This is a genomic window from Streptomyces sp. NBC_01445 (assembly GCF_035918235.1).
Taxonomy (GTDB): domain Bacteria; phylum Actinomycetota; class Actinomycetes; order Streptomycetales; family Streptomycetaceae; genus Streptomyces.
Window position 1 is genome coordinate 2,747,018 of sequence record NZ_CP109485.1, and the last position, 115,343, is coordinate 2,862,360.

Here is a 115,343-nt window from a genome sequence, read left to right on the forward strand (position 1 = left end):
CCACCCTCGACAAGCACACGTCGTCCTTCGACGCGGGCGCGTACTACGGCATCCGATCCGCCGGCGCCGTCCTGCGCGTCTACAAGCAGCCCCTGCGCTTCGGCCTCTACAAGGCCGACAACAGGACGCGGATCTGGCAGGAGGACAAGCCCTTGCGCTGGTCCACCGGCGGCATGCGGCAGAGCCTGGAGCGCGGCAAGGACGAGCAGTTCTTCGGCGGCGGCGAGCAGAACGGCTCGTTCTCGCACCGCGACAGGACGGTCTACGTCGCGAACAACACCAACTGGAACGAGGGTGGTTACAACAACTCGCAGCCGTTCTACCTCTCTTCGGCGGGTTACGGCGTCTACCGCAACACCTTCGCCCCCGGCGTCTACGACTTCGGCCCCTCGGTCCACACGGGCCAGCAGGAGCGCCGCCTCGACGCCTACTACTTCCTCGGTGACGCGAAGAAGGTGATCGGCGGCTACACCTCGCTGGTGGGCAAGCCGTTCATGCCGCCGGTGTACGGCCTCGAACCCGGCGACGCCGACTGCTATCTCCACAACGCCAACCAGGGCGAGCGCCACACCCTCGACTCCCTCAAGGTCGCCGACGGGTACGTCGACCACCAGATGCCGCTCGGCTGGATGCTGGTCAACGACGGCTACGGCTGCGGCTACGAGAACCTCGCCGAGACCGCGAAGGGCCTCCAGGAGCGGGGCGCCGAGATGGGGCTGTGGACCCAGGACGGCATCGACAAGCTCGCCGACCAGGTGAAGGCCGGGCAGCGTGTAGCGAAGCTCGACGTCGCCTGGATCGGCAACGGCTACGGCATGTCGCTGGACGCCTGCGACAAGGCGAAGGCCGGCATCGAGGACAACAGCGACGCGCGCGGCTTCGTCTGGATGCCCGTCTCGTGGGCGGGCGCGCAGCGCTGCGGCGTGCTCTGGAGCGGCGACCAGAAGCTGTCGTGGGACTTCGTGCGCTGGCAGATCCCGACGTACGCGGGCGCCACGATGTCGGGCATCGCGTACAACTCCGGCGACGTGGGCAGCATTTACAGCCACGACGCCAAGATGTACGCGCGTGACCTCCAGGCCAAGACGTTCCTGCCGGCCATCATGACGATGGACGGCTGGGCCACGGACATGACCACCGGCAAGAAGATCAACCAGCAGCCGTGGGTGGACGGCGAGCCCTACACGTCCATCAACCGCAAGTACCTTCAGCTGCGCGAGCGCCTGCTGCCGTACCTGTACACGCTGTCCGCCGAGGCGGCGAAGACCGGCGTCGGCGGGGTGCGCCCGCTCTACCTGGAGTACCCGGACGACCCCGCGACGCTCGGCGCGAACGCCAAGTACGAGTACCTGGCGGGCGACGACTTCCTGGTCGCCCCGGTCTACAAGGACTCGGACACCCGCGACGGCATATACCTGCCCAAGGGCACGTGGACGGACTACTGGACGGGCAAGACCTACAAGGGTCCGACCACGATCGACGGCTACCACGCACCCGTCGACACGCTCCCCCTCTTCGTCAAGTCCGGTGCGGTCGTGCCGATGTGGCCGAAGGGGACGACGTCGTACAAGTCCCGTGACGTCCATGAGCTGGACTGGGACGTGTATCCGCAGGGCCGGTCCTCCTACACGCTGTACGAGGACGACGGCGTAACGCGCGACTTCGCCAAGGGCGCGTCGGCGACGCAGCGCGTCACGGTCGACCAGGGCAAGCACTCGACCGAGGTCAACGTCGGTGCGAGCAAGGGCAGTTACCAGAACAAGCCCGACGCCCGCGCGCACCGGTTCACCGTCCACGGCGAGAGCGCGCCGCGCCGGGTGTCGGCGGAGGGGCACGCGCTGCCCCGCGTCGGCTCGGCGGACGCGCTCGCGGCGGCCGGGTCGGGCTGGTACTACGACGCGGACACGGGGGTGACGACGGTGAAGACCGCGCGCCAGTCCCTGGACCGCGGCTTCACGGTGACGCTGCGGCGCTGATCCGCAGGGCGGAGTGAGGCGGGGGCGGGTCCGGTGGTACGGGCCCGCCCCCTCTCCGTTTCCGCGGACTGCCGTATCGCGTGCGCAGGCCTCCGGACGCCGACCCCGACCCCGCGCCGCACCAGGCGGTTTGCTGGTGCGACGCGGGCTGCTCGTACGATGTCCGCGAGTACGTTCGGGCCAGCGCACGGAGGGAGGGGCGAGGGTGTCGGCTACAGCCGATTCGCGGCGTCGTGTCCGCGTTGCGCCCGGCCGGTTCCTCCCGCCGGAACCCCGTCCACCACGCCGACCAGCACGTCTTCGGCCCGATGATAGGTTCAAACGCGTGATATCGACGGGGCCACTGAGCCGTACGGCGCTGAGCGGAGTCACCTTGGTGGGTGAGCGCAGACGCGTCGCACTCGTGCTGCCGTCCCGCGAGCCGCTCGACGTCGGTGTGTACGGGCGTCTGCTCGGCACCTTCGCGTAAGGGCTCGGGGAATGACGCAGAGCGACTGGCAGAACAACGTACTGCGGGACCTGCTCAGGCAGACCCAGGCACAACTGGGCGGGGAGGGCGGCGAGATGACGGCGTCGGACATGTCGAGTTCCGAGGTAGCGGGGCGAGGCGCCGGGGCCGAGGGAGAGGCGGAGCCCTCAGTGGCACCTCCGCCCGCCCCCGGGCGCGCACCGCTTCCGCGCCGGCGCCCCAACACGTCTCCGTCACCGGACGCGGGGCCTGGCCCGTCGCCCTCACCGCCGCTCGACCCGGACGACGACGCTGCGGGTGAGCCGATCTCCCCCACGGCCACCCCGGCGCCGCGCCGGACGGCGTCACTGGCGGCACGCCTCGCGGCGGGCCGGGCGGACCGACCGACTCCGCCGACCGACGCGGACGCGGTCCCGGTCCCGGCGGCCTCAACCGACGCGCCCGCCGACGCCCCGCCGCCCCCGAAGCCCTTGGCGCCAAAGTCCGAACCCGGCAGCACGGGCACGTCACCCATACCGAACGTGTCCATCGAGATCGACAAGAAGGCCACCCCAACACCCGCGCCCCCGCCCCTGCCCGACATCACGGACGCCGTGCCCGTCCTGGTGGCAGCCACCCACTCCCCGGCCCCGGACGCCCCAACCCCCGTCCCCCAAGCCGACATCAGGGACGCCGCACCCACCCCCGACGCGCCTGCCCCACCCCCGAACCCCCCGGCCTCCCACCTCCCCTCCGCCCCGCCTCCCTCAGGACTCCCCGCCCCCTACACCCCCGCGCCCGCGCCGACCCCCCAGCCGCACGCGCCCGCACCTCACCCCCCAATCGCCCCCACCCCCCGCTCGCGGAACCCCCGGCTCCCCGCCTTCACCCCCGAGTCCGTCCCCACCGTCGACCCGCGGCTGGCCGGGGCGCTCGGGCGGGCTCAGCGCGGGGACACCGTGGCCAGGCGCACGGGACACTCGCTGCGCAGGCTCGCCTCGTCCGCCGCGCCGGGAGTGTCCGAAGAGACGCGTCTCGCGCGGGAGGTGCAGCAACCGGTGGCCAACGGCCGGGTGGTCGCCGTGACATCCATCCGCGGAGGCGTGGGCAAGACCACCGTGTCCGCCCTCCTCGCCCGCACCCTCAACCACTACCGGCACGACCCGGTGCTCGCGCTGGAGGCGGACGCCGCACTCGGCACGCTGCCCGTGCGGCTGGGTGCCGAGTCGGTGCGCTGGTCGTGCCCCGACCTCGCGCAGATCCTCAAACCGTCGATGCGACTCACCGACGTCACCGGCTATCTCGTGCCGGTCACCGACGGCGGCTGGCTGCTGCCGGCGAGCCAGGGCCGCGTCGGAGCCCCGCTGGACATACGTACGTACCGGACGGTGTCGCTCGCCCTGCGACGCTACTTCGCGGTGACGGTCGTGGACTGCGAGACGCTGCCGGGCGAGGTGGCGCGTACGGCGATGGACACGGCGCACGCGCGCGTGGTGGTCGCCCCGATGACGGCGGAGGGTGTGGGCGGCACGCGCGTGGTGCTCGACTGGCTGGCGCAGCTCCCGAAGGCGGCCCTGGCCAGTACCGTCGTCGCGCTCACGTCGAGCGCGCCCGACATGACGCTCGACCTGAAGGCGGCGACCGCACATCTGCGCGAGACGGGTGTCGCGGTGGTGCACCTGCCGTACGACCGTCACCTGGCGGCGGGAGGCCCGATCCGGACGGCGCTCCTGTCGGAGGCGACACGCCGCGCGACCACGGGTCTGGCGGCCGAGGCGGTGCAGCGGGCGGCGAGGTAGCGGCGGCGCACCGGTGGGCACACCCGCCCGGCCCGCTCATCCCCGGATACGAGCCGGCCTAGGTGATCAGGGCTATGAACAGGGCGACTGGAGGGACGACGAGACCTGCGGCCATCAGCCAGCCCGTCCTCTCCGTCGTCCTTTCGCCGACCTTGATGCACAGCGGTGCCACCAGGGCGAGATAGAGGAACAGCGGCACGACGATGATGCCGAGACCCATGATGACTCCTCGAGTCCTTTCGGCGGGCGTCCGAGGCCGCTCGGCCGCTGCCGCAGTCCATCACATCGCACTCGCCGTAGATGTCGCTGCCCCGCCCCCGGAACGAAAGGCCCTAGGCACCCGCCCGCGCAGGGGAGTAGCTTGCGCTGCCAATGGTTTAGTCCTGAGCCGCCGCCACGGAAGAGGACCCATGCAGGAGTTCACCGTCCCGCGCCTCGTCGAGCCACTGCGTTCGGGCGGGCTCGCCGACTCCGTGTTCGTGACAGCCGAACGCGAGCCGAGACGCGTCCAGTTCTCGCGCCCGGGCGACAGCCATGGCGGGGGCGCGTGGATTCCCGTCACCGCCGCCGCGTTCTGCGACGACGTGCTCGCCGTCGCCCGCGGCCTCCTCGCGAACGGGGTCCGTCTCGGTGACCGCGTGGCCCTCATGTCCCGTACCCGCTACGAGTGGACGCTCCTCGCGTACGCGCTGTGGACCGTCGGCGCCGAGGTCGTCCCCGTGTACCCGACGTCGTCCGTGGAGCAGGTCCGGTGGATCCTCCAGGACACGGGCGCGACCGGCATCGTCGTGGAGAACGAGAACCACGCGATGACCGTGGCCGCCGCGTACGGCTCGCAGAATGCGCTCACGCGGATCTGGCAGCTCGACAGCGGCTGCGTGGCGGCGCTCGCCGACGACGGCGTGGGCGTGGCCGACGAGGACGTGCACCGGCAGCGCGCGGCCGTCGCCCCGGAGAACCCGGCGGCGATCTGCTACACCTCCGGCACCACGGGCCGCCCCAAGGGCTGTGTCATCACGCACGCGAACCTGGCGTCCGAGTGCGACAACCTGCTGGCCGGCTGGAGCAGTCTCCTCGAATCTCCCGGCGACGAACCCCCGTCGCTGCTCGCGTTCCTGCCGCTGTCGCACTGCTACGGCCTGATGGTCGTCGTCGGTTCGGTGCGCGGCGGTGTGCATGTGGCGCACCAGCCCGATCTCTCCCCCGAGAGCCTCCTGCCGGCGCTCGCGTCGTTCCGGCCCACGTTCATGTTCGGGGTCCCGTACATCTTCGAGACGGTCCGCGCCAGGTCCCGTGCCGCCGCGCAGCACGCGGGTCACGGCACGCTGTTCCGCAGGGCGGCGCAGGTCGCGGTGCGGTACGCGGAGGCGGCGGAGCGGCAGTCGCTCGGGCGCGGTCAGGGGCCGGGGCCGCGGCTCAGGCTGCGGCACGCGGTGTACGAGCGGCTGGTGTACGCGAAGCTGCGCGCGGTCCTCGGCGGGCGGGTGCGGCACGCGGTGTCGGGCGGTTCGCCGCTGTCCCGCGAGACGGGTCTGTTCTTCGCGGGCGCCGGCATCACGGTCCACGACGGTTACGGCCTCACCGAGACGACGGCGGCGGTGACGGCGCAGCCGGTCGGCGCGGTCCGCTTCGGCACGGTGGGCCGGCCGCTTCCCGGGTGTTCCGTGCACATCGCGGGTGACGGCGAGATCTGGGTCCGCGGCGACGTCGTGTTCCCGGGTTATCTCAACGACCCGAAGGCGACGCGAACGGCGCTGCACGACGGCTGGTTCGCGACCGGGGACCTCGGACATCTCGACGACGGCTATCTCGTCATCACCGGCCGCAAGAAGGACGTCATCATCACGAGCGGCGGCAAGAGCATGTCGCCGCTCGTCCTGGAGGAGGAGCTGCGGAGCCACCCGCTGATCTCGCAGTGCGTCGTCGTCGGCGACAACAGGCCGTACGTGGCAGCGCTCATCACCCTCGACCCGCAGGCCCTGCACCACTGGCAGCGCCTCAAGGGCCGCGCCCCGGCCGATCCGGGCACGCTGACCGAGGACGAGGAGCTGCGCGCCCAGATCCAGCGTGCGGTCTCCCGGGCGAACACGCGGGTCTCGCGGGCGGAGTCGATCCGTGAATTCCGCATCCTGCCGGGCGAGTTCACACCGGACACGGGCCTGCTCACACCGTCGCTGAAGCTGCGCAGGAGCGCGGTCCTCGCCGCGTACGCCCAGGACGTGGAGCGGCTGTACACGCCCCGCGCGGCGGCGTCGTTCGCACGGGAGCCGTTCGGCCGGCGCTGACGTTCCCCGTGTCACGCGTCAACCACGGCTCGATTGCCTCATCCTCACCGGGGTATGGCCTGGCTAGCATGGAAGCACGGAGCGACCAGTGGTCGCAGCGCTGTCACCATCGGGCAGAATCCGCCCGCACCCGTCGGGAACGGTCGGATTCGGGCAGGCGGGGGATCGGGGGACGCACGGGTGGCGCACACGGGGGTTTCGGGGGTGCCGCAGGGGGCGGCGGACACCTGGCGGGTACGGATACGCGGCGCCGGAGGCACGCCCGTCGGCGCGGGCGTCCTGATATCCGGCGGACGCGTTCTGACCTGTGCCCATGTCGCACGGACCGCGCTCGGACTCACCGACGACGAGAGCCCCGCCGGCGCTGAACTCGCCCTGGATTTCGCCGGGTCCGCGACGCGGGAGCCGGTCGCGGCGTCGGTCGCCGCGCAGGGCTGGGCCCCGCCTGTCGACGGGCGCGGCGACGTGGCCGTACTGGCGCTGCACGGCTCGGCCCCCGACGACTGCGCGCCGGCTTCCCTGCACGCCTGCGGCCCGGCCGGGGACCGGATCGTGCGGGTCTTCGGGCAGCCGCAGGCCGCGGGGCCCGGACGGTGGGTACGGGTCCAGCTCGTCGGCTCGGGCGGACTGAGCCCCGACTGGGTGCAGTTCGAGGGCGTGACCCAGCTCGGCGACCGCGTGCAGCAGGGCTTCAGCGGGGCGGGCGCCGTCGACGCGGCCGGGGACGTGCTCGGCATCGTCGTCGCCGAGGACCTGCGGGCGGCGCAGCGCACGGGGTGGCTGATCCCCGTCGAGGCGGCGGCACGCTACTGTCCGCTGATCTCCGATGCCGTGACCTCCCTTGAACACACGCCGAGTTGGCCACCGCACGCAGAGCGGGTGCTCACTACAGCCCTGGTCCGCATCCCCAGCATGTACGACCCGCAGCGCCGCGAGCGGATCCTGCGCGACACCGGCGACGACGTGGTGCTGCTCGCCGCCCGCTCGCCGGTACTCCTGGAGGACGTACGCGCCGTGGTCGCCGTCTGCCTCCAGTACGCGGACGGCATCGACCGGCTCGCCGCGGCCCTGCGCTGGTACGAGCACGGCTCCCTGCCCATACGGGAGTTCGAGCGCGTACTGGCACGGCTGCGGGGCGGCGGCGTGCCGCAGGAACCGGCGTCATGACGGCGGCGACACCGTCCCGCGCGGATCTCTACTGGGAACTGGCCCGCCGGCTCACCAAGGTCCACGGCGTCAGCGACGCGGCGCCCCGGGCCCGCGCCCTGCGCGCGGTCGAGGAGCGCTTCGGGCCGGTCGAGGCGGCCAGGTCGAACATGCTGATCGAGGACCTCGCCGAAGTGCTGCGGGCGTGCGACCAGCGCCTGGGCGGGCTGCGCGCCTACCTGGAGGAGATCGGCCGCGACCGCACCAACACCGTGGCGTGGGGCGCCGTCGAGGAGGTCTACCGGCGGCTGCACCCGGTCCGGCTCCTCGCACCGGCCGACTACGACACACTGGCCGGCCTGCTCAAACAGTGCGCGACAGTCGAGGGCTTGCGGGCGCTCGCGCTGCGGTTCCTGCCGTTCGTCCCCGACCCGGACACGTACGGGGACGCCCGTGCCGACCCCGTCGACGCCCTGCTCACCGCCTTCGAGGACGCGGCGCACATGGAGGACGAGCCGCATCCCCTGCTCGCCTTCGTCGAGGCGGTCGCGGTGCGCGAAGAGGGTGCCGCGGCACAGCAGTTGACAGTCTGGAACCGTCGCGTGGCGCGCCGGCTCGGCTGCACGGACGGCCAGCTGCAGAGGGTCCGTGCCGCCGAAGCGGCGTACGCGGGGCGGCCGTTCGAGCCGAGCCGGCTGCTCATGGAGATCGTGTCGCACCCCGCGGCCCCCGACGAGTTCCACATACGCGGCTGGCTCCTCGCGCCCGGCGAGGGGCCGCGCGCCCTGCTCGGGGACCGCAAGGTCACCTCACTGCGGCGTCTGGAAGAGATGGTTGCCGCGCTGCACCAGCTCACTCTGGACGAGCTCGGCGAGCTGAGCGCCGGACTACGGGTCGAGTTCATGCTCCCGCGCCCGCTGCTGTGGCTCGCGGTCGACCAGATCATGGTGCGCCCGTCGGGGTCCGTGGCCCGCCCCCTCGGCGCCGACCACACCGTCCTGGTCCGCAGCCGCGACCGGATCCGCAACCGACACTGGTGGCCCGCCCTCCGTCGCCGCCTGAACTGGCTGGAGTTGCACCCCGAGGGACGTTTCGACGACGCGGCCGTCCAGTACGTGCCGCACGGCGGGGAACTGTCCCCCGCGGCGCTCGTCGCCCAACTCCGCCACGCCGAGACGCCGGTGTGCTTCGTCCTGTTCGAACCCCCGCAGTACACGGGCGACATGGCCGATGATCCGGTGACCGCGCTCCTGGAGGCGGGCATCCCGGCGATCGTCGCGGTCCGGGGCAACGGGGACCACGAGAACGCGCGTCTCGAACTGTGGAAAGTTCTCGACGGGAGGCTGGACGCGCTCCCGGAGCGGGTACGTGTCCTGAGGGGCGGCGTCGGCCCGGCGGGCGGCGCGTTGTCAACCCTGGACCTGCATCGCCACGTCACCCTAGTGTGGGACAGCCGTGACGGACTGGAGGGGGCGGAGGCCGTACTGGGGCATCCGCGGACCGGGGGTGGCATTCCATGAACGGGGACTCGACCGGCCGACAGGGCACTCCGCCACCGGCGGACCCCTCCTGGTGGGTCTTCCACGACAGCGGGGCACATCACTCCCCCGGCGACCCGCTGCCGCCGCTCCCTGCCGCACCGCCCTGGCGGCGCTTCAAGCCGGGCGCCCCGGGCGCCGCGATGACGGTCCCGGTGCCCACCGAGAGCACGGAGGCGGACCGCAGGCTCGGCAAGCGGCGCGGCGGCACCCTCGACCGCAAGGTCCTCGAACTCGTCAACGCCGCCATCCACTTGCGCCGCCCGCTGCTCGTGAGCGGCCGTCCCGGCACCGGCAAGTCCAGCCTCGCGTACCAGATCGCCTCCGAGCTAGGCCTCGGGCGCGTGCTGTGGTGGCCCGTCGTGAGCCGTACGTCGCTGCGGGACGGGCTCTACGACTACGACGCCATCGGCCGGGTGCAGGACGCGCCTCCCCCGTCCTCCGTCGTACGCCAACCAGTGCCTGCGAAGGGCGAGTTGGGCAGCAGCCGGCCTCTTCCGGACATCGGCAGGTATCTCACGCTCGGGCCGCTCGGCACGGCGCTGCTGCCGTGGGCGCGGCCCCGGGTCCTGCTGATCGACGAGCTCGACAAGGCGGACATCGACCTGCCGAACGATCTGCTGCACACCTTCGAGGAGGGCGAGTTCCGGATCAGGGAGCTGGAGCGGCTCGCCCAGTCGCGCCGCGAGGTCTCCGTCGCCACGGCCGACCACGCCGCGCCGGTCACCGTCCGGGACGGGCAGGTCCGCTGCCGGGAGTTCCCCGTTGTCGTGATCACGAGCAACGGTGAGCGTGAGTTCTCACCGGCCTTCCGACGCAGGTGCCTCGAAGTGGAGATGGCCGACCCCGACGAGCGGCGCCTCGCCGCCATGGTCGAGTCCCACTTCGGGGAGGGGGTCGACCCCCGCGCGGCGGAGCTCGTCCGCGGCTTCCTGGAGCACCGCGGCGACGGCGGACAGCTCGCCGCCGACCAGCTGCTGAACACGGTGCACCTTCTGACCAACGGCGCCGCCGACGCCGACGACGGATCCTGGGAGCAGCTCCGCGACGCGCTGTGGCACAGCCTGGCAACGGACTCCTCGCCATGACGGGCACCGGCCGGGTCCCCACGGCCCGCGAGTGGGCGGAGGCGCTCTGGCTCGCGGAGCGGATCGGTACCGACGCGCCGCCGGGCGAGGCGCCGCAGGACGCCCCTCGGGTGCCGCCCGCCACCGAGACGCTTGCGCCGCCGGGCGGGGACAGCGAGCTGTTACCCGAAGCACCGGGTCCGCGTCCGCACCGCGAGGAGCCGTACGGGAGCGAATACGGGCCGGACGCGGAGACAGGCTCGCCCGGTCCTACGTACGGCTTCGGCTTCGCGCCCGGCCCCACCCCCGATGTCTTCGACACCGACACCCGCCCCGGTGTCCTGCGCTCGCCCCAGAGACTCGCCCGCGCCCTGCGCCCCTTCAACCGCCATGTCCGCGACCGCCACCGGCAGGCCCTCGACGAGGAGGCGACGGCCGAGCGCGCCGCCGAACTCGGGCAGTGGAGTCCGGTGCTGACCGGTGTGCCGGACCGGTGGTTCGAGGTCGCGCTCGTCGTCGAGCAGAGCGTGTCGATGTCGGTCTGGCAGGGCGTCGCCCGCGAACTGTTCACGCTCCTCCAGCGCCAGGGCGCCTTCGCCGACCTGCGGATCTGGCGCCTCGACACCGGCGACGGCAAGTCGGCCGTGCTGCGGCCCGAAGGCGGCGGCGCGCGACGCGGGCCCGCCGAGCTGTTCCACCCCGAGGGCCGGCGCCTGATCCTCGTGCTGAGCGACTGCGTCGGCGACGCGTGGGCGGGCGGCGCCGTGCCGCGGCTCCTGCACACCTGGGCGCGGCGCGCCCCGGTCGCCGTGCTCCAGCCGCTGCCGGCCCGGCTGTGGGACCTGTGTGAGGGTGTCCCGCTCGACCTGCGGCTGCGGGGCGCGGCACCGGGAATGCCGAACGCGCGGCTCCAACTGCGCCGCCGCGGTCGTTGGACGCGCCCCTGCGACACGGGCGGACCCGTGCCCGTACCGATCCTCGAACTGGAGCCGTCGTGGCTCGCCGGCTGGGTGCGGCTCGTCACGGGTGAGGCCACACCGTGGTGCGAGGCCGCCGTGCTCCTGGTCGACGAGCAGGGCCTCGACCCCGAGTGCCTGCCCCCGTTCCCGTGGGAGGAGCGACGACGGCCCGTCCCGCCCGACCAGGCCGTGCGGCGCTTCCTGCACTTCGCGTCGCCCGCCGCGCGCCGCCTCGCCGCGCGGCTGGCGATGGTGCCGCTCCAGCCCACCGTCGTGGACGCTGTCCGCCGCCAGGTCACCCGGGTCGCGGGGCCGCTGCCGTTCGCGGAGATCCTCCTCGGCGGTCTGCTGTCCCTGCGCCCCGAGCAGGCGGGCACGGGCGTCGCGGAACCGGCGTACGAGTTCCTCGACGGCGTGCGCGGGCGGCTGCTCCGTGGGCTCGGGCGCACTGAAATCCTTCGAATGCTCCATGAGGTGACGGCCGTCGCCGGGCGCGTGACGGGGGCCAGGCCGGGGCTCCTGGGCACGCTGGTCGCGTCGCCCGCGGGCCTGGACGGGGCGGAACTGAGCGGCCCGGACCGCGAGTTGCTCGAGGCGGCACGGGGCGCGCTCACCGCGCTCGGGCCGTCGTACCAGGAGGCGTTGGACCGCGTGGTGCCGCCTCGCTCGTTCGTTGCGTGGCCCGGTGGGGAAGAGACGCAGGGGAGCGGCGCTCCCCGCCCGGTTCCTGCCGATGACTCCCGGCCGGTTCCGCCCGGTGGGGACGTGGCGCCCACGAGGGCTCAGCAGCCCGGGACAGCGGACCCGAACACGGAGGAAGAGCCTGTGGACCCCACCGCATCGCCCCTGGGACAGGCCCCGCTGGAGACCGAGCGGCCCGGCGCGGAGGCCCCGGACGGCGCCGATGCCAACGGGGCGGCGGACTCCGGGAGCAGCGGCGGGGGGAGCGGACCGGGCGACGGCTCTGCCGGCGTGGTGCCCCCACGCGGACCGCGCCCGCCGGGCGGACCCGCCCGCCTGCCCCGCTCGATGCCCCTGCCCAACGCGCACTTCGCGGGCCGCGAGGACGAACTGCACGCGCTGCGCAGGCTGCTCGGCGGCGGCGGTCAGGCCGCGGTCCTGCCGCAGGCGCTCTACGGACTGGGCGGCGTCGGCAAGACGCGCCTCGCCATCGAGTACATCCACCGCCACCACCAGGAATACGAGCGGGTGTGGTGGATCGACGCCGAGCAGCCGTCCGTCATCCGCGAGCAGCTCGCCTCGATCGCGCCGGAGCTGGGCGCGGCCGCGGAAGGGCCCGGCGACGTGGTCGACCGTGTCCTGGCGGCACTGTCGGCGGGGACCCCGTACAAGCGGTGGCTGCTGGTGATGGACAACGCGGGTTCCCCGGAGGAGGTGACCCCGTACATTCCGTCGCTCCTCGGTGTTCCGGACGGGGTGGGGCACGTCCTTGTGACCTCGCGGCGTTCGGGGTGGGCGGACCGGGTGCGCGCGCTGCGCGTGGACGTGTTCAGCCGGGAGGAGAGCATCGGGTTCCTGCGTGCGCGCACGCCGTGGACGAGTCAGGACGAGGCGGAGCGCCTCGCCGAGTCGCTGGGTGACCTGCCGCTCGCCCTTGAGCAGTGCGCGGCGCTCCAGACGCAGACGGGCATCGCGGCGCAGGACTACCTGGAGATGATCGAGAACCGGATGCCGGAGCTGCTCGCGGAGCCCACGGTGTCCGGAGCGCAGCCGGTGGCGGCCGTGTTCCGCGCGACCATGGAGGCGCTGCGCGAGCAGCACCCGGGCGCGCTCGAACTGCTGCGCCTGTTCGCGTTCTTCGGGCCCGAGCCGATCGCCCAGTCCTTCCTGCACGACGCCCGGCTCCTTCAGCTGCCGGGGCCGCTCGCGGCGGTGGCGAGGGATCCCCTGGAGCGGGGCCGCACCATCCGCGCCATCAACCAGTTCTCTCTGCTGGCCGTCAACAGCGCCGCGGGGACAGTGCAGTTGCACCGCCTGCTGCGCGGCGTCCTCCAGGACGAGCTGACCGAGGACGAGCGCACCGCGATGCGGCACCTGGCGCACCGGGTGATCGCCGCGCACGACCCGGGCGACTCGCAGCGCCCCGAGCACTGGCGCAACTACGCGGAGATCCTGCCCCACATCGAGCCCTCGGGCCTCCTCGACAGCGAGGACCGCGACACCCGCGCCACCGTGCTCGGCATCCTCGGCTATCTCATCGCGCGCGGCGACTTCCGCGGCGCGGCGGACCTCGCCCGCCGCGTCGCAGACACCTGGCGCGTGACGCTCGGCCCCGACGACATCCAGACACTGTGGACACTCCGCCAACAGGCCAGCGCTCATTGGCAGTTGTCAGAATTCGCCGAGTCCCGGAAGATCAACGAGGACATTCTGGCGCGGCTGCGGGCCACGGTCGGCGACGACCACGAGTACACGCTGACCGTGGCGGGCGCGACCGCGGCCGACCTGCGCGCCGCCGGCCGGTTCACCGAGGCGCTCGCCCTGGACGAGGACGCGTACGAGCGCAGTGTGCGGCTGTACGGCGCCGGGGAGCCGTACACGCTGCGCGTCGGGCACAACTACGGCGTGAGCCTGCGCGTCAACGGCCTGTACGCGGAGGCCCTCGCCCTCGACAAGCAGGTGTACGGCGACCGCGTGACGGCGCTGGGCGCCACCGCGCGCTCCACCCTGTTCTCCGTCAACAACGTGGCCCGAGACATGCGGGAGTGCGGGCGGTACGCGGAGGCGCTCACCCTTCAGGAACGGACGCTTCAGCAGTACCGCGAGCAGTACGGAGACGACCATCCGCACACCCTGCGCGCCGTCAAGAACATGTCGGTGACCTGCCGCAAGGCCGGCGAGTTCGAGCGGGGCCTCGCGCTGGCGCAGCAGGTGCTCGGCCTGTACCGGACCCACTTCGGGCCGCGGCACATCGACACGCTCGCCGCGCTGACCAACCTCTCCAACGACCTGCGGCTCACCGGCGATCCGCAGGCAGCCCGCCAGGCCGCCGCGGGCGCCCTCGTGGACTACCGCGCGATTCTCGGCGAGGCGCATCCGCTGACCTCGACGGCGGCCGTCAACCACGGCGCCGCACTGCGGGCGGCGGGCGAGCCCGCGGAGGCGCTGCGCCTGGACCGCTCGACGGTCGCCGTGCTCGCGCGTGCGGTGCCGGACAACCATCCATGGCTGCTGCTGGCCCGGGTCAATCTCGCCACGGACCTGACGAGGGCGGGAGAGCACGACAAGGCCCGCGCGCTCGGGGCCGACACGGCGGCGAAGCTGGAGGCCCGCTACGGCGACCGTCATCCGTCGGTCCTGGCCGCGCTGCGCAACCTCGCCCTGGACATGACCGCTTCCGGCGACACCCAGGAGGGAGCCGACCTGCTCGCCTCCGTGCGCCGCCGCTATCTCGACACGCTGGGCTCCGAGCACCCGGAGAGCCGGGACGCGGCAGCCGGCATCCGCGCGGAGTGCGACATCGAGCCGCCCCCGCTGTAGTCGCCGCTGGGCGGAGGCCTGCAGTTGCCGTCCGGCGGACGGCAATGGTCCCCCGGCGGACGCCGTGGTCACCCCCCGGCGGACGCCGCCCACGGCGCGAGCCGGCGGGCGGTGTCCAGCAGGCCCGCCGGTACCCCGGGTTCGGCGACCCGCGCGTGCACCGCCCGTACGAGTTCCGGCACGGCCACCAGCGCGCGGGCACCGCGGTCCGCAGCCTCAACGACCTTCCCGGCGAGCCGGGCGACGGCATCGTCCGAGTCCCCGGCCCCGTCGGCTTCAAGCCACTCTTCCGCCGCGTCGCCGAGGCGCGCCCCGGCTCCCGGCGGGAACTCCACGGTGTCCGGGGCGAACCGGCACGGGCCTGCCGCCGGTGGCGCCCCCACGTCCCTGCTGTGTCGGACGGCGTCGGCCAGCTCCTCGACCACCCGCGGATCCGCCCACGAGTGCCGCAGCCTCCAACGCACGCGATGCCGAGCCGCCGCCCCCAACTCCCGTGCCTGAACGGCAGGTTCTACCCGCGTGGTCTCCCAGGACGTAAGGGTGCGCTCCAGGCTGTCGAGGAGCCTCCGGCCGTGTTCGGTGAGCCAGGGCTCCCGGGCGAGGGAGGTCACAGCGGTGCGTGCCGTGAGACGCCAGCGCACGAAAGGGGCCTGCGCGTTGGGGTTTCCGAGCAGTAGCTCCCGGTGCCAGAAGCTCGCCGTGGCGTGGAAGGCGCAGGCTCCCTGGAGCAGCGCGGACAGGGGTCGCGGGCGGTCGCTCCACGGGGCGTAGCGCAGCTCCCCCGGTGCGGGGGTGAGGAGCTCGGTGAGGTCGAGAAGCGCGTAGAGGGCGGAGTGCCGCGCCTCGTGGACCAGTGCGGCGGCGAGTTCGACCGGGTCGTCGAGGGGGGCCAGGGCGGCGAGGCCCACCGCGTCGCCGAAGGAGGCGCTGAGCCAGGGTCCCGCGGCGCCGGGCAGGGCGTCGAGGGGGACGACGGCCGTGATGGTGCCGCTCACCGCGGTGGCCTGCCCCGGATGGCGCTCGACCAGATGGCGCCAGGCGGCGTCGAGCCGCGCCTCCCATGCCTGTTGCTCCGGTGGCTCCAGGGGGTGCGGCGGCCGGGTGGGTCCGCCGAGCCGCAGCGGGTCGAGGGAGTCGATCCGCACCGGCCAGCGGTGTCCACGGTGGTCGAGTGTGAGGTGTCGCACCGGTTCCCAGCCCGGCTCGCGCCCCTGCGGGCCGTCCGGGACGCGCAGCACGGTGCCTGCCGCGCACACCCGCGTGCCCCACGCGCCCCGCTCCACCAGCGCCGTCGAAACGCCCGGCAGAACAGCGACGGCACCGAGCCCTGGAAGCGTCAGCACTCCGTGCTGCACCGGCACTTCGAGCCGGAAGCCCGCCCGGCTGCGGTGCCCCGCGACCGCGGCGAGCGCGGAGACGTCGGCCCTGCCCCCTTCGCGCACGGCCCGGGCGAGGCGCGCGCCGGTTGCGGGGTCCTCGATCAGGGACGTGAACACGTCGGGCGCGTGGGTCCGGACGGACGAGAGCACCGCGACCGCCGCGCCCCATGCGCCGCCGGCTCCCCCGCGCTCGTGGAGCGCCCTGAGGAGCAGGAGATTACGGCTGCCCCTCGCGGCGCGCAGCAGGCGCGGCGTCGCCGTGTCGGGCCGGTCCGAGACGAGGCTGTCCCAGATGTCGTCGGGCAGGGCGAGCGACGGCACACCGCTCACGACCACGGCGCTCAAGGCCGCGCCTTCGCGTGGCACTCGCGGGCGCGACGGAGGTCGTCCCCGACCACCCCCGCGACATGGCTGATCAGCGCCATGAGGTCCGGGCAGTAGACGGACCGGTCGAGATAGCCGGTGCCGGCGCGGTAGCGGTGCGGGTAGTGGCCCCCTCCGCACACCGATACGACGGGGCACTCGCGGCAGCGCCCGCACAGTCCGTCCGTGCCCAGCTGTCGTGCCACGACGCCGGGATGGTCGAGCAGCGCGTCGAAGGTGTCGTTCTCGACGTCGTACCCGCTCCGGTCCGCGCGGTCGTACGCCGTCTTCAGCTGGTCGGACAGGGTGAGCGTGCCGTCGGTGTCGACGACGGCGAGCTGCGAGGGCGCCCCTCCGATGGTCTCCGTCCTGGTGTGCCCGCCGAGGAGCAGGTCGAGCAGCGACTCGAACAGGGAGATCCGTACGGGTGGCCCGGGTGTCGCCCCGTACCAGCGGTCGAAGACGGCGATGAGCCATTCGGCGTACGGCACGTTCGTCTCATCGGGTCCCCTGCCGGGCGGGCGGTGCGTCCAGTTGCCCAGGGGGAGCAACAGCCGGATCGCGGGCGGCCGGTAGGTGAGGAGGTGCTCGTACGTGGCGACGGGGTCGGCGGTGACGTCGACGGTGCACAGGATTCCGCCCCAGACGGCACGGTTTTCGGGCCGGCCGAGGAGGCGCAGCGCGGTGGCGACGCGGGCGTGGCTGCCGTGGCCCGCCGCATCGCGCCGGAACCGGTCGTGGACGCCGCGCGCACCGTCGAGGCTCACGCCGAGCTGGACGCGCTCCTCGTGGCACAGGCGCAGGCAGTCGGCGTCCACGCGGGTGCCGTTGGTCTGGATCATGACGTCGCAGTGCGTGGATTGCGGGAGCAGCTCCCGCAGACGGCGTACGAAGCGGCGCAGGAACTCCGTTCCCGCCAGGAGGGGTTCGCCGCCGTGGAGGATGACGCGGAGGGAGGGCAGGGCGTGGGTGGCGGCGTGTTCGGCGATGCGGCGGCAGGTGCGTTCTGCGGTGACGGCGCTCATGGTGACGGGCTGGGTGCGCCAGGCCTGGTCCTGGGCCTCGTACACGTAGCAGTAGCGGCAGGCGAGATTGCAGCGGCTGTGGACCTTGACCACGAACTCCCGGAAGGGCAACGGCTGTTGGCCTGATGCGCGCAGGGCCGGAACGTCCAGGACGCCGTCGGGCCACTCAAGTGCGGCCTCGCGCGTCCCCCGGAAGGGGGCGCTTGTCACGCGCCCGGACCGTCCGGCCCGAGGCGGTCCGGCAGTGAGTCCCCGCCCGAGTCGTACGCGGCGACCGGCGCCTCCTCGCCCTCCAGCTGCCGCAGCACTCTCCCGAGCGCCTGGGACAGTGCGGAGTCGGTCCCCTCCAGGATCTCCTCCAGCGACAGTTCCGCGAGATCCGGAACGTCCGCCGCGCACCGACCCGGCCTTCCCCGCATGTGCTCCCCCTGTCGCAGCGCCCTGGTTACACGATGACCATTCGTTCAGAATAGCGAATAGATAAGCCCGGGCAGAGTCCTCAACAGGGCATGTCCGCACGGCAGTTAAGCTGCCGGCGCGGTTCCCGACGCGGGGCCGCATGTTCACCACCCGGGTGGTTCCGCGCCACCGGGGACTCGTACGGGCAGCCGGTGGGCAGCCATGCAAGCGTGATCGTCGGGCGACGGGGAGAATGCCGGTGGAGTGGGCTCAGCGCGACAGGGGCGGGACCCGGGCGAACCCTGACGCCGGGCCGGGAAGCGGGCCGTGGTGGCGCCATCCGCTCACACCGCCGCCCGACAACTCCCTGCCGCGGTGGATCGTCCCGTCCGCCCTCATCGGTGTCGTCGCGGGACTCGGCGCGGCGGCCCTCTTCGGCCTCCTGCACCTGTGCACACGGTGGATCCTGGAGTACGTCGGCGGCTATCACCCCTATCTGACCTCGGCGGAGGGCGGGTTCCGCACGCTGACCGGTTCGAACCATCCGTGGGTGGTCCCGCTGGTCGCCGCCGGTGGCGCGCTCCTGGCCACGCTCCTCGTGGTGTGGCTGGCCCCCGAGGCGCGCGGCCACGGCACCGACGCGGCGATCGCCGCCGCGCACCACGACCCGTCGGGTATGCGGGGCCGGGTGACGGTGGTGAAGCTCATGGCTTCGGCCCTGACCATCGGTTCGGGCGGTTCGGGCGGCACGGAGGGACCCGCGGCGCAGATCTCGGCGGCGTTCGGCTCGGTGATCGCGCGCCGTACTGGCATGACACGAGAGCAGGCGCGCACCGCGCTGGTCATCGGTCTCGCGTCCGGCGTCGGCGCGATCTTCCAGGCACCGCTCGGCGGAGCCCTCCTCGGCGCGGAGCTGCTCTACCGCAAGGACATGGACCCGAAGGTGCTGCCCCAGGCGCTCATCGCGGCGTGCACGGGCTGGCTGGCGTTCGGCGCGATCTTCGGCTTCGCCCCGATCCTGGGCGCGCAGGGCGTCCACGGGTACGGATTCACGGACTTCGTACTCGTCGCCGTGGTCGGCATCGCGGCGGGCCTGGCGGGCCGTCTGTACGCGGGCACCTTCTACGCCGTGCACAACCGCGTCGAGTCCCGGGCCCGTACCGTCGTCTCCCGCCTCGCCGCCCCCACATGCGCGGCGCTCCTCGTCGGCGCGCTCGGCCTCGCCGTCCCGGGTGTGCTCGGCACCGGCTACGGCCTGATGGAGGCGCTGACGCACCGACAGGTCCTGCTGGACATGCCGCTGTACCTGGTCCTGCTGCTTCCGTTCGCGAAGATCGTGGGCACGTCCCTGACGGTCGGATCGGGCGGGTCGGGCGGCATCTTCGGCCCGTGCATGGTCGTCGGCGCCGGTGTGGGGGCGGCGGTGTGGCGCCTCGCGGAGCCGTCGGGCCTGGCCCCGCACAGCCCGCTCCTTCTGGTCGTCGCGGGCATGGCTGCCTGCCTGGGGCCGGTGGCCCACGCCCCGCTCGGCGTCCTCCTCATGGCGGTGGAGATGGTGGGCGACGCATCGCTGCTCGGCCCGGGCATCCTGGCCGTCCTGTGCGCGAGCGCGGTCATCGGCCGTACGACGCTGTACCGCAGCCAGCTGGAACACCGTACGGACGAACCCTCCACCGGGACCCGGCTCCCGCGACCGGGGCACGACCGGGCCGAACCATCGGCACCAGCCGTACCGCCGGCAGCACCGGCACCGAAGCCGAGTCCTGAGCCGATGCCCGCGGCCGCGCCCTCCCCCGCACCCGAACCCGTGGCGCGGTCCGTCTCGCCGGAGAGCGCCGCGGACTGACCGCGCGCCTCGCGGCCCGTCAGATGAAGCGGCCTCCCGCCACCTCCAGGACGCAGCCCGTCGTGTACGACGACAGGTCGGAGGCGAGGAACAGGACCGTGCCCGCGACCTCCTCGGGTTCACCGGCGCGGCGCATCGGCACCTCGGCGAGCTTGGCGTTCCAGATGTCCTCGCGCAGGGACTCGGTCATCTCGGTGCGGATCAGGCCGGGCTGGACGGCGTTGACGCGTACGCCCCGGTGGGCGAGTTCCTTCGCGGCGGCCTTGGTGAGGCCGACGAGACCGGCCTTGGCGGCGCTGTAGTTGGTCTGGCCGACCATGCCGACCTTGCCGGAGATCGACGAGATGTTGACGATCGAGCCGCTCCCCTGCTCGCGCATGACCTCGGCGGCCGCTCGGGTGCCCAGCCAGGCCCCCTTGAGGTGGACGTCGACGACCGCGTCGAAGTCGGCCTCGGACATCTTGCGCAGGGTGGCATCCCGTGTGATGCCCGCGTTGTTGACCATCACATCGAGGGAACCGAACCGCTCGACACAGCCGCGCACGGCGGCCTTCACCGCGTCGGCGTCGGTGACGTCGCAGGTGACGGCGGCCACCTGGGTGCCGGTGGAGTCCAGGGCGCGGGCGCTCGCCTCGGCCGCGGGCCCGTCGATGTCGGCGATGACGACGCGCGCGCCGTTCTTGTGGAAGGCCGTGGCGATGGCGAGGCCGATCCCCTTGGCTGCCCCGGTGACCAGGGCACTCCTGCCGTGCAGCATGGGTTGGATCTCCTTGTCGGGTAGGTCAGTTGAGGGCATCGGCCGTGCCGAGCAGGGCGGTGACCTGGCTGGAGAGCACGCCTCCGTTGCCGTGGGCGAGGGCGACGCGGGCCCCCTCGACCTGGCGTTCGTCGCAGTCGCCGCGCAGTTGGCGTACGGCCTCGATGACGGTGAAGATGCCGTACATGCCGGGATGGCCGTACGAGAGGCCGCCGCCGTTGGTGTTGACGGGGAGCCTGCCACCGGGCGCGATGCCGCCGTCGGCGACGAAGGGACCGCCCTCTCCCTTGGCGCAGAACCCGAGGTCCTCCAGGAACAGGACGGGGTTGATGGTGAACGCGTCGTACAGCTCGACGACGTCCACGTCGCCCGGGGTGAGCCCCGCCATGTCGAAGGCGCGGCGTCCGGACTCGGTCGCCGCCGTCACGGTGAGGTCGGGCATCCGCGAGATGTTGCGGTGCCAGGTGGCCTCGCCCCCGCCGAGCAGATAGGCGGGCACCGCGGCCAGGTCGCGGGCCCGCTCGGCCGACGTGACGACGAGGGCGCCGCCGCCGTCGGTGACGAGGCAGCAGTCCCGCACGGTCAACGGGTCGCTGATCATGCGGGAGCCGAGGACGTCCTCGCGGGTAAGGGGCTTGCGTTCGAAGGCGGCCGGGTTGAGCTGCGCCCACGCGCGCGCCGCGACCGCCACGTCGGCCAGCTGCTCCCGCGTGGTGCCGTACTCGTACATGTGCCGTGAGGCGGCGAGCGCGTACATGCTCAGCGGGTAGCGGGGGCCGTACGGCTCCTCGTACGGGTCGGGCCTGGTCGGTGAGACGAGGCGGCCGCCGTCGGAGCGCTGTGTGCTGCCGTACACGATCAGCGCGGTGGTGCACAGGCCCTGCTCGATCGCGGCGGCCGCGTGCAGCAGGTGGGAGACGAAGGAGCTGCCGCCGATGTTGGTGCCGTCGAGGTGGCGGGGGCGGATGCCGAGGTACTCGGCGGTGTCCATGGCGGCCATCGGCAGGTACGACGAGGCGGTGAACAGGCCGTCGACCTCGGACTTGGCGATGCCCGCGTCGGCGAGGGCGCGGGCGGTGGCCTGGCCGACGAGGTCGAGGTGGGTGAGGCCGGGGGCGACTTCGCCGAGGTCGGACTCGGCCACGCCGACGACGGCGGCCCTGCCGCGCAGCGGCTGTGTCATCGGGCGTCCTCCTTCGGTTCGAAGACGGCGGTGTCGCCGTCCGCTGTCGTACGGAACCGGACGCGGTCGCCGATCGCGACGTCCTGGGGTGCGGGGCCCTCGACCCGCGACATCATGCGGAAGCCGTCGTCGAGGTCGACGAGGACGACGTTGTGCGCACCGTCGCGGCCGCGCACGACGGTGGTCGCGTACACGGTGCCGTCACCGGTGCTGCGTTCCCAGCTCAGCTGCTGCGTACCGCAGTCGGGGCAGAGGGTGCGGGGCGGGAAGACGGCGGACGCGCAGTGTGCGCATCGCTGGTAGCGCAGTTCGCCGCGGCTGAGGCCGGCGCGGTGAGTGAGGGCCGGAGACCGGTGTTCCTGTGTCACGGCGGCTCCATGGGGGGCGGGTGGGTTCATCGTGTGTCCTGTTCCGAAGGGGCGCTCAGCAGGGCGAGGCAGTCCACGGCGACGGCGCCGTCGCCGGCCGCGCCGCACAGCAGCGGGTTCACGTCGAGTTCGAGGAGGTCGTCGGCGAGGTCGGTGGCGAGCCAGGACAGGCGGACGAGCGCGTCCGCCACGGCGTCGACGTCGCGCGCGGGCGCGCCGCGCACCCCGTCGAGGACCCGCGCCGCGCGCAGGGAGCGCAGCATGCGCACCGCCCCGGCATGGTCGACGGGGGCCACGGCGACCTGGCTGTCGTCGAGTACGTCGACGAGGACACCGCCGAACCCGGCGACCACGACGGGCCCGAACGCGGCGTCGCGCTGGACGCCGAGGATCAGCTCGGTGCGGTCGCCGCTCGCCATGCGCTGCACGAGGAGCCGCGCGTCGCCGACGCCCGCGCGGGCCGCGGCGGCGAGGATGCCCCGGGCAGCCTCGCGTACGTCGTCCGGTGTGCTCAGGCCGAGCCGTACGCCGCCCATGTCGCTCTTGTGGGAGACGTCGGCCGAGAGCAGCTTGACGGCCAGGGGCCCTTCGAGGTCCGCCGCCGCCCGTGCCGCTTCTTCGGGGTCGCGCGCGGTGCGGGCCTGCGCGCAGTGGAGTCCGTAGGCGGCGATGAGCCGGGCGGACTCGTACTCGTCGAGCCTGGTGCGTCCCTGGGCGCGGGCCTCGTCGATGACCGCGCGGGCGGCCTTCGGGTCCGTACCGGCGGGGCGGGTGCCCGTCGGCAGTGGCGGGCGCAGGCTGAAGTCGGCGAGGTGCCCGAGGGCCGCCGCGGCCCGGCCCGGGTCGCTGTAGCAGGGCACGCCGAGTTCGCGCAGCCGTTGCCGCGCGCGACCGCTGCCGCCGGTCCAGACGACGACGAGCGGCTGGTCGGTGGAGTTGTGCGCCTTCGCGATGGCGTCGGTCAGCTCGTCGACGTCGCCGTCGGCGTTGCCGAGCAGGACGCCGATCATGTCGGTGCCGGGGTGTTCGAGGGCGACGTCGAGGGCGCGGCGCAGCATGTCGGGTTCGCTGACGAGCGCGGCGGTCAGGTCGACGGGGTTGCGGGGCGAGCCGAACGGCGGGATGACCTCGGCCATGCGCCGCTGCCACTCCTCGTCCCAGGTGTCGACGGCGATGCCGCGGGTGGCGGCCTCGTCGGCCATGAGGACTCCGGCGCCGCCCGACAGGGAGAGGGTGGTGAGGCGGCGGCCCCGGGTGCGGCGGCCGGTGGCGAAGATCTGGGCGGCGTCCAGCATGGGCTCGACGCCGCTCACGCGGGTGAGGCCGAACTGCCGTGCCGCTCCGTCGAAGACGCGGTCCTCGCCGGCCAGTGACGCGGTGTGCGACTGGGCGGCGCGGGCGCCGGCGGCGGAGCGGCCCACCTTCACGGCGATGACGGGCTTGTCGGCCGCGTGCGCGGCGCGGGCCGCGTCGAGGAGCCCGGGACCGTCGCTGACGCCTTCGAGGTAGGCGAGGAGGACCTTCGACTCCTCGGTGGCGGCGAACGCGCCGAGGAGTTCGGACACCGAGATGTCGACCTCGTTGCCGGTGTTGACGTAGTGGGCGAGGCCGATGCCGTACTGGCGGGCCTCGCTGAAGATGAACGAGCCGAAGGCGCCGCTCTGGCTGACGAACGCGACGGGGCCCGGGCGCAGTTCGATGTTCTCGTCGAGCGCCGACGTGAAGGTGGGCACCGCCCGGTCGTGGACGCTGATGAGGCCGAGGCAGTTGGGCCCGAGGACGCGGACGCCACTCTCTTCTGCGGCGGCCTTCAACTCCCTTTGGAGTTCCGCTCCTTGTTCGCCGGTCTCGGCGTAGCCGGCGGCGGCGACGATCGCCACCTCGATACCGCGGCGGCCGCACGCCCGGATGCCGTCGGCCGCGTGGGCGGCGTCGAGCATGACCATCGCGAGGTCGATGTCGCCGTCGATCGCGTCGAGGGTGGGGTGGGCGGGCAGGCCCTGGACGGTGGCGCGGCGGGAGTTCACGGGCAGGATGCGGCCCGCGTAGCCGAAGCGCTTGAGGTAGTCGATGGGGCGCCCGGACAGTTTGCGGGGGTTGTCCGAGGCGCCGAGGACGGCGATGGAGCGGGGGTGGAGCAGGGTGTCGACGAGGTCCGTGCGGGACGGTCGCGCGCTCATGCCCGGGCCTCCCGCAGCAGCCCCTTGCCGATGATGAGCTTCTGGATCTCGCTGGTGCCCTCGTAGATCCGGAAGAGGCGCGCGTCGCGGTAGAGACGTTCGACGGTCGAGTCGCTCATGTAGCCGCTGCCGCCGTGCACCTGGACGGCCCGGTCGACGACCCGGCACACCATTTCGCTGCAGAACAGCTTGGCGCTGGAGGGGCCCACCCGGGTGTCGGTGCCGGCGTCGAACGCCTCGGCGGCGGCGAGTACGAGAGAGCGGCCCGCGAGGAGTTCGGCGTGCGACTCGGCGATCAGTTCCTGGACGAGCTGGAAGCGGCCGATGGACTCGCCGCCCTGCTCGGCGGTGGCCGCGTAGCGCACGGCCTCGTCGAGTGCGCGGGCCGCGAGGCCGACGCACAGGGCCGCGATGTGCAGGCGGCCGCGCGTGAGGGAGGCCATCGCGGCGCGGAATCCGGTGCCCGGCTCGCCGCCGAGTACGGCGTCGGCGGGGACCCGCGCGTCGTCGAAGTAGACCGGTGCGGTGTGGGCGCCGCGCTGGCCCATCTTGCGGTCCGGTGGCCCGACCCTTACGCCCGGTGCGGTGCTCTCCACGAGGAAGGCGGAGATCCCGCGGTGGGCCTCGGCGTCGGGGTCGGTCCGCGCGAAGACGACGAACAGGTCGGCGTGGTCGGCGTTGGTGATGAACCGCTTGGTGCCGGACAGGACCCAGCTGTCGCCCTCGCGGACGGCGCGGGTGCGTACGCCGCTGGGGTCCGAGCCCGCGCCGTCCTCGGTGAGGGCGAACGAGGCGACCGCGGAGCCGGCGGCGAGCGCGGGCAGCCAGCGCTTCCGCTGCTCGGGCGTCCCGAAGTTCACCAGGGCCTTGCCCGCGATCCCGTTGTTGGTGCCGAGCATGGAGCGGAACGCCGGTGTGGTCCAGCCGAGTTCGATGGCCAGGCGCACGTCCTGGCGCATGTCGAGGCCCAGCCCGCCGTACTCCTCGGGCAACGCCCAGCCGAACAGTCCCATGTCGGCGGCGCCGCGCCGCAGCCGCTCGGGTATGGCGTCGCTCTGCTCGATCTCCTCCTCCAGCGGCACGACTTCACCGCGGACGAAGTCCTTCACGGTGCGCAGGATGTCCTCGAAGACATCGGAGTCCATGGCCTTCTCCCTCATGTCGGGCTGTGTCTGTCTCGGTACTTGACTGATCGTCAGAATGCGGCCGGCTGTTGCGTCGCGTCTGCCGCCCTGGCGTCCCGCACCTCGGCAGCCGCCGTACGCGCGAGAAGGGCACGGGCGCCGTAGAGCGAGAGCAGCACCATCAGGACGGCGAAGCCCACGACGGGCACGATCGACCCCGTGGCGGTGAGCAGCGCCTGACCGATGAGGGGCGTGCCGCCGCCGAAGAGCATCCCGGCCGCGGAGTACGACACCGAGATGCCGGTGTAGCGGACGCGGGCGGGGAACGCCTGGGCGAGCATGCCGGCGAGGAGTGCGTAGAACATGACGTGCGGCAGCGTCGCGATGACCATGCCGAGCAGGGTGAGGCCGAAGCTGCGGGTCGAGATCAGCCAGAACAGCAGGGGCATGGCCGGGATCTCGAGGACGAGCAGGACGGTGACGACCTTGCGGGTGTTCCAGCGGCTGCCGAGGACGGCGCCGAAGGGCTGGGCGACGAACTGCGCGACCGTGGCGAGCAGGATGATCGTGAGCATGCTGTCTCGGGACATGCCGAGGTCGTTGGTGGCCCAGGACAGGGCGAAGGTGTTCTTCAGGTACGAGGCGACGTACGCGATGACGGAGGCGGCAAGGCCGAGCGCGACCGTCGTCTTGTGGGTGCGCAGCAGCTCGACGAGCGGCAGCCGTGCGACCTGTTCCGTCTGCTTGAGCCGCAGCAGTTCGGGGGATTCCTGGATCCGCATCCGCACGATCAGCCCGACGATCACAAGCAGCGCGGAGGCGAGGAAGGGCAGACGCCAGCCCCACGTCACGAAGGCGGCGTCGGGAAGCTGTGAGACGGCGGTGAAGGCGAGGACGGCGAGGATCTGCCCGGTGGGCGAGCCCTGCTGGGCGAAGGCGCCGAAGAGAAACCCGCGGCGCCGCTCGGTGTGTTCGGTCGCGATGAGAACGGCTCCGCCCCATTCGCCGCCCACGGCGACGCCCTGTACGACGCGCAGCAGGACGAGCAGGACAGGCGCCAGGACCCCGACGGCGTCGTACGTGGGCAGCAGGCCCATGCCCGCGGTGGCGACGCCCATGAGGAGGAGCGTCGCGATCAGGGTGTTCTTGCGGCCGATGCGGTCGCCGAGGTGTCCGAAGACGATGCCGCCGAGAGGTCGGGCGACGAAGCCGATCCAGAACGTCGCGAAGGACGCGAGGACGCCGACGGCGGGTGACGCCCCGGGGAAGAAGAGTTTCCCGAGAACGATCGCCGAAGCGGTCCCGAATATGTAGAAGTCGTACCACTCGATGGTGGTTCCGATGAATGCGGCAATTCCCGCCCGCCGCCCCATCTTCTCGTCTGCGACGAGTTTGCGTCTCACCCTTGCCACACTCCTTCGGGAGGCAATTCGGATTCACCGAAAGCCCGTCTCACGTGGGTAGTTGGGCTACTGGTGCGCTTATTTAATTCCGGCTCCGTACGGCCGTTTTCGCGACTGCTGGCATTTACCATATCACTGAGTGTGTGATGCAACTAACACATTGTCGGCCATCGATTTATTCGCCGGGGCGACATAATCTCGACGCGTCGGAACGAAACGACTTCCGGCTGAGGTGGAGGGTGGAAGGGCATGGAACTGCGCCGTCTGCAGGCTTTCGTCGCGGTCGCCGAGGAGCTCAGCTTCAGCCGGGCCGCGGCCCGGCTGCACATGTCGCAGCCGCCGCTCTCGCAGCAGATCAAGCGCCTTGAGCAGGAGGTCGGCGTCGAGCTGCTGCGCCGCACCACCCGCAGCGTCGAACTCACCGCGGCGGGGGCGGCGTTCCTCACCGAGGTACGGTCCGCGCTCGACTCCCTGGAAGCGGCGAAGCTCGCGGCACACCGGGCGGCGGAGGGGGTCACCGGGCTGGTGCGGCTGGCGTTCAGCGGCCCCACGTCGTACCGCGAACTCCTCGCCATTGCCCGCGAGTTCAGGCGGCGGCACCCCACCGTCAGGCTCGACATCGTCGGCCCTTACTACGGTGGCGAGCTGGCCGAGCGCCTGCACCTGCGGGAGGCGGACGCGGGTCTGGTGCGGCTCCCACTGCCGGACACGGGGCTGCGGGTGCGGGAGCTGCTGCGGCACCCCCTGGTCGCGGCCGTGCCCTCCGAACACCCGCTCGCGGCACGGGAGTCGCTGACCCTCGCCGATCTGCGGGACGTGCCCTTCGTCAGCTATCCGGCCGGCCGGGGCTCGATCGTGCGGGACCTGGTGCAGTCGGCGTTCCTGGCGCAGGGCTCGACCCCGCGCACCGTCCAGGACGCGCCCGACACGCACACCCTTCTCTCCCTGGTGGGGGCGAGCGTCGGCATCGGGCTCACCCCGGACTCCGCCGGGCATCTGGCGGTGCCGGGGGTGACGCTGGTCCCGGTCCTCGATGCCCCGGCTCTCCCGCTCGGCCTCGCCTGGCGGGCGGACGACACCGATCCGGCGGTGGCGGCACTCGTCGACCTGGTCGACGGGTTCACCGACGGGCTCCGGGAACTGCCGGCGACGTGACATCGCCGGGCGCCCCCTGATTCTCCGCCTTACGCCACCTCGCCCGCAGAGCCGGTGGTGAACTTCACGCCGAGCAGCCGTCGCGCCTGCTCCTGCACCGGCCTGTCGACCATCACGCCGTCGACGGCCGACACCGCGTCGCCCGCGGCGAGCACCTTCCTGGCCCAGGCCAGCTCCTCGTCCGTCGGCGCGAATCCCGCGGACACCGCCGGGAGTTGCTTCGGGTGGATGCACAGTTTGCCTCCGAAGCCGAGCCGTCGGGCGTGCTGCAGGTCCTGCGCGAGGGCGTCGGCGTCGTCGAGCGCGGTGGTGACGCCGTCCAGCGGGGGCGCGACACCGGCGGCGGCGCACGCCATGACCAGCCGGGACCGCCCATACGCCAGCGCCAGGGTGTCGTCGTGGCGCACGCCCAGCTCGGTGGCGAGGTCGACGCTGCCGAACGCCGCGCGGACGACGCCGGGCGCACAGCACACGTCGAGGGCCCGCTCGATCCCGGCCGCCGTCTCGACGAGCGGGATCACGGCACAGACCTCCGCGATCCGTGCGATCACCTCGGGGTCCTCGGCCTTGGGCAGCATCACAGGACAGCCGAACGCGGTGACGAGGTCCAGGTCGGCGTCCCACCAGGCAGTGCCCGGCGCGTTGATCCGCACCACCGCGTCCCCGCCCCGCGCGAGCCAGTCGGCGGCGTGCCGGCGGGCCGCGTCCTTGCCGTCCGGCGCGACGGCGTCCTCCAGGTCGACGATCACGGCGTCGGCCCCTGCAGCGGCCGCCTTCTCGAACCGGTCGGGGCGGTGCCCCGGGACGAAGAGAAGGGTCCGGGCGGCGGCGAGGCGGGCTCGGTCGCGGCTCAGGCGTTCGGGGTCGGCGAGTTCGGGACGCGCGGGGTCGGCACTCGCAGGTTCGACGGTGGTGTGCTCAGCGCTCACTTGAACGTCACCTCCGCCGTCGCATGCCGCTCGTCGCGGCGCGTGGCGATCCGCAGCCCGGCCGACCCTCCGTCGTCCGCCACCTCGCCGAGCGCACACACCTGCTCGCCCGCGAACACGGGCTTGCGCAGCCGGTACGAGAGCGTCCGGATCTCACGCTCCGGGGCCTCACGGCGGGCGAGTTCCAGCATCAGCTGGACGAGGAGCGGACCGTGGACGACGAGCCCCGGGTAGCCCTCGACGCCGCGGACGTACGGCTCGTCGTAGTGAATGCGGTGGGCGTTCGCGGTCAGCGCGCTGTAGCGGAACAGCAGGGTCGGCGAGGGACGCAGGATCAACTGCCAGTCGGCATCGGACGGTTCGGCCTCGCCGAGGTCGAGCCCGAAGCCGTCGCCCCGTCGCTCGTCCTCTCCGACGCGGTAGACGAGGTCCTGCTCCTCGGTGACCCTGATCTTCCCTTCCTGTGCAATCTCATGACGGACTGTCACGAACGCCATCTCGCCGGTGCGGCCTCGCTTGATCTCGACCTTGGCGAGGGAACTTGTACGCCGGGCAGGCACGCCCACCCGCAGCGGCGCGGTGAACTCCGCGCGGCCGCCGGCGAACATGCGCCTTCGGTCCGGCAGGGGCGGCAGGAAGTGGCCGTGCGCGGGGTGCCCGTCGGCCCCCAGCTCCCGCTGTGCGGGCCATTCGAGGAAGTGCAGCCAGTGCCACAGCGGCGGCAGCGGCTCCCCCTCGCCGGCCACGGTCGCCTCCTGGTCGAGGACCTGACTCAGGGCTGCGACGGGCGCGGCGGCGACGGGATCGTCGAGGCTCACGGGCGCCGGAGACCAGGCGTCCAGATACCGTGCGAGCCCGAACTCTCCCTGAGTCGCGTCTGGTTGAGGCATGTTCGCTCATTCTCCGATGCGTTGAGTAACAGGTGCGGCAGGCGCCACCGGGGCCGCCGCCGCGTCGTGCAGGGTCTCCAGCGACCGGCCGCGGGTGTCGACCCCGAAGAAGAACACGGTGGCCGTGGCGACCAGCCAGCATCCCGCGATGAACACGAACACGGCGACGTAGCCGAGCCCCGGCGTGGTGTAGATCGCCGCCACGACCAGCGGCGCGATGACGTTGCCGATCCGGCCGACGCCGTTGCCGAGCCCGGCGCCCGCCGTGCGCAGGCGGGTCGGGAACACCTCGGGGGTGTATGAGTAGAGCACCGCGATGAACGTCTGACTGAGCGCGGCGACGAGCGTGCCGAACACGACGACGGCCACGACGGACGAGCTGAGCCCGTACCCGATGCCGAGCACCGCGACCACGAGACCGAGCACCATCGCGAGGTGCTTGCGCGGGTAGCGGTCGATGAACGGCCAGGCGAGGAACGCGCCGGGCACCGCCCCGATCGTGGTGACCGCGGACATCGTCATGCTCTTGGCGAAGTCCTGGCCGTGGTCGGCGAGCAGCGTCGGCACCCAGGACTGGAACCCGTAGAAGCCGACGAGCCCGAAGAGCCACAGGACCATGAGGGCGACGGTGTTGCGTCGCTGGCCCGCGGCGAAGAGTTCGGAGAACCGCGGCCGGTCCGCCGGAGCGGGAGGCGCCGCGAGCGCGTCGGCGGACGGCTCCCAGTCGGGCACGAAGGCGCGCGTGACCTGCACGGCTTCGGTGGTCCGGCCGCGCGCGAGGAGCCAGCGCGGCGACTCGGGCAGGCGCATCAGGAGCGGTACGAGCAGGACGCCGAGGGCGCCGATGACGAAGAGGGCGCGCCAGCCGCCGGGGTCGTCGGCGGTCAGGCCGCGGGCCGTGAACGCCACGACGGGGATGCCGATCAGGCCGGTGCCCAGCGCCGTCGCCTGGGCGCGGCCACGGCGTGCGGCCGGGGTGACCTCGGAGAGGTAGGTGATCGCGACGGAGGTCATGGCGCCGAGGCCGAACCCGGTCGCGAAGCGGGCCGCGGCCATCGCGCCCACCCCCGTGACCAGTGCGTTGACCACGGAGGCCGCGGAGAAGAGCACCACGGACCCCGTCATGACCCGCCGCCGGCCCACATGGTCGGCGAACCGGCCGCCGAGGATCGCGCCGGCCGCCATGCCGGCGAAGGCCAGGGCGGTGACGAACGCGATGTCGTCGACGGTGAAGAGGTGCGCCCGGCGGATGGCGGGCGCGGCGAACGCGAACGTGTTCAGGTCGGCGAGATCGAAGAAGAACATGGCGCTGACAGTGAGCAGCACCCGCCGGTGCAGGGCACCGTGCCGGGCACCGCTGAGCGCGGCGAGCAGGGGATGCGCATCTCCCATGCGGAACCTCCGGGGGACCGGCAGCAGTGCCGGTGGATCGATGAGATCTGATGTGGCCGCCTCAATGGCGGATTGTGCCGTACAAAACGCGGCCCAGCGTCCGCCCCACCGGGCGTTCCGTCAACCCCCTTGGGAAGAAGTCGCATGTGAAAGCTTTGAGTTGCCCTGTGGTGGCGGCATTGACGCCTCCATCATTTGGCCGTACAAAGTAACCACGCAGTGCAGGATGTACGAAGGGAAGCCATGCCGGCCATCGCGGAATCGCTCGCCGAGTGGGCGTACGGATACGAACCCGACGCCGAGGACCTGGCGCTCGCCCGCCGCTCCCTCCTGGACACGGTCGCGGTCACGCTCGCCGCGCGCGACCACCCGGTGAGCGCGCTGGCCGCCGAACTGCCGGACGCGGCACGCTGGGCCGCGGTCGGGCACGTCCTCGACTTCGACGACCTGCACATCGAGTCCACGACACACATCAGCGTGGTGATCGTCCCCGCGGTCCTCGCGGCCGGCGGCGACGCGCGCGCCTACCTCGCCGGGGCCGGCGTGATGGCCCGGCTCGGCACACTGCTCGGCTGGTCGCACTACGCGGCCGGCTGGCACGCCACGTGCACGGCGGGCGCCCCCGCGGCGGCCGTCGCGGCGGGCGTCGCCTGGGGCCTCACTCCCGAGCAGCTCGCGACGGCCATGGCGCTCGCGGTGCCCGGCGCGAGCGGGGTCCAGGCCGCGTTCGGCACCCACAGCAAGTCGCTCCAGGTCGGCTTCGCGGCGGAGGCGGGGGTGCGGGCGGCGCGCCTGGCCCGGGCCGGCGCCACGGCCGACCCGCGGGCGGTCGACGCGTGGCTGAAGCTGGTGGGCGCGGAAGGACCGGACGGCACCGAGGGAGGGGCGCCCCGGACCGGCGGCCCCGCCGTCCCCGGTGGCCTCGCCATCAAGATGTTCCCCTGCTGCTACGCGATGCAGCGCCCGATCGCGGCGCTGCGCGACCTGCGCGCCGAGTGCGGCCCCGACGACGTCACGGCCGTCCGCGTCACCACCCCGGGGGCCACGATCCACCCCCTCATCCACGACCGTCCGGAGACAGGTCTCGAGGGCAAGTTCAGCCTCCCGTACGCGGTGGCGACGGCCCTGCTCGACGGGTTCCCCGGCTTCGGCGCCTTCACGGACGAGGCCGTCGGCCGACCTGAGGCGCGGCACCTGATGGCCACGGTCGAGACGGAGCGCACGGAGGGCGGTGCCGGGCTCCTCGACGGCGAGGTCGACCTCGCGGTGACGCTCACCGACGGCCGGGTCCTGCGGTCCGCCCTCGCCCATCCCCCGGGCTCGCCCCGACGTCCGCCGACGGACGTGGAGCTGGTGGAGAAGTTCGTCGCGTGCGGCAGCGACGTACCCGCTCTGCTCAAGGACACGACCTGGGAGTCGGCCCGCGCCCTGCTCCTGACCGAACTTCCCGGGAAGGCCCCCGCATGACCGATCCGCTCCCCCTCGAAGGCATCACGGTCGTCAGCCTGGAACAGGCCGTCGCCGCGCCCTTCGCCACCCGCCAGCTCGCCGACCTCGGCGCCCGCGTCATCAAGGTCGAGCGTCCCGGCGGAGGCGACTTCGCCCGCCGCTACGACACCACGGTGCACGGCCAGGCCAGCTATTTCGTGTGGCTCAACCGCTCCAAGGAGTCCCTCACCCTGGACCTCAAGTCCCAGGAGGGCCGGGACATCCTGGAGGAACTCCTCGCGGACGCCGACGTGTTCGTCCAGAACCTCGCCCCGGGCGCAGCCGACCGCATGGACCTCGGCCCCGCCGCGCTCCAGGCCCGTCACCCCCGCCTGATCCCCTGCACCATCAGCGGGTACGGCACCAGCGGCTCCTGGTCGCAGCGCAAGGCGTACGACCTGCTCGTGCAGTGCCAGACGGGACTGCTCTCCATCACGGGCTCACCCGACGAGCCCGCCCGCGTGGGCATCTCCGTCGCCGACATCTCGGCGGGCATGTACGCGTACAGCGGCGTCCTCACCGCCCTCTACACGCGGGCCACCACCGGACGCGCGCCCGCCGTCGAGGTCTCCCTCTTCGAGGCGCTCGCCGAGTGGATGAGCCAGCCCGCCTACTACACGCGCTACGGCGGTACGCAGCCGCCGCGCATCGGCGCCCAGCACGCCACGATCGCGCCCTACGGCCCGTTCACCGCCTCCGACGGGAAGGAGGTGCTGCTCTCGATCCAGAACGAGCGGGAGTGGCAGGCACTGTGCTCCACGGTCCTCGGCCGCCCCGAACTCACCGACGACCCCCGCATGGCCACCGGCGCCGACCGCGTCGCCCACCGCGACGAGGTCAACGCGGCCGTCTCCGCGCGCTTCGCCGACCTCGGCAGCGAGGACGCCATGGCACTGCTCGACAAGGCCGGCATCGCCAACGCGGGTGTGAACTCCATCGCCGAGTTCCTCGCCCACCCGGCCCTCTCCGAGCGCGACCGGTGGCGCGACATCGCGGTGCCGGGCGCGCAGGGACCCGTACAAGCGTTGCTTCCCCCGGCAGACCTCTCCGGCGTCACCCCCCGGATGGACCCCGTCCCCGCCGCGGGAGAGCACACCGAACAGATCCTCAGCGCGCTGGGCCGCAGCGCCGCCGACATCGAGCGGCTGCGCGCGCAGGGCGTCATCGACACCACGCACGACCACGAGCAAGGAGCGTCCGCGAAGTGAGCACCCTCGACACCCTCTCCTCCGACGAACAGATGATCGTCGAGACCGTGCGGAACTTCGTGGACCGCGAAGTCAAGCCGGTCGTAAGGGAGTTGGAGCACGCCAACACCTATCCTGAGGCACTCATCGAGCAGATGAAGGACCTCGGCATCTTCGGCCTCGCGATCCCCGAGGAATACGGCGGCACGCCCGTCTCCACGTCCTGCTACGTACTGATCACGGAGGAGCTGGCGCGCGGCTGGATGAGCCTCGCGGGCGCCATGGGCGGCCACACCGTCGTCTCCAAGCTGCTGCTGCACTTCGGCACGGACGAGCAGAAGAACCGCTACCTGCCGAAGATGGCGACCGGCGAGATCCGCTCGACGATGGCCCTGACCGAGCCGGGCGGCGGCTCCGACCTCCAGGCGATGCGCACCGTCGCGCGGCGCGACGGGGACTCGTACGTCGTCAACGGCGGCAAGACCTGGATCACCAACTCCCGCCGCTCGCAGCTGATCGCGCTGCTGTGCAAGACGGACCCGGCGGCCGAGCCGAAGCACCGCGGCATCTCCATCCTGCTCGCCGAGCACGGCCCGGGGCTCACCGTCTCGCGCGACCTGCCGAAGCTCGGCTACAAGGGCGTCGAGAGCTGCGAGCTGACCTTCGACGACTACCGCGTCCCGGCCGGCGCGCTGCTCGGCGGCATCGAGGGCAAGGGCTTCGGGCAGATGATGAAGGGCCTGGAGACGGGCCGCCTCCAGGTCGCCTCGCGCGCGCTCGGTGTCGGCAGGGCCGCGTTCGAGGACGCGCTGCGCTACGCGCAGGAGCGCGAGACGTTCGGCGAGCCCATCTACAAGCACCAGTCGATCGGCAACTACCTCGCGGACATGGCGACTTCGCTCACCGCGGCGCGCCAGCTCACCCTGTACGCCGCCCGCGAGGCGGACGCGGGCCGCCGCGTCGACATGGAGGCGGGCATGGCCAAGCTCTTCGCGTCGGAGACGGCCATGGAGATCGCCCTGAACGCGGTCCGTATCCACGGCGGCTACGGCTACTCGACCGAGTTCGACGTCGAGCGCTACTTCCGCGACGCGCCCCTGATGATCGTCGGCGAGGGTACCAACGAGATCCAGCGCAACGTCATCGTGCGCCAGCTCGTCTCCCGCGGCGGTCTGGACGTCTGACCTGCGCACCGTCTTGTACGGCCATTAGACTCACGGCACAGGCAGGGCGGTGAACGGCAGACATGACGCGTACGACACGCACAGAGCGGACGAGGGGGACACAGATGGCGGCCCCCGGGCGTGACAGCGCCTATGTACGCCTCGCGCGTGAGCTGCGCGAGGCGATCCTGCGGCACGACTACCCCGAGGGGGTGCGGCTGCCCACCGAGGCGGAGCTCGCCGCCTCCCACGGGCTCAGCCGGCAGACCGTGCGGCGCGCCTTCCAGGACCTGGTCACGGAGGGGCTGGTGCACCGGGTCCCGGGGCGCGGCACGTTCGCGGCGCCCCGCGAGGAGCAGTATTTGCGGCAGTTCGGCTCGGTCGAGGACCTCATGGCGCTGTCCCTCGACACGACGATGCGCCTGGTGTCGCCGCTGCGCCGCCGGGTCGACGTGGACGCTGCGGGCAGGCTGCGGGTCGGCTCCGACCGCGTGGACCACCTGTCGTTCCTGCGGCTGCACGAGGACACCCCGTTCTGCCTGACGACGGTGCATCTGCCGCCGGACGTGGGCGCGCTCGTCGCGGACCGCCCGGAGCTGACGGAGGCGGGCGCGGACAGCCGCGTCACCGTCATCGGCCTCCTCGACGGCCGGTTGCCCGAGCCGATCGCGGAGGCCGAGCAGTCCGTCACGGTCGCCCTCGCCTCGGCCGAGGTGGCGGCGCACCTGGACTGTCCGCCGCAGCATCCGCTGCTCCGCATCGACCGCCTGTATCTGTCGGCGTCGGGCCGCCCGGTCGAACTGGCCGTGAGCCACTTCCTGCCGGAGCACTACTCGTACCGGGTGCGGCTGCGCCGCCATCCGCGCTGAGGCGCGCACGGCGGCCGGCCGCCACTCATGGGCTGCCTCAGAGCGACGACGCCACCGTCAGCCCCTCCAGTACGGCTTCCTCCACGGTCCGCGGTGACACGCAGTCCCCCGCCATCAGGACCTCGCCCACCCGTCCGTCCGCCAGACCGGCGAGCTCACCCACGGGGTCGTGCCCCTGGGCGAGGACGACGGCCGCGACCCCTTCGATGATCACCGGCTCCTCGGTGAGGGTGTGCTGGAAGTACGCCGTGTCGGAGTCGGCACCGTAGGGGCGCACTGTCGGCACGGTCTCGACCCCGGCCCGCGCGGCCTCGGCGAGCATCGACGCGCGCACGTACTGCTGAAGGTGCTCACCCGCGCCGAAGCCGGTCGTGCACAGCGTCACCTTCCTTCCCTGGCCCGCGAGTTGGACGGCCACGCCGATGCCGATCCAGTCGCCGCGCCAGTCCGCGACGACGATCCGGCCCTTGGGGACGTCGGCGGTGCCGCGGACGACGTCCCAGGCGTCCAGGACGACGGGGTCGTCGAGGAGTTCGAGGGCGGGTCGGCGCGGGACCGCTCCGGTCGCGACGATGAGCGTGTCCGCCTGTTCACGGTCGAGGAGTTCCGCGTCGACACGTGACCCGGTGACGATCCGCGCCCCGGCCCGCCGCGCCTCGCCCTCCAGGTTCGTGATCGCGCCCCCGAACTCGGCGCGGCCTGGCAGGAGTTGGGCGAGCAGCACCTGTCCGCCGACGCGCCGACCCGCCTCGTGCAGGGTGACGTCGTGCCCACGGGACGCGGCCACGGCGGCGGCCTTGAGCCCGGCCGGTCCGCCACCGGCGATGAGGACCCGTCGGCGCCTGGTCGGCAGGGGCAGCCGCGTGAACCGGCGCTCCCTGCCGGTCTCGGGGTGCTGGATGCAGGAGATCGGATAGCCGCGCTGGAAGTGGCCGATGCAGGCCTGGTTGCAGCCGATGCAGGCGCGGATCTCCTCCGTACGGCCGTCGCTCGCCTTGCCCGGCATGTCGGGGTCGCAGATCAGGGCGCGGGTCATGGCGCAGGCGTCGGCCTGGCCCTCCTTGATGATCTGCTCGGCTTCCTGGGGCTGGTTGACGCGCCCGGCGACCATGACCGGAACGCCGACCGCCGACCGCACGCGCGCCGCGATGGGGGCGGTGTATCCGGCGGGCTGTGTCATCGGGGGCGCGATGTGCACGGCGCCGGAGATCGTCGCCGACGACCCGGCGCAGACGCTCACATAGTCGACGAGACCCTCGCGGTCCAGCCGCTCGGCCGCCTCGACGGCGAGCTCGGCGGTGAGGCCGTCATGGCTCAACTCGTCGCCGGAGATGCGCAGTCCGGCCACGAAGTCGGGCCCGGTGTGTGCCCCTACCGACGCAAGGGCCTCGCGCAGGAACCGCAGCCTGCCGTCCGCGTCACCCCCGTACCCGTCCGTGCGCACGTTGACCTGCGGGTTGAGGAACTGGGCCGGGAGGTAGCCGTGACTGGCGACCACCTCCACACCGTCGAGCCCGGCGGCGCGCAACCGGCGGCCGGCCTCTCCGTACCCGTCGACGACCTCGCGTATCTCGGTCTCGGTCATGGCGCGCGGCATCACATGGAAGCGCTCGCTGGGCGTCGCCGACGCCGACCAGGCGACGGGCGCGGAGCCGTCGCGCGACTCCAGGATCTCGCGTCCCGGGTGGAAGAGCTGCCCGAAGACCTTCGCACCGTGCCGGTGCGCGGCCTCGGCGAGCCGCCGGTACCCCTCGACACACGAGTCGTCCGTGGCCATGAGCACATGCGTCGTGTACCGCGCGGTCTCGTGAACTCCCGCCACCTGTACGACGATGAGCCCGACGCCGCCCTCGGCGCGCGCCTCGTGATAGGCCACCAGATCGTCCGTGACCTGCCCGCCCTCGACGAGGACCGTGTCATGCCCGGAGGACAGAACGCGGTTCTTCAGAGTCACACCGCCGATGACGAGCGGGCTGAACAGGTGCGGGAATGCGGTCGACGTCATGGCGCGGTGCCTCCTGTGAACTGCGGCTCGGATCAGGTGGGTTGAGATGGAGGGGAAGCCTGCTCAGTCGCGCACGCCGAGGACCGAGCGGGCGGTGGCGAGGATGACTGCGGCGTAGCCCTCCGCCCCCATGCCGCTGCCCGACGCCACGGCCATGTCGCAGCCGTCGACGGCGGCGAGTACGGAGCGCACCGCGACGTCGATGGACACGGCGGGCACGAACTTCCCCGCCGCGACGCCCGATTCGGCGATGCCGAGGACGAGCTCGCGCCAGTCCTCGTGGGCGCGGCGCACCCCGTCGCGCAGCTCGGGCCTGCGGGCGGCGCTCGCGCAGAACTCGGTCCAGGTCGCGCACCGCCGCTGGAGGTCGGGGTCGTCGGCCAGTTCGCGTACGAGGAGTTCGAAGCGGCGCCACGGGTCGGGCTCGGCGGAAGCGCCCTTGCGCCAGCGGGCGATGAGCTCGCCGATCGACCACTCGAAGGCCTCGCGGAACAGCAGGTCGCGTGTGTCGAAGTAGTGCTGGAGCAGCCCGATGGACACGCCGGCGCCGCGCGCCACGTCCCTCATGCGTGCCGCGTCGAAGCCGCGTTCGGCCATGACCAGTGCGGCCGACCGCAGAATCCGCTCGCGCTGCACCTCGCCCGCGTCGCCACCGCTCTCCTTCTCCCCCATGCCGCCCCTCGTCTCTGTGCCGGTCGCTCCGGAACCCGGTCGCCCGGGAGCCGGCCCCTCTGGAATTGGCCACTGCCGGACCCCTATCCCGGCCCACAATAACGAATTATTGTGACCGCCGACACAGCACAGCGGCATCACTTTTCGCCGTACCGGACCTTCTCCCGTCAGTCCCCGACCGAGACAGGTGGCCCCCTTGAGCCAACAGCTGCACAAGTCCCTGACCTGGCGCGACGGCCTCGCCATCGCCATGGTGATCCCCAACGGCCTGCTCCTGACGGTGGGTTACACCGTGGGCGCGATCGGAGGCTGGACGGCGATCACCATCTGGTGCGTCGGGGCGCTCGTCGCGTTCGCGCAGAACATGCTGTTCGCCGAGACCGCCGCGATGTTCCCCGGTATGTCGGGCGGGATCAGCAGATACGCCACCGAGGGCTGGAAGCGCTACTTCGCCCCGCTCGGCGCCGTGGCGTCGTACGGCTACTGGATCGGCTGGTCGTTCAGCATCGCGGTCAACGGCGCGGCGATCGGCCACCTCATCACCGCCCAGTGGTTCCCGCACGCCCCGTCGATCCCGTTCCCCGGCCACCGCATCGGCCTTCCGGAAGCGCTCGCCGTCCTGGCGATCGCCGGCGGCTGGGCCTGCAACTACTTCGGCGCGCGGCTGGCCGCGAGCGTCTCCAAGGCCGTCGCGGCCCTGGTGATGTGCGGCCTCGCGGTGGTCGTCATCGCCCCGTTCCTGCGCCCGGGAAGCTGGGACGCGTCACGCCTGACCTGGTACCACGGCGGCAGCTGGATGACGCTGATCGTGTGGTTCTACGTCACGGCCTGGACGACGTACGGCACGGAGATCTGCGCGTCGTTCGCACCCGAGTACCGCGACACGGCGCGCGACACGGCGAAGGCCCTGCGGCTGACGTCCCTCATCTCGCTCGGCGTCTTCTTCGTCGTCCCGCTCGCGACGGTCGGCAGCGTCGGCGAGGAGACGCTGCGCTCGGACCCGGTCGGCGCGTTCGCCACCGCCTTCACCCAAGCGCTCGGCGGCTTCTCCGATGTCGGCGTCCTCATCCTGATCGTCTCGATGTTCTTCGGCATGGTGTCGTGCACGGCGGACGGGGGGCGGGCGCTGTACGGCCTGGCGCGCGAGGGCATGACCGTACGGCAGCTCGACAAGGTGAACCGCTGGGGCGTGCCGGGCCGCGCCCTCACGCTGGACGCGCTCGTCAACGCGGCGATCGTGGTTCTGCTCGGCGAGCCCCTGAGCATCCTCATCGCCAGCAACTTCGGCTACCTGGTGGCCATGACGCTCGCGGTCGCCGGCTTCCTGCTCCTGCGCAAGGACCGCCCCGACTGGCCCCGCCCGATCCGCCGCGCCCGCGCCTGGATCCCGGTGGCCTGGGCCATCCTGGCCTTCAACATCGTGATCGTCTCGGTCGGCGTCACGCATCCGTCCCTCGCGGGCTACGGCGGCGCCACGGAGTCCTTCCTCGCGGTCGGCATCCTGCTGATCTCGGTGGTGCTGTACGCCTACCGAAGGGTGGTCCAGGACGGGGAACGCATCGCCTGGCGCATCGAACCGCCCCAGATGCCGGAGGACGAAGCAGCCCCTCAGCCCCCGAACTCGGCGACCGCCCGCCCCACGATCCGCTCCAGCCGGTCGTGATGGGCACCCCGCCAGTACACGCGCCCGCACGCACGGCACTGGGCGAACACGTCGTACGTTCCGCGCGTCCCGCCCTCAAGCAGGTCGGCGACGTCTTCCTTACGGGCTTCCTTCAGCAGCCCGTTGCAGGCGGTGCACCGGGTCCAGGGGCGCAGCTCGGGCGTGAACCGGCCCAGTACGTCGCGTAGTTGCTCGTCGGGCCGGTCGCTGTAGACGTACGCGCCGGCCCACAGCTCACGCCGCCGCAGCAGCCCTCGGTCCCGGCTGAGCATGACGCGCCGCTCGGCGGCGGAGCGGGCCGCCAGCGCGGGGTCGCCGATGTCCGTGGACTCGTACGCGGAGTCGACCCCGAGCAGCCTCAACCGCCGTGCCAGCGTGCCGAGATGGACGTCGAGCAGGAACCGCAGCGGCGCCCCCTCGACACACTGCGGCCGGACGACGGCCCGGACCTCGACCCGCTCCCCGGCCACGGGAATGTGCCCGACGGCCACCTCGCGCCCGTCCACGACCAGCGCCCCCACCTCCGTGAGCGGCACGCCGAGCGACTCGATCACGTGCCCCAGCGTGGACACGCCGTCGGTGACGAGCGGGACGGCCGCGCCTCCGCGCCGGGCATGCGGAACGAACAGCTCCAGCTCGGGCACGACGCTGACGACGATCTCCGGTCCGTTCATCGGCTCAGGATGCCATGGGCGCCGGGGCCGGGACCTGGGGTTTTCCCTCCCACGTGGCGGGGACGGGCGCGCGCCGAACCTGAGCCGACCGCGTCAGCAGCCGCGCGCCCTCGGCTCGAACTTCACGCGCGCGTGCTCGTCCTTGCCGTGGACCTCGCTGTACGTGGCAGGGCTGACCCGGAACCAGAGGTCGTCCTTCTGGGGCTTCCCGTTGACGTCGTCGAGCCGTACGCACCACCGCTCGGTCCGCACGACGCGGGTGTACGTCTCGCTGCCCTTGCGGACCTTGTGGCACTGGTTGTAGCGCTCGGTGGTGTACCAGGTGCGGGTCCTCTTGCGCTTGCCACTGCCGCTGCGCGAGGTGTGCTTGACCTTCCGGGTGGCCGGATCACACTCCTTGACCATGTGCGCGCGGGTGCCCCGGACGGTCTTACGCGGAAGATGCCGGACGGCGTCGTAGAGACCACGCACCTGATCGGAGTGCGGCTTCGAGTACCCACCGCCCTTGCCACCACCGTGGCCCGACACCTTGTCCGCACCGCCGCCACCACAGGCACCGAGTGCTGCCATCAGCACCACCATGAACCCGGCCAGCGCCGGACGCCGCATCACAGACATGTCCCTCATCACTCACCACGCGCGCGCACGTACCGTGCGCCTTCACGTTATTGGCATGTACCGACTAACCCGCCGGTCAGCGTAACGGATCAGGTCATCGGCACGACCTCCGGCGTGAGCAGCCGGCCCCACGCCGGGCACTGTTGACACCACACTCGCCCGCCGACCAAAGTCGCCCCGGTGGAGATCAACGACCTGACACCGGCCGAGCGACGCGTCTGGGACGCATTTCCCCGGGGCGAAGCCATCGACTTCACCGAGGACCACGGTGAGCTTCCCGAGGACCACGAACGCCCGCTCCCTGAACGGACCTTACGGGCATCCGTTCTACGGCGCCTGCTCCTCCGCGCCGACCGGGCCGAAGGCCACACCGCTCAGGTGTGGGTGGCCGGGGCCCGGATCACCGGACGCCTGTACCTGGGTTACAGCACGATCGACTTTCCGGTACACCTGGGAGCCTGTGCGTTCGACGAGGCTCCCAACTTCTACGGCGCGCAGATCCGCCAGCTCGAACTCCCGCGCTCCACCATGCCCGCCCTCCACGCGGCGACCGCACGAATAGACGGGGTGCTGCGCATCTCCGGCTGCCGCATTCCCGGATCCGTACGGCTGGGCGGGGCACGGATCGCCGGCGCGTTCTTTCTCGACCGCGCGGAGCTCGGACGGACAACGGACCTCGACGAACCCGCCCTCCAGCTGAACCACTCCATGGTGGAAGGCGACGTATTCGGCCCGGACCTCGTCGCCCACGCACAGGTCAGGATGGTGGGCATGACGGTTGCCGGTTCGGTCGACCTCGACGACGCCAGGCTGCACGACGGTGACGGCGATGCCCTGGATGCCGAGAACCTCACGGTCGGTTCCGACCTGCGCGCCATGCGCCTTCAGACGCGCGGCCGCCTCAATCTGCGCGGCGCCCGTATACCCGGCCAGCTCAACCTGGCCCACGCAGACCTGTCCCATCCCGCAGGCATAGCGCTGCGAGCCAGCAACGCCACCATCGGCGAGCTGTGGTTGCGCAGCGCCCAGCCCATCCGGGGAGCGGTCAATTTCCGTGGCGCCAGGCTCGATCTGCTCCATGTCGCCCCGGAGATCCTGCCGGACAAGCTCCGCCTGGACGGGCTGACCTACGCCACGCTCACCCCGCACGAGCCCGCGCCGAAGCGCTTGCCGATGCTGCAACGCGACCAGGACGGCTACGTTCCGTTCGCCTACGAGCAGTTGACCGCCGCCTACCGTCGCATCGGCGACGCGGACGCGGCCCGCACCATCCAGCTCGCCAAGCAGCGCCGCCACCGCGCGACACTGCCCGCCTACGCCCGCCTATGGGGTCACATCCAGGACGTCACCGTCGGCTACGGCTTCCGGCCCATGCGGGCCGCCGGCTGGCTCCTGTCCCTCTTGGCCATCGGCTCCGTCGCCTTCGCCCTGCACCACCCCAGCCCCCTCAAGCCCGACGAATCCCCCGACTTCAACGCCGTCTTCTACGCCCTCGACCTCCTCCTCCCGATCATCGACTTCGGCCAGGAGAGCGCCTTCTCCCCGACGGGCTGGCACCAGGCGCTCTCGTACGTCTTGATCATCACAGGCTGGATCCTCGCCACAACTGTCGCCGCAGGCATCACCCGAACCGTGAGCCGTCAGTAGGGCTCGTCCGGCGGCGCCTGTCAGCCGCCGGCTCCCGGCGGAAAACCGATCGCGATGTACGACCAGCGCGCCGCACCCACCACCAGGAAGCCCAGAGGCGGTGCCAGCCACCAGCGCCCGAGGCTCTGCCGCCACACCGCGAGCAGGGTGACCAAGAGGGTGAGGGCGCCGAGCGCGATCAGCAGGACCGACGCAAACTCGATTCCTGTCAGCGTCTGCTCATCCCAGTCGCCCTGCGGCCGAGTCACCAAGGCTCCGTACGCGACATAGGCGTTGAGCATGTTCGCGAGGACGAGAAGGACTCCCCAGGGCCCTCGCAGCAGGCCGGTCACGCCGGGAGGCCTCCTGGTCAATCGACGTGCTGCCTGAGCAGCCGTGTCGATGCGGACACTGCATGCCCGGTTGATCACGCCGCCGCCCAGATACGCAAAAGACCCCAGATGAACTGGGGTCTCAGCTGGTGTCCGAGGGGGGACTTGAACCCCCACGCCCGATAAAGGGCACTAGCACCTCAAGCTAGCGCGTCTGCCATTCCGCCACCCGGACTAGGTGTCTGTCGCCCGGCCGGGGTGTTCCCCGCGGCGACATGGATAACAATACCAAAGCCTCGGAGTGCCTTTCACCTGCATATCCGTCGCCTCGGCGGCACCTGCGGGGGGTCGGGAGCGGGGCCGCCTACAGTCTCACCATGAGTAGTCAGTCCGTCACCGGGACATCTCCGCGGGTGCGGCGGCCGCGGGCTCTGTCGCCGCTGCGGGAGCACCTTCGGGACACCTTCTGGTTCGCGCCGACCGGAGCCATGGTCGGGATCTTCGTCGTGTGGTTCCTGGCCGATGAGCTGGACACCGCCATCGTCGACACGCTTCGTGATGCCGGCGCGTACGACAGCATCTCCCAGCTCCAGAGCATCGCCGACGACGCGCAGACCGTCGTGAGCACCATCAGCGCCGCGATGATGACCTTCATCGGTGTCGTCTTCAGCATCTCGCTCGTGGCGCTCCAGATGGCGAGCGGGCAGCTCAGCCCCCGGGTGGTGCGGATCTTCATCCGGAGCCGGATCACGAAGGCGACGTTCGCCGTCTTCCTCGCGACGTTCGTGCTGTCGCTGCTCGTGCTGACCTCGTACGACAGCGAGCCCGACCCGAAGCTCGTCAGATCCGTGCCCGTGGTGCAGTCCGTGCTCACCCTCTTCATGGTCGGGCTCAGCCTGCTGCTGTTCGTGATGTACGTGAACTCGACGCTGCGGATGATGCGCGTGAGCTACGTGATCGACCGGGTGACCACGGAGGCTTTCCGGCTCGTGGCCCGGATGCCGGTGGAGGTCAGGGGTGCCGGTGCCGTGGAGGACCTTGGGCCCGAGACCGCGCGCGTCGTTCATCAGGGGCGGGCCGGTGTGATGCGTGACGTCAATATCGCCCGGCTCCTCCGCGCCGTCCGGCACCGGCCCGGCGTCACCCTGCGGCTCCTCCCCCGTACCGGCGACTTCGTGGTGCCCGGCACGCCCGTCCTCGCCGTGCACGGCGGGGCGCCGCCCTCTCTGCGGGCCCTGCGCTACACCGTCCACGTCGGCGTCGAGCGCACCTTCCACCAGGATCTCGGGTTCGGGCTGCGGCAGCTCTCCGACATCGCGCTGCGCGCCCTCTCCCCCGCCGTGAACGATCCGACGACGGCCGTGCAGGCCCTCGACCGCATCGTGCAGTTCCTCGCCGCGGTCGCGAACCGGCCGCTCGACTCGTTGCGGTACACGGACCGGGGCGGCGTGGTGCGGCTTGTGCAGCCGGTTCCGGGGTGGGAGGCGCTCGTCGATCTGGGGTTCACCGAGATCCGGGGGTGTGCGGCCGGCAGTCCCCAGGTGTCGCGGCGCATGCTGGCCGGGCTCGACGATCTGCTGCTGCTCGCGCCCGAGGAGCGGCGCGAGCCCCTGCTGCGGCACCGGGAGCTGCTGACGGTGGCTGTGGAGCGGGCCGTGCCGGAGGCCGCCGACCGCGACTTCGCGCTCCGGCCGGACCGGCAGGGCATCGGGTGAGTGAGCGGCACACCGCCCGCCCTGACGGTGGTGTGCCGCTCGTTGACGCCGTGAGGGTTACGGCATCAGGTGGTAGTCCGGGAAGTTGCCCGGGAGGCGCTCGCCCTCGGGCCCCTCGGTGACCGCCCGCACCAGCAGCTCGCCGCCCACGAACGCGCCGCGCCAGGACGCGCCGAAGCCGCCGAACAGTTCGTCCCTGTCGCCGCGCGAGCGCGGCTTGCCCCGGCCCGTTTTGAAGGCGCGGATCTGGGGGGCGAGGCGGTCGTACGTCGCGTCGTCGTCCGTGGAGAGGGTGGCGACCAGCGCGCCGTTGGAGGCGTTCATCGCGGCGAGCAGCTCCGCCTCGGTGTCGACCAGGACGATCGTGTCGACGGGGCCGAACGGTTCGGCGTGGTGGAGAGGGGAGGAGGGGGGTGGGCTCAGGAGCGTGACCGGGTGGACGTACGCGCTTGTGTCCTGGCCGGGGAGGAAGCGGGCGGGGTCCGGGGCGCCGCGGTGCAGGGGGACGGCGCCTCGGTCGATGGCCTCGGCGACCTGGTCGTTGAGTTCCTTTGCCTTCGCTGCGTTGACCAGCGGGCCGAAGTCCAGCTGGGGGTAGGGGTCTTGGGGGTTCGTCACCGCGAGGGGGTGGCCGACGCGCAGGGTGCGTACAGCCGGCAGATACGCGGCCAGGAAGTCGTCGAACAGGCTGCGCTGGACGACGAAGCGCGGGTACGCGGTGCAGCGCTGCTTGCCGTAGTCGAACAGCTTGGGGATGACCCCCGCGAGCTTGTCCCAGTCGGAGCAGTTCCAGATGCCCCAGGTGTTGAGGCCCTCCTGTTCGAGGATGTGGCGCTTGCCGAGGTCGGCGACGGCCGTGGCGACGGCGGCTCCGGTGTCGCGGCCGCCGACGAACGAGACGCAGCCGATCTCGGGCGCCCGCACCAGCGCTTCGGAGAGTTCGCCTCCGCTGCCGCTGACGAGGGTGACGGGAATGCCCTCGCGGGCGGCGAGTGCGCAGGCCAGGGTGAGGCAGGCGACGCCGCCGTCGGTGGGGGTCTTGGCGATGACCGCGTTGCCGGCGAGTGCCTGGATCAGGACCGCGTGCACGAGGACGCTCATCGGGTAGTTCCAGCTGGCGATGTTCGAGACGGGGCCGTCGAGCGGGGCGCGGCCCTGGACCATCGGCTCGATGCCGTCGACGTACCAGCGCACCCCGTCGATGGCGCGGTCGACATCGGCCTGGGCGAGGCGCCAGGGCTTGCCGATCTCCCAGACGAGGAGGAGTGCGAGGAGTTCGCGGTGCTGGGTGAGGGCGTCGAGGGTGGCGCCGACGCGGGCGCGGCGCTCGTCGAGCGGGATGTGCCGCCAGGCGCGGTGCTGGTCCAGGGAGGCGCGCACCGCCCGGTGGGCGGTGGCGGCGTCGAGGCGGGGCGGCCCGGCGATGGGACTGCCGTCGACGGGCGTACTGGCGGGCAGCGCGCGGCCGTCGGCCTGCCAGGTGCCGTTCCACAGGTTGAGTACACGGTCGTCGCGGAACGCCTCGGGGGCGACGGCGAGGCAGCGCTGCCAGGCGTCGTGCCAGGAGGTGCCGGCCTTGAGGGTGGTCGCCGCCGGGGCCTCGGGGTCGGGGGCGTCGGGGCCAGGGGTGCGGGACTTGGGGTTGCTTGCCATCTCGGGTTCTCCGCTCACGGTGCACAGTCGGGGCGGGGGTGCATGGCTGGTGCGGGGGGGGGATGGAGTGGGGGATGGAGTGGGGGATGGAGTGGGGGATGGAGTGGGGGATGGAGTGGGGGATGGAGTGGGGGATGGAGTGGGGGATGGAGTGGGGAGGTTGCCCGGTGGGCTCGCTCCCCACTCGCGCTGTACGCGTCAGTCCGCCAAGCGGTCGAGTACCAGGCGGGCCGTCTCCGTCGGGGTGGAGCCGACGCGGACCCCGGCCGCTTCCAGGGCCTCCTTCTTTGCCTGCGCCGTTCCGGAGGAGCCGGAGACGATCGCGCCCGCGTGCCCCATGGTCTTGCCCTCGGGGGCGGTGAACCCGGCGATGTAGGCGACGACGGGCTTGGTGACGTGGTCGCGGACATAGGCCGCGGCGCGCTCCTCCGCGTCGCCGCCGATCTCCCCGATGAGGACGATCAGGTCGGTGTCGGGGTCGTCCTGGAACGCGGCGAGGCAGTCGATGTGCGTCGTGCCGATGACGGGGTCGCCACCGATGCCGACGCAGGTGGAGAAGCCGATGTCGCGCAGTTCGTACATGAGCTGGTAGGTGAGGGTGCCCGACTTGGAGACGAGGCCGATGCGGCCCGCCTTGGTGATGTCGGCGGGGATGATGCCGGCGTTGGACTGGCCGGGCGTGATCAGGCCGGGGCAGTTGGGACCGATGATGCGGGTGCCCTTCGCGGCGGCGTACGCGTGGAAGGTCACCGCGTCGTGGACGGGGATGCCCTCCGTGATGACGACGGCCAGCGGAATGCCCGCGTCGGCGGCCTCCGTGACGGCGGCCTTGGCGAAGACGGGCGGTACGAAGACGACGGTGACGTCGGCGCCGGTGGCCGCGATGCCCTCGGCGACGGAGCCGAATACCGGTACGGCGCGGTCGTCGAAGTCGACGCTCCGGCCCGCCTTGCGCGGATTGACGCCGCCCACGACGTTCGTGCCGGCGGCGAGCATGCGCCGGGTGTGCTTCATGCCCTCGGCGCCGGTCATGCCCTGGACGAGGACCTTGCTCTCCTTGGTCAGGTAGATCGCCATGTCCCGCTCTCCTTGGTGAGGTGGATCGCCATGTCCCGGCTCCTTAGCCCGCGTTGGCGAGTTCGGCGGCCCGGCGCGCGGCGCCGTCCATGGTGGTGGCCTGTTCGACGAGGGGGTGGGCGCGGCCGTCGAGGATGGCGCGGCCCTGGACGGCGCTGTTCCCGTCGAGGCGGACGACGAGCGGTTTGGTCAGCCGTACGGACTCCAGGGCCTGGACGATGCCGTCGGCGACGGCGTCACAGGCGGTGATGCCGCCGAAGACGTTCACGAAGACGGACTTCACCGCCGGGTCGGACAGGATGACGGAGAGGCCGTCGGCCATGACCTGCGCGGAGGCGCCTCCGCCGATGTCGAGGAAGTTGGCGGGGCGGGCGCCGCAGCCCGCGACCACGTCGAGCGTCGACATGACGAGCCCGGCGCCGTTGCCGATGATGCCGACCTCGCCGTCGAGCTTCACGTAGTTGAGGCCCTTGGCCGCGGCGGCCGCTTCGAGGGCGTCGTCGTGGGCGGACTCCTGGGTGCCCCAACGCTCCTGGCGGAAGCGGGCGTTGTCGTCGAGGGTGACCTTGCCGTCGAGGGCGAGGATCTGGCCGTCGCTCGTGCGTACGAGGGGGTTCACCTCGACGAGTACGGCGTCCTCGCGGGTGAGGACGTCCCAGAGGCGGACCAGTACGTCGACGGTCCGGTCGGGGAGGCCGGCGGCCTCGGCGATCTGTGCCGCCTTCGCCGTGGTGACGCCCTCGGCCGGGTCGATCGGGATGCGGGCCACGGCCTCGGGCCGGGTCGCCGCGACCTCCTCGATGTCCATGCCGCCCTCGGCGGAGGCGATGGCGAGGAAGCGTCCGGCGGCCCGGTCGAGGACGTAGGAGACGTAGAACTCGCTCTCTATGTCGACCGGTTGGGCCAGCATGACCCTGCCGACGGTGTGGCCCTTGATGTCCATGCCGAGGATCTGGCGTGCCGTCAGTTCGGCGGCGGGCGGGTCGGCGGCGAGTTTGACGCCTCCCGCCTTGCCGCGGCCCCCGGTCTTCACCTGCGCCTTGACGACGACGCGGCCGCCCAGCCTGCGCGCGATCTCGCGAGCCTCCTTGGGCGAGTCCGTGACCTCGGCCTTCGGCACCAAGATGCCGTGTTCTTCGAAGAGTTCCCTTGCCTGGTGCTCGTACAGGTCCATCTCGGCTCCTGCCGTAAAAGTGCCGCACGCCCCCTGGACACCACCCACCGGATGCGGGATAACAAGCTTCATACAGTATTCGTCGACTGTATGCAATGTACTGCGACAGCGCACGACTCCCCTACGAAGGGACAGGACTTCGCCATGCCCGACGACAGCCAGGAACTCATCTCCGGTGGTCATCTGGTCGCCAAGGCGCTCAAGGCAGAAGGTGTGGAGGTCATCTACACCCTGTGCGGCGGCCACATCATCGACATCTACGACGGCTGCGTCGACGAAGGCATTGAAGTCGTCGACGTCCGCCACGAGCAGGTCGCCGCCCACGCGGCGGACGGGTACGCGCGCATCACCGGCAAGCCCGGCTGCGCCGTCGTCACCGCGGGACCGGGCACCACCGACGCCGTCACCGGCGTCGCGAACGCGTTCCGCGCGGAGTCACCCATGCTCCTCATCGGCGGCCAGGGCGCGCACACCCAGCACAAGATGGGCTCGCTCCAGGACCTGCCGCACGTCGACATGATGACGCCCATCACCAAGTTCGCCGCGACCGTGCCGGACACCGCGCGCGCCGCCGACATGGTGTCGATGGCGTTCCGCGAGTGCTACCACGGCGCCCCCGGCCCGTCGTTCCTGGAGATCCCGCGCGATGTCCTCGACGCCAAGGTGCCGGTGGACAAGGCCCGCGTACCCCGGGCCGGCCAGTACCGGGCCTCGACCCGCTCGGCCGGTGACCCCGAGGCGATCGAGAAGCTCGCCGACCTCCTCGTGCACGCCGAGAAGCCGGCGATCCTGCTCGGCAGCCAGGTGTGGACGACCCGCGCGACCGAGGACGCCATCGAACTCGTCCGCGCCCTCAATGTGCCCGCCTACATGAACGGCGCGGGCCGCGGCACCCTGCCGCCCGGCGACCCGCACCACTTCCAGCTCTCGCGCCGCTACGCCTTCTCGAACGCCGACCTCATCATCATCGTCGGCACGCCCTTCGACTTCCGCATGGGCTACGGCAAGCGCCTCTCCCCCGACGCGACCGTCGTGCAGATCGACCTCGACTACCGCACGGTCGGCAAGAACCGCGACATCGACCTCGGCATCGTCGGCGACGCGGGCCTCGTCCTGAAGTCGGTCACCGAGGCCGCCTCCGGACGGCTCAACGGCGGGGGCGCCAAGCGCAAGGAGTGGCTCGATGAGCTGCGGGCCGCCGAGCAGACCGCCATCGAGAAGCGGCTGCCGAGCCTTCGCTCCGACGCCTCTCCCATCCACCCGTACCGCCTGGTCAGCGAAATCAACGACTTCCTCACCGAGGACTCGATCTACATCGGGGACGGCGGCGACATCGTCACCTTCTCCGGGCAGGTCGTGCAGCCCAAGTCGCCCGGCCACTGGATGGACCCGGGGCCGCTGGGCACCCTCGGCGTCGGCATCCCCTTCGTCCTCGCCGCCAAGCAGGCGCGGCCCGACAAGGAGGTCGTCGCGCTCTTCGGCGACGGGGCGTTCTCGCTGACGGGCTGGGACTTCGAGACCCTCGTCCGCTACAACCTGCCCTTCGTCGGGATCGTCGGCAACAACTCGTCGATGAACCAGATCCGTTACGGCCAGAAGGCCAAGTACGGCGACGAGCGCGAGCGCGTCGGCAACACCCTCGGTGACGTCCACTACGACAAGTTCGCCCAGATGCTGGGGGGTTACGGCGAAGAGGTCCGCGACCCCGCCGACATCGCGCCCGCGCTCCGAAGGGCACGCGAGTCCGGGAAGCCCTCGCTGATCAACGTGTGGGTCGACCCGGACGCGTACGCCCCCGGAACCATGAACCAGACCATGTACAAGTGAGGAGCCCTGCCATGACCACCAAGGCTCTCGAGGGCGTCCGTGTCCTCGACATGACCCATGTGCAGTCCGGGCCCTCCGCGACCCAGCTCCTCGCCTGGCTCGGCGCGGACGTGGTGAAACTGGAGGCGCCGACCGGGGACATCACGCGCAAGCAGCTGCGTGACCTGCCGGACGTCGACTCGCTCTACTTCACGATGCTCAACTGCAACAAGCGGAGCATCACCCTCAACACGAAGACGGAACGCGGCAAGGAGCTCCTCACCGAGCTGATCCGGCGCTCCGACGTCATGGTCGAGAACTTCGGCCCGGGCGCCGTCGACCGGATGGGCTTCACGTGGGAGCGCATCCAGGAGATCAACCCGCGCATCGTCTACGCCTCCATCAAGGGCTTCGGCGACGGCCCGTACACCAACTTCAAGGCGTACGAGGTCGTGGCGCAGGCCATGGGCGGCTCGATGGCGACGACCGGGTTCGAGGACGGTCCGCCGCTGGCCACCGGCGCGCAGATCGGCGACTCCGGCACCGGCATCCACGCCGTCGCCGGCATCCTCGCGGCGCTGTTCCAGCGCGAGAACACCGGGCGCGGCCAGCGCGTGAACGTCGCGATGCAGCACGCGGTGCTCAACCTGTGCCGGGTGAAGCTGCGCGACCAACAGCGTCTGACACACGGCCCGTTGGCCGAGTACCCGAACGAGGATTTCGGTGACGAGGTGCCGCGTTCGGGCAACGCGTCCGGCGGCGGCCAGCCGGGCTGGGCGGTCAAGTGCGCGCCCGGCGGCCCGAACGACTACGTGTACGTCATCGTGCAGCCCGTCGGCTGGCAGCCGCTGAGCGAGCTGATCGGGCGGCCCGAGCTGGCCGGCGACCCCGAGTGGGCGACGCCCGAGGCTCGCCTGCCCAAGCTCAACAAGATGTTCCAGCTCATCGAGGAGTGGTCCTCGACCCTGCCCAAGTGGGAGGTGCTCGAGCGGCTCAACGCGCACAACATCCCGTGCGGGCCGATCCTCTCCACCAAGGAGATCATCGAGGACGAGTCGCTCGTCGCGAACGAGATGGTCGTCGAGGTGGCCCACCCGGAGCGCGGCACGTTCACCACGGTCGGCTCCCCCCTCAAGCTCTCCGACTCCCCCGTGGAAGTGGTCAGTTCACCCCTGCTCGGCGAGCACAACGCCGAGGTGTTCGTCGGGGAGCTGGGGCTCGGGGACGAGGAACTGCGCCTGCTCAAGTCGAACGGAGTGATCTGATTGATGGCCGAGGACCGTGAGCTCACGGTACGGGCGCTGCTCGAGTCCGTGCGCGCGGAGGGCCGCAGCGCTCTCACCGCCCCCGAGGGCAAGGTGATCGCCGACGCGTACGGGATCTCCGTGCCCGGCGAGGAGCTGGCTACGGACGTGGACGAGGCGGTCGCGTACGCGGCACGCTTCGGCGGACCCGTCGTGATGAAGATCGTCTCCCCCGACATCCTGCACAAGACGGACGCGGGCGGCGTGATCGTGGGGGTGGAGGGCGCGGCCGACGTGCGGGCCGCCTTCTGCAAGATCGTGGAGAACGCGCGGGCCTACGCGCCGGACGCCCGGATCGAGGGCGTGCAGGTGCAGGATCTGCTGCCGACCGGGCCCTCCTCGCAGGAGGTCATCGTCGGGGCCGTCACCGATCCGACGTTCGGGAAGGTCGTCGCGTTCGGGCTCGGCGGTGTGCTGGTCGAGGTGCTCAAGGACGTGACGTTCCGGCTCGCGCCGGTCGGCGCGGACGAGGCCGTGTCCATGCTGGACTCGATCCGGGCGGCCGAGGTGCTGCGCGGGGTGCGCGGCGCGCAGCCGGTCGACCGGTGGGCGCTGGCCGAGCAGATCCGCCGGGTGTCCCAACTGGTCACCGACTTCCCGGAGATCGCCGAGGTCGACCTCAACCCCGTGATCGCGACGCCGGAGGGCGCGGTCGCCGCCGACATCCGGGTGATCCTCGCCGACGGGGCGCCGAAGCAGCGGCGCACGTACTCGCGCGAGGAGATCCTCCGGTCGATGCGCCGGCTGATGCAGCCGCGCTCGGTCGCGGTGATCGGCGCGTCCAACGAGCAGGGCAAGATCGGCAATTCGGTCATGCGCAACCTGATCGACGGGGGTTTCTCCGGGGAGATCCATCCGGTGAACCCCAAGGCCGATGACATCCTGGGCCGCAAGGCGTACAAGAGTGTCACGGACGTCCCGGGTGAGGTGGATGTGGCGGTCTTCGCGATCCCCGCCAAGTTCGTGGCCTCGGCCCTCGAAGAGGTGGGACGCAAGGGGATCCCGAACGCGGTCCTGATCCCCTCCGGCTTCGCGGAGACCGGTGAACAGGCCCTCCAGGACGAGATCGTGGCGATCGGCGAGCGGTACGGGGTACGCCTGCTCGGGCCGAACATCTACGGCTACTACTCGACGTGGCAGGACCTGTGCGCCACGTTCTGCACGCCGTACGACGTGAAGGGCGGGGTCGCGCTGACCTCGCAGTCCGGGGGCATCGGCATGGCGATCCTGGGCTTCGCGCGCACGACGAAGACCGGTGTCTCCGCGATCGTCGGGCTCGGCAACAAGTCGGACCTCGACGAGGACGACCTGCTCACCTGGTTCGGTGAGGACCCCAACACCCAGTGCATCGCCATGCACCTGGAGGACCTGAAGGACGGGCGGGCCTTCGTGGAGGCCGCGCGGGCGACGGTGCCGAAGAAGCCCGTCGTGGTCCTCAAGGCGGGGCGCACCAGCGCGGGCGCGAAGGCGGCCGGTTCGCACACGGGAGCCCTCGCGGGCGACGACGCGGTGTACGACGACATCCTCAGGCAGGCAGGCGTCATCAGGGCGCCGGGGCTGAACGAGATGCTCGAGTACGCGCGGGCGCTGCCCGTGCTTCCGACGCCGAAGGGTGACAACGTCGTCATCATCACCGGCGCGGGCGGCTCGGGTGTACTGCTCTCGGACGCCATCGTCGACAACGGCCTGTCCCTGATGGAGATCCCGGAGGATCTGGACGCCGCGTTCAAGGCCTTCATCCCGCCCTTCGGCGCCGCGGGCAACCCGATCGACATCACGGGCGGTGAGCCGCCGTCGACGTACGAGGCGACCATCAGGCTCGGCCTGGAGGACCCGCGGATCCACTCCCTCGTCCTCGGCTACTGGCACACGATCGTCACCCCGCCGATGGTCTTCGCGGAGCTGACCGCGCGGGTGGTCGAGGAGTTCCGCGCGCGGGGCATCGAGAAGCCCGTGGTGGCGTCGCTCGCGGGCGACGTCGAGGTCGAGGAGGCCTGCCAGTACCTCTACGAGCGCGGGGTCGTGGCGTACCCGTACACGACCGAGAAGCCGGTGGCCGCACTCGGCGCGAAGTACCGGTGGGCCCGTGCGGCGGGGCTGTTGGGGGGCGGTTCATGAGGTGACCGGACTGGGGGCCGGCCGGCGGTGCGCGCAGGCCGGCCCCGGGACCCATGCGCACGCGAAAGGAATTTGGACAGGGGGCGCTGGCCAGATCTTTCGACGCAAGGGGTGCGACCGTCATGACCGCAACCGATCTATCAACCTCCGTCCCTTACAGAGAGGTGACGGACGCCAACGGCCGTGTGTACCGGGTTGGCGAGACCGATATCGACATCTTGGGCCGCAAGCGCAAGTGGATGGTGATCCTGCCCTGGGTGGGCATGATGGGGATCTCCTCCGCCGAGTACGCGTTCGCGTCCGCCGAGGACACCCTGCACACCGCGCACGACTGGAACAGCCTGCACATCTTCTGGATGATGACCGTCTGGGTGTTCTTCCAGGCCGCGGTCGCCTTCCCCGCGGGCAGGCTGCGTGAGAGCGGCAGACTGCCGGCCCGCTGGGCGATGATGATCGGCGCCTCGGGCACCTTCATGGGCTATCTGTCGCTGGCCCTGGCACCACACGTCGTCTTCGCCTATATCGGCTTCAGCGTGCTGAGCGGCATGGGCGCGGGCATGGTGTACGCCACCTGCGTCAACATGGTGGGCAAGTGGTACCCGGAGCGAAGGGGCGGCAAGACCGGCTTCGTCAACGGCGGATTCGCCTACGGTTCGGTGCCGTTCGTCTTCCTGTTCACCGGCTACATGGACCTGACCAACTACCGGTGGGTGCTGCTCTCGGTGGGCGTTCTGCTCGCCGCCATGGTCGCTTTCGCCGGTTCCTTCTTCAAGGATCCGCCGAAGAACTGGTGGCCTGCGAACGTCGATCCACTCCATCCGCCGGAGGACCCGCGCGCCCGGCGTTCCCTGGAGAAGAACCCGCCGGCCGTCAAGCAGTACACCCCGCTGGAGGCCTGGCGAACCGGCCGAGTGGCACTGATGTGGTTCTGTCTGGCCTGCACCTCCGGCGTGAACATCTTCGGCATCGCCTTCCAGGTGGACATCGGCGAAGAGGCCGGCTTCGCCGGCGGAATCGTTGCCACCGCGATGTCCCTGAAGGCGCTCGTCAACGGCAGCGGGCGCGGCGTCATCGGATGGCTCTCCGACCGCTACGGCCGCAAGCAGTGTCTGCTCGCCGTCTGCGCCATCCTCGGGTTCGCCCAGTTCGGCATCCTCTGGTCGGCCGAGGCCAAGAACCTGCCGCTGTTCCTGGTCTTCTCGGCGATCTCCGGTTTCGGCGGCGGCGCCATCTTCCCGATGTTCGCGGCGCTCACCGCGGACTACTTCGGCGAGAACAACAACGCCACCAACTACGGCATGGTCTACAGCTCCAAGCTCGTCTCCGGCCTTGGCGCGGGGATGGGCGCCGTGGTCGTCGGGGCCTGGGGACACTCCGGTGCCTTCATCCTGGCGGGCTGCATCTCCTTCTTCGCCGGCTTCATCGCGCTCTTCCTGTCCCAACCCGGCAGGTCCAGGTCCCGTGACATCCAACCCAACCCGCAACCGCTCGGTGAGGAGATGGCTTGATATGACGGCGGAGCCGATCGCCGCAGGCAACTCAGCGACGACCACTGGTAGCAAGTACCGAGAGATCACCGACGAGAACGGCCGCGTCTATCGCGTAGGCGAGACGGACCGCGACATCCTCGGCCATTCCCGTAAGTTCATGGTGTATCTGCCATGGGTCGCGATGATGGCCATCAGCGTTTCCGAGTACGCCTACGGTTCGGCGGAGGACACCCTGTCCAGCGCACATGGCTGGACGCAGTCGAATACCTTCTGGATCCTGAGCGTCTGGGTGTTCTTCCAGGCGGGCATCGCCTTCCCGGCCGGATGGATGCGGGAGAAGGGCATCCTGACCGCCAAGCGGGCCACCATGGTCGGCGCCTTCCTGTGCCTGTTCGGATTCCTCGCGCTGTCCCATTTCAACAACGTGTGGCTGGCGATCCTGGGATTCGGTGTCATCGGCGGACTGGGCTCCGGCCTCGTCTACTCGACCTGTATCAACATGGTCGGCAAATGGTTCCCGGAGCGAAAAGGCGGCAAGACCGGTTTCGTCAACGGCGGGTTCGCGTACGGGTCTCTTCCGTTCATCTTCATCTTCAACTACGCGTTCGACACGTCGAACTACCACCGTGTGCTCGACATGATCGGTGTCTATGTGCTGGTGGTCGTACTCGCCTGTGCGTTCTTCTTCCGGGACCCGCCGAAGAACTGGTGGCCGCACGAGGTCGACCCGCTGAAGAAGTCGGGCTCGGACAAGGAGGCCAAGTCCCTCGCCAAGAACCCGCCCGCCGTCCGTCAGTTCACGCCCATGGAGGCCGTCAGGACCGGCATGCTGCCGCTCATGTGGTTCAGCCTCGTGCTGACGGCAGGCGTGTCGATCTTCGGCATCTCCTTCCAGGTGGACTTCGCCAAGGAGGTGGGCTTCGGGCCGCTGGTCGCCGCGTCGTCGATGGGTGTGATGGCGGTCATCAACGGCGTCGGACGTGCGGTCGTCGGCTGGCTGTCGGACATCTGGGGTCGCAAGGTGAGCCTGGTGTTCGTCATCGTCGTCCTGGGCCTCGCCCAGTTCGGCGTCATCTGGGCGGGTGACATCCACAGTGAGTGGCTGTTCCTGTTCTTCGCGTTCCTGTCGGGCTTCGGCGGCGGCGCGTTCTACCCGATGTTCGCGGCGCTCACACCGGACTACTTCGGCGAGAACTACAACGCCACCAACTACGGCCTCGTGTACAGCGGCAAGCTGGTCAGCGGCCTGTTCGGCGGCGGGCTCGGCTCCATGGTGGTCGCCGCGTGGGGCTACAACGGGGCGTACGCGCTCGCCGGGGGCGTCTCGATGGTGGCGGCAGCCGTGGCCCTGCTGCTGCGGCAGCCCGGGGGCGAGCAGGCGGAAAAGGTGGTGGCCACCACGTAGGGCGCACCCACCGGAAGTACGCATAGGAGTGGGGCCCGGCCTGGTGGCCGGGCCCCACTCATGTGTGTCGCGACGTCAGCGCTTCTTGCGCAGACCGGCCAGGTTGTCGTAGCCGATCTTCGCGTACTTGAGGGACTGGCCGAGGTCGGTGTCGCTGGGCGCGTTGTCCTGCTCGACCATCGGGTTGTGGTAGTTCATCGCCCCGACGCGGGTGAAGAACTTCTCGTAGTCGATGACTCCGGTGCCGAACGGCACCATGTCGTAGCCCATGCCGTTCGTCTCGTTGACCGTGCCGTCCTTGGCGTGGAACAGCGGGTAACGCTTGTTGTTGCGGCTCACGAGCGCCGCCGGGTCGAAGACGTTCTCCCGCTGGGAGCCGTCGTGGGCGGTGTAGGTGTGGAACTTGTACTGGGCCACGTGCGCCCAGAAGATGTCCATCTCCAGCCAGACCGTCTTCGGGTCGGCCACCTTGAGGAAGTACTCCAGCTTGCGGATGCCGGAGCTGCGGGTCGGCTTGCCCTGCGCGTCGAGGGGGCCGCCGTCGAGCAGGAAGCCGTACGCCGCGTCGTGGTTGTGCGTGTACAGCTTGAGGCCGGCGCCGTGGGCGATCTTGCCGAGCGCGTTCCACTTGTCGGCGGCGACGTCCCAGTCGGACCGGTAGGCGCTGCCGGTGGGGTCGCCACCGGTGCCCATGTGGTCCATGCCGAGGATGTTGGCTATCTCCAGGTGCTTCTTGAACGTGTCGAGGTCGGGCTGGCTGAGCGGCCACGACCCCGGGATGAAGCCGTGGTTGCCCTGGGCCCGCAGGCCGTACTCGTCGAGCCAGGAGCGCAGCAGCTTGGCGCCCTCGACGGATTCGAGGTTGGCGCCGCCGGGCGCGTTGGCGTGCTGGCCGTAGCCGGCGAACTCGACCTGCTTGTAGCCGTAACGGGCGAGCTCCTTGAAGACCTCGCGGAAGCCGGACGGGAGGTTGGAGGCGAGCGGGTCTCTGCCCGTGGCGTCGCGCACGGTGTAGAGGATGATGCCGCGCTTGGATGCCGGGACGAGGGCGTGGTGGCCGCCGCCCCGGCCGCCGTTGTGCGTGCTCTGGGCGAGGGCGGGCGATGCGCCGAAGACGGGTGCGGCGACGGCGGCTGCCCCCGCGGCGGTGCAGGTGCTCAGAAAGCGGCGGCGGCTGACGCCGAGAGCGCGGCGCAGGGCGTCGCCGGGTCCGGATTCATCGTTGAACGCGGTCACGGTCTCTCTCTTTCTCGGGTGGGTGCGGGGCGTGTGCGGGTGCGCACCGGGCTCATGCGAGACCGGCCAGGTCGAGCAACAGCGATTTCACGTCGGTGGCCGCGACACGGCCGGTGACGGCGCGGGGGGTGGAACAGAGGATGAGCGGACCGTCGGGGCTGTCGTCGCTCAAGGGGAGGCGGCCGTGGCTGCCGCGGATGGGTGAGGGATCGAGGGGCACGACCGCCATGCGGTAGCGCATGCCGAGCTTCTTGCGGGCCAGGGCGCCGGCGGCCTTCACCTTGACGTAGGGGTCCTGGGGGTCCATGAACAGCTCGACGGGGTCGTAGCCGGGCTTGCGGTGGATCTCGACGAGCTGCGCGAAGTCGGGCGCGCGGTCGTCGTCGAGCCAGTAGTAGTACGTGAACCAGGCGTCGGGTTCGGCGACGGCGACGAGTTCGCCGGAGCGGGGGTGGTCGAGGTGGTGGGCCTTCTTCCCCTCGTCGTCGAGGAGTTGCTCGATGCCGGGCACGTCTTTCAGTGCCTCGCGGACCGTGTCGAGGTCCTCGGGGCGGCGCACGTAGATGTGGGCGATCTGGTGGTCGGCGACCGCGAACGCCCGGGACGTCATCGGGTCGAGGTACTCCATGCCGTCCTGCGTGTGCACTTCGAGGAGGCCGGCGCGGCGCAGGACGCGGTTGATGTCGACGGGCCGCTCGACGCGGGTGATGCCGTACTCGGACAGGGCGACGACCGTGCGGCCCTCGGCCTTCGCGTCGTCGAGCAGCGGGGCGAGGGTGGCGTCGAGTTCGGCGGCGGCCCGGTGCGAGCGCGGGTCGTCGGGGCCGAAGCGCTGGAGGTCGTAGTCGAGGTGGGGGACGTAGGCCAGTGCCAGGTCGGGATGGCGGGTGGCCATGATGTGCCGGGTCGCGTCGACGATCCACCGGCTGGAGACGAGGTCGGCGCCCGGGCCCCAGAAGTGGAAGAGGGGGAACGTGCCGAGTTTCTCGGTGAGTTCGTCGTGCAGAGCCGGTGGCCTGGTGTAGCAGTCGGGTTCCTTGCGGCCGTCGGCGTAGTAGACGGGCCGGGGTGTGACGGTGATGTCGGTGTCGGCGCCCATGGCGTACCACCAGCAGATGTTGGCGACCGTGTACCCGGGGTGGCTGCGGCGGGCCGCGTCCCAGAGCTTGTCGCCGGCGACGAGTCCGTTGTGCTGGCGCCACAGGAGTACGTCGCCCAGCTCACGGAAGTACCAGCCGTTGGCGACGATGCCGTGCTCGGACGGCATGGTGCCGGTGAGGAACGTCGACTGGGCGGCGCAGGTGACGGCGGGCAGGACCGTGCCGAGGTGGGCCTGCGACCCCGTCCGGCCGAGGGCCTTGAGCTGGGGCATGTGGTCGAGGAGGCGCGGGGTGAGACCCACGACGTCCAGGACGAGCAGCGGGTTCGGGCTCACGCCCGGCCGGTCGGCTGTGGTGTCTGTGCCGACAGTTGTCATGGGAGTTCCTTCAGGCCGAGGTCCGTCAGGAGGTCGCGGGCCAGGGTGAGCTCGGCGGCGATGCCGTCCGCGAGCTGGGTGCGGGCGCGGGGGCGCAGCTCGGGCGGGAGCGCCTGCCAGGTGTACGTCTCGACCTCCAGGTGACGGGTGAGCGGGTGCGCGCCGCCGACCAGGCGGGTGAGCGTGTCCTTCAGCACCGGGAGCGTGGAGGTGAGGGGGGCCGCGGGCGCCGCGTGCAGCGGTACGTGGAAGTGGGCGCGCCAGGGCGCGGTGTCGGGGAGCGCGCCGCCGGCGAGTGCCTCGCCCAGGTCGTCGGTGCCGCGCAGCCCTTCGGGGGTGAGGGTGCGGGTCTGGTGCAGGAAGCGGGGTTCGTCGAACGCGGCGAGCGCCTCGCGGACCTCGGCCCTTTCTGGGTGCTCGGCGTGCAGGGCCGCGGAGAGCTGGGACTTGACGACGGGGATGCCGGCGGCGGCGAGGGCGTCGAGTGCGGTGGCCGGGTCCTCGAAGGAGGTGGCGAGATGGCAGGTGTCGACGCAGACGCCGATGCGGTCGCGGGCCACGGCCGTGAGCGGGGCGATCGCGTCGCCGGTCGTCTCGACGGTGCAGCCCGGCTCGGGTTCGAGGCCGATGCGGATGGAGCGGCCGGTCAGCTCCTCCAGGGCGTCGAGCCGCTCGGCGAGGGTCGTGAGCGCGACGTACGCGACGTCCCGGCTGGCCGGGTCGATGGCGCGCCAGGCGAGGGGCAGCGTGGAGATGGTGCCCTCGGTGATGTCGGAGGGGAGCAGCGCGGCGAGGAGCCGGGCCAGGTCGGCGGTGTGCGCGAGGCGCTCCGGGTCGGCCCAGTCGGGCTTGTACACGCGGTACTTGACCTCTTCGGCGCCGAACCCCTCGTACGGGAAGCCGTTGAGGGTGACGACTTCGAGGCCGCGGCGGTCGAGTTCGGTGCGCAGGCCGCGCAGGGCGACGGGGTCGGTGGTGAGGGCGCGCGCGGCGTCCTTGGCGAGCCACAGGCCGATGCCGAGCCGGTCGCGGCCGAGGCGCTTGCGGACGGGTTCGCAGTGGTCGCGCAGCTGGGCCAGCACGCCGTCCAGGGTCTCGGCGGGGTGGACGTTGGTGCAGTACGCGAGGTGGACGGTGGACCCGTCGGGGTGGCGGAAGCGCATCGCTCACGCCCCGCCGCGCAGGATGGAGTTGCCCTCGTGGGTGGCGTCGGTCCCGGCGACGTCGAGGTCGAGCCGGCCGCTGAGGCCGTAGAACGCGACGGGGTTGCGCCACAGGACGCGGTCGACGTCGTCCTCGGTGAAGCCGGCCTTCAGCATCGCGTCGGCGACCTCGCGGGTCTTGAGGGGGTCGCTCTTGCCCCAGTCCGCGGCCGAGTTGACGAGGACCTGCTCGGGTCCGTACTCGGTGAGGATCGCGACCATCCGCTCCTCGTCCATCTTGGTGTCGGGATAGACGGAGAACCCGAGCCAGCAGCCCGCGTCCTTGGCCTCCTTCACCGTGGTCTCGTTGAGGTGGTCGATCAGCACCCGGTCGAGCGGCAGGTCCGACTCGCGTACGACGTCCAGGGTCCGGCGCAGTCCGGCGAGCTTGTCGCGGTGCGGGGTGTGCACGAGCGCGGGGAGTTCGTGGTCCGCGGCGAGCTGGAGCTGCGCGGCGAGCGCGGTGTCCTCGGTGGGGGTCATCGAGTCGTAGCCGATCTCGCCCACGGCGACGACGTTGTCCTTGACGAGGTAGCGCGGCAGCGCGTCGAGGACGGGCGTGCAGCGCGGGTCGTTCGCCTCCTTGGGGTTGAGGGCGAGGGTGCAGTGGTGGGCGATCCCGTACTGCGCGGCACGGAACGGCTCCCAGCCGAGGAGCGCGTCGAAGTAGTCGAAGAACGAGGCGGGCGAGGTGCGGGGCTGGCCGAGCCAGAAGGACGGCTCGACGATCGCCCGTACGCCCGCGGCGTACATGGCCTCGTAGTCGTCGGTGGTGCGCGACGTCATGTGGATGTGCGGGTCGAAGATGCGCATCAGGACTCCTCGGCCTTGGGGGGAGGGGGCACGACCAGGGGGGTCAGGGCCAGTACGCGGTGCAGGTCGTCGGGGACGGGGCGGCCCGCGGCGGTGCGCTCGCGCGCGTAGTCGCCGAGCATGCGGGCGAGTTCGGCGTCTCCGCGCGCCCGTTCGGCGAGGTCGGCGACGGCGGACACCGGCACGCCGGTGAAGAGACACTTCAGGACGGCGTGCCGCCAGTGGTGCGCGGTGAGGTGCTCGGCGGCGTAGGGGCCGACGGCGGCGGCGACCAGCCGGGTGTCGTTCGTGCGCAGCGCGTCCTCGACGAGGGACAGCGCTTCGGGCCCTGGTACGAGGTGGGGCAGGGCCGTGAGGACGGCGCGGCGTTCGGCGGCGGCGCCCTGTTCGTAGAGGCGGGTGAGGGTGGCGGTGTCGGCGCGGGCCGCGTGCAGGAGGACGACGCGGGCACTGTCGGCGTGCTCGGCGCCACAGCGGCGCCCCGCTTCGGCGAACCTCAACTCCCATACTGCTTGCGCCTGTTGACCGCCCGTATCCTCAGCCGCCGCCTCTGCCGTGGCCTTGTCGAGCCAGGTGCGGGCGGTTTCGCCGAGGGAGGCGTCGGTGCGGGCGCGGAGGGCCGCGATGCCGGGAGGTGTGCCGGTCACGGGGTGCCTCCTTCGGCGGCGACGCGTCGCAGGAACCGCAGGGATTCCTCCGCGAGTCGGGGCCCCGCGTGGGAGTGGCGGGGCAGTTCCACGACCGTCAGTCCCTGGTAGCCGGTGGCTTCGAGGGCTTCGAGCACCGGCGGGAAGTCGATCTCGCCTTCGCCGAACGGAAGGTGTTCGTGGACACCGCGCCGCATGTCCTCGATCTGTACGTGCTTCAGCCATGGGGCGGCCTCACGCACGCAGTCGGCGGGCGGCAGCGGCTCCAGGCACTGGCAGTGGCCGATGTCCAGGGTCAGGCCGAGCGCATCCGGCCCGCCGAACTCCTCGCGGAGGTAGTGGAAGTCGGCGAGTGAGCCCAGGAGGTGGCCGGGCTCGGGCTCGATGGCGAGCGGGACGCCGGCGGCGGAGGCCGCGTCGAGGACGGGGGCGAGCGCGTCGGCGAGCCGCTTCCACGCGGTGCCGTCGTCCGTGCCGTCCGGGGTGATGCCGCTGAAGCAGTGCACGGCGTGGGCGCCGAGGTCGGCGGCCACCTGCACGGCCCTGATGAGGAGCCGGGTGCGGGCGGCCCTGGCGTCCGGGTCGGGGTCGAGGAGCGAGGGGCCGTGCTTGCGGCGCGGGTCGAGGACGTAGCGGGCGCCGGTCTCGACGGTGACGGTCAGGCCGTGCCGGTCGAGGACGCGGGCCACCTGCCGGGTGCGGGTGGGGAGGTCGGGGACCAGGGGGTCCAGGTGCATGTGGTCGAGGGTGAGACCGACTCCGTCGTATCCCAGGTCGGCGAGGACGGCGAGGGCGTCCTCCAGGCGCAGGTCGGTGAGGCCGTTCGTGCCGTATCCCCAGCGGATGGTCATGTGACGCTCACCTTCGGTGCGATGCGCCGCGCGAGCGGCGCGAGAGCGGCGGTGATCAAGGCGGTCCTGGGGGCGCCGGCCCTGGCGGCCAGGGCCGCCTGGAGGGGGATCAGGGAACGGATGCCCGCGCCCACGGCGCGTTGGGTGAGGGGTGGGGAGGGGTTGAGGGCCGCGTGGAAGTAGGGGCGGGCCGTCGCCCCCGCGTAGGCGGCCGCCAGGGCCGTGGTGATGGATCCCGACAGGCCGGGGGCGGCTGCTACCCGCCGGCCTGCCGGGAGTTCGTGGGTACGGCCCGTCCACCGGGCCAGGGTGAGGGACGCGGCCAGGGCGGCCAGAGGGGCGGCGGTGTTGCCTCCCTGGGTTTCGTTGCGGGACACCGTGGTGACGGCGAGGATGTGGGCGGCGATTGTCGTCGCTGTGGGGAGAGCGGCCCCCAGGCCGTGTTCCTGGCCCCCGGAGCCTGGTGCTGTGCCGACCCTTCCCCAAGCTCTCGGCTTCGCTCGATCAGAGGGGTCCCCCATCGCCTTGCTGAACGCCTGCCCACAGCGGGGTGCGGTGGCCGCTGCCCCGAGCAGGACGTCCAGCCCTCTCGCCGCTGCCATGGCCACCGGACCCGCCTGGGTCCTCTTCAGGCCCAGGTCGTACGCCCAGACCGTGCCGGCCAGCGCGGTGGCCAGCAGTGTCGCCGGGCGGCCCGCCCGGTGTGCCAGGGCCAGACCTCCCGCTGTGAAGGCGCCCGCTGCCGCGAGGGCCGCTGCGGGGCGGATTCGCCCTGACGGCAGCGGGCGGTGCGGGCGGTCCACGGCGTCCTCGGCGCGGTCCGCCCAGTCGTTGAGGGCCATGCCGGCCTCGTAGAGGCACAGGGACGACCCGATGGCGAGGAAGGTGCCACGGCCGGGGCGCAGGCCCACCGCCGACGCGCCCGCGAGGGCATCGCCGGGGACGGTGAACAGGGCGGGCAGGCGCAGGAGTTCGGCCCAGGCACGCAGGTGCTCTCCGCGGCCGGTCACCGCAGGCGTCCGGCGAAGCCGACCAGTGTCGCGTACTGCTCGGCGAGCGCCGGGGACGCGTCGCCGTCGGGGTCCTTGAAGTAGAAGCCGAGCTCCGGCAGGGGCCCCTCGACGCCCTTCTCGTGGGCGCGCAGGAGAAGGCGGGCCAGGTCGAGGACGAGGGGGGCGGCGAGCGCGGAGTCGCAGCCCTGCCAGATCGTCTGGAGGATCATGCGGGAGCCGAGGAACCCGTCGAAGGCGATGTGGTCCCAGGCGGTCTTCCAGTCCCCGAGCGCGGGCACGTCGTCGATGTGGACCTCGCCCTCGGGCGCGGCCCCGAGCGCGTCGGCGAGGACGCGTTCCTTGCCCGCGTTCTTCGCCGCCGCGGCGCCGGGGTCGGCGAGCGCGGCACCGTCGCCGCCGCCGAGGAGGTTGGTGCCGGACCAGGCACGCACGGACAGGGAGCGCTGGAGGAACATCGGCGCGAGCACGGACCGCAGCAGGGTCTGGCCCGTCTTGCCGTCGCGGCCCGCGTGGGGCAGGCCGCTGGTGGCGGCGAGTTCGGCGAGCGCGGGGTGGTGCAGGCCGGTGGAGGGGGTGAAGTTGACGTACGGGCAGCCCGCGCGCAGGGCGGCCGCCGCGTAGAGGGAGCTGGCGGGCAGCCGGCTGCTGTCGGGGGCGGGTTCCGTGGACGCCACGTTCACGACGACGGCGCCGGCGAGTCCGCCGCGGTCGGCGAAGTCCCTGATGTCGGCGGCGAAGGCGGCGATGAGTTCGTCGTCGGAGCGGGAGTCCCCCGGCTGGGGGCCTCCCGGGCGTATCTCCCGGTCGGCGGCGGCGAGTTCGGCGCCGACCGCGGCCGGCAGGCCGTGCGGCAGGACGCCTCCGGCGGCGAGGTGTTCGGCGCGTTTGGGCAGCGGACAGTCGACGGTGTCGTGCCCGCCGAAGACGAGTGACGACAGCGCGGGGAGCCCGGCGCCGGCGAAGGGTTCGGTCTCGGTGACCATGCCGGTCGGGGGGTGCAGGCCCGCGCCGACGGCGGCGCAGCCCGCGACCGCGGTGGTGGCGACGGAGCCACGGGCCCCGATGAGCCAGACTCCGAAGCGGGCGGTGGGGGAAGTGGGTTCGGCGGACATGGGCAGCCTCCTTGTCGTACGCGAACCAGGGCCGGAGTTGCGGTGGTGGTGCGGGACGGCGGGCGGGGGTCCGGCGTCCCCCGCCCGCCGCCGTCTAGTGGCCGGACCCGGCGCCCGGCTTCGCGGGCAGGTCCTTGACCCGGATGTCACGGAAGGACACCTGGTCGTCATTGCCGTGGTTCTGGATCCCGACGTACCCGTCGCGCAGGCTCCGGGCCGGGTCGGTGTTGGTGAAGTCGTTGACCTTCACGCCGTTGAGCCAGATCCGCAGGTGCTCGCCCTCGACCCGGATCTCGTACGTGTTCCACTCCCCCGGCGGGTTCAGCGCACGATCACGCTTCTTCACATCGGCGGACCGGAAGCTGTAGACGGACCCGGTGGTGCGGTCGGGTGCGTCGGTCGCGTCGATCTGGACCTCGTAGCCGTTGTTCACGGCCGACCAGGGGTCGTCGGACTCCGGGAAGCCCACGAAGACACCGGAGTTGTCGTCCCCGGCCATCTTCCAGTCGAGCTTCAGGGAGTACGAGCCGAGCGGGCGGCCCGCGTACCAGAGCATTCCCATGCCGCCGGCCGAGGTGAGCGTGCCGTCGTCCGAGAGCTCGAAGGAGCCGGGTCCGGCCTGCTTCCAGTCCTTGAGCGACTCGGCGGTCCCGTCGAACAGGGACGTGTAGCCGCTCTCGGGCCGGCAGTCGGCCTGCGCGGCGCCACTCGCCCAGCGGATCCCGCCGAGCAGGTGCTGCCGGAAGGCCGGGTCGGCGTACGACTCCTTGGTGTGACCCGCGCCGGTGTAGAAGGAGCGGCCGCCCCGGTAGTTCTGGCACCAGGAGATGGGGTGGTCGCCCGCCATGGTGCCGCCGGTGTACGACGACTCGTCGAGCGAGGCGAGGACGTGGGCGTGCTCGCGCGGGTTGGAGCGGTAGTTGTACCACTCGTCCGTGCGGTTCCACGTCGGGGCGAGGTGGGCGGTGGCCGGGTTGCCCCGGTCCTCGACCTTGACGGTGGCGGGCTGGATCGCCGGGTGATCCTGGAAGTAGGCGCCGGCGAGGCCGCCGTAGAAGGGCCAGTCGTACTCGGTGTCGGCGGCCGCGTGGACGCCGACGTAGCCGCCGCCCTTCTCGATGTAGTGCTCGAAGGCCGTCTGCTGGTCGGCGCCGAGCACGTCACCGGTGGTGGAGAGGAAGACGACGGCGTCGTAGCGGCGCAGATTGGCGTCGGTGAAGGCGCCGGCGTCCTCGGTGGCGTCGACGGCGAAGCCGCCTGCCGCGCCCAGGTCCCGCACGGCGGCGATCCCCTCGGGGATCGAGTCGTGGCGGAAGCCCGCGGTCTTGGAGAAGACCAGGACCCGGCCCCCCGCCCCCGCGTCCCCCGGTGAGGAGGACGCGGGAGCGGAGACGCAGCCGATGAGCAGGGCGGCCGCGGAGGCCGCGAGCGCGATACGGGTGGAGGTGCGCACAGTCCTGCTCCTTCCTCAGCCGGTGGTGAAGGTGAAGTCGTCCACGTCGAACAGGGCGTCGGTGCCCGCACCCTTGAAGACCAGGAAGAGCGTCGTGGTCGTGGCGGGCGCCTTGCTGATGGTGCCGGTGACGTCCTTGTACGTCTCCCAGGACCCGGTGGGTTCGACCTTGGCGCTGCCGAGGAGGCGTCCGGTGGCGGAGCCGCTGCGGATCTCCAGCGTGCCGCCGCTGCCGGCGGACGCGACGCTCGCGCTGAACGACTTGACGTTGCTCAGGACGTACGGCTTGAAGGAGATCCAGTCGCCGTTGTTGATGTCGCCGACCGTCTTGCCGCCCTCCGCCGGGGTGTGGGCGGTGATGCTGACGCCCTTGGAGTCGCCGTAGTGCTCGGCCTGGCGGTGCTTCTGCTGAGTGACGCTCTGGTCGTGGGTGGTCAGCGCGGGCTGGCCGTTGGCACCCTGGTCGGTGTACTCGGCGTCGAAGACCCCGAAGATGTTGGCGTTCGGGTCGTGCTCGCTGTCCGCGGAGGTCTTGAGGGTGCCGGAGCAGCCGTTGGCCGAGGTGATCGGGTGGCCGTGGCTGTCGTGGCCGAGGATGTGCGTGACCTTGACCTTGGAGCAGTCGATCGTCCCGTCCTCGGGGTCGGTGACCTTCACCTTGAAGGGCACCTCGTCACCGAAGGTGAACAGCTGGCCGTCCGCGGGGAGTTCGAGGGTCACCTTGGGCGCGGTGTTGCCGACGACGATGTGGGCGTCGGCGCTGCCGGTGCGGCCCGTCGTGTCCTTGGCGGTGACGGTCGCGGTGTAGGTGCCGTTCTTCTTGTACGTGTGGCTGGGGGCGGCGCCCGTGCCGGTGGTGCCGTCGCCGAAGTTCCAGGAGTACGTCAGCGCGTCGCTGTCGGCGTCGGACGCGGTCGAGGAGAAGCGGGCCTTGAGCGGGGCCTGGCCCGAGGTCTTGTCGACCTTGGCGTCGACGACGGGCGAGTGGCCGTCGGTCGCGTTCTCGATGCGGTAGAGGCCGGAGTTCTCGTCGCCGCCGAACCAGGACAGGCCGTAGTCCAGGACATACAGCGCGCCGTCCGGCCCGAAGGCCATGTCCATCACCTGCGTACCGGTCCACGGGAACGGGTTGATCTTGGCGACCTTGCCGTCCGCGTCCTGCTCGATCCGCTTGATCCACTGCCGGCCGAACTCACCGGCGAAGAAGTTGCCGTCGTAGGCCTCGGGGAACTTCACGGGCGAGGTGTTCGCGGCGTCGTAGCGGTAGACCGGGCCGCCCATCGGGGACTCGGAGCCGGTGCCGAACTCGGGCACGGAGCCCCCGTCGTAGGGGATCCAGGCCGGCTGGGCGGGCGGCAGGTCGACGATGCCCGTGTTGTGGGGCGAGGTGTTCTTCGGCGCGGCGCAGTCGAAGGCGGCGCCGGACGTCTTGGTGGCGAAGTCGTAGTCGATGTACGCGTCGTTGTTGCCGGTGCAGTACGGCCAGCCGAAGTTGCCGGCCTTGGTGATGCGGTTGAACTCGACCTGGCCCGCGGGGCCGCGCTTCGGGTCGGCGGTGCCGGCGTCGGGGCCGTAGTCACCGACGTAGACGATGCCGGTCGGCTTGTCGACGCTGATCCGGAACGGGTTGCGGAAGCCCATCGCGTAGATCTCGGGGCGGGTCTTGTCCGTGCCCGGGGCGAAGAGGTTGCCGTCGGGTATGGAGTACGTGGCGTCGTCGTTGACCTTGATGCGCAGGACCTTGCCGCGCAGGTCGTTGCTGTTGCCGGCCGAACGCCGGGCGTCGTAGGCCGGGTTGCGGGTGGCCTGCTCGTCGATCGGTGTGTAGCCGTCGGAGGAGAACGGGTTGGAGTCGTCGCCCGTCGACAGGTAGAGGTTGCCGTCCTTGTCGAAGTCGATGTCGCCGCCCACGTGGCAGCAGATGCCGCGCGAGGTGGGGATCTCCAGGATCTTCTTCTCGCTGGCGTTGTCGAGCGTGCCGTCCGCGTTGAGCACGAAGCGCGAGAGCTGGTTGTGGCCGTCGAAGGGCTTGAAGTCCGCAGCCGTGCCGTCGTTCGGGGCGTCGCCCGCGGGGGTGTCGAGCGGCGGCGCGTAATAGAGGTAGATGAAGTGGTTGTCGCTGAACTTCGGGTCCACGCCGACGCCTTGGAGGCCCTCTTCGTCGTGGGAGTAGACGTCGAGCTTGCCGGCGACCTTGGTGGTGCCGTTCTCGTCGGTCAGGCGCAGGACGCCGTCGCGCGAGGTGTGCAGGACCTTGCGGTCCGGCAGGACGGCGAGCGACATGGGCTCGCCGACCTCTTCGGCACCCTTGGCGAGGGTGACCTGCTGGAAGTCCTCCGCGGCGGCCGCGGCGTCGGGGGCGGGCGCCGCGCCGGCGTGGGGGGCGCCGATCGCGAATGAGGCTCCGGCGAGAAGTGAGCCGGTGAGGAGTGCGAGTGCCTTGCGGAATCTCGGGCGTTTCCTGTGCACGGAGTTCCTCCGGAAAAGGGCGTGCGTACGGACGGGTGCGTGTCGCGCATGCGCTTGGGGCGGGTGCGATCGGTACGCCGGGGTGCGCCGTCACCCCGGAACTGTGCGTGTCCTGACTGCGTGTCCTGTACAGCATTGGACCGTAGCCACGTTTGTCCGGGACGGAAAGCCCTTGCACAGCAAAGGAGTTGACTTTTTCCCCGCGCAGGACAAACGTGGCCGACGGTCCGCTAGTCGGAACCGCCGAAGGCCGCGTCGAAGGACGCCGTGGGCGGCTCGAAGTCGAACGCCTTGAGGTGCTTGAGCGCCTCCGGGGCGCCCTGGAGCCGGTCCATGCCGGCGTCCTCCCACTCGACCGAGACGGGCCCCTCGTAGTCGATGGAACGCAGCATCCGGAAGACGTCCTCCCAGGGCACGTCGCCGTGGCCCGCGGAGACGAAGTCCCAGCCGCGGCGCGGGTCGCCCCAGGGCAGGTGCGAGCCGAGGCGGCCGTTGCGGCCGTCCAGGCGGCGCCTGGCCTCCTTGCAGTCGACGTGATAGATCCGGTCACGGAAGTCCCACAGGAAGCCGACCGGGTCGAGGTCCTGCCATACGAAGTGGCTGGGGTCGAAGTTCAGGCCGAAGGCGGCCCGGTGGTCGACGGCGTCGAGGGCGCGCTGCGTGGTCCAGTAGTCGTACGCGATCTCCGACGGATGGACCTCGTGCGCGAACAGGACGCCGTTCTCGTCGAAGACGTCGAGGATGGGGTTCCAGCGGTCGGCGAAGTCCTGGTAGCCGCGCTCGATCATCGACTCGGGCGCGGGCGGGAACATGGCGACCAGGTGCCAGATGGACGAGCCGGTGAAGCCGATGACGGTGTCGACGCCGAAGGCCGCCGCGGCCCGTGCGGTGTCCTCCATCTCGGCCGCGGCCCGCCGCCGTACGCCCTCGGCCTCGCCGTCGCCCCAGATGCGGGCCGGCAGGATCGCCCGGTGGCGCTCGTCGATGATCGCGTCGCACACCGCCTGCCCCACCAGGTGGTTGGAGATCGCCCAGCATTTGAGGCCGTACTTGTCGAGCAGGGCGCGGCGCGAGTCGAGGTAGCCGGGGTCCGCGAGGGCCTTGTCGACCTCGAAGTGGTCGCCCCAGCAGGCGAGTTCGAGGCCGTCGTAGCCGAAGTCGCGGGCCAGCCTGCACACCTCTTCGAGCGGCAGGTCGGCCCACTGTCCGGTGAACAGGGTGAACTGGCGTGGCATGAGCCGTGCCTCCTCAGACCGGGATGGGTGTGTAGACGGAGTTCTTGAGCGCGCTCTCCTCCACGGCGGCGAGCACGCGCTGCACGCGCAGACCTTCGGCGAAGGAGGGTTCGGGCTGTTGGCCGGACGCGATGGCGTGGACCAGATCGCGGGCCTGGTGCACGAAGGTGTGCTCGTAGCCGAGGCCGTGGCCCGGCGGCCACCAGGCTTCCAGGTAGGGGTGGCCGGGCTCGGTGACGAGGATGCGGCGGAAGCCCGCGCTGACCCCGGGTTCCGTGTGGTCGTGGAACGACAGCTCGTTGAGACGCTCCAGGTCGAAGGCCAACGAGCCCCTCTCGCCGTTGAGTTCGATGCGCAGGGCGTTCTTGCGGCCGGAGGCGAACCGCGTCGCCTCGAAGGAGCCGAGCGCACCGGAGGCGAAGCGGGCCGTGAAGAGCGCCGCGTCGTCGACCGTCACCGGGCCGCGCCCGGTCCCGGCGTCGCCCGCCGCGAGCCCGGCCGACGCCCCTACGGTGTCCTTGAGGATCGGCCGTTCCCGTACGAACGTCTCGGTGAGCGCGGAGACGCCGACGAGGGACTCCCCCGCCAGGTACTGCGCGAGGTCGACGGCGTGCGCGCCCAGGTCGCCCAGGGCACCCGAGCCCGCGTACTCCTTCTTCAGCCGCCAGGTGAGCGGGAAGTCGGGGTCGACGAGCCAGTCCTGGAGGTAGGAGACGCGCACGTGGCGCAGGGCGCCGATGCGGCCCTCCTCGACCATGCGACGGGCGAGCGCGGTGGCGGGGACGCGCCGGTAGTTGAAGCCGGCCATCGCCAACTGGCCGCGGGCCCGGGCCCGTTCGGCCGCCTCGACCATCGCCTCGGCCTCGTCGACCGTGTTGGCGAGCGGCTTCTCGCACAGGACGTGCTTGCCCGCCTCCAGAGCGGCGACGGCGATCTCCGCATGGCTGTCGCCCGGGGTGCAGATGTCGACGACGTCGACGTCCTCGCGGGCGATCAGCGCCCGCCAGTCCGTCTCGGCCGCGGCCCAGCCGAGCCGGTCGGCCGCGGCGCGGACGGCCTGCCCGTCCCGGCCGCAGACGGCCGCGAGGACCGGCCGCAGCGGCAGGTCGAAGACCCGGCCCACGGTGCGCCAGCCCTGGGAGTGGGCGGCGCCCATGAAGGCGTAGCCGACCATGCCGACACCCAGGGGGCGCGGTCCGGCCCCGGGCTCCTGAGTCGTGCCCATGCAGTAGTCCTCCTCGTCGACGCCGGTCCCGCGGGATGCACTGTGGGGGCATCCATCACTTGAAGCCGGTCGGCATGTACTGCGCGACGTTGTCCTTGTCGACGACCGCCGAGAAGAGCGTCACGTGGGCCGGGATCTCGAACTCGGCCATGCCGCTGACGCCCTTGCCCTGGCCGAGGGCGCGCGCGAGGTCGATCGCGGAGGCGGCCATGGTCGGCGGGTAGAGGACGGTCGCCTTGAGGACGCTGTTGCCGGCCTCGATGGCCTGCATGGCGGAGAGCGCTCCGGCGCCGCCGACCATCAGGAAGTCGTCGCGGCCGGCCTGCTTGATGGCGCGCAGGGCGCCGACACCCTGGTCGTCGTCGTGGTTCCACAGGGCGTCGAAGTTCTTCTGCGCCTGGAGGAGCTGCGACATCTTCGCCTGGCCGGACTCTACGGTGAACTCGGCGGCCTGGCGGGCGACCTTCTTGATGTTCGGGAAGTTCTTCAGGGCGTCGTCGAAGCCCTGGCTGCGCTGCTTGGTGAGCTCCAGGTTGTCGAGGCCCGCGAGCTCGACGACCTTGGCGTTCTTCTTGTCCTTGAGCTGCTCGCCGATGTAGTTGCCGGCGCTCAGGCCCATGCCGTAGTTGTCGCCGCCGATCCAGCAGCGGTACGCCTGCGGGGTGTTGAAGATCCGGTCGAGGTTGACGACGGGGATCCCGGCGCGCATCGCCTTCAGGCCGACCTGGGTGAGGGCCTTGCCGTCGGCCGGCAGGATCACCAGGACGTCGACCTTCTTGTTGATGAGCGTCTCGACCTGCCCGATCTGCGCGGCGGTGTCGTTCGAGCCCTCCGTCGCCTCCAGGGTGACGTCGGAGTACTTCTTGGCGCGCTCCGTGGCGTTGTCGTTGATCGCGTTCAGCCAGCCGTGGTCGGCCTGCGGTCCCGCGAACCCGATGGTGACGTGCTTGCCCGGCTTGTCGTCCGCGGCGGGCTTGTCGTTCGCCGCGGGCTTCGCGTCCTTGGGCTCGTTGCTCGTGCAGGCGGTGAGCAGTCCGCCCGTGGTGACGGCGGCTGCCGCTCCGAAGAGCAGTCCTCTGCGGCTCGTGGTCTCTGGCATGTCGGTGGGCCCTTCCCGAGTCAAGAAGTGGTGGTGGAGGTGCGTCGCTGGACCAGGACCGCGGCGACGATGATCGCCCCCTTGGCGATCTCCTGGACGTCGCTCTGCAGATTGTTGAGCGCGAAGATATTGGTGATCGTGGTGAAGATCAGTACGCCGAGCACGGAGCCGGTGATGGTGCCCCGGCCGCCGGTGAGCAGGGTGCCGCCGATGATCGCGGCGGCGATGGCGTCGAGTTCGTAGAGGTTGCCGTTGGTGTTCTGTCCGGAACCGGCCAGGACGATCAGGAGGAAGGCCGCGATGCCGCAGCACAGGCCCGACAGGAGGTAGAGGTAGAGGCGCTGGCGGCGTACGTCGATGCCGGCGAGCCGCGCGGCCTCGGCGTTGCCGCCGACGGCGACGGAGCGGCGGCCGAACGTCGTACGGTTCAGGACCAGCCAGCCGACGACCGTGACGGCGGCGAAGACGAGGACGAGCGGCGGGATGCCGAGGATGTAGGCGTCGCGCTCGCCGAGCTTGAGGACACTGTCCACGGACACGGTCTGCGTCTTGCCGTCGGTGATCTGGAGGGCGAGGCCGCGGCCCGACGCGAGCATCGCGAGGGTGGCGATGAAGGGGACCATGCCGCCGTACGCGATCAGCAGTCCGTTGACCAGTCCGCAGCCGACGCCCACGACGACGGCGGTGAACAGGATTCCGGCGAAGCCGTAGTCCTGCGTCGCGACCGTGGTGGCCCAGACGCTCGCGAGAGCGACGATCGCGCCGACCGACAGGTCGATGCCGCCGGAGATGATCACGAAGGTCATGCCGACGGTGACGACACCGATGACGGACGCCTGCGTGAGGATCAGCTGCACGTTGTTCGTGTCGAGGAACGAGTCGGGCTGGGTGATGCCGCCGATCAGGACGAGGGCGGCGAGGACGCCCACCAGGGACAGGGTCCGCACGTCCGGGCGGAAGCCTCTCGGGCGGGGCCCGGCGGGCGCGGTCTTCGGGGTGGCGGGCCGGGCGGGGGATGTGGGCTGGGTCATGGTGCCGGGCTCCCTTCGTCTGCGGGTTTGTTGTGGCGGGCGTTTTGCGCAGTTCCCCGCGCCCCTATCGGCCCCCGGCGAGGACCAGGTCGAGCACTCTGTGTTCGTCGAGTTCCGTCGCCGGCGACTCGTGGACCACCGCGCCCTCTCTCAGCACCAGGACCCGGTCCGCGAGTCCGAGGACCTCGGGGACCTCGCTGGAGACCATCAGGACCGCGAGGCCGTCGTCCGCGAGGCGGCGGATGACGGCGTAGAGCTCGGCGCGGGCGCCGACGTCCACGCCGCGGGTCGGCTCGTCGAGGAGGAGGACGCGGCAGCCGCGCAGGAGCCAGCGGGCCAGGACGGCCTTCTGCTGGTTGCCACCGGAGAGGGTGCGCACCGGCGCGGACGGGTTGTCGGGGCGCAGGGACAGCTCGCGGGTCGCGGCCCGCGCGGCGTCGAGCTCCTTGCCCCGGTCCAGCCAGCCCCCGTACGAGAAGCGGGACATGGAGGAGACGGAGACGTTGTTGGTGACGGACTCCAGCATGAGGAGTGCCTGTGCCTTGCGCTCCTCGGGGGCGAGGCCGAGGCCGGCGCGGACGGCGGCGCGGACGCTGCCGGGCCGCAACACCTTTCCGTCGACGGCGACTTGTCCGGTATTGGCCTTGCGCGCGCCGTAGATCGTCTCCAGGATCTCGGAGCGTCCCGAGCCGACGAGGCCCGCGAGGCCGACGATCTCGCCGGGCCGCAGTTCGAGGTCGAGTGGCGCGAACTCCCCTTGCCGGGAAAGGCCCTTGACGGTCAGGACGGGTTCGGCGCGAGGCGGTTCCGAGGGGCGCTCGGGGAACACGTACTCGACGTTCCGGCCGGTCATGAGGGCCACCACGTCGCGGGTCGGCGTCTCCTTGGCGGGCAGCCCGCCCGCGACCGCACGGCCGTCCTTGAGGACGGTGACGCGGTCGCCGATCCGGCGGATCTCCTCCAGGCGGTGCGAGATGTAGACGACGGCGACGCCGTCCGCGGTGAGGGAGTCGACGATGCGGAAGAGGTTGTCGACCTCGTCCGGGTCGAGGGCGGCCGAGGGTTCGTCCATGACGATGAGGCGGACGTCGTGGGAGAGCGCGCGGGCCATGGAGACGATCTGCTGCTGGGCCGCCGAGAGGTCACCGACGAGCGTGCCGGGTCCGATCTCGTCGTGCCCAAGTCGCCTGAGCAGTGCGGCGGTTGTGGTGCGGGCGTCGCGTCCGCGGACCACGAATCCGGCGGTGGTCGGCTCGTGTCCGAGGTAGACGTTCTCGGCGACGGACAGCCCCTCCACCAGGTCGAGTTCCTGGTAGATGGTGGCGATGCCGAGGCGCATCGCGGCGATGGGCGACTTGAGCACCGTGCGCTCGCCGCGCCAGGTGATCGTGCCGTCGTCGGGCTGGTGGGCGCCGGCGAGGACCTTGATGAGGGTGGACTTCCCCGCGCCGTTCTGGCCGAGGAGGCAGTGCACCTCACCGGCCAGGACCTCCAGGTCCACGCCGTCGAGGGCGCGGACGCCGGGGAACGACTTGGTGATGCCGGACATGGTGAGCAGGGGTGGTTCCGGTGCCATGAGTGATCCCCTCGGCGGATGCGGGCCGGTGCCAGGGCAGGGCGGAGCTGAGCGCCGTACTGGTGTGGTGATCGCGTGCGGTGTTACGCCGGGCGGTGTTACGCCGGTGAGAACAGGTGGTCGCTGATCAGGCGGGCCGCGCCGATGACTCCGGCGGTGGGGCCGAGCTCGCCCAGGACGATGGGGAGGTTGCCGGTCGCCAGGGGCAGCGACTGGCGGTAGACCTGGGTGCGCAGGGCGGCGAGAAGCGTGTGGCCGAGGCCGGTCACGCCACCCCCGATCACCACGAGGCCCGGATTGAAGAAGCTGACGAGTGAGGCGATGACCTGCCCGGTGCGGTTGCCGCCCTCGCGGATGAGATCGAGTGAGGTGGCGTCACCGGCGGCGGCCGCGACGGCCACGTCGGCGGCGCTGAGCTTCCCGGCCGCCTCCAGCAGGGCGGCGAGTTCGTCGGAACGGCCCTCGCGGGCGGCCTCCTCGGCGTCGCGGGCGAGTGCCGCGCCGCTGAAGTAGGCCTCCAGGCAGCCCTTGTTGCCGCAGGCGCACTGGCGTCCGTCGGGCTCGACCTGGATGTGGCCGATGTCGCCGGCGCTGCCCGTCGTACCGCGGTAGACCTCTCCGCCGACGACGATGCCGCAGCCGATGCCCGTGCCGATCTTGACGCAGAGGAAGTCGCGTGCGGAGCGGGCGACGCCCGCGTGCTGCTCCCCCATCGCCATCAGGTTCACGTCGTTGTCGACCATGACCGGGCAGCCGAGTTCCTGGCTGAGGGCCTCGCGGACGGGGAAACCGTCCCAGCCCGGCATGATCGGCGGCGCGACCGGCACGCCCTCGGGGAACCGGACGGGTCCGGGGACGCCGATCCCGGCTCCGTCGAACCCCTCGGCCAGCCCTGAGGCCCTCAACTTGGCCGCCATCGCGAGCACTTGCTCGAAGACGGCGACCGGACCCTCGCGGACGTCCAGGGGCTGATTGATGTGCCCGAGGACTTCCAGTTCGGCGTTGGTGACGGCGACATCGACGGAGGTCGCGCCGATGTCGACGCCGAGGAAACGCAGTTCGGGGGCGAGCCGGATGTTGTGGGAGCGGCGCCCGCCGCGCGAGGCGGCGAGTCCGTCGGCCACGACGAGGCCCGTCTCCAGGAGCCGGTCCACCTCGACGGCCAGCTTCGACCGCGAGAGGTCGATCTGATCGCCCAGCTGGGCCCGGGAGTTGGGTCCGCCGTCGCGCAGCAGACGCAGCAGGCGTGCCTGGTGCGCGTTCGCGGGTCGAGCCGTCATGCGTCTCACGTGCCCCTCCCCGCCTCACCGGGTCGCCTGTCGTCCCGTCTTCGGGCTTTCGAGGGGAACGTAGCAGTGCTTGCCGGGAGTGGGAAGAAGTTGCGCAGCAATTACCCATGACTTTCTCCAGTGACAGGACAAAGAGCCGGGAGGGAAGATCCGCGTACCCTGTCGCTCGCACAACTGATGGACGTCACAAGGGGGTTGGAATGACGGAGAACACGCGCGGCCCGGAGGAGAGGACAGAGGTGCGACGGCCCGCCCCCGAACTGCGGGTCAGCACGCTGGAGCTCTTCTTCGACCTCGTCTTCGTCTTCACCCTGACGCAGATCACCGTGCTGCTCGCGCACGACCTGTCGTTCGCCACGGCGGGCCGGGTCGTCCTCATCTTCGTCGTGCTGTTCTGGATGTACGGCGCCTACGCCTACCTCACCAACCAGGTGCCGCCCGACCGGCCCTCACGCCGGCTGCTGCTCATCGTCGGGATGGGCGCCTTCCTGGTGTGCGCGCTCGCCATCCCGCGCGCCTTCACCGACGGCGGCGTGGTCTTCGGCCTCGGGTTCCTGCTCGTCGTCGTGGTGCACAGCGCGCTGTACACGCGCAGCCACGGCAGTGACGTGATCTGGTACGCGGTGCCGAACGCGCTGGCCGCGCTCGCCGTGACGACGGCCGGCTTCTTCCACGGGCTCGCCGCCGACACGTGGTGGGTGCTCGCGATCCTGCTGCAGATCGTGACGCCGTTCCTGGCGCAGGCCGGTCCCCGCAGCCACGGCGGGCGCACGACGGACGACCTCAGGGGTCAGCTCGGCGGCCTGGAGCCGGGGCACTTCGTGGAGCGCCACGGCCTGCTCCTGATCATCGCGTTCGGGGAGTCCGTCATCGCGATCGGCATCGGCATCGGCGACCAGCCGCTGACGGTGGGCCTGTTCGGGGGCGCGTTCCTGGCGCTGGCGGTCGCGGTCGCACTGTGGTGGACGTACTTCGTACGGGACGAGGGGGCGGCCGAGGAGACGTTCCGCGCCACGGAACCCGCGCGCCGCTTCCGCCTCGCGATGAACGCGTACTACTACGCCTTCCTGCCGATGCTGCTCGGGGTCGCGTTCCTCGCTGCGGGTGTGAAGAAGTCGCTCGGGCATCTCGGTGAACATCTGCACACCGGGCCCGCGCTCGCGCTCGCGGGCGGTGTCGCGCTGTTCCTGGCCGGCGATGTCGCGTTCCGGACCGCCATGCGGCTCTCCCCGCTCGCCTTCCGGGCAGCGGCCGTGCCGCTGGTGCTCGGTGCGGCACTGCTCGGGATACATGTGGCCGCCGTGGCGGAACTCATCGCGCTCGTCGTGATCCTGGTGGCGATGCTGGCCGCGGAGGCCCGGTGGTCACCCTGTGAGGAGCGTGCCGCGACGGTCGCGTGAGCCGCGCGGCTCCGGCCCCCGAGGGTTCGGCGCAGGGGCTTTGGCGCAGGGTCCAGCGCAAGGGCTCGGCGCAGGGGTTCGGCGCAGGGGTTCGGTGCCAACTGCCGCCCACGGCCCGCGGGCGGCACCCCGGACCCGCCCTACGCCTGGTCGCGCCGGTGGTACGTCTCGCGGGTGTGCTCGGTGTGGGCCCGCATGACCGCCGTCGCCCGCGCCTCGTCCCGCTGCGCGATCGCCGCGATCAGCTCGCGGTGCTCGATCCAGGACTGCTTGCCGCGCTGGCGGGCGACCGGCTGGTAGTACCAGCGCACGCGGCGGTCCACCTGTCCGGCGAGCTCGCCGAGCACGACGTTCCCCGCGAGTTCCATGACCTTGGCGTGGAAGGCCGCGTTCGTCGCCACGACGAGTTCGACGTCCCCGTCGGCGACGGCCTGCTCGCCTCTGGCGCAGAGCTCTTCGAGGGCGGCGATCCCCGCCTTGCCGGCGTTCGCTGCGGCAAGGCGGGCCGCCTCGGCCTCCAGGAGCGTACGGACCGTGAGGAGCTGGTCCGCCTCGTCCTCGGTCGGTTCGTGCACGAAGGCACCCTGCGCCGGACGGAGATCGACCCAGCCCTCCGTGTTCAGCCGCTGGAGCGCCTCACGCACGGGCTGCCTCGACACCCCCAGGTGACCGGCGAGTTCGCTCTCGACCAGGTGCTGGCCCGGCTGAAGTGCACGCGTCGTGATCAGTTCGAGCAGCGCCTCGTAGACCCGCTCGCGCAGCGGTCCGGGGCGCTCGAGCTTGGGCACCGCCCCCTGCGGCAGTCCTGTGGACAACATCGCGGTCCCCCTCCTGGGCAACGGAGAAGCCAGTATGAATTGGCTTTCGTCTACAGTCTACCGAGCACAATGGCCAGTAGGGGCGGGAGTTGGGCTCGTCACACCCGTGAACGCCGCGAAATCACGCCTGCTCAGGGGCAGCGGACGACCTGGCCCGCGTAGGACAGGTTCCCGCCGAATCCGAAGAGCAGCACCGGCTGGCCGGTGCGGACCTCACCGCGCTCGACGAGCTTGGAGAAGGCGAGCGGGACACTCGCGGCGGAGGTGTTGCCCGAGTCGACGACATCGCGAGCGACGACGGCGTTCACCGCGCCGATCTTCTCGGCGAGCGGCTCGATGATCCGCAGGTTCGCCTGGTGCAGGACGACGGCGGCCAGATCCGCCGGCGTGTACCCGGCCCGCTCGCACGCCGCGCGGGCCAGCGGCGGGAGCTGCTGCGTGGCCCAGCGGTAGACGCTCTGGCCCTCCTGCGCGAAGCGCGCCGGCTCGCCCTCGATGCGGACGGCGTTGCCCATCTCGGGCACGGAACCCCACAGGACCGGCCCGATCCCCGGCTCGTCGCCGGGCGGGCAGGCCTCGACCACGACGGCGCCCGCGCCGTCGCCGACGAGGACGCAGGTCGTGCGGTCCGTCCAGTCGGTGACGGCGGACATCTTGTCGGCGCCGATCACCAGGGCGCGCGTCGCGGCGCCCGCCCGCACGGCGTGGTCGGCGGTGGCGAGCGCGTGCGTGAAGCCCGCGCACACCACGTTGACGTCGAGCGCGGCGGGCGAGGGCACACCGAGGCGGTGCGCGACGCGCGCGGCCATGTTCGGTGAACGGTCGACGGCGGTGGAGGTGGCGACGACGACGAGGTCGATGTCGGCCGCCGTCAGCCCCGCCGACGCGAGCGCCTTTGCCGCGGCGTGCGCGGCCAGGTCGTCGACCGGTTCGTCGGGGCCCGCGATATGACGGGTGCGGATGCCCACGCGGCTGCGGATCCACGCGTCGTCGGTGTCCACCATGGCCGCCAGGTCGTCATTGGTGAGGAGCCTGGCGGGCTGGTAGTGGCCAATGGCGGCGATGCGCGAACCGGTCATGGGTGGGGCCCCTCGGTGTTCGGGATGCGGGTCCACCAGTCTGGTGAGCGACTCACCGGTACGAGGGCACGTAAAGCGACAGGATTGGGGCGCCCTGGTTGGAGGGTGCCCCACATCACCCTGCGGCGTCCGGGGTCTGTCCTGTTCTACCCGGTGAAGAGCTGCCTCGCCTTCTGTACGAGTTCGTACAGGCCGTACGCGAGCGGCGCCCCGACCCACAGCCAGGCGAACAGGGTGAGCGCGCGACGGCTAGGCGGACTGCCGACGCTCTGCGGCTGCGTCATCGGTGGCCTCCCTCGGGGCGGGGATGTGGTGGCGGGCGTGGACGGGACGGATCAGCTCGTTCGCGACGAAGCCCACGACGAGCAGACCGATCATGATCGTGAAGGACAGGCCGTAGAGGTCCTGGCCGTGCTTTCCGGCCTCTTCCTGGCTGTCGGCGACCCAGTTGACGATCAGCGGGCCGAGCACTCCGGCGGTGGACCAGGCCGTGAGCAGCCGGCCGTGGATCGCGCCGACCTGGTAGGTGCCGAAGAGGTCCTTGAGGTACGCGGGGACGGTGGCGAAGCCGCCGCCGTAGAAGGAGAGGATCACCAGCGCGCAGCCGATGAACAGGGGCTTGGAGGAGTCGCCGAAACGGGCGATCAGCAGGTACATGACGGCGCCCACGCCCAGGTAGAGGCGGTAGACGTTCTTGCGGCCGACCAGGTCGGAGGCGGAGGACCAGCCGATGCGGCCCGCCATGTTCGCCGCCGACAGGAGCGCGACGAAGCCGGCCGCGGCGGAGACGCTGACGGGGGTGCCGCTGTCCTTGAAGAAGTCCGTGATCATCGGGGCGGCCTTCTCCAGGATGCCGATGCCCGCCGTCACGTTCATACAGAGCACGAGCCACAGGCACCAGAACTGGGGGGTGCGCACGGCACTGCGGGCCGAGACCTGCACCCCGTCGAGCGGCGCCGGCGCCCCGGCCTTGCGCACCCCTTCCGTACGCGGCACCCGCACGAGCAGCACTCCGAGCGACATGAACACGGCGTACGCGAGTCCGTGCACGAGGAACGCGAGGGCGATGCCCTTGGAGTCGGCGCCGAAGGACTCCAGCATCTGAGCGGACCACGGGGAGGCGATCAGCGCGCCGCCGCCGAAGCCCATGATCGCGATGCCGGTGGCCATGCCGGGCCGGTCGGGGAACCACTTGATCAGGGTCGACACGGGCGAGATGTAGCCGATGCCGAGGCCGATCCCGCCGACGAAGCCGTAGCCGAAGACGATCAGCCAGAACTGTCCGGTAGCGGCGCCGAGGGCGGAGATCAGGAATCCGGAGGAGAAACAGACGAGGGCGACGGTCATCGCCCAGCGCGGGCCGTTGCGCTCGACGAGCGTGCCGCCGAAGGCCGCGGAGAGGCCGAGCATCACGATGCCGAGCTGGAAGGGGAGGGCGCTCTGGGTGCCGCTGAGGTGCATGGCGGACTCGAGCGGGGGCTTGAAGACGCTCCAGGCGTAGGCCTGGCCGATGGAGAGATGGACGGACAGAGCGGCGGGCGGAACGAGCCAGCGGCTCCAGCCGGTTGGCGCGACGGGGGGCCTCATGATCCCGAACGTTAGGGAGCCGTCCGAGAGTTGGGAAGAGCGCGCACCGGAATCCGTACACGGTATGCGATGCGCCACCTCTTGTCGGCCCATCTTCCATACTGTAGACAATATTCCATCGACAGTCCGACGGTCCTCCGCACTCTCCTCCCGTGAGAGCAGGAGCCCTCGACCGAACGGAGCTCGCCATCGTGAAAGTCGCAGTCCTCGGCGCCGGTGCGATCGGCGCCTACGTCGGAGCCGCGCTGCATCGCGCCGGCGCCGACGTGCATCTCGTCGCCCGTGGACCGCACCTCGCGGCCATGAGGCAGCACGGCGTCCAAGTACGCAGCCCCCGCGGTGACTTCACCGCCCGGGCCAACGCGACCGACGACCCCTCGGGGATCGGCCCGGTCGACTATGTCTTCCTCGGTCTCAAGGCGAACTCGTACGCGGCGTGCGGGCCGCTCATCGAGCCGCTGCTGCACAGCTCGACGGCCGTGATCGCGGCCCAGAACGGCATCCCCTGGTGGTACTTCCACCGGCACGGCGGCCCGCACGACGGGCAGCGCATCGAGAGCGTGGACCCCGGCGGCGCGGTCAGTGTGGTGCTCGCGCCCCAGCGGGCCATCGGCTGTGTCGTCTACGCGGCGACGGAGCTCGAAGGCCCCGGCGTCGTACGCCACCTCGAAGGAACCAGGTTCTCCATCGGGGAGCCCGACCGCTCGGTGTCGGACCGCTGCCTCGCGTTCAGTCAGGCGATGCAGGCCGGTGGCCTCAAGTGCCCGGTCGAACCCGAGCTGCGCGGTGACATCTGGATCAAGCTGCTCGGCAACATCTCGTTCAACCCGATCAGCGCGCTGTCCCGCGCGACCATGCGGCAGATGTGCCTGCACGGCGGCACACGCCGGGTCATCGAGATCATGATGACCGAGACGCTCGCCGTCGCCGGGGCGCTGGGCTGCCGTCCGGACATCTCCGTCGAGCGGCGGCTGGCCGGGGCCGAGCGCGTCGGCGACCACCGCACCTCGACACTCCAGGACCTGGAGCGCGGCAAACCGCTCGAACTCGACGTGCTGCTCGCGGCCGTCGTGGAACTGGCGGAGATCACCGGCGTCCCGGTCCCGACGCTCCGCACCGTCCACGCCATCTCGGATCTGCTCGCCGACCGCATGAGGAGCGCGGCATGAAGAAGCGGGACCGCACCCCGAAGACGTACACCCGCCTCACCCATCCCCTCGTCCGGGACTCCCGGGACGAGCCGCTGCGCCGCGCCACCTGGGACGAGGCGCTCGCCAGGGCGGCGGACGGCTTCCGGCGCACCAAGGAGGCGCACGGCCCGGACGCGTTCGCGATGCTCTCCTGTGCCCGCGCCACGAACGAGATGAACTACGTGGCGCAGAAGTTCACGCGCGTCGTGATGGGCACCAACAACGTCGACTCGTGCAACCGCACGTGCCACGCCCCGAGCGTCGCGGGCCTGTCCGCGGCGTTCGGCTCGGGCGGCGGCACTTCCTCGTACGAGGAGGTCGAGCACACCGACCTCATCGTGATGTGGGGCTCCAACGCCCGCTTCGCGCACCCGATCTTCTTCCAGCACGTCCTGAAGGGGATCCGGAACGGGGCACGGATGTACGCGGTCGATCCGCGCCGCACCTCGACCGCCGAGTGGGCGGAGAGCTGGCTCGGTCTGAACGTCGGCACGGACATCCCGCTCGCCCACGCCGTGGGCCGCGAGATCATCCACGCGGGCCTGCACAACAAGGCCTTCATCGAGCGGGCCACGACCGGCTTCGACGAGTACGCCGAGCTGGTCGAGCCGTGGACCCTCTCCCTCGCCGAGAAGGTCACGGGCGTGCCCGCCGCGGCCATCCGCGACCTCGCGCACGCCTACGCCACCGCCGAGCGCGCCCAGCTGTGCTGGACCCTCGGCATCACGGAGCACCACAACGGCACGGACAACGTACGGGCGTTGATCAATCTGTCGCTGCTCACCGGGCACGTCGGCCGCTACGGCTCCGGCGTCCAGCCCCTGCGCGGGCAGAACAACGTCCAGGGCGGCGGCGACATGGGCGCCATCCCCAACCGCCTGCCCGGCTTCCAGGACATCCTCGACAGCGCGCACCGCGTCAAGTTCGAGCGCGCGTGGGGCGCGGCCATCCAGCCGCGGTACGGGATGACGCTCACCGACATGTTCGAGGCGATGGAGCACGGCGACCTGCACGCCGTGTACTGCATCGGCGAGAACCCCGCCCAGTCCGAGGCCGACAGCGAGCAGGCGATACGCCGTCTCGCGGCCCTCGACCATCTGGTGGTGCAGGACATCTTCCTGACGAAGACGGCGGAGATGGCCGACGTGATCCTGCCGGCGACCGCCGCCTGGGCGGAGACCGAAGGCACGACGACCAACAGCGAGAGGCGAGTTCAGCGCGTGCGCGCCGCGCTCACCCCGCCCGGCGAGGCCCGCGAGGACATCGACATCATCTGCGAGGTCGCCGCGCGGCTCGGCCACGACTGGAAGTTCGCCGACTCCGAAGCCGTCTGGAACGAGCTGCGTGACCTGTCGCCGGACCACTTCGGCATGACGTACGACCGCCTGGAGGAGCACCAGGGCCTTCAGTGGCCGTGCCCGGACCTGGAGGTCCTGCCGTCGAGCTTCCTGCACGGGAGGCTGTGGGAGCAGGATCCGGCGCTGCGCGGCCGTGCGGCGCCCTTCGGGCTCGTCGCACACGACCCGCCGGTGGACCTGACGGACGAGTCGTTCCCGATCCGCCTGACGACGGGCCGGCGCCTCGACTCGTACAACACCGGTGTGCAGAGCGGGAGTTTCGCCTCTCCGCTGCGCCGCGGCGAGTACGTCGAGCTGTGCCCGGAGGACGCGGAGCGGTACGGCGTCGTGGTGGGCGAGGAGGTGCGGGTGTCGTCGCGGCGCGGCGTGGTGGTGGCACCCGTGTGGGTCGACCCGGCGCTGCGGCCCGGGCTCGCGTTCATGACCATGCACTTTCCCGACGAGGTGGACACCAACCAGCTCACGATCGAGGCGAACTGCCCGATCGCGGGGACGGCGGAGTTCAAGGCGTCGGCGATCCGTATCGAGAAGCTGCCCGTCGCGGCCGTGAGGAGCTGAGGCAGGACATGGATCTGCACTTCGGTGACAGCAAGCCCACCGACGAGGAGCGCGAGGCGGTGGACGCGCTGCTCGGGCCGCCCGGGTCGGCGTGGGAAGCCCCTTTCGGCGACTCGACGGTCCGTTCGGAGGCGGATCTACGCTGGGCGCGCGGCGGCCGTGCGGCGCGGGAGCGGCGGGACCTGCTGTTGCCGGGGCTGCACGCGGTCAACGACCGGGTCGGCTGGATCAGCGACGGAGCCCTCGACTATCTGTGCCGGCGGCTGACGGTGCCGCCTGCGGAGGCGTACGGGGTGGCGACGTTCTACTCGATGTTCTCCGTGAAGCCGCGCCCGGCGACCGTGCTGCACGTGTGCACGGACGTGGTGTGCGCGGCGGCCGGCTCCGCCGAGCTCTGCGCGGCGGTGGAGGGGCGGCTGGGGCTCGGCAGTGGGGTTTCGGTCGAGCGGAGTCCCTGTCTGGGGCTGTGCGAGCGGGCTCCGGCCGCGCTGGTGGTGCGGGCGGGTTCGGGGGCGGGCGCGGGTGCGGACGCGCCTCATGAACCCGGTGCCGAGAAGCCGTACGCGACAGCCGTCATAGCCCCCGCCACCCCCGAGGCCACCGTCCTCGCCGCCTCCGCTCCCGAGGCCGCCGAGCCCGAACCGCCGGCCTCGCTCGCCGTCCCGCAGGCCGGGCAGCCCGGGCTCACCCTGCTGCGCCGCATCGGCGTCGTGGACCCGGCCTCGCTCGACGACTACCGGTCCCACGGCGGATATGCCGCCCTGCGCCGGGCGTTCACGCTCGGGCCCGCGGGGGTGATCCGGGAGGTGACCGACGCGGGGCTCGTCGGGCGCGGCGGGGCGGCCTTCCCCACCGGGGTGAAGTGGAAGGCCACCGCCTCGCAGCCGGACCGTCCGCACTACCTGGTGTGCAACGCCGACGAGTCCGAGCCCGGCACCTTCAAGGACCGGGTCCTGATGGAAGGGGACCCGTACTCCCTCATCGAGGCCATGACGATCGCCGGGTACGCGGTCGGCGCCCACAAGGGATACCTGTATCTGCGCGGTGAGTACCCGCGCGCGCTGAGGCTGTTGAGCAACGCGATCGGGCAGGCGCGTGCCCGCGGGCTCCTCGGGGACGACGTGCTCGGTCAGGGCTACGCCTTCGACATCGAGATCCGGCGGGGCGCGGGCGCGTACATCTGCGGCGAGGAGACCGCGCTCTTCAACTCCATCGAGGGCTACCGCGGCGAGCCGCGCTCCAAGCCGCCCTTCCCCGTGGAGAAGGGCCTGTTCGGGAAGCCGACGGCCGAGAACAACGTCGAGACGCTCGTGAACGTGCTGCCGATCCTGACGATGGGCGCCGAGGCGTACGCGGCGATCGGCACGGAGAAGTCGACCGGGCCGAAGCTGTTCTGCGTGTCCGGGAGCGTCGAGCGGCCGGGGATCTACGAGCTGCCGTTCGGCGCGACGCTCGGCGAACTGCTCGACCTCGCGGGGAAGCCGGGGAACCTGCGGGCCGTGCTGCTCGGCGGCGCCGCGGGCGGCTTCGTGCGTGCCGACGAGATGGACATCCCGCTCACGTTCGAGGGGACGCGCGCGGCCGGCACGACGCTCGGCTCGGGCGTCGTCCTCGCCGTCGACGACACCGTTCCGCTGCCGCGCATCCTGCTGCGGATCGCCGAGTTCTTCCGCGACGAGTCGTGCGGACAGTGCGTGCCGTGCCGGGTGGGCACGGTCCGGCAGGAGGAGGCGCTGCACCGGATCGCCGAGCGGACGGGTGCGGCGGCCGCAGGTGACATCGCGCTGCTCAGGGAGGTGGGGCGGGCCATGCGGGACGCCTCGATCTGCGGTCTGGGGCAGACCGCGTGGAACGCCGTGGAATCCGCCATCGACCGCCTGGGGGCGTACGAATGACCGCCATACCGCTGGGAGTGCCGCGCCGCCTCGTCGAGTTCACGCTGGACGGGCAGGAGGCGCGGGTGCCCGAGGGGTCGACGATCCTGGACGCCTGCCGGGCCGCGGGCAAGGACATCCCGACGCTGTGCGAGGGCGACACCCTCACCCCGAAGAACGCGTGCCGGGTGTGCGTCGTCGAGGTCGAGGGCGCCCGCACCCTCGCCCCGGCGTGCTCGCGCAAGGCCGAGGCGGGGATGGAGGTCCGCACCGACACGGAGCGGGCCCGGCACAGCCGCAAGGTCGTCCTCGAACTGCTCGCCTCGTCCGTGAACCTGTCGACGACACCGCGCGCCGCCGAGTGGATCAAGGAGTACGAGGCGAAGCCCGACCGGTTCGGCCCGGACGCGGCACGCGTGGACGAGGAGCCGCGCGTCGACAACGACCTGTACGTCCGGGACTACGACAAGTGCATCCTCTGCTACAAGTGCGTCGACGCGTGCGGTGACCAGTGGCAGAACACGTTCGCGATCTCGGTCGTCGGGCGCGGCTTCGACGCCAGGATCGCGGTGGAGCACGACGCGCCGCTGACGGACTCGGCGTGCGTGTACTGCGGCAACTGCATCGAGGTGTGCCCGACGGGCGCGCTGTCCTTCAAGTCGGAGTTCGACATGCGGGCGGCGGGCACCTGGAACGAGGCGGAGCAGACGGAGACGACGACCGTGTGCGCGTACTGCGGAGTGGGCTGCAACCTCACTCTCCATGTGCAGGACAATGAGATCGTCAAGGTCACCTCGCCGCACGACAACCCGGTGACCCACGGCAACCTCTGCATCAAGGGCCGCTTCGGCTATCAGCACGTACAGAACCGGGACTGATCGACACATGGGACGAGTCACGGAACGACGCAAGGTGCTCCGCATCCGGGACGAGCAGGTCTCCAGCAGGCCGGACACGCTCGTCGCCGAGGAGCCCCTGGAGATCCGGCTCAACGGCAAGCCCCTCGCCATCACGATGCGCACCCCGGGCGACGACTTCGCGCTCGCGGCGGGGTTCCTGGTCAGCGAGGGAGTCCTCGGCGCGACGGAGGAACTCCAGAGCATCGTGTACTGCACGGGGGCCCTGGAGGACGGGTCGAACACCTACAACGTCGTCGACGTGCGCACCGCCCCCGGTGTGGTGCTGCCCGACATCACGCTCGAACGTAATGTGTACACGACATCGTCGTGCGGCCTGTGCGGGAAGGCGAGCCTGGACGCGGTCCGTACGACGACCCGGTTCGCCATCGACGACACTCCCCCGGTCCGGATCGAGCCCTCGCTCCTGGCGAGCCTCCCCGACCGGCTGCGCGAGGCCCAGCGGGTCTTCGACCGGACCGGAGGTCTGCACGCCGCCGCGCTGTTCTCGGAGGCCGGGGAACTGCTCGACATCCGCGAGGACGTGGGCCGGCACAACGCGGTGGACAAGCTCGTCGGGCGCGCCCTCCAGAACGGCGGGCTTCCGCTGTCCCGCGCGATCCTGCTCGTCTCGGGCCGCGCCTCCTTCGAGCTCGCGCAGAAGGCGGTGATGGCGGGCATCCCGGTCCTCGCGGCCGTGTCCGCGCCGTCGTCGCTCGCGGTCGACCTGGCCGCCGAGAGCGGCCTCACCCTGGTCGGCTTCCTGCGCGGGCCCAACATGAACGTGTACGCGGGAGAACACCGCATCGACCTGCGGGCCGCGGCCTCCCAGGGCTGACCGGTTTCCCCGCGGCACGGCGACGGGGCCCGGATCCGGCGGGGAGCGCCCCCTGCGCCGGCCGGGCCCCACGCGCCGACGCCCTGCCATCCCTCCTTGCTACGTGCCCGGCTCGCCGGATATCCGCTCCAGCATGTCCATGAACGCGACGCGCTCCCTGGCCGAAAGCGGCGCCAGGAGCGCGCCGTTGGCGTCCTGGGCGGCCGCAGCGCACCGCCGTAGCGTCGCGCTGCCCTTGTCCGTGACCGTGACCGCGTTCTTGCGGCGGTCCTTCGGGTCGGGTGTGCGGACGACGAGGCCCGCGTCCTGGAGGTCGTTCAGGACGCCGACCATGTCCTTGGGGTCGAGCGAGACGCTGCGTACCAGGTCGGCCTGGGCCACGGGTTGCAGGTCCGTCACCGCGCACAGGACCACGTGGTGCCACATCTTCAGGCCCTCGCGGGCTAGCGCGTCGGCGACGAGGCCCCGCCCGCGCTCCGCGGCGCGGCCCAGGCGCCAGCTGGGGAGGGTACGGATGACGCCCAGGGCGGGCGGGTTCTCGGACATGGGAGCAGTTTAGCCAAGAACCGTTGGACTTCCCAATGAATCTGAGTATCGTTGGCGCTCCCAACGATCCCCACCCCGGGAAGGCGGTGTGCCGATGCGGCGCGTCCGTTACGAACACAGCGGTGGTCCCGGCGTTCTGTTCTTGGAAGAGGCGCCCGTCCCCGAGCCGGGACCCGGTGAACTCCTCGTCCACACCGAGGCGATCGGCGTCACGCTGCCCGTCGTCCGCAAGGTGCGGGAACCGCGCGAGCCCATCCCGCTCGGCGGCGAGGTCGCCGGCGCAGTGGCGGCCGTGGGTGCCGGCGTGACGGAGTACGCCGTCGGCGACCGCGTCACGGGCCTCGTCTTCGGGCACGGCTACGCCGACCACGCGCTCCTGCACGTCGCCATGGCGTCACCGGTGCCGGACGGCGCGAGTGCCACCGACGCGGTGGCCCTGGTCCGCAGCGGGCTCGTGGCGTACGGCGCGCTGCAGGCCGCACGCCCCGAGCCGGGCGAGGCGGCGCTCGTCACGGCGGCGGCGAGCGGGGTCGGCCATCTGGCCCTGCAACTCGCGGCATCGAGCGGCGCCACTCGGGTCATAGCCGCGGTGTCGGACCCCGGCAAGGCGGAGTTCGTCCGCGGACTCGGTGCCGACGGCGTCGTGACGTACGACGACGAGACCTGGGGCGAGCCCGTCGACTACGTCCTGGACGCGGTGGGCGGCGAGCTGCTGACGCCGGGCCTGAAGGCGCTCGCGCCGCACGGGCGGCTCGTGGCGTACAGCTCGGGCGGCGGCACCGTCGAGGCGTACGACCTCCTCGTCGGGGCCAAGTCCGTGATCGGTTTCCAGATGGCGCTCATCGCGCGCGGGAAGCCCGAGACGTACGAGCGGTGGCGCGCAGAGCTGTGGCGACTGTTCTTCGAGGGGGCTCTGCGGCCCGTGGTGCACGCGGAGTTCGCCCTGGAGGACGCGACGCGGGCCCACGAGGCAATCGAGGGGCGCGCCAATCTGGGCAAGGTCGTCCTGATCCCCTGATGCACGGTGCTTGTGGCGTGCCGAGCGTCCCAAGTAGCGTCTGTGGCCCGGACATTGGACGTGGGATGTCTGAATGTCCAGACGCATGAGCCGTGACATCAGCCTTGACACGAGCCGTTGAAGGGTGGCAGCACCATGCCGTCAAGTCTCCGTGTACGTCTGAGATCCCTGGGCACGTCCGTCGTCGCGCTGCTCGCAGTCGCCGCGGGAGCCGCACTGCCCGCGCAGGCCGCCGAGCCGGCGCGCGCGGCACAAGCGACCCAGGCCACCGCGGCCCGAGCGGCCCAAGCAGCCTCGACGGAGCCGCCGTTCGAGCAGCAGGTCCTCTTCAGGGCTTCCCAGGATCCCGGGTATGCCTGCTACCGAATTCCGGCCGTCGTGAAGACCAAGCAGGGGACGCTGCTCGCCTTCGCCGAGGGGCGTACGAACGACTGTTCCGACGCGGGCGACATAGACATCGTCGTCAAGCGGTCCGAGGACGGCGGCCGCACCTGGAGCCCGCTCCAGGTCGTCAACGAGGGCGCCGGTGACACACACGGCAACCCCGCCCCCGTGGTCGACCTCAGGACGGGCCGCATCGTGCTCGCGGAGACGTACAACACCGGCCGCACGGACGGAAAGAACTGCGACATTCCCTGCGACCGCACCCCGCACCTCCAGTACAGCGACGACGACGGCCGCACCTGGTCGGCGCCGCGCGACCTGAGCGACGAGATCATGCCGAAGGACTGGAACTCCTGGTACGCGACGGGGCCGGTGCACGGCCTCCAGCTCACCCAGGGGCGCCACCGCGGGCGGCTCGTCTTCACCGTCAACGCCGAGACCTGGAACGGCAGTCGCGTCACCGCGAACCACGCCGCGCTCATGGTCAGCGACGACGGCGGCAGGCACTGGCGGGTCGGCGCGAAGGACTCGTGGCCGATCGCGGACGACGGCACCTTCCGGCAGAAGCCGTCCGAGATGACCCTCGCCGAACTGCCCGGCGGCACTCTGTACGTGTCGGGGCGCGAGCAGGACGGCACCGACCTCGGTCACCGCACGCACACCTGGAGCCGGGACGGCGGCGACTCGTTCACGCGGCGCTTCACAACGCTCCCCGACCTCTACACCCCCCAGGTGCAGGGCTCGGTCCTGCGCACCGGCAACCGGCTGCTGCTGGCCTGCCCCGGCGACCCCGACCGGCGCCGGACCATGACCATCCGCTCCTCGTACGACGGCGGGCGGACCTGGGACAGCTTCGACCGCTCGACCGTGGTGACGACCGACTGGTCCGGCTACTCGGACCTCGTGCAGGCGACCCACGACCATGTGGGCCTCATGTATGAGGGCGGCGCGGTCGACGCGCGCGACGAGATCCGTTTCGCGCGCTTCACCGAGGACTGGCTGACGCCGCGTCGCGGTGCGGACCCGACGACGGAGGACCGGGCCCGCCACGCGCGGGACGCGGCCGTGCTAGGCGGCGCCTCCCCGACGGCAGGCCGCTTCGGCGGGGCGCTCTCCTTCGACGGGACGGACGACGCGGTACGGCTCCCGTACAGCGACCGACTGCCGCTCGGCACCAAGGACTTCACCGCGTCGCTGTGGTTCCGCTACTCCGCCACGACCGGTGAGCAGCCGCTGCTGTGGATGGGCGGCATCGGCACCACGCAGCCGCAGGTGTGGCTGCGCGCCGAGCCTGCGAGCAACCGCATCACGGGCCTGATCACCACGCGGGACGGCGCCGCGGCCCCGCGGTCCGCGTCGGTGCGCACCACAGGCGCCTACAACGACGGCCAGTGGCACCACGCCGTACTGCGACGCGATGGGGGTACCTCCCTGCTCGAGCGAAGCCGAGAGCTTGGGGGAGGACAGCTGACGCTCTCCGTCGACGGGACGTCGGTCAGCACGCCCGACGTGCCGGGCTCCGTCAGCCGCAACTCGCCGTTCGGCGTGCACGTGGGCGAACGGATGGACAGCCGGGCGCACTTCACCGGCGCGATCGACGAAGTCCGGCTCCAGGACCGGGCGTTGAGCGACGAGGAGCTCAACACCCCGGTGGCCACTGTGACCCCGGACACCGTCCTGTGGCTGCCCATGGACCGGGTGCGCGGGGGCCACTAACGTCCCAGCGTGCCCGCGGACACGGAGGCGGTGCGCCGCAGGAGCCTGGGAGCGGGTCTCGGCCTGCTGGTCGCCCTGGTGTGCGCCGCCGCCCTGCTGACCGCCCTCCCGGACGACGACCGGGAGGGCGATCGCCCGTGCGCGGCGCGCGGCATCGCCTCGTGGTCCGCCGACCCCGGCCTCACGGGCGCGTTCGCCCGCTACGGCGACGACGCCTCGCGGGGCGACGACTGGACGGGAGGCGACGGCACGCACTCGGTGAGGCTCCCGGACGGGCGGGTCCTGTGGCTGTTCTCCGACACCTATCTGGGACAGGTGCACGCGCCGCCCAACCCGGCGGGCCAGCCCCATGCCTGGCGCGACATGTCGGCGCCGTTCGTGCGCAACTCGGCCGTGGTGATGGGCCGTTCGGGCACCCTGGAGCGCACGCTCCCCGCGCCCCTGTTCCCCGACCCGGCGCCGCAGCAGTGGCGCTGGCCGGTCGCGGCCCGCGTCGAGCCCCGCTCCCCCGGCTCCGCCGAGCGGGTCGTCCGCGTCCTGCTGTGGACCCGTACGACGGGGACGGGCCCCTGGATCTACGGCATGCCCGCCGCCACCGAGGTCGCCACGCTGTCCCTGCCCGGCCTGCGCGTCGAGAGCGTCGCGACGGTCCTCGACCAGCGGGGCGTGCCGGACCCGGCGCGGCGCGTCCTGTTCGGCACGACGGCCGTCGACCGGGGCGGACGGACGTACGTGTTCGGCGGTGACGACGGGCAGGGGGCCACGCACCGCGCCTATGTCGCGCGCGTGCCGCGCGGCCGGCTCGCCGAGCCGGGGGCGTGGCGCTACTGGGACGGCTCGCGCTGGACGCGCGCTGCCCGGCCGCGGGCGGTTCTCGGCGACGGTGAACGGCGCGGGGTCGGCAGCGCGTTCACCGTCGTGCACGACGGCGGTACGTACGTCCTGTTCACGATGGCCGCCGGGACCGCGGGCCTGACCCGCGTCACCTCTTACTGGGCGTGCGCGCCGACCGGGCCCTGGCACGGTCCCGGGAAGGGCTTCGAGGCGCCGCTGCCGCCGGACGGGGCGCTCCGGCAGGACACGGCCGCGTACAACCCGCAGGCGCACCCCGCGCTCGGCGGCGGTGACGGGCGCCTGCTGCTCAGCTACGACGTCAACTGGCTGGACGCGGCGCCCGCCACCGCGCAGGCACAGGTCAGCCGGAACGTGTCGCTGTACCGGCCGCGGTTCGTGGCGCTGCGGCTCGCTCGCCCGCGCTGACCTGATCCAGGGGGTCGCGCGCCCGGCGCTTGGCGATCACCGCGCACACCATGAGCTGCATCTGGTGGAACAGCATCAGCGGCAGCACGGCGAGGGACGCGTGCGCCCCGAACAGGACGCTCGCCATGGGCAGTCCGGCCGCCAGGGACTTCTTCGACCCGGCGAACTGGATCGCGATGCTGTCCTCGCGCCCGAAGCCGAGCGCCTTGCCGCCGTACCAGGTGACCGCCAGCATCACGGCGAGCAGCACCGCCTCGACGGCGAGGAGCCCGCCCAGGCGCACCGCGCTGACCTGGTGCCAGATGCCCTGGACCATGCCCTCGCTGAACGCGGTGTAGACGACGAGGAGGATCGAGCCGCGGTCGACGTAGCTCAGGACCTTCTTGTGTCGCGTGATGAAGGAGCCGACCCAGCGGCGCAGGAACTGCCCGGCGAGGAACGGTACGAGCAGCTGGAGCACGATCTTGACGAGGGAGTCCGCGGAGAACCCGCCGCCGCTGTTGCCGAGCAGCCCCGCCGCGAGCAGCGGCGTGATGACGATGCCGGCCAGCGAGGAGAAGGAGCCCGCGCAGATCGCCGCGGGCACGTTGCCGCGGGCCATGGAGGTGAAGGCGATCGACGACTGGATCGTCGAGGGCACGAGGGTGAGGAAGAGCAGGCCGTCGTAGAGGGACGGTGTGAGGACCACGGGGACGAGGCCGCGGGCCGCGAGGCCGAGGAGCGGGAAGACGACGAACGTGGCGGCGAGGACGGTCACATGGAGCCGCCAGTGCCTGAGCCCGTCGAGTGCCTCGCGGGTCGACAGGCGCGCCCCGTAGAGGAAGAAGAGGAACGCGACGGCGGTGGTCGAGGCGCCGGACGCGACGTCGGCCGCACCACCGCGCGCGGGCAGGAGCGCCGCGAGGCCCACCGTCCCTATGAGCGCCAGGATGTAGGGGTCGACCGGCATCCAGGACGGCCAAGTCAGGCGTTTCACGGGTTCCATGTTCCTTGCTGTCGGTTCAGGTCGTGCCCTCTCCATCGTCCTCCTGATCACCGCGATCGGGAATCCTGCATACCGCACTGACTGTCATCATGTTTCGCGATGGCCGCGGGTAGGGTCGGGGGCATGTACGACCCCTCGCAGCTGCGTACGTTCCTCGCGGTGGCCCAGACGCTGAGCTTCACGCAGGCCGCACGTCGCCTCGGCCTGCGCCAGTCCACCGTCAGCCAGCACGTGCGGCGCCTGGAGGACGCGACCGGGCGGACCCTGTTCACCCGGGACACGCACACGGTGGAGCTCACGGAGGACGGCGAGGCGATGCTCGGCTTCGCGCGCCGGATCCTGGAGGTGCACGAGCAGGCGTCGGCGTTCTTCACGGGCACGCGGCTCCGCGGGCGGCTGCGCTTCGGGGCGTCGGAGGACTTCGTCCTGACCCGGCTCACCGAGATCCTGGAGGCGTTCCGGCACGACCACCCCGAGGTGGACCTGGAGCTGACGGTCGAGCTGTCCGGGACGCTCCACGAGCAGCTCGACGCGGGCAAGCTCGACCTGGTCCTCGCCAAACGGCGGCCGGAGGACCCGCGCGGCGAGTCCGTGTGGCACGACCGGTTGGTGTGGATCGGCGCGGAGCGCCTGCGCCTGGACCCGGACCGCCCGGTGCCGCTCATCGTGTACCCGCCGCCCGGCATCTCGCGCGCCCTGGCCCTGGAAGCCCTTGAGCGGCACGGGCGCGCCTGGCGCGTGGCCTGCACCAGCGGCAGCCTCAACGGCCTGATCGCGGCGGCCAGGGCGGGCCTCGGCGTGATGGCGCACTCGCGCGGCCTGATCCCGCCCGGCCTGGTCCGCGTACCGGAGCGGGCGGGGCTGCCGGAGCTGGGCGAGGTGGACTTCGTGCTGCTGCACGGCCCGCGGCACGGCCGCGCGCAGGGCGAGGCGGCGCAGGCGCTGGCCCAGGCGATCCTCGACGGGGGTGACCGGCTGCACCGCAACCGCTAGCGGGGGCGCTAGCGGATGGGTGGCTGGTACGTGAGCTGCTTGACCCGTCGCATGAACGGCGACGTCTCCACGTGCTGGACGCCCTCGAGCCGGCCGAGCTTGCCGCTGATGTACGCGTACAGGTCCGCGGTGTCCCGGGTCACGGTGGTGACGACCAGGTTCGAGGGGCCGGCGGTCGCGGCGGCGTAGGCGATCTCCCGGTGCCCGGCGAGTGCACGGCCCACGGTGTCGAGAGAGGCGGGGGCCGCGGTGATCCAGAGGACGGCGGCGTTGGTGTAGCCGAGGCGTGCGCTGTCGTACTCGATGTCGATGTAGAGGGACCCCGAGGCGATGAGCTGGTCGAGGCGCCGCTTCACGGCCGACTCCGAACGGCCCGTGGCGCGCTGGAGTTCGGGGTACCCGGCGCGGCCGTCGCGTTTGAGTACGGCGGTCAGGGGCGCGTCGTCGGGGGTGATGGGGACGGGGTCCCCGGTGGGCTGCGGAGGCGGACCGAGCGCCGCGACCTGGTCCGCGGTGAGCGGCCCGTGCTTGACGAGCCAGCCGGCCGGCCCGCCGAAGAAGCGGTGCAGCATCTGCAGGGCGCGGATCTCGACGATGTGCGGGGTGCGCGGCAGCTTGCCGAGCAGCAGGTCGTCGTGGTCGCCCTGGGTGCGCGGGACGATCATGCAGACGACTTCCGTGCCGCCCGAGGTGAGGCCGATCCAGGTCGTGTCGGGCCGGCGGGCCAGGGCGGTGGCGATGGCCTCGGCACCTTCGGGGGCGCAGCGCAGGCGCAGCATCCAGTGGTCGCGGCCGAGCCGCAGGCTGTCCTGGAGTCCGACGACCCGCAGGCCGCCCTCGGCGACGAGCTTGCGATAGCGGCGGGCGACGGTCTGGTCGGAGACGCCGAGGACGGCCGCGATCCGGCTGAAGGAGGCGCGGCCGTCGACCTCGAGGGCCTGGAGCAGTTTCAGGTCCAGCTCGTCGAAGGGAGGGGATTCCATCGGCTTGCGCGCTCCTGATGTCGGATTTCTTCGATCCTCGGCCGCTGATCACCGGGATCCGCCGTGCGCGGCTCATCGTACGAGCCTGACATCGGTAAGGCATCGGGCGAGGAGCTGTTGAGGATGCGTACATGGGGGCCGCTGACCGCGGTCTGTCTGGGAACGTTCATGCTGCTGCTGGACGTGACGATCGTCGTCGTGGCGCTGCCCGACATGGCGCGCAGCCTGCACGCGTCGCTGAGCGATCTGCAGTGGGTGATGGACGGCTACGCGCTGGCGCTCGCCGCGCTGCTGCTCGGCATGGGGGCCGCCGCCGACATACTCGGCCGGCGCCGGGTGCATGTGGCGGGCGTGGCGCTGTTCGCGGTGGCGTCGCTGGGCTGCGGTCTCGCGAGCGGGCCGGGGATGCTCGTGGCGGCGCGGATGGTGCAGGGGGTGGGCGCCGCGGCGATGTTCGCGACGACGCTTCCGCTGCTCGGCTCCGTCTACCAGGGCAAGCGGCGCTCGGCGGCGCTCGGGGTGTGGGGCGCGGTGAGCGGCGGCGCGGCCGCGATCGGCCCCGTGCTCGGCGGCGTGATGACGGAGGGGCCCGGCTGGCGGTGGATCTTCTGGATCAATCTGCCGGTGAGCGTGGTGTCGGTGTGGCTGACGCTGCGGGTGGTGCCCGAGTCGCGGGGGCCGCGCGGGCGGCGGGTCGACTGGGCGGGCACGGCGGCGTTCGCGTGCTTCGCGGGGGCGGCGACGTACGGGGTCGTACGGGCCGGATCGCAGGGGTGGGCGTCGGCCGGGACCACGGCCGCGTTCCTGGTGGCGGCGCTCGCGCTGGTCGCGTTCGTCGTGGTCGAGCGGCGCAGCGCGCATCCGCTGCTCGACCTGGCCCTGCTGCGCAAGCCGGCGTTCGTCGGGGTGATGGCGGGGGCGCTCGCGTTCAACGGCGCCGCGTTCGGCGTCGTCCCCTACACCTCGATCTGGCTGCAGACCCTGCTCGGCATGAGCCCCGTCCACGGCGGCCTGGTCTTCCTGACCATGTCGGGCGCCTCGGTCGTGGTGGCGGTCGTCGGCGGGCGGCTGCTGCACGGGGTGCCGGCCCGGTTCACCATCGGCGGCGGCCTCCTCCTGATCGCGGCCGGGCTGTTCTGCCAGGCGGTCCTCGACCCGGGCTCGACGTGGACGGCACTCGTGCCCGGCCTCGTACTGGTCGGCGTCGGGACCGGGTTCGTCTCGCCGGGGATCGCGGGCGCCGCGCTCGCAGCGGTGGAGCCGGAGCGCGCGGGCATGGCGGGCGGCGCGGTGAACACGTTCCGGCAGCTCGGCTACGCGCTGGCGGTGGCGGTCCTCGGCACCGTTCTGACGTCGACGATGCAGCACTCCCTGTCGCACGGCGCCGCGCACACGCTCGCGGGCGGCGGGGCGCGGGCCCTGGACGGGGTGGTCCCGGAACACGCGCTGCGGGTGGCCTTCGCGTCGGGGCTGAACACGGCGTCCGTGGTCGCGGGCTGTGCGGCGCTCGTCGCCGGGGTGCTGGTCCTTGCGCTGGTGAGGGCGCCGCGGGCGTCCCATCGTCCGCCGGGGGCGACCGCCGTCGCGGCCGGCGGGGACGGTCGTGAACCGTCCGTGGAGAAATCGGAAGCGACCAGTCCGCCCAAAAAGCCCGCAGCGGACCCCCGGTAATCGCCCCGTACAGATTCCGTGGAGATTACGCCACCGAAACTTACTGAACCGTAAGAATTCTGTCCGGCGCTTCCCCTTGTGGCCGTATTTCACCGGCTGACCAGTGCATATTCCGCGCGCTCCGGCCCATTTGGACCCCTCCCGCCGGGGCGCGCGGTGGGGTACCGTCACCGGCGCTGTGCGGAGCGCCACAAGGAGCAACATTGCGCGAGTTCACCAATCCTCCTCTGGCGTCGGTGCTGCCGGTGGGCGGCCTGGCCGACGCCGTGTTCGACCATGCCCTCGAGGATCCGCTGCGCGTCGCGCTCGGCCGCAAGGACGACGCGGGCCGCTGGTTCGATGTGACGGCCGCCGAGTTCCGTGACGAAGTGCTCGGGCTGGCCAAGGGGCTGCTCGCGCAAGGCGTCCGCTTCGGCGACCGCGTCGCGATCATGTCGAGGACCCGCTACGAGTGGACCCTCTTCGACTTCGCGCTGTGGACGATCGGCGCCCAGGTCGTGCCGATCTACCCGACGGCCTCCGCCGAGCAGGTCTTCTGGACCCTGCACGACGCCCAGGTGTCGGCCGCGATGGTGGAGCACGAGGACCACGCGATGACGATCGCCACCGTCATCGACCGTCTGCCCACGCTCAGCCGGATGTGGCAGCTGGACTCCGATCCCGTGCCCCGACTCATCGAGTCCGGCGCCCACATCGACGACGAGGTGGTGCACCGCCACCGGCGCGCCGTCACCCCCGACTCCGTCGCCACGATCATCTACACCTCGGGCACCACGGGCCGCCCCAAGGGCTGCGTCATCAGCCACTCGAACTTCATGTTCGAGTCGGACACGATGGTCAGCCGCTGGGAGCCGGTGTTCCACTCCAAGCGCGGCGACGAGGCCTCGACCCTGCTGTTCCTGCCGCTCGCGCACGTCTTCGGGCGCATGGTGCAGATCGCCACGATCCGCGGCGGCGTGAAGCTCGGCCACCAGCCCCAGCTCAATGCGGCGGCCCTGCTGCCCGACCTGCAGTCGTTCCGCCCGACGTTCATCCTCGCCGTGCCGTACATCTTCGAGAAGGTCTTCAACGCGGCCCGCCGCAAGGCCGAGAAGGACGGCAAGTCGGGGCCGTTCGACAAGGCCGTCGAGTGCGCCGTCAAGTACGCGGACGCACAGGAGGCCAAGGCCTTCGGCACCGGCCCCGGACCGTCCGCGTCGCTGCGCATGCAGCACTCGATCTTCGACAAGCTCGTCTACTCCAAGGTCCGCGAGGCGATGGGCGGCCGGGTGCGGCACGCCATGTCGGGCGGCTCCGGCATGGACCGCCGCCTGGGCCTGTTCTTCGCGGGCGCCGGCGTCACGATCTACGAGGGCTACGGGCTCACCGAGTCCACGGCAGCGGCGACCGCGAACCCGCCGGAGCAGACCCGCTACGGCACGGTCGGCCAGGCCATCCCCGGCACGACGGTCCACATCGCCGACGACGGCGAGATCTGGCTGTACGGCAGCAATGTCTTCCAGGGGTACCTCAACGACCCGAAGTCCACCGACGCCACCCTGCACGACGGCTGGCTGGCCACCGGCGACCTCGGCTCGCTCGACGAGGACGGCTATCTGACGATCACCGGCCGCAAGAAGGAGATCCTCGTGACCTCCGGCGGCAAGAGCGTCTCGCCGCAGCAGCTGGAGGAGCGGGTGCGCGACCATCCGCTGGTCGCCCAGTGCATCGTCGTCGGCAACGACCGCCCGTACATCGCCGCGCTCGTCACGCTGGAGGCCGAGGCCGTCGAGCACTGGCTGAACATGCGGGGCAAGCCGCCGCTGAAGCCCGCCCAGCTGGTCCACGACCCGGACCTGGAGACCGAGGTGCGCAGGGCCGTCGTGGCGGCCAACACTCTGGTCTCGCAGGCCGAGTCGATCCGTACGTTCCGGATACTGGCCTACCAGTTCACCGAGGAGCACGGGCTGCTCACGCCGTCCCTGAAGCTCAAGCGGAAGGCGATCGAGACGGCCTACTCGGAGGAGGTCGAGGCGCTGTACCGGGGCTGATCGCGCGCCGGTACGTTCCCGACGGTAACCCCGCCACAAGGCCCTGACCCGGCCGCGAACCGTTTCTGACGGTTCATCAATTACCGATGCGTCAGTTATTGACGGTTCATCAGGTCGCACACAGAATCACCCTCACTCGACGGAGGGGGCCCATCGTGTCGCGAACTGTCCGCGCCATCACCGCCACTGTGGCGGCACTGCTGCTCGCCACCGCCTGCAACTCCGCGGCAACCGGCACCTCCCCTGACAGCAAGGGGAGTTCGGTACGCGGAGTGACGGATGACGCCATCAAGGTCGGCGGCATCGTCTCGATGACGACCGCCAGCGGCTACAGCAAGAAGGACACCGACCTCGGCGCGAAGGCCCGCTTCGCCCGTGCCAACGCGGAGGGCGGGATCAACGGCAGGAAGATCGACTACCTGGGCGCGGAGGACGACGGCCAGGACCCGGCCAAGAACCTCGCCGCGGCCCGCAAACTCGTCCAGCAGGACAAGGTGTTCGCGATCTCCCCGATGAGCTCGGTCACCTTCTCCGGCGCCGACTTCCTCCAGAAGCAGAAGGTCCCCACCTTCGGCTGGGGCACGCTCCCGTCCTTCTGCGGACCCACCTACATCTACGGCTTCGGCGGCTGCATGGTCCCGATGCCCGGCGGCACCATCTCGCAGACCTGGCCCGAGGGCCTCAAGCAGGTCACGCACGGCGCGAAGGGGAAGACCGTCGCCATCCTCGCCAACGACAACGACGCGGGCACCTTCGCCATCCGCACCTACAAGCAGAGCTTCGCGTCCGCCGGATACAAGGTCACCTACGCCAAGTCGTCCGTACCCGCGACGTCGGTGCCGAGCGACTGGTCGGCGTACACCAAGGAGATCCTGCGCAGCGACGGCGGCAAGGCACCCGACATCGTCGTCTCCGTCATGCAGACCCCGTACAACATCGGCCTGTTCACCGCCGTCAAGCGCTCCGGGTACCGCGGCGTCCTCACCGACCCGACCGACTACGACCCGGGGCTCCTCGCCAAGAGCGCGACGAAGGAGGCGCTCGACGGGGTGCACATCCTGCTGACCTTCGAGCCGTTCGAGACGCGGACGGCGGCGATGAAGCAGTTCAAGGCCGACATCAAGAAGGCGTCGGGCGGGAAGGACGTGCCGCTCAACATGCACATGATGACCGGCTACATGTCCGCCGACCTCTTCCTCTCCATCGCGCAGAAGGCCGGCCGGGACCTCACCGTCGCCTCCTTCCAGAAGGCCGCGGACGGGTTCTCCGACACCGGCACCATGGTCGGCGACCGTGCCCTGCCCAAGGGGCAGAAGGAGTCGTTCGGCTGCGGCGCCCTGGTCCAGCTCAAGGACGGGGCGTACCACGTCTCGTCACTCTTCAAGTGCTACGAGCCCATCCCGTTCAAGTAGGGGGCGCCCCGCATGTCCGACCTGCTGGCCTTCGTGCTGAGCGGGCTCGTGTCGGGTGCGCTGTACGCGCTCCTCGCCACCGGCCTCGTCCTGTCCTACTCGGCCTCCGGCCTCTTCAACTTCGCCCATGGCGCCACCGCTTACCTGTGCGCGCTCACCTTCTACGAGCTCCACTCCGGCCTCGGCTGGCCCGCCGTGCCGACCGCGCTCCTCCTCGTGTGTGTCGCATCTCCCCTGCTGGGCTGGGGACTTGACCGGCTGATGTTCCGCAAGCTGGCGCGCGTCGGCGAGACAGCGCAGATCGTCGCGACCATCGGACTGCTCGTGGCGCTGCCCGCGCTCGGCCTGTGGGTGGTGGAACTGCTCGACGACGCGGGCGTGTCCGTCAAGCCCGCCGAGAACCAGTTCGGGCTGCCGGGCGTCGGCCCCAGCCCCGCGAAGAACTGGCAGCTGATGGACGGCGTCGGCATCGACTCCGACCAGCTGATCACGTGGGTGGCGACCGCCGCGGTCGCGCTCGGCCTGTGGATCCTGATGCGCCACACCACCCTCGGCCTGCGCCTGCGGGCCGCCGTCGACAACCGCTCACTCGTCGAACTGCGCGGCATGAGCGCCGACCGGCTCTCCACCGTGGCGTGGATGCTGTCGTCCGGCCTCGCGGGCCTCGCCGGCGTCCTCGCCACACCACTGCTCGGCCTGTCCGCCCACGACTTCACGCTGTTCCTGTTCGTGTCGGCTACCGCAGCGGTCCTCGGGCGCTTCGCGTCCGTGCCCCTCGCGTTCGCGGGCGGACTCGGCCTCGGCGTCCTGCAGAACCTCGTCGCCGGCTACTCGTCCTTCGCCGAACGCATCACGGGGTTCCGTACCGCGGTCCCGTTCCTGATCCTCTTCGCCGGACTGCTGCTGCTCACCCGGCGACAGCGCACGGCGGGGACGGCTGCCGCCGACGCGCCGCCCGTCGACTACCTCGCGGGCCGCCCCTGGACACGGAAGTGGGGGCCATGGGCGGTGGCCGCCGTGCTGCTCGCGGCCTCCTTCTACACGGTGACGACCCCGTTCTGGAGCGGCATCCTCGCCCAGGGCCTCGCCCTCTCCCTGGTCTTCGTCTCCTTCACCGTCGTGACGGGGCTCGGCGCGATGGTGTCCCTCGCGCAGGCCACGTTCGTGACCGGCGCGGCGCTCGTGGCCGGGCTCCTGATGAGCCACGGCTGGCCGTTCATCGCGGCGGCTCTCGCCGGCACCTGCGTAGCGGCCCTCCTCGGAGCGCTCGTCGCGCTGCCTGCGCTACGCCTCGGCGGCCGCACCCTCGCCCTCGCCACGCTCGCCCTCGCCTTCCTCGCCGACCAAGTCCTCTTCCAGATGGGCTGGTTGAGGAACGGCGACACCGGCTGGGAGATCCCGCGCCCCGTCTTCGGACCCGTCGACCTGAGCGACGACCGGGCGATGGGCGTCGCGATGGTCGTCCTGTGCGCGGCCGTCGTGGCCGCCCTCGGCGCACTGCGGAACTCCCCCTCGGGCCGCGCCATGCTCGCCGTGCGCTCGGCGCCCGCCGCCGCGATGGCTTCCGGCGTCTCCGTCGTCCGCACCAAACTCCTCCTCTTCACCCTCTCGGCCGGTCTCGCGGGCTTCGGGGGCGTGATGTACGCGTCGTACAACACCCGTATCACCGCTACCGACTTCACCGCGATGACGGGCCTGATCTGGCTCGCGGTCGTCGTCGCGGCGGGGGTACGGCGCCCGCAGTTCGCGGTCGTCGCGGGCCTCGTCTACGCGATCGTGCCGCACCTCGTCGCGGACTACGTCACGGACTCCGTCCATCTGCCGGTCGTCCTGTTCGGCCTGGCGGGCCTCGCACTCGCCAACGACCCGGACGGGTACTGCGCGGCGATCTCCGTACGACGCCACAGGCGCAGGAGCACGAAGCCGGGGGCGGGAGTCCCTGTCGTCGAAGCAGCGAGCCGGACACCGGCCCCTCCGCCCGGCAGCGGCGCCCCACCGGTACTCGAACTGCGCGGCCTGCACGCCGGATACGACGGCGCGCCCGTCCTGCACGGGGTCGGCATCGCCGTCCACCCCGGCGAGATCGTCGCCCTCCTCGGCCCCAACGGCGCCGGGAAGTCCACGACGTGCCGTACCGCCGCCGGACTCCTCACACCTCTGCGGGGGCAGGTCTACGTCGCCGGGCGGGACGTCACACGCGAGGGCCCCGTCCGCCGGGCGCGGGCCGGCGTACTCCTCGCCCCCGAAGGACGCGGCATCTTCCCGGCCCTCACCATCGAGGAGAACCTCACCCTGCACCTCCCCGACAAGCACGCGCGCGAGGCCGTGTACGAGCGCTTCGCCGGGCTCGCCGCCCGCCGCGACGTCACCGCGGGCGCACTCTCCGGCGGTGAACAGCAGCTGCTCGCCCTCGCCCCGCTCCTCCAGGAGCCGCCCCGCGTCCTCATCGCCGACGAGCCGTCCCTCGGTCTCGCGCCGCGCATCGTCGAGGACGTCTTCCGGCTGCTCACCGAACTCCGCGACGCCGGAACGGGGTTGCTCCTCGTCGAGGAGAAGGCCACCGAGATCCTCGGCGTCGCGGACACCGTCGCGTACCTCGACCGGGGCCGCGTCTCGTGGTGCGGCCCGCGCGCCGAGGTGCGGGCCGACCGGCTCACCGAGGCCTACCTGGGTCTCGCCGCGAGCGGACCGGACACGGCACAGGACGCGGAAGAAGAAGGGGCGGTGCGGCCATGAGCGGGACCATGGAGGGACCCGTGCTCGAAGCCGCCGGGGTCGGCGTCCGGTTCGGCGGGATCCGCGCGCTCGCAGGGGTCGGCCTGACGCTGCGCCCCGGCGAGGTGTGCGGGCTCATCGGCCCGAACGGCGCGGGCAAGACCACGTTCTTCGACGTCGTCTCCGGGATCCGGCGCCCCGACGAGGGCCGCGTCCTGCTGGACGGCGAGGACATCACGCGCCGCTCACCCGTGTGGCGGGCCCGTCACGGGATGCGCCGCACGTTCCAGCGCCAGCAGCTCTTCGGCCAGCTCACGGTCGCGGACAACCTGCTGGTGGCGCAGGAGTGGCGGGGCGGCGGAGGCGGGCTGGCCGCCGACCTGCTGGCGGCGCCCCCCAGACGGACGTACGAGCGCCGACGCCGCGAGCAGGGGGCGTCGATGCTGCGCGCGTGTGGCCTCGACGCGCTGGCCGGGGAGTACGCGGGGGCGCTCCCCGTGGGCCAGGCACGCATGGTGGAACTGGCCAGGGCGGGGGTTGAGGGGGCGCGGGTGGTGCTGCTCGACGAGCCCGCCTCCGGGATGACAGATGATGAAATCTGTCAGCTGAAAACTGTCATCCGTCATCTGTCGGACCAACAGGGCTGCGCCGTGCTCCTCGTCGAGCACAACGTCGCCTTCGTCATGGACCTGTGCTCCCGCATAGTCGTCCTCGACCTCGGAACCGTGCTGGCCGAGGGGACGCCGGCGGCGGTTCGCGCCGACCCGGCCGTGCGGGACGCCTATCTCGGTTCGGCCGGGTGAGCGGGGCCCGGGGCGCCCCTGTGAACACGACGTGAACGGGAATGCGTCCCGGGCCGTGATCGTTGACGATGGGAGTACCAACCGACAACGCGAAGGATCGAGAGCTCGTGAGCAAGGTCCCCCCGATCATCCTGAACAACGGCGTCGAGATGCCCCAGCTCGGTTTCGGCGTCTGGCAGGTGCCGGACGCCGAGGCCGAGAAGGCTGTCGCGACGGCCCTGGAGGCCGGGTACCGCAGCATCGACACCGCCGCGATCTACGGCAACGAGGAGGGCACCGGCAAGGCCATCGCCGCCTCCGGCATCGCCCGCGAGAAGCTCTTCGTCACCACGAAGCTGTGGAACGCCGACCAGGGCTACGACGCGACGCTGCGTGCCTTCGACGCCTCCCTCGACAAGCTGGGTCTCGACTACCTCGATCTGTATCTGATCCACTGGCCGCTGCCCTCGAAGGACAGCTACGTCGACACGTACAAGGCCTTCGAGAAGATCTACGCGGACGGCCGCGCCAAGGCGATCGGTGTCTCCAACTTCCTTCCGGAGCACCTGGAGCGCCTCCTCGGCGAGACGTCGATCATCCCGGCGGTCAACCAGATCGAGCTGCACCCGCACCTCCAGCAGCGCGCCGCGCGTGAGTTCCACGCGGAGCAGGGCATCGCCACGGAGGCCTGGTCGCCGCTGGGTCAGGGCAAGGGCCTTCTGGAGGTCCCCGCGATCGTCGCGATCGCCCAGAAGCACGGGCGTACGCCGGCTCAGATCGTGCTGCGCTGGCACGTCCAGCTCGGCAATGTCGTGATCCCCAAGTCCGTGACGCCGTCGCGGATCGTGGAGAACATCGACGTGTTCGGCTTCGAGCTGGACGTCGAGGACATCGCCGCGATCAGCGCGCTGAACGAGGACCGTCGCCTGGGTCCCGACCCGGCGACGTTCGACATGGCCTGATCGCTCCACGCGTACGGCACTGTGTGCCCCGTCTCCGTCCGGAGGCGGGGCACACGTGTGTGAGGCCTTGGTTCAGGTGTAGAGGACGGCCAGCGCCTCGACCGTGGCCCGGATGCGGTGGCGCAGCTCGGCCGGTTCCAGGACCTCGATGCCGGCGCCGAGGCGCAGGAACTCGTCGTGGGCGTGGTCGACGGACTCGATGGGGACGACCGCCCTGGTCCAGCCGTCGGGTTCCGGGCGGGCGGTGGCGTGCGCCGCTTCGCGCAGGGCGGGGCCCGGCAGCCGGTCGGCTGCGCCCGGGGCCAGGCGTACGACGGCGTCGCCGCTGTGCAGGCGGCCGTGGAAGTCGTCCTGGTAGCCGCGCCAGTACGCGGCGAGCTCGAAGTCCGCCGGCGGCTCGAACTGCTCGTCGCCGACGTGGAGTTGGAGGATCTGGTCGACGCGGTAGGTCCGGGGGTCTCCCGTTCCGGCGGAGGCGATCACGTACCAGCGGCCCGCCTTCAGGACGAGTCCGTACGGTTCGAGGCGGCGTTCGACATCGGTGGGTGCGCGCCAGCGCCGGTAGCGGACGTGCAGGACGCGGCTGTTCCAGACGGCGGTGGCGACGGCCGGGAGGTGGGGGACGTCGTCCTCGTCGGCGTACCAGCCGGGGGCGTCGAGGTGGAAGCGGGCGCTGATGCGTTCGGAATGGGCGCGCAGTTCGGCGGGGAGCGCGGCGCGCACCTTGAGCTGGGCGGCGGCGAGTACGGGGCCGAGGCCGAGTTCGGCGGCGGGTCCGGGTGCTCCGGCGAGGAAGAGGGCTTCGGCCTCGTCGGTGGTGAGGCCGGTGAGGCGGGTGCGGTATCCGTCGATGAGCCGGTATCCGCCGGCGTGCCCGGCGTCGCCGTAGAGCGGTACGCCGGCTGCGTGCAGGGAGTCGATGTCTCGGTACACGGTGCGTACGGAGACATCGAGGGCGGCGGCGAGCTGGGCGGCGGTCATCCGGCCGCGGGCCTGGAGCAACAGCAGGACGGACACCAGTCGGCTGGACTTCACTGACACAGGATGTCAGTGAAGTGGCCGTAGCTTCCAGCCATGGCTTTCGAGGAGAAACTGTTGTGGGCACTGCCGCCCGTCGAGGTGGCGGGCCGGCGCGTGAAGCGCTATCACGTGAGCGCGGATCCGGCGGGGATCGCGCCGGAGGTGGAGAAGGCGGCGTACGCGATGCTGCCGGAGCTGCTTCCGGAGCCGGACGGGACGCCTCCGGCGACGTTCGTCGTGCTGCACCGCGGCGGTGACGACGGGGCGTACATCAACGCGTACAGCTGGGTGTGGGACAACGTTCTGCACTTCCGGGGTGCGGCGGCGGGGCAGCCGGTGATCGGCTGTCCCGACAGTGATCCGACGCGGTTCGTGATCCTCGATCTGCCGTGGATCGGCTGTGTGTGGGAGCTGCCGCCGGTGCTGCACGAACGCGATGCGTGGGTTCGGCACATGCTGGCCCCGAACGCCCCGGACCTCGACGGATATCTGGCCGATTCAATCGCCGACGGCACCACGGGAGACCGCTGATGAGCACCGCGCACGACTTCGACTTCTTCTTCGGCGACTGGGACGTGGCCCACCGCAGGCGCACGGACTTCCTCGACGCGGACAGCGGCTGGGAGGAGTTCGCCGCGACGAACCGCTGTTGGAGCCTGTTCGACGGCGCGGCGAACATCGACGAGATGGACTGCCCCACGGAAGGCTTCAAGGGGCTCACGCTGCGGCTCTTCGACCGCGCGGCCGCTACGTGGTCGCTGAACTGGTCGTCCAGCCGTACGGGCGTCCTGTTCCCGCCGGTCATCGGCCGCTTCGACGGGGACGGTCGGGGCGTCTTCGAGGGCGACGACACCCATGCCGGCAAGGACGTCCGGGTGCGGTTCGTCTGGTCGGGGATCTCGGCGACGGCGGCGCACTGGGAGCAGTTCTTCTCGCTGGACGGCGGGGACACGTGGCTGTCGAACTGGACGATGGCGTTCACCCGTCGCGCCTGACCCGGTTCCGCGTCGCGCCTTGACTTCGCGTGCGCTTCAACGCCGAGACTCCCTCCCGTGGCCCGGCATCCGCGCCGGGCACGGGAGGGACCCGTCATGAAGTTCCGTACGATCGGCGCCGATCCGGCCACCCGCCGTGAGGTGAGTGTGCTGAGTCTCGGCGCGATGTTGTTCGGCACGCGGACCGACGAGGAGACGTCGTTCGCGATCCTCGACCGGTATGTGGCGGCGGGCGGCACGTTCGTCGACACGTCGGACAACTACGCGTTCTGGCACACGGGCAGCCGGGGCGGGGAGAGCGAGGGCGTGCTCGGCCGGTGGCGGCGCAGCCGGGGCGTCGGGGACGAGATCGTCGTCGCGACGAAGCTGGGGGCGAGCCCGCTGGCCGCCGGCACGGGGTACGTCGACAACCCCGAGGGCCTGTCCGCCGCGGCGATCCGGCGGGCCGTGGAGGGCAGCAAGGAGCGGCTCGGGATGGAGCGGCTCGATCTGCTGTACGCGCACATCGAGGACCCGAAGGTCGAACTCCGGGAAACCGTCGAGGCGTTCGCGGATCTGGTCGCCGAGGGCAGCGTCGGACTGCTCGGGGTCAGCAACCACTGGGCGTGGAAGGTGGAGCGGGCGCGGGAGATCGCCGAGCGGGCGGGGCTGCCGGGGTACGAGGTGCTGCAGTACCGGCACAGCTATCTGCGGCCGCGCACGGATCTGCCGGCGGATCTGTCGCCGGACGGCAGCCAGGGCCTGGTCGACGGCCAGCTCCTGAGCTATGTGCGGGCCGAGGGCGAGAAGCTCGCGCTCGTGGCGTACTCGCCGCTGCTCGCGGGCGCGTATGTGCGAGACGACAAGCCGCTGGGCGCCGAGTACGACCATCCGGGCACGCCGGCACGGCTGGCCGCGCTGCGCGACGTGGCGAAGGAGGCCGACGCCACGGTGAACCAGGTGGTTCTCGCCTGGCTCATCGACGGCGAGATCCCGGTGATCCCTCTGGTGGGCGCGTCGTCGGTGGCCCAGCTCGACGAGAGCCTGGCGGCGGTCGACCTGGAGCTGACGGTGGATCAGCGGGCCCGTCTCGACGCGGCGCACTGATCTCGCGTCAGGCGTGACGCGTGAAGGCGTGCACGGTGAACTCCGGGTCTGCGCGCGGGAGTTCGGGGTCGGGGAGCGCCGCGATCAGGTCGGCGAGCGCGGCGCCCCCGGCCGCGTAGACCCTGCCGCGGCGAACGTCGTCGGCGAGGCGCCTCGGGGTGCGGCCCTGGCCGTGTCCGGGGAACCGGGCCTCGCCGCTCGGCCGCAGTCCGTGGCCTGCGGCGTGGGCGGCGACGCGTGCGGCCGCGTCGGAGGGGAGGCGGCCGCGGTAGGGGGCCACGAGGGTGTCGATGTCACTGCCCACGTCGTGGGCGGCGGCCTTGTCGACGGTGGTCACCAGGACGCCGCCGGGCCGCAGGACGCGGGCGGCCTCGGCTATGACGGGGCGCGCGTCGGGCAGCAGGTGCAGCAGCCAGATCACGGTCACGACGTCCACGGAGGCGCTGCGGAACGGGAGTTGGCGGCTGTCGCCGCGGACGGCGGCGCCGTCGAGGCGGGGCGCCGCGGCGCGCAGCATGCCGGGGGCGAGGTCGATGCCGACGGGACGCAGGCCCGGCCGGGTGAGCCGCATGGTGACGAGCCCGGTGCCGCAGGCCAGGTCGAGGAGGGTGCGGGCGGTGGGCGGCACGAGGCCGAGCACGGCCTCGGCGGCGGACCGGGCGCGGGGTATGCCGCCGCGGGTCGCGTCGTAGACCGCGGCTTCCCTGTCGTAGTCCAGCACCGGCGGTCAGCTCGCGCCGTGGGTGGGGGCGATCTCCTGGACGCGCTGGGCGAGGCCGAAGTCGAGGTGGGTGATCGCGCCGCCCACACTGTGGGTGTTCACGGACACGTCGACCGTGTTGTAGCCGAGGGTGAGGTCGGAGTGGTGGTCGAGCTCGTCCTGGATCTGCGCGACGTGCACGACGAGGGCCGTGGCCGCGAAGTGGTTGGCCAGGCGGTAGGTGCGGGTGAGTCTGTCATCGGCCACGCTCCATCCGGGCAGCTCGGCGAGACGGTCCTCGATCTCCTTCTGGGACAGCGGCTCCAAGGGCATGACCAGGTCCTTTCCCTGTGATGTGCGAGGAGTTCCAGCGTCCCACAAGGGTGGTGCCGCGCGCCCCTCGGCTACGGTCGTGGCATGACGACTGCCACGCGTGCTCGCCAGTCCGGAATCGGTCCTCTGCTGCGCGAGTGGCGGGAACGGAGGCGGGTGAGCCAGCTGGAGCTCGCCCTGCGCGCGGACTCGTCCGCCCGGCATCTCAGCTTCGTGGAAACGGGCAGGTCGCGGCCGAGCGAGGAGCTCGTCCTGCGGCTCGCGGAGCATCTGGACGTGCCGGTGCGGGAGCGCAACGCGCTGCTGCTCGCGGCGGGTTACGCGCCGCGGTTCGCGGAGACCCCGCTCGACGACCCGTCGATGGGAGCACTGCGGGAGGGCCTGGACCGGCTCCTGCACGGCTACGAGCCGTATCCGGCGCTGGTCGTCGACGCGACGTACACGGTGGTCGCCGCCAATCGGGGCATCGCGATGCTGATGGAGGGGATTCCCGAGTCGCTGCTGGCCCCGCCGCTCAACGCGATGCGGCTCACCCTGCACCCCGAGGGCCTCGCACCACGGATCCGGAATCTGCGCGAGTGGCGGGGGCATCTCCTGGCGCAGATGGAGCGGCAGATCGCGCTGGACCGCTCGGAGGCGCTGCGCGCGGTGTACGACGAGGTCAAGGCGTACCCGGTGGTTGACAGGGACGCCGTTGACGACGACGGGGAGGGCGGCGAGGCGGTGCCGTATTTCGCGCTGCCGATGGTGATCGAGCACGACGGGCAGGTCCTGTCGTTCGTGTCGTCGATCTCGACGTTCAACACCCCGATGGACGTGACGGTGGCCGAGCTCGCGATCGAGACGTTCCTGCCGGCCGACCCGGCGACGGCGAAGTATCTGCGGTCGCTGGAGCCGTAGTCGGGGCCTCGCGGCCGGATCCGCGCGGTAGTGGGCAGGCCGCTCATCACACTGGTACCGTTCACGCGGCTCGCGCACATGTTCAGTGCGCGCAGTGCCGCGGCTGGGAGCGCACCGGCTCCCGAATCCGCTCGCCGCCCGGCACGTGGGGAGACGTGACGTGAGTGAACGGCGGCCCGCGCCGACCGTGGGTCAGGTGGTTCTGGGCAGACGTCTGCGGGAACTGCGGGAGTCGGCCGGGCTCAACCGCGACGAGGCCGCCCGCGCCCTGCGCGTCACCGGCGCGACGATCCGCCGCATGGAGACCGCCGAGGTCGCCCTCAAGATCCCGTACGTACAGATGCTCCTGGAGCTGTACGGGGTGCCGGGTCAGGAGGCCGAGGCGTTCGTCGGGCTCGCCGAGGAGGCGAATCTGCCGGGCTGGTGGCAGCGGTTCCACGACATCCTGCCCGACTGGTTCAGCCTGTACGTGAGCCTGGAGAGCGCTGCCGGGCTCATCAGGTCGTACGAGCCGCACTTCGTGCCGGGGCTGCTGCAGACGGAGGAGTACGCGCGGGCCGTCCTGGACGCGGGCACCGTCGGCCGCACGCAGCCCGGGGAACTCGAACGCCATGTGACGCTGCGGATGGCCCGGCAGGCGCTGCTGACCCGTGAGGACGCGCCTCATCTGTGGGTCGTGATGGACGAGACGGTGCTGCGCCGGCCGCCGGGCGGTCCGAAGGTGCTGCGCAACCAGCTCGACCGGCTCATAGAGGCCACCGAACTGCCTCAAGTGACGCTCCAGATAGCCGAGTTCACTGCGGGCCCGCACCCGGGGACGTTCGGCCCGTTCACGCTGTTCCGGTTCCCGGTGCGCGAGCTGCCGGACATGGTCTTCAGCGAGTACGTCACGGGCGCGCTCTATCTGGACGGCCGGGAAGAGGTGGGCACCCATCTGGAGGTGCTCGACCACATCGCGGCGCAGGCGGCGTCCGCGGAGCACACGGTGGAGCTGTTGCGGAAAAAGCGCGACGCGCTCTGACACGCGGCGTGGGGTGACCGGCGACGCGTGATGACAGCAGTGCCGCGGGCCCGTCGCTGCGGGGCCGCGGCACGTGAAGGCTGCGCGTGCGCCCTCAGGTGAGCTTCGCCGTGAGGGTGATCGTGGTGCCGGTGAGCGCCTGGCTCACCGGGCAGTTCTTCTTGGCGTCCTCGGCCGCCGCGGCGAATCCGGCCTCGTCGAGCCCTGGCACCGTGCCCTCGACCGTGAGGTGAATGCCGGTGATGCCCTCGCCCGGCTGGAACGTGACGTCCGCGGACGTGACGAGCTTGGTGGGCGGGTTGCCGCCGGTCGCCAGACCGTTGGACAGGGCCATCGAGAAGCAGCTGGAGTGCGCGGCGGCGATCAGCTCCTCCGGGCTGGTCTTGCCGTTGGCCTGCTCGGCGCGGGAGGCCCAGGACACGGGCTGCTGGCCGATGCCGGACGAGTCGAAGGTGACGAGGCCGCTCCCCTTGAGCAGATCGCCTTCCCACACGGTGTGCGCGGAGCGCGTGGTAGCCACGGTGATTCCCTTCAGTCGGGTGCCCGTCGGGGCGTTGGGCACCATCCGACCACACCCGGACCGCTTATGGCCGGAATGCGCACGGGGCAGGGGTCAGTCGGTGGCGTCGGCGGCGGTGCGCTTCTTGCGGGCCGCCATCCACGCGTAGACGAGGACTCCGGCGAAGAGGAACAGGACGCCCTGGTAGACGGCCGCGTATCCGGCGCCGCCGACCAGCCACAGGGAGAAGCCGAACGCGGCGAGGGCGAGCACCAGGTCGCGGGCCAGGCGCGGGCCGCTGACGCGGTGGCCCTGTCCGGACAGCAGGAAGTAGATCTGGGCGGCGGTCGCGAGGAGATAGGGGACGGTCGCGGTGAACGTGGTGACGAGGACGAGCGTCTCGAAGACCCCGGCCGAGCCCGCCGTGTAGTTGTAGACGGTCAGGAGCGAGGCGAGGGTGACGGCGACGAGGACGCCGGCGGTCGGGATGCCGCGCTTCTTCTTGGTGAACACCGCGGGGAACAGGCCGTCCTTGGCGGCGGCGTACGGGGTCTGGGCGCTCAGGAGCGTCCAGCCGTTCAGGGCACCGAGCATGGAGACGAGCGCGGCGATGGCTACGGCGGTACCGCCCCAGGTGCCGCCGAACATGGCGTTGACGGCGTCGGAGAAGGGCGCGCTGGACTCGACGAGCCGGTCGTGGGCGACGGTCCCGAAGACGGCGAGGGTGCACAGCAGGTAGAGGAGGGCGGCGAGGCCGGTGCCGAGGACGGTGGCGCGGCCCACGTTGCGCTCGGGGTCGCGGACCTCGCCGGCGCTGACCGAGGCGGACTCGACGCCGAGGTAGCTGAAGAGCAGGATCGCGGCGGACGCGGAGACGGCGCCGAGCGGGGAGTCGCCGCTCGCCCGGAACGGTCCGAGGTTGTCGGCGTGGAAGAAGAACAGGCCGCCGACGGCGACGAGGAGCAGCGGCGCGAACTTCAGGACGGTCGACACGAGCTGCACCGCGCCGACGTAGCGGGTGCCCGCGAGGTTGGCGAGGGCGGGCAGCCACTGGACGGTGAGCGCGGCGACGATGGTCCAGAACGTGGAGCCGTGGATGGGCAGGAGCACGTCGAGGTAGCCGACGGCGGCCACGGCGAGCGCCGCGTTCGACACCCAGGTGGTGATCCAGTACGACCAGGAGGCCAGGAACCCGGCGAAGTCGCCGAACGCCTCGCGCGCGTAGACGTAGGGTCCGCCGGTCTGCGGATGGCGGTGGGCGAGGCGGCCGAAGACGAGCGCGAGCGCGATGGCTCCGACGGTCAGGACGCCGAACGCGACGAGGCTGATGCTGCCGAAGGGGGCGACGGAGGCCGGGAGCAGGAAGATGCCGCCGCCGATGATGTTGCCCATCACGAGGGCGGTGGCGATGGGGAGCCCGAAGCGGCGGGCGTGCTTGCTGGGGAGCTCTTCGTGCTGCGGGGCCGGAGCCGGCTTCGTCACGGTTCCGGTGTGGGGCATGGGGTGGTGCGCCTCTCTCGTGCGGGCGCCGACCGGGATCGCCGGGCGACGTCCCATGGTCGGTCCCCGGCACACATCGTTCAAAATCAGGCCGATTTGTCCTGTGGAGTGACCGTCGCGACCGTAAATGATGCGTCGGGGGCGGGCTCGTGCCGGGATTTGTCCAGCGGGACCTGAGGGCCGCAGCCCTCGCGCAGCCAGCGGCGGAGCACGTGGTGGACCTGCTGGGCGCCCACCAGTTCGGCGCCCTCGGCGACCGGCGGCGAGAAGGCCTCCGGGGCGAGCAGAAACGCGTGTCCCTGGGCGCCGCCGAGGCCTCCGTGGGAGCCGATCTGCTCCTCGAAGGCGAGCACTTCGCCCTCGGCCGGGTCGTACCAGGAGTTCACCATGATGTCGGCGGTGTGGGGGAAGGAGTCGGTGCGGCGGACGGCGTCGGCGGCGTGCACGCCGAAGTCGGCCAGGGGCCCGGGGCGGTCGTCGAGGTCGGCCAGGGGGATCTCGGCGCCGCGCGCGCCGAGGACGACGGCGCCGTGCTCCTCGCTGCGCACCAGCAGGAAGCCGATGCCGGGGTGGTTGGCGAGGGTCGTCAGGAGCGCCGGGTGGCGGGCGTCGATCTCCTCCTTGCTCATGCGGTGCGGCACGTCGGGGAAGGAGACCAGGCCGAGGTTGCCGGAGGCGAGGACGATCGGCTCGGAGCGGCGCGACGCGGGGCGGTCCTTCTCGCCGCCCTCCTCGACGGGCCGGCGCAGCGCCGCCCTGACGGCGGAGCGGGCCTCGGCGCCGCTGTGCGTGCGCCGGGCACGGCGCGGCACGGGCAGGCCGCAGCCCGCCCGGACGAGGTCCTGGAGGCCGAGCCCGTAGCGGGCGCGGAACGTCTCGCCGGGGCTCTGCCCGTGGTCGGACAGGACGACGATCCGGTACCGGCGCGGGGCGTGCTCGGCGACCTTCGCGATCAGCGCGAGGGAGCGGTCGAGGCGTGCGAGGACCTTCTCGGCGTCGCGGCTGACGGGCCCGGAGTGGTGGGCGACCTCGTCGTACGCGACGAGGTCCGCGTAGACCGCGCTGCGGCCCGCGAGCATGTCACCGATGACGGCGGCGACGACGACGTCCCGCTCCACGACGGTCGCGAAGGCGCGGATGAACGGGTAGAGCCCGCCGCGGCCCACGCGGGGGCGCTGCCGGGTCAGGCGGGCCCGGGTGGACTGGCCGATCTCGCGGCCGACCTCGGCGACGAAGGACAGGGCGGTGCGCACGGCGTTCGCCGGGTCGCTGAAGTACGCGAAATAGCCGGCGCGCGAGCGGTTCTCCTTGCCGCGGCGGGCCGCGACGGACAGTACGAGGGCGACCTGTTCGGC

The 115,343-nt window shown here is 71.6% G+C and carries 93 protein-coding genes and 1 tRNA gene (2 of these 94 running past the window's edge); 43 read left to right on the forward strand and 51 right to left on the reverse strand.

Annotation, left to right across the window (positions count from 1 at the left end; all coding sequences use genetic code 11):
- The 3 genes from OG574_RS12705 to OG574_RS12715 form a co-directional block, all read left to right on the forward strand.
- A protein-coding gene (locus OG574_RS12705) for a glycoside hydrolase family 31 protein (protein ID WP_326778451.1) crosses the window boundary here: on the forward strand, positions 1–1,976 show its 3' portion. It extends 649 nt beyond the left edge of the window; 1,976 of the gene's 2,625 nt are visible here — the last part of the coding sequence; its start codon lies off the left edge, out of view; the stop codon is at positions 1,974–1,976.
- A 325-nt stretch (positions 1,977–2,301) separates the two neighbouring features.
- A complete protein-coding gene (locus OG574_RS12710; protein WP_326773296.1) occupies positions 2,302–2,445 on the forward strand; it encodes a hypothetical protein in 144 nt (47 codons plus the stop codon).
- Between the two features lie 11 nt (positions 2,446–2,456).
- Positions 2,457–4,223 carry a hypothetical protein gene (locus tag OG574_RS12715; RefSeq protein ID WP_326773297.1) on the forward strand — a complete coding sequence of 589 codons (1,767 nt, stop codon included), beginning with the start codon at positions 2,457–2,459 and terminating at the stop codon, positions 4,221–4,223.
- 58 nt (positions 4,224–4,281) lie between these two features.
- Here OG574_RS12715 and OG574_RS12720 read toward each other — a convergent pair whose 3' ends face one another.
- Entirely contained in the window at positions 4,282–4,443 is a 162-nt protein-coding gene (locus OG574_RS12720; RefSeq protein WP_326773298.1) for a hypothetical protein, read from the reverse strand.
- A 190-nt stretch (positions 4,444–4,633) separates the two neighbouring features.
- On the opposite strand from OG574_RS12720, the gene OG574_RS12725 reads away from it, so the two are divergent.
- From OG574_RS12725 to fxsT, 5 genes are all read left to right on the forward strand, one after another.
- Positions 4,634–6,508, forward strand: a complete 1,875-nt coding sequence (locus tag OG574_RS12725) for an AMP-dependent synthetase/ligase (RefSeq protein WP_326773299.1) — start codon at positions 4,634–4,636, stop codon at positions 6,506–6,508.
- A gap of 180 nt (positions 6,509–6,688) precedes the next feature.
- Positions 6,689–7,675: an effector-associated domain 2-containing protein gene (locus tag OG574_RS12730; protein WP_326773300.1), complete on the forward strand. Its 987-nt coding sequence runs from the start codon at positions 6,689–6,691 to the stop codon at positions 7,673–7,675.
- Positions 7,672–9,174 carry a VMAP-C domain-containing protein gene (locus tag OG574_RS12735; protein ID WP_326773301.1) on the forward strand — a complete coding sequence of 501 codons (1,503 nt, stop codon included), beginning with the start codon at positions 7,672–7,674 and terminating at the stop codon, positions 9,172–9,174. The genes OG574_RS12730 and OG574_RS12735 overlap by 4 nt, the downstream gene beginning before the upstream one ends.
- The gene (locus OG574_RS12740; RefSeq protein WP_326773302.1) at positions 9,171–10,280 is read left to right on the forward strand and encodes an AAA family ATPase; all 1,110 of its coding nucleotides are present in this window, start codon (positions 9,171–9,173) and stop codon (positions 10,278–10,280) included. Before OG574_RS12735 ends, OG574_RS12740 begins: the two co-directional genes overlap by 4 nt.
- Complete coding sequence (fxsT, locus tag OG574_RS12745; RefSeq protein ID WP_326773303.1) at positions 10,277–14,719, forward strand: FxSxx-COOH system tetratricopeptide repeat protein; 4,443 nt, start codon at positions 10,277–10,279, stop codon at positions 14,717–14,719. The genes OG574_RS12740 and fxsT overlap by 4 nt, the downstream gene beginning before the upstream one ends.
- Positions 14,720–14,787: 68 nt before the next feature.
- On the opposite strand, the gene OG574_RS12750 is transcribed toward fxsT, so the two are convergent.
- From OG574_RS12750 to fxsA, 3 genes are read right to left on the reverse strand one after another with little or no spacing between them, the layout of a single operon-like run.
- On the reverse strand, positions 14,788–16,434 hold the full coding sequence (locus tag OG574_RS12750) for an aKG-HExxH-type peptide beta-hydroxylase (RefSeq protein ID WP_326778452.1): 1,647 nt from the start codon (positions 16,432–16,434) through the stop codon (positions 14,788–14,790).
- 5 nt (positions 16,435–16,439) lie between these two features.
- Positions 16,440–17,696, reverse strand: coding sequence for an FxsB family cyclophane-forming radical SAM/SPASM peptide maturase (locus tag OG574_RS12755; RefSeq protein ID WP_326773304.1), 1,257 nt, complete (start codon positions 17,694–17,696; stop codon positions 16,440–16,442).
- On the reverse strand, positions 17,693–17,905 hold the full coding sequence (fxsA, locus tag OG574_RS12760; RefSeq protein ID WP_326773305.1) for an FxSxx-COOH cyclophane-containing RiPP peptide: 213 nt from the start codon (positions 17,903–17,905) through the stop codon (positions 17,693–17,695). The genes OG574_RS12755 and fxsA overlap by 4 nt, the downstream gene beginning before the upstream one ends.
- A gap of 239 nt (positions 17,906–18,144) precedes the next feature.
- On the opposite strand from fxsA, the gene OG574_RS12765 reads away from it, so the two are divergent.
- Positions 18,145–19,731, forward strand: a complete 1,587-nt coding sequence (locus tag OG574_RS12765) for a chloride channel protein (protein WP_326773306.1) — start codon at positions 18,145–18,147, stop codon at positions 19,729–19,731.
- Between the two features lie 19 nt (positions 19,732–19,750).
- Here the strand turns inward: OG574_RS12765 and fabG are convergent, their stop codons facing one another.
- From fabG to OG574_RS12795, 6 genes are read right to left on the reverse strand one after another with little or no spacing between them, the layout of a single operon-like run.
- Positions 19,751–20,488, reverse strand: coding sequence for a 3-oxoacyl-ACP reductase FabG (gene fabG, locus OG574_RS12770; RefSeq protein ID WP_266675428.1), 738 nt, complete (start codon positions 20,486–20,488; stop codon positions 19,751–19,753).
- Between the two features lie 25 nt (positions 20,489–20,513).
- Positions 20,514–21,671, reverse strand: a complete 1,158-nt coding sequence (locus OG574_RS12775) for a thiolase (RefSeq protein WP_326773307.1) — start codon at positions 21,669–21,671, stop codon at positions 20,514–20,516.
- Positions 21,668–22,039 (reverse strand): Zn-ribbon domain-containing OB-fold protein, encoded by a 372-nt coding sequence (locus OG574_RS12780; protein WP_326773308.1) that lies wholly within the window; start codon positions 22,037–22,039, stop codon positions 21,668–21,670. Before OG574_RS12780 ends, OG574_RS12775 begins: the two co-directional genes overlap by 4 nt.
- 26 nt (positions 22,040–22,065) lie before the next feature.
- The gene (locus OG574_RS12785; RefSeq protein ID WP_326773309.1) at positions 22,066–24,219 is read right to left on the reverse strand and encodes an acetate--CoA ligase family protein; all 2,154 of its coding nucleotides are present in this window, start codon (positions 24,217–24,219) and stop codon (positions 22,066–22,068) included.
- Positions 24,216–25,364 (reverse strand): acyl-CoA dehydrogenase family protein, encoded by a 1,149-nt coding sequence (locus OG574_RS12790; RefSeq protein ID WP_326773310.1) that lies wholly within the window; start codon positions 25,362–25,364, stop codon positions 24,216–24,218. Before OG574_RS12790 ends, OG574_RS12785 begins: the two co-directional genes overlap by 4 nt.
- Positions 25,365–25,414: 50 nt before the next feature.
- Positions 25,415–26,746, reverse strand: coding sequence for an MFS transporter (locus tag OG574_RS12795; RefSeq protein WP_326773311.1), 1,332 nt, complete (start codon positions 26,744–26,746; stop codon positions 25,415–25,417).
- Between the two features lie 249 nt (positions 26,747–26,995).
- Between OG574_RS12795 and OG574_RS12800 the strand changes: the two genes are divergently transcribed.
- Positions 26,996–27,901 (forward strand): LysR substrate-binding domain-containing protein, encoded by a 906-nt coding sequence (locus OG574_RS12800; RefSeq protein WP_326773312.1) that lies wholly within the window; start codon positions 26,996–26,998, stop codon positions 27,899–27,901.
- A 29-nt stretch (positions 27,902–27,930) separates the two neighbouring features.
- On the opposite strand, the gene OG574_RS12805 is transcribed toward OG574_RS12800, so the two are convergent.
- Genes OG574_RS12805 through OG574_RS12815 form a run of 3 tightly spaced genes read right to left on the reverse strand, consistent with a single transcriptional unit; the run spans position 27,931 to position 31,112 of the window.
- Positions 27,931–28,830, reverse strand: coding sequence for an HpcH/HpaI aldolase/citrate lyase family protein (locus OG574_RS12805; protein ID WP_326773313.1), 900 nt, complete (start codon positions 28,828–28,830; stop codon positions 27,931–27,933).
- The gene (locus tag OG574_RS12810) at positions 28,827–29,720 is read right to left on the reverse strand and encodes an FAS1-like dehydratase domain-containing protein (RefSeq protein ID WP_326773314.1); all 894 of its coding nucleotides are present in this window, start codon (positions 29,718–29,720) and stop codon (positions 28,827–28,829) included. Before OG574_RS12810 ends, OG574_RS12805 begins: the two co-directional genes overlap by 4 nt.
- Positions 29,721–29,726: 6 nt before the next feature.
- Positions 29,727–31,112 (reverse strand): MFS transporter, encoded by a 1,386-nt coding sequence (locus OG574_RS12815; RefSeq protein WP_326773315.1) that lies wholly within the window; start codon positions 31,110–31,112, stop codon positions 29,727–29,729.
- Between the two features lie 243 nt (positions 31,113–31,355).
- Between OG574_RS12815 and OG574_RS12820 the strand changes: the two genes are divergently transcribed.
- The 4 genes from OG574_RS12820 to OG574_RS12835 all read left to right on the forward strand — a co-directional run bounded on the left by OG574_RS12820 (position 31,356) and on the right by OG574_RS12835 (position 35,819).
- Positions 31,356–32,579 carry an MmgE/PrpD family protein gene (locus tag OG574_RS12820; RefSeq protein ID WP_326773316.1) on the forward strand — a complete coding sequence of 408 codons (1,224 nt, stop codon included), beginning with the start codon at positions 31,356–31,358 and terminating at the stop codon, positions 32,577–32,579.
- The gene (locus OG574_RS12825) at positions 32,576–33,808 is read left to right on the forward strand and encodes a CaiB/BaiF CoA transferase family protein (RefSeq protein ID WP_326773317.1); all 1,233 of its coding nucleotides are present in this window, start codon (positions 32,576–32,578) and stop codon (positions 33,806–33,808) included. Before OG574_RS12820 ends, OG574_RS12825 begins: the two co-directional genes overlap by 4 nt.
- The gene (locus OG574_RS12830; protein WP_326773318.1) at positions 33,805–34,971 is read left to right on the forward strand and encodes an acyl-CoA dehydrogenase family protein; all 1,167 of its coding nucleotides are present in this window, start codon (positions 33,805–33,807) and stop codon (positions 34,969–34,971) included. Before OG574_RS12825 ends, OG574_RS12830 begins: the two co-directional genes overlap by 4 nt.
- Positions 34,972–35,075: 104 nt before the next feature.
- Positions 35,076–35,819 carry a GntR family transcriptional regulator gene (locus OG574_RS12835; RefSeq protein WP_100591613.1) on the forward strand — a complete coding sequence of 248 codons (744 nt, stop codon included), beginning with the start codon at positions 35,076–35,078 and terminating at the stop codon, positions 35,817–35,819.
- A gap of 37 nt (positions 35,820–35,856) precedes the next feature.
- Here OG574_RS12835 and OG574_RS12840 read toward each other — a convergent pair whose 3' ends face one another.
- Together OG574_RS12840 and OG574_RS12845 are read right to left on the reverse strand one after the other, a co-directional pair.
- Positions 35,857–37,824: an oxidoreductase gene (locus tag OG574_RS12840; RefSeq protein ID WP_326773319.1), complete on the reverse strand. Its 1,968-nt coding sequence runs from the start codon at positions 37,822–37,824 to the stop codon at positions 35,857–35,859.
- Positions 37,825–37,887: 63 nt separating this feature from the next.
- Entirely contained in the window at positions 37,888–38,496 is a 609-nt protein-coding gene (locus OG574_RS12845) for a TetR/AcrR family transcriptional regulator (protein WP_326773320.1), read from the reverse strand.
- A 196-nt stretch (positions 38,497–38,692) separates the two neighbouring features.
- Between OG574_RS12845 and OG574_RS12850 the strand changes: the two genes are divergently transcribed.
- Positions 38,693–40,159 (forward strand): APC family permease, encoded by a 1,467-nt coding sequence (locus tag OG574_RS12850; protein ID WP_326773321.1) that lies wholly within the window; start codon positions 38,693–38,695, stop codon positions 40,157–40,159.
- Here the strand turns inward: OG574_RS12850 and OG574_RS12855 are convergent.
- The gene (locus OG574_RS12855; protein ID WP_326773322.1) at positions 40,105–40,833 is read right to left on the reverse strand and encodes a Mut7-C RNAse domain-containing protein; all 729 of its coding nucleotides are present in this window, start codon (positions 40,831–40,833) and stop codon (positions 40,105–40,107) included. The two genes, OG574_RS12850 and OG574_RS12855, sit on opposite strands and share 55 nt — an antisense overlap.
- A 93-nt stretch (positions 40,834–40,926) precedes the next feature.
- Positions 40,927–41,460 (reverse strand): hypothetical protein, encoded by a 534-nt coding sequence (locus OG574_RS12860; RefSeq protein WP_326773323.1) that lies wholly within the window; start codon positions 41,458–41,460, stop codon positions 40,927–40,929.
- A gap of 171 nt (positions 41,461–41,631) precedes the next feature.
- On the opposite strand from OG574_RS12860, the gene OG574_RS12865 reads away from it, so the two are divergent.
- Complete coding sequence (locus OG574_RS12865) at positions 41,632–43,098, forward strand: membrane-associated oxidoreductase (RefSeq protein WP_326773324.1); 1,467 nt, start codon at positions 41,632–41,634, stop codon at positions 43,096–43,098.
- Between the two features lie 20 nt (positions 43,099–43,118).
- Here the strand turns inward: OG574_RS12865 and OG574_RS12870 are convergent, their stop codons facing one another.
- Together OG574_RS12870 and OG574_RS12875 are read right to left on the reverse strand one after the other, a co-directional pair.
- Positions 43,119–43,430: a hypothetical protein gene (locus OG574_RS12870; protein ID WP_326773325.1), complete on the reverse strand. Its 312-nt coding sequence runs from the start codon at positions 43,428–43,430 to the stop codon at positions 43,119–43,121.
- 126 nt (positions 43,431–43,556) lie between these two features.
- Positions 43,557–43,644 (reverse strand) — tRNA-Leu (locus OG574_RS12875).
- Between the two features lie 142 nt (positions 43,645–43,786).
- Between OG574_RS12875 and OG574_RS12880 the strand changes: the two genes are divergently transcribed.
- Positions 43,787–45,124, forward strand: a complete 1,338-nt coding sequence (locus OG574_RS12880) for a DUF2254 domain-containing protein (protein ID WP_326773326.1) — start codon at positions 43,787–43,789, stop codon at positions 45,122–45,124.
- Positions 45,125–45,181: 57 nt separating this feature from the next.
- On the opposite strand, the gene OG574_RS12885 is transcribed toward OG574_RS12880, so the two are convergent.
- The 3 genes from OG574_RS12885 to sucC all read right to left on the reverse strand — a co-directional run bounded on the left by OG574_RS12885 (position 45,182) and on the right by sucC (position 49,028).
- On the reverse strand, positions 45,182–46,777 hold the full coding sequence (locus OG574_RS12885; protein WP_326773327.1) for an aldehyde dehydrogenase family protein: 1,596 nt from the start codon (positions 46,775–46,777) through the stop codon (positions 45,182–45,184).
- A gap of 198 nt (positions 46,778–46,975) precedes the next feature.
- Complete coding sequence (sucD, locus tag OG574_RS12890; protein ID WP_326773328.1) at positions 46,976–47,854, reverse strand: succinate--CoA ligase subunit alpha; 879 nt, start codon at positions 47,852–47,854, stop codon at positions 46,976–46,978.
- 43 nt (positions 47,855–47,897) lie between these two features.
- The gene (gene sucC, locus OG574_RS12895; protein ID WP_326773329.1) at positions 47,898–49,028 is read right to left on the reverse strand and encodes an ADP-forming succinate--CoA ligase subunit beta; all 1,131 of its coding nucleotides are present in this window, start codon (positions 49,026–49,028) and stop codon (positions 47,898–47,900) included.
- A 144-nt stretch (positions 49,029–49,172) separates the two neighbouring features.
- Between sucC and OG574_RS12900 the strand changes: the two genes are divergently transcribed.
- The 5 genes from OG574_RS12900 to OG574_RS12920 all read left to right on the forward strand — a co-directional run bounded on the left by OG574_RS12900 (position 49,173) and on the right by OG574_RS12920 (position 57,151).
- Entirely contained in the window at positions 49,173–50,855 is a 1,683-nt protein-coding gene (locus OG574_RS12900) for a thiamine pyrophosphate-binding protein (RefSeq protein WP_326773330.1), read from the forward strand.
- An 11-nt stretch (positions 50,856–50,866) separates the two neighbouring features.
- On the forward strand, positions 50,867–52,099 hold the full coding sequence (frc, locus tag OG574_RS12905) for a formyl-CoA transferase (RefSeq protein ID WP_326773331.1): 1,233 nt from the start codon (positions 50,867–50,869) through the stop codon (positions 52,097–52,099).
- A gap of 3 nt (positions 52,100–52,102) precedes the next feature.
- Complete coding sequence (locus OG574_RS12910) at positions 52,103–54,256, forward strand: acetate--CoA ligase family protein (RefSeq protein ID WP_326773332.1); 2,154 nt, start codon at positions 52,103–52,105, stop codon at positions 54,254–54,256.
- Positions 54,257–54,378: 122 nt separating this feature from the next.
- Positions 54,379–55,764 carry an OFA family MFS transporter gene (locus OG574_RS12915; protein ID WP_326773333.1) on the forward strand — a complete coding sequence of 462 codons (1,386 nt, stop codon included), beginning with the start codon at positions 54,379–54,381 and terminating at the stop codon, positions 55,762–55,764.
- Position 55,765: 1 nt separating this feature from the next.
- Entirely contained in the window at positions 55,766–57,151 is a 1,386-nt protein-coding gene (locus tag OG574_RS12920) for an OFA family MFS transporter (protein ID WP_326773334.1), read from the forward strand.
- Positions 57,152–57,226: 75 nt separating this feature from the next.
- On the opposite strand, the gene OG574_RS12925 is transcribed toward OG574_RS12920, so the two are convergent.
- The 16 genes from OG574_RS12925 to OG574_RS13000 all read right to left on the reverse strand — a co-directional run bounded on the left by OG574_RS12925 (position 57,227) and on the right by OG574_RS13000 (position 76,870).
- On the reverse strand, positions 57,227–58,387 hold the full coding sequence (locus OG574_RS12925; RefSeq protein WP_326773335.1) for a sugar phosphate isomerase/epimerase family protein: 1,161 nt from the start codon (positions 58,385–58,387) through the stop codon (positions 57,227–57,229).
- A gap of 52 nt (positions 58,388–58,439) precedes the next feature.
- On the reverse strand, positions 58,440–59,864 hold the full coding sequence (locus tag OG574_RS12930) for a nucleotide pyrophosphatase/phosphodiesterase family protein (protein WP_326773336.1): 1,425 nt from the start codon (positions 59,862–59,864) through the stop codon (positions 58,440–58,442).
- A complete protein-coding gene (eboE, locus tag OG574_RS12935; RefSeq protein WP_326773337.1) occupies positions 59,861–61,027 on the reverse strand; it encodes a metabolite traffic protein EboE in 1,167 nt (388 codons plus the stop codon). The genes OG574_RS12930 and eboE overlap by 4 nt, the downstream gene beginning before the upstream one ends.
- Before the next feature lie 3 nt (positions 61,028–61,030).
- Entirely contained in the window at positions 61,031–61,879 is an 849-nt protein-coding gene (locus OG574_RS12940; RefSeq protein WP_326773338.1) for a TatD family hydrolase, read from the reverse strand.
- Positions 61,879–62,526, reverse strand: a complete 648-nt coding sequence (locus OG574_RS12945; protein WP_442816818.1) for an EboA domain-containing protein — start codon at positions 62,524–62,526, stop codon at positions 61,879–61,881. Before OG574_RS12945 ends, OG574_RS12940 begins: the two co-directional genes overlap by 1 nt.
- Complete coding sequence (locus OG574_RS12950) at positions 62,523–63,377, reverse strand: sugar phosphate isomerase/epimerase family protein (RefSeq protein WP_326773339.1); 855 nt, start codon at positions 63,375–63,377, stop codon at positions 62,523–62,525. The genes OG574_RS12945 and OG574_RS12950 overlap by 4 nt, the downstream gene beginning before the upstream one ends.
- Positions 63,374–64,387, reverse strand: a complete 1,014-nt coding sequence (locus OG574_RS12955) for an SCO3242 family prenyltransferase (RefSeq protein ID WP_326773340.1) — start codon at positions 64,385–64,387, stop codon at positions 63,374–63,376. Before OG574_RS12955 ends, OG574_RS12950 begins: the two co-directional genes overlap by 4 nt.
- Positions 64,384–65,502, reverse strand: a complete 1,119-nt coding sequence (locus tag OG574_RS12960) for an inositol-3-phosphate synthase (RefSeq protein ID WP_326773341.1) — start codon at positions 65,500–65,502, stop codon at positions 64,384–64,386. Before OG574_RS12960 ends, OG574_RS12955 begins: the two co-directional genes overlap by 4 nt.
- A 94-nt stretch (positions 65,503–65,596) precedes the next feature.
- On the reverse strand, positions 65,597–66,955 hold the full coding sequence (locus OG574_RS12965; protein WP_326773342.1) for a ThuA domain-containing protein: 1,359 nt from the start codon (positions 66,953–66,955) through the stop codon (positions 65,597–65,599).
- 15 nt (positions 66,956–66,970) lie between these two features.
- Positions 66,971–69,424: a PQQ-dependent sugar dehydrogenase gene (locus tag OG574_RS12970; protein WP_326773343.1), complete on the reverse strand. Its 2,454-nt coding sequence runs from the start codon at positions 69,422–69,424 to the stop codon at positions 66,971–66,973.
- Positions 69,425–69,654: 230 nt separating this feature from the next.
- The gene (locus OG574_RS12975) at positions 69,655–70,659 is read right to left on the reverse strand and encodes a sugar phosphate isomerase/epimerase family protein (protein WP_116507835.1); all 1,005 of its coding nucleotides are present in this window, start codon (positions 70,657–70,659) and stop codon (positions 69,655–69,657) included.
- Positions 70,660–70,672: 13 nt separating this feature from the next.
- On the reverse strand, positions 70,673–71,884 hold the full coding sequence (locus tag OG574_RS12980; RefSeq protein ID WP_326773344.1) for a Gfo/Idh/MocA family protein: 1,212 nt from the start codon (positions 71,882–71,884) through the stop codon (positions 70,673–70,675).
- Between the two features lie 55 nt (positions 71,885–71,939).
- Positions 71,940–72,983 (reverse strand): substrate-binding domain-containing protein, encoded by a 1,044-nt coding sequence (locus OG574_RS12985; protein ID WP_100591587.1) that lies wholly within the window; start codon positions 72,981–72,983, stop codon positions 71,940–71,942.
- 20 nt (positions 72,984–73,003) lie between these two features.
- Entirely contained in the window at positions 73,004–74,014 is a 1,011-nt protein-coding gene (locus OG574_RS12990) for an ABC transporter permease (RefSeq protein WP_326773345.1), read from the reverse strand.
- A gap of 64 nt (positions 74,015–74,078) precedes the next feature.
- Positions 74,079–75,590: a sugar ABC transporter ATP-binding protein gene (locus tag OG574_RS12995; RefSeq protein ID WP_326773346.1), complete on the reverse strand. Its 1,512-nt coding sequence runs from the start codon at positions 75,588–75,590 to the stop codon at positions 74,079–74,081.
- Positions 75,591–75,688: 98 nt separating this feature from the next.
- A complete protein-coding gene (locus OG574_RS13000; RefSeq protein WP_100591584.1) occupies positions 75,689–76,870 on the reverse strand; it encodes an ROK family transcriptional regulator in 1,182 nt (393 codons plus the stop codon).
- A 209-nt stretch (positions 76,871–77,079) separates the two neighbouring features.
- Between OG574_RS13000 and OG574_RS13005 the strand changes: the two genes are divergently transcribed.
- Positions 77,080–78,279 carry a low temperature requirement protein A gene (locus OG574_RS13005; protein WP_326773347.1) on the forward strand — a complete coding sequence of 400 codons (1,200 nt, stop codon included), beginning with the start codon at positions 77,080–77,082 and terminating at the stop codon, positions 78,277–78,279.
- A 140-nt stretch (positions 78,280–78,419) separates the two neighbouring features.
- Here OG574_RS13005 and OG574_RS13010 read toward each other — a convergent pair whose 3' ends face one another.
- From OG574_RS13010 to OG574_RS13025, 4 genes are all read right to left on the reverse strand, one after another.
- Entirely contained in the window at positions 78,420–79,097 is a 678-nt protein-coding gene (locus OG574_RS13010) for a GntR family transcriptional regulator (RefSeq protein WP_326773348.1), read from the reverse strand.
- Between the two features lie 131 nt (positions 79,098–79,228).
- Positions 79,229–80,176 (reverse strand): beta-ketoacyl-ACP synthase III, encoded by a 948-nt coding sequence (locus tag OG574_RS13015; RefSeq protein ID WP_326773349.1) that lies wholly within the window; start codon positions 80,174–80,176, stop codon positions 79,229–79,231.
- Positions 80,177–80,322: 146 nt separating this feature from the next.
- A complete protein-coding gene (locus tag OG574_RS13020; protein ID WP_326773350.1) occupies positions 80,323–80,460 on the reverse strand; it encodes an MFS transporter small subunit in 138 nt (45 codons plus the stop codon).
- Positions 80,426–81,763 (reverse strand): OFA family MFS transporter, encoded by a 1,338-nt coding sequence (locus OG574_RS13025; protein WP_326773351.1) that lies wholly within the window; start codon positions 81,761–81,763, stop codon positions 80,426–80,428. The genes OG574_RS13020 and OG574_RS13025 overlap by 35 nt, the downstream gene beginning before the upstream one ends.
- Before the next feature lie 191 nt (positions 81,764–81,954).
- Here OG574_RS13025 and OG574_RS13030 point away from each other — a divergent pair, with 191 nt between their 5' ends.
- The 5 genes from OG574_RS13030 to fdhD are packed head-to-tail and all read left to right on the forward strand — an operon-like array spanning position 81,955 to position 88,477.
- Positions 81,955–82,932: a 2-dehydropantoate 2-reductase gene (locus OG574_RS13030; protein ID WP_326773352.1), complete on the forward strand. Its 978-nt coding sequence runs from the start codon at positions 81,955–81,957 to the stop codon at positions 82,930–82,932.
- Positions 82,929–84,869 carry a molybdopterin oxidoreductase family protein gene (locus OG574_RS13035; protein ID WP_326773353.1) on the forward strand — a complete coding sequence of 647 codons (1,941 nt, stop codon included), beginning with the start codon at positions 82,929–82,931 and terminating at the stop codon, positions 84,867–84,869. The genes OG574_RS13030 and OG574_RS13035 overlap by 4 nt, the downstream gene beginning before the upstream one ends.
- Before the next feature lie 8 nt (positions 84,870–84,877).
- Positions 84,878–86,764, forward strand: a complete 1,887-nt coding sequence (locus tag OG574_RS13040; RefSeq protein WP_326773354.1) for an NAD(P)H-dependent oxidoreductase subunit E — start codon at positions 84,878–84,880, stop codon at positions 86,762–86,764.
- Positions 86,761–87,621 carry a 2Fe-2S iron-sulfur cluster-binding protein gene (locus tag OG574_RS13045; protein WP_326773355.1) on the forward strand — a complete coding sequence of 287 codons (861 nt, stop codon included), beginning with the start codon at positions 86,761–86,763 and terminating at the stop codon, positions 87,619–87,621. The genes OG574_RS13040 and OG574_RS13045 overlap by 4 nt, the downstream gene beginning before the upstream one ends.
- A gap of 7 nt (positions 87,622–87,628) precedes the next feature.
- Positions 87,629–88,477 carry a formate dehydrogenase accessory sulfurtransferase FdhD gene (gene fdhD, locus OG574_RS13050; RefSeq protein WP_326773356.1) on the forward strand — a complete coding sequence of 283 codons (849 nt, stop codon included), beginning with the start codon at positions 87,629–87,631 and terminating at the stop codon, positions 88,475–88,477.
- A gap of 99 nt (positions 88,478–88,576) precedes the next feature.
- Here fdhD and OG574_RS13055 read toward each other — a convergent pair whose 3' ends face one another.
- Positions 88,577–89,023 carry a MarR family winged helix-turn-helix transcriptional regulator gene (locus tag OG574_RS13055; protein WP_326773357.1) on the reverse strand — a complete coding sequence of 149 codons (447 nt, stop codon included), beginning with the start codon at positions 89,021–89,023 and terminating at the stop codon, positions 88,577–88,579.
- Between the two features lie 94 nt (positions 89,024–89,117).
- On the opposite strand from OG574_RS13055, the gene OG574_RS13060 reads away from it, so the two are divergent.
- The 3 genes from OG574_RS13060 (at position 89,118) to OG574_RS13070 (ending at position 93,401) form a co-directional block, all read left to right on the forward strand.
- The gene (locus tag OG574_RS13060; RefSeq protein WP_326773358.1) at positions 89,118–90,041 is read left to right on the forward strand and encodes a quinone oxidoreductase family protein; all 924 of its coding nucleotides are present in this window, start codon (positions 89,118–89,120) and stop codon (positions 90,039–90,041) included.
- Positions 90,042–90,176: 135 nt separating this feature from the next.
- Positions 90,177–92,141, forward strand: a complete 1,965-nt coding sequence (locus OG574_RS13065) for an exo-alpha-sialidase (protein ID WP_326773359.1) — start codon at positions 90,177–90,179, stop codon at positions 92,139–92,141.
- A 9-nt stretch (positions 92,142–92,150) separates the two neighbouring features.
- Positions 92,151–93,401 (forward strand): hypothetical protein, encoded by a 1,251-nt coding sequence (locus tag OG574_RS13070; protein WP_326773360.1) that lies wholly within the window; start codon positions 92,151–92,153, stop codon positions 93,399–93,401.
- On the opposite strand, the gene OG574_RS13075 is transcribed toward OG574_RS13070, so the two are convergent.
- Complete coding sequence (locus OG574_RS13075) at positions 93,337–94,350, reverse strand: bile acid:sodium symporter family protein (protein WP_326778454.1); 1,014 nt, start codon at positions 94,348–94,350, stop codon at positions 93,337–93,339. The genes OG574_RS13070 and OG574_RS13075 overlap by 65 nt on opposite strands.
- Positions 94,351–94,509: 159 nt before the next feature.
- Here OG574_RS13075 and OG574_RS13080 point away from each other — a divergent pair, with 159 nt between their 5' ends.
- Positions 94,510–95,379, forward strand: coding sequence for a LysR substrate-binding domain-containing protein (locus tag OG574_RS13080; RefSeq protein WP_116507873.1), 870 nt, complete (start codon positions 94,510–94,512; stop codon positions 95,377–95,379).
- Between the two features lie 8 nt (positions 95,380–95,387).
- Here OG574_RS13080 and OG574_RS13085 read toward each other — a convergent pair whose 3' ends face one another.
- Positions 95,388–96,362, reverse strand: a complete 975-nt coding sequence (locus OG574_RS13085) for an Lrp/AsnC family transcriptional regulator (protein WP_326773361.1) — start codon at positions 96,360–96,362, stop codon at positions 95,388–95,390.
- 123 nt (positions 96,363–96,485) lie between these two features.
- Between OG574_RS13085 and OG574_RS13090 the strand changes: the two genes are divergently transcribed.
- From OG574_RS13090 to OG574_RS13115, 6 genes are all read left to right on the forward strand, one after another.
- The gene (locus tag OG574_RS13090) at positions 96,486–98,033 is read left to right on the forward strand and encodes an MFS transporter (protein ID WP_326773362.1); all 1,548 of its coding nucleotides are present in this window, start codon (positions 96,486–96,488) and stop codon (positions 98,031–98,033) included.
- Between the two features lie 203 nt (positions 98,034–98,236).
- The gene (locus OG574_RS13095) at positions 98,237–100,063 is read left to right on the forward strand and encodes an AMP-dependent synthetase/ligase (RefSeq protein ID WP_326773363.1); all 1,827 of its coding nucleotides are present in this window, start codon (positions 98,237–98,239) and stop codon (positions 100,061–100,063) included.
- 155 nt (positions 100,064–100,218) lie between these two features.
- A complete protein-coding gene (locus OG574_RS13100; RefSeq protein ID WP_326773364.1) occupies positions 100,219–101,475 on the forward strand; it encodes an ABC transporter substrate-binding protein in 1,257 nt (418 codons plus the stop codon).
- Between the two features lie 12 nt (positions 101,476–101,487).
- Positions 101,488–104,211, forward strand: a complete 2,724-nt coding sequence (locus OG574_RS13105; RefSeq protein WP_326773365.1) for an ABC transporter permease subunit — start codon at positions 101,488–101,490, stop codon at positions 104,209–104,211.
- On the forward strand, positions 104,208–104,993 hold the full coding sequence (locus OG574_RS13110) for an ABC transporter ATP-binding protein (protein WP_326773366.1): 786 nt from the start codon (positions 104,208–104,210) through the stop codon (positions 104,991–104,993). The genes OG574_RS13105 and OG574_RS13110 overlap by 4 nt, the downstream gene beginning before the upstream one ends.
- A gap of 68 nt (positions 104,994–105,061) precedes the next feature.
- Complete coding sequence (locus OG574_RS13115) at positions 105,062–105,934, forward strand: aldo/keto reductase (protein WP_326773367.1); 873 nt, start codon at positions 105,062–105,064, stop codon at positions 105,932–105,934.
- A 72-nt stretch (positions 105,935–106,006) separates the two neighbouring features.
- Here OG574_RS13115 and OG574_RS13120 read toward each other — a convergent pair whose 3' ends face one another.
- A complete protein-coding gene (locus OG574_RS13120) occupies positions 106,007–106,969 on the reverse strand; it encodes a helix-turn-helix transcriptional regulator (protein ID WP_326773368.1) in 963 nt (320 codons plus the stop codon).
- A gap of 39 nt (positions 106,970–107,008) precedes the next feature.
- Between OG574_RS13120 and OG574_RS13125 the strand changes: the two genes are divergently transcribed.
- The 3 genes from OG574_RS13125 to OG574_RS13135 all read left to right on the forward strand — a co-directional run bounded on the left by OG574_RS13125 (position 107,009) and on the right by OG574_RS13135 (position 109,035).
- Positions 107,009–107,485 (forward strand): hypothetical protein, encoded by a 477-nt coding sequence (locus OG574_RS13125; RefSeq protein WP_326773369.1) that lies wholly within the window; start codon positions 107,009–107,011, stop codon positions 107,483–107,485.
- Positions 107,485–107,949 (forward strand): hypothetical protein, encoded by a 465-nt coding sequence (locus OG574_RS13130; RefSeq protein ID WP_326773370.1) that lies wholly within the window; start codon positions 107,485–107,487, stop codon positions 107,947–107,949. The genes OG574_RS13125 and OG574_RS13130 overlap by 1 nt, the downstream gene beginning before the upstream one ends.
- 96 nt (positions 107,950–108,045) lie before the next feature.
- Complete coding sequence (locus OG574_RS13135) at positions 108,046–109,035, forward strand: aldo/keto reductase (protein ID WP_326773371.1); 990 nt, start codon at positions 108,046–108,048, stop codon at positions 109,033–109,035.
- A gap of 7 nt (positions 109,036–109,042) precedes the next feature.
- Here OG574_RS13135 and OG574_RS13140 read toward each other — a convergent pair whose 3' ends face one another.
- Together OG574_RS13140 and OG574_RS13145 are read right to left on the reverse strand one after the other, a co-directional pair.
- Complete coding sequence (locus OG574_RS13140) at positions 109,043–109,756, reverse strand: class I SAM-dependent methyltransferase (protein WP_326773372.1); 714 nt, start codon at positions 109,754–109,756, stop codon at positions 109,043–109,045.
- Positions 109,757–109,762: 6 nt separating this feature from the next.
- On the reverse strand, positions 109,763–110,068 hold the full coding sequence (locus tag OG574_RS13145) for a 4a-hydroxytetrahydrobiopterin dehydratase (protein WP_116507900.1): 306 nt from the start codon (positions 110,066–110,068) through the stop codon (positions 109,763–109,765).
- 84 nt (positions 110,069–110,152) lie between these two features.
- Between OG574_RS13145 and OG574_RS13150 the strand changes: the two genes are divergently transcribed.
- Both OG574_RS13150 and OG574_RS13155 read left to right on the forward strand, forming a co-directional pair.
- Positions 110,153–110,968, forward strand: a complete 816-nt coding sequence (locus tag OG574_RS13150; RefSeq protein ID WP_326773373.1) for a helix-turn-helix domain-containing protein — start codon at positions 110,153–110,155, stop codon at positions 110,966–110,968.
- Between the two features lie 160 nt (positions 110,969–111,128).
- Positions 111,129–111,989, forward strand: coding sequence for a helix-turn-helix domain-containing protein (locus OG574_RS13155; RefSeq protein ID WP_326773374.1), 861 nt, complete (start codon positions 111,129–111,131; stop codon positions 111,987–111,989).
- A gap of 94 nt (positions 111,990–112,083) precedes the next feature.
- On the opposite strand, the gene OG574_RS13160 is transcribed toward OG574_RS13155, so the two are convergent.
- The 3 genes from OG574_RS13160 to OG574_RS13170 all read right to left on the reverse strand — a co-directional run.
- Positions 112,084–112,509: an OsmC family peroxiredoxin gene (locus tag OG574_RS13160; RefSeq protein ID WP_326773375.1), complete on the reverse strand. Its 426-nt coding sequence runs from the start codon at positions 112,507–112,509 to the stop codon at positions 112,084–112,086.
- Positions 112,510–112,602: 93 nt separating this feature from the next.
- Positions 112,603–113,988 carry an amino acid permease gene (locus OG574_RS13165; protein ID WP_326778455.1) on the reverse strand — a complete coding sequence of 462 codons (1,386 nt, stop codon included), beginning with the start codon at positions 113,986–113,988 and terminating at the stop codon, positions 112,603–112,605.
- 86 nt (positions 113,989–114,074) lie between these two features.
- On the reverse strand, positions 114,075–115,343 hold the 3' portion of the coding sequence (locus OG574_RS13170) for a phage holin family protein (protein WP_326778456.1). Its footprint extends 813 nt past the window's final position; 1,269 of the gene's 2,082 nt are visible here — the last part of the coding sequence; the start codon falls outside the window, past its right edge; it ends in the stop codon at positions 114,075–114,077.

Bases quoted from the DNA above. Each gene is read 5' to 3' on its own strand.
- fxsA (WP_326773305.1), bottom strand. From the start codon at position 17,905: ATGCGGGGAAGGCCGGGTCGGTGCGCGGCGGACGTTCCGGATCTCGCG.
- OG574_RS12845 (WP_326773320.1), bottom strand. From the start codon at position 38,496: ATGGGGGAGAAGGAGAGCGGTGGCGACGCGGGCGAGGTGCAGCGCGAG.
- OG574_RS12815 (WP_326773315.1), bottom strand. From the start codon at position 31,112: ATGGGAGATGCGCATCCCCTGCTCGCCGCGCTCAGCGGTGCCCGGCAC.
- OG574_RS12735 (WP_326773301.1), top strand. From the start codon at position 7,672: ATGACGGCGGCGACACCGTCCCGCGCGGATCTCTACTGGGAACTGGCC.
- OG574_RS12960 (WP_326773341.1), bottom strand. From the start codon at position 65,502: ATGTCCGCCGAACCCACTTCCCCCACCGCCCGCTTCGGAGTCTGGCTC.
- OG574_RS12980 (WP_326773344.1), bottom strand. From the start codon at position 71,884: ATGGGCACGACTCAGGAGCCCGGGGCCGGACCGCGCCCCCTGGGTGTC.
- OG574_RS13150 (WP_326773373.1), top strand. From the start codon at position 110,153: ATGACGACTGCCACGCGTGCTCGCCAGTCCGGAATCGGTCCTCTGCTG.
- OG574_RS12995 (WP_326773346.1), bottom strand. From the start codon at position 75,590: ATGGCACCGGAACCACCCCTGCTCACCATGTCCGGCATCACCAAGTCG.
- OG574_RS13065 (WP_326773359.1), top strand. From the start codon at position 90,177: ATGCCGTCAAGTCTCCGTGTACGTCTGAGATCCCTGGGCACGTCCGTC.
- OG574_RS12880 (WP_326773326.1), top strand. From the start codon at position 43,787: ATGAGTAGTCAGTCCGTCACCGGGACATCTCCGCGGGTGCGGCGGCCG.
- eboE (WP_326773337.1), bottom strand. From the start codon at position 61,027: ATGCGCTTCCGCCACCCCGACGGGTCCACCGTCCACCTCGCGTACTGC.
- OG574_RS13045 (WP_326773355.1), top strand. From the start codon at position 86,761: ATGACCGCCATACCGCTGGGAGTGCCGCGCCGCCTCGTCGAGTTCACG.
- OG574_RS13125 (WP_326773369.1), top strand. From the start codon at position 107,009: ATGGCTTTCGAGGAGAAACTGTTGTGGGCACTGCCGCCCGTCGAGGTG.
- OG574_RS12740 (WP_326773302.1), top strand. From the start codon at position 9,171: ATGAACGGGGACTCGACCGGCCGACAGGGCACTCCGCCACCGGCGGAC.
- OG574_RS12840 (WP_326773319.1), bottom strand. From the start codon at position 37,824: ATGACGTCGACCGCATTCCCGCACCTGTTCAGCCCGCTCGTCATCGGC.
- OG574_RS13105 (WP_326773365.1), top strand. From the start codon at position 101,488: ATGTCCGACCTGCTGGCCTTCGTGCTGAGCGGGCTCGTGTCGGGTGCG.
- OG574_RS13090 (WP_326773362.1), top strand. From the start codon at position 96,486: ATGCGTACATGGGGGCCGCTGACCGCGGTCTGTCTGGGAACGTTCATG.
- OG574_RS12920 (WP_326773334.1), top strand. From the start codon at position 55,766: ATGACGGCGGAGCCGATCGCCGCAGGCAACTCAGCGACGACCACTGGT.
- OG574_RS12775 (WP_326773307.1), bottom strand. From the start codon at position 21,671: ATGACACAGCCGCTGCGCGGCAGGGCCGCCGTCGTCGGCGTGGCCGAG.
- sucD (WP_326773328.1), bottom strand. From the start codon at position 47,854: ATGGCGATCTACCTGACCAAGGAGAGCAAGGTCCTCGTCCAGGGCATG.
- OG574_RS12800 (WP_326773312.1), top strand. From the start codon at position 26,996: ATGGAACTGCGCCGTCTGCAGGCTTTCGTCGCGGTCGCCGAGGAGCTC.
- OG574_RS12810 (WP_326773314.1), bottom strand. From the start codon at position 29,720: ATGCCTCAACCAGACGCGACTCAGGGAGAGTTCGGGCTCGCACGGTAT.
- OG574_RS12855 (WP_326773322.1), bottom strand. From the start codon at position 40,833: ATGAACGGACCGGAGATCGTCGTCAGCGTCGTGCCCGAGCTGGAGCTG.
- OG574_RS13020 (WP_326773350.1), bottom strand. From the start codon at position 80,460: ATGACGCAGCCGCAGAGCGTCGGCAGTCCGCCTAGCCGTCGCGCGCTC.
- OG574_RS12860 (WP_326773323.1), bottom strand. From the start codon at position 41,460: ATGAGGGACATGTCTGTGATGCGGCGTCCGGCGCTGGCCGGGTTCATG.
- OG574_RS12930 (WP_326773336.1), bottom strand. From the start codon at position 59,864: ATGACAACTGTCGGCACAGACACCACAGCCGACCGGCCGGGCGTGAGC.
- OG574_RS13015 (WP_326773349.1), bottom strand. From the start codon at position 80,176: ATGACCGGTTCGCGCATCGCCGCCATTGGCCACTACCAGCCCGCCAGG.
- fabG (WP_266675428.1), bottom strand. From the start codon at position 20,488: ATGCTGCACGGCAGGAGTGCCCTGGTCACCGGGGCAGCCAAGGGGATC.
- OG574_RS12975 (WP_116507835.1), bottom strand. From the start codon at position 70,659: ATGCCACGCCAGTTCACCCTGTTCACCGGACAGTGGGCCGACCTGCCG.
- OG574_RS12720 (WP_326773298.1), bottom strand. From the start codon at position 4,443: ATGGGTCTCGGCATCATCGTCGTGCCGCTGTTCCTCTATCTCGCCCTG.
- OG574_RS13035 (WP_326773353.1), top strand. From the start codon at position 82,929: ATGAAGAAGCGGGACCGCACCCCGAAGACGTACACCCGCCTCACCCAT.
- OG574_RS12900 (WP_326773330.1), top strand. From the start codon at position 49,173: ATGCCCGACGACAGCCAGGAACTCATCTCCGGTGGTCATCTGGTCGCC.
- OG574_RS12990 (WP_326773345.1), bottom strand. From the start codon at position 74,014: ATGACCCAGCCCACATCCCCCGCCCGGCCCGCCACCCCGAAGACCGCG.
- OG574_RS13085 (WP_326773361.1), bottom strand. From the start codon at position 96,362: ATGGAATCCCCTCCCTTCGACGAGCTGGACCTGAAACTGCTCCAGGCC.
- OG574_RS13080 (WP_116507873.1), top strand. From the start codon at position 94,510: ATGTACGACCCCTCGCAGCTGCGTACGTTCCTCGCGGTGGCCCAGACG.
- OG574_RS13040 (WP_326773354.1), top strand. From the start codon at position 84,878: ATGGATCTGCACTTCGGTGACAGCAAGCCCACCGACGAGGAGCGCGAG.
- OG574_RS12725 (WP_326773299.1), top strand. From the start codon at position 4,634: ATGCAGGAGTTCACCGTCCCGCGCCTCGTCGAGCCACTGCGTTCGGGC.
- OG574_RS13075 (WP_326778454.1), bottom strand. From the start codon at position 94,350: ATGCCGGTCGACCCCTACATCCTGGCGCTCATAGGGACGGTGGGCCTC.
- OG574_RS13005 (WP_326773347.1), top strand. From the start codon at position 77,080: ATGACGGAGAACACGCGCGGCCCGGAGGAGAGGACAGAGGTGCGACGG.
- OG574_RS13055 (WP_326773357.1), bottom strand. From the start codon at position 89,023: ATGTCCGAGAACCCGCCCGCCCTGGGCGTCATCCGTACCCTCCCCAGC.
- OG574_RS12915 (WP_326773333.1), top strand. From the start codon at position 54,379: ATGACCGCAACCGATCTATCAACCTCCGTCCCTTACAGAGAGGTGACG.
- OG574_RS13115 (WP_326773367.1), top strand. From the start codon at position 105,062: ATGGGAGTACCAACCGACAACGCGAAGGATCGAGAGCTCGTGAGCAAG.
- OG574_RS12885 (WP_326773327.1), bottom strand. From the start codon at position 46,777: ATGGCAAGCAACCCCAAGTCCCGCACCCCTGGCCCCGACGCCCCCGAC.
- OG574_RS12715 (WP_326773297.1), top strand. From the start codon at position 2,457: ATGACGCAGAGCGACTGGCAGAACAACGTACTGCGGGACCTGCTCAGG.
- OG574_RS12820 (WP_326773316.1), top strand. From the start codon at position 31,356: ATGCCGGCCATCGCGGAATCGCTCGCCGAGTGGGCGTACGGATACGAA.
- OG574_RS13110 (WP_326773366.1), top strand. From the start codon at position 104,208: ATGAGCGGGACCATGGAGGGACCCGTGCTCGAAGCCGCCGGGGTCGGC.
- fxsT (WP_326773303.1), top strand. From the start codon at position 10,277: ATGACGGGCACCGGCCGGGTCCCCACGGCCCGCGAGTGGGCGGAGGCG.
- sucC (WP_326773329.1), bottom strand. From the start codon at position 49,028: ATGGACCTGTACGAGCACCAGGCAAGGGAACTCTTCGAAGAACACGGC.
- OG574_RS13010 (WP_326773348.1), bottom strand. From the start codon at position 79,097: ATGTTGTCCACAGGACTGCCGCAGGGGGCGGTGCCCAAGCTCGAGCGC.
- OG574_RS13130 (WP_326773370.1), top strand. From the start codon at position 107,485: ATGAGCACCGCGCACGACTTCGACTTCTTCTTCGGCGACTGGGACGTG.
- OG574_RS12785 (WP_326773309.1), bottom strand. From the start codon at position 24,219: ATGAGCGCGCGACCGTCCCGCACGGACCTCGTCGACACCCTGCTCCAC.
- OG574_RS12825 (WP_326773317.1), top strand. From the start codon at position 32,576: ATGACCGATCCGCTCCCCCTCGAAGGCATCACGGTCGTCAGCCTGGAA.
- OG574_RS13000 (WP_100591584.1), bottom strand. From the start codon at position 76,870: ATGACGGCTCGACCCGCGAACGCGCACCAGGCACGCCTGCTGCGTCTG.
- fdhD (WP_326773356.1), top strand. From the start codon at position 87,629: ATGGGACGAGTCACGGAACGACGCAAGGTGCTCCGCATCCGGGACGAG.
- OG574_RS12835 (WP_100591613.1), top strand. From the start codon at position 35,076: ATGGCGGCCCCCGGGCGTGACAGCGCCTATGTACGCCTCGCGCGTGAG.
- OG574_RS12790 (WP_326773310.1), bottom strand. From the start codon at position 25,364: ATGGACTCCGATGTCTTCGAGGACATCCTGCGCACCGTGAAGGACTTC.
- OG574_RS12985 (WP_100591587.1), bottom strand. From the start codon at position 72,983: ATGCCAGAGACCACGAGCCGCAGAGGACTGCTCTTCGGAGCGGCAGCC.
- OG574_RS13165 (WP_326778455.1), bottom strand. From the start codon at position 113,988: ATGCCCCACACCGGAACCGTGACGAAGCCGGCTCCGGCCCCGCAGCAC.
- OG574_RS12910 (WP_326773332.1), top strand. From the start codon at position 52,103: ATGGCCGAGGACCGTGAGCTCACGGTACGGGCGCTGCTCGAGTCCGTG.
- OG574_RS13060 (WP_326773358.1), top strand. From the start codon at position 89,118: ATGCGGCGCGTCCGTTACGAACACAGCGGTGGTCCCGGCGTTCTGTTC.
- frc (WP_326773331.1), top strand. From the start codon at position 50,867: ATGACCACCAAGGCTCTCGAGGGCGTCCGTGTCCTCGACATGACCCAT.
- OG574_RS13145 (WP_116507900.1), bottom strand. From the start codon at position 110,068: ATGCCCTTGGAGCCGCTGTCCCAGAAGGAGATCGAGGACCGTCTCGCC.
- OG574_RS13025 (WP_326773351.1), bottom strand. From the start codon at position 81,763: ATGAGGCCCCCCGTCGCGCCAACCGGCTGGAGCCGCTGGCTCGTTCCG.
- OG574_RS13135 (WP_326773371.1), top strand. From the start codon at position 108,046: ATGAAGTTCCGTACGATCGGCGCCGATCCGGCCACCCGCCGTGAGGTG.
- OG574_RS12950 (WP_326773339.1), bottom strand. From the start codon at position 63,377: ATGACCATCCGCTGGGGATACGGCACGAACGGCCTCACCGACCTGCGC.
- OG574_RS12940 (WP_326773338.1), bottom strand. From the start codon at position 61,879: ATGCGCATCTTCGACCCGCACATCCACATGACGTCGCGCACCACCGAC.